This window comes from bacterium (assembly GCA_008933615.1).
Lineage (GTDB): Bacteria > CLD3 > CLD3 > SB21 > SB21 > SB21.
Window position 1 is genome coordinate 1 of the sequence record WBUR01000001.1, and the last position, 115343, is coordinate 115343.

Here is a 115343-nt window from a genome sequence, read left to right on the forward strand (position 1 = left end):
TCATACTGGTCGTTACTGTATAAACACCCGCCGGAACGTTCAAAATGGTGTATTCGCCTTTGGCGTTCGTTGCGGCTCCCATCGTGGTTCCTTCCAGAATCACATTCACGCCGGGAAGTGCGTCGCCCGTCTCCTTGTCTTTGACCACACCGGTTACTTTACCTGTGTTGCCTGCAAACAAGTAGAGAGGCAGTAGGAAAACCGCTACTGCACCAAGCAATAACCGTTTTACGATTGTACTACGAGACATAAGAGTCCTCCTTCTGTTTATTAGGATAAGATAATAGAGATTAGGAAATACAAGAAAGAATTAAAGACATGAATACTAAGGCATCGTAACCAATTATGTCGATTTTACCTCCTTACTGACTAATCGTGTTAATAAAGTGTTAATTAAGCAAAAGAAATGGCTAAAAATTTTAATCATCCTTTCGTTTTGTTAAATGATTGAAAAAAATGTATGGTTACCATTTCTTTCTGAAAATCAAAAACTTGTGATGATCTCTTTAGAATTGCCTTATTAAAATTTTGATAACGACTTACCTGACAAGCCTATTAAAAAAAGTTAGATGTGAAACTACCTGTAATATATAGTGCCTCAATTGGATATGATTTGGGGACACTACATTACCTGTTTATGGCATTATGATTATGAATATATAACCCATTAAAATGAATGTCAAGTTTTTTTTTTGTATGCAAATAACGTGTAAACAAAAGATTACAAAAAAAGACTTGTGCCCAAAACACAATATTTTGTGATTTAGGTCACAAAAAGCAAAGGAAACATGAAATAAAAACTTCTGAACTTAATTATTGAAATGCGGATTTTTTATCTATATATTAGCCCCGCCTTGGAAATTTCTATTCCAATCAAACTGATTTATCATAAGGGTATCGTTCCATGTATCTGTCCAGACTGGAGATTTTTGGGTTTAAGACATTTGCCCAAAAGGTAGATCTGCATTTTGACGACGGCATTACCAATATTGTAGGGCCTAACGGTTGTGGCAAGTCCAACATCGTGGATGCCCTGCGCTGGTCGCTGGGGGAACAGAAATCCAGTGTCCTTCGCAGCGAAAAGATGGAGAATGTGATTTTTAACGGCACGAAGGGGCGTAAACCTCTCAATCTCGCCGAAGTGAGCCTGACAATCCAAAACACAAAAAACATCTTGCCGACGGAATATACCGAAGTAACCCTTACACGCCGTATTTACCGTTCCGGCGAAAGCGAGTATTTCCTAAATCGTCTGCCCTGCCGTCTTAAAGACATTAACGATCTCTTCATGGATACCGGCATGGGCGCCGACGCGTATTCGGTCATTGAGCTTAAGATGGTCGAACAGATTCTTTCCGATAATACGGAAGACCGTCGGAAACTTTTTGAGGAGGCGGCGGGGATAACTAAATATAAAATCCGGCGCAGGCAAACCTTCCGCAAATTAGACGCAACGAAGGCCGATCTAATGCGCGCTAATGATATTATCGCTGAAATCGAAAAAAAGGTCAATTCGCTCAGGCGCCAAACTCAGAAAGCTAACCGTTATAATAAACTAATGTCCCGTCTCAAAATAGAGGACGTCCGGATGGGACATCACGAATTTATGCGCCTTTCGAATCTGATAACACCGCTGGAAAGCAAATTGGCCGGACTTGAAAGTTCTGCCGAACAGATTTTAGGCGAGGTCAGCAAAAAAGAATCTGAAGTCGAGGCTCTCAACGCAGTTCTCATCAGGAAAGAGCAGAAATTACGTGAGACGCAAATCGAACTTGAAAATCAGGATAAACAGATCAAAACGATCGAAGAACAAATTCTAATCTCACGGGAACGTAAGAGCAGTTTGCTCGATTTGATACGCCGTTATTCTGAAGAAAAGACGGCTTCGCTCGAAAAGAAAGAAATTCTAAATAGGCGTATCGATGAACTCAGCGTGGCAATCGAAAACCTGGAGAGCCGCTATGCTGAGTCTAAAGAAAATCTATCTTCAAAAAAGGCCGACTTCGAAGGGTTTGATGGGTCGATCACGAACAAAAAGAATGAACTAGAACAAAATCGAAAAGAATTAGTCCAACTGATAGACGAAGTAGCAAAAAAACGCAGCGCTTATCAACTGACCAAAAACAATATTCAGAATCTTGAACGGAAAATTGACGACCTCAAAAAAGACAATGCGGTCTATTCGTCTACTTCGGATGATGCGCTGAGCGTTTTGGACGATACTCAATATGAAAAGCAAAAACTGGCCGATACAATCGACTCGCTCAAAAAGGATATCATTCAGGACCAACATCATGTCGATTCGCTTCGTGTTTCAATTGACGAATCTCGATCTCTTAAACTACACGCAGAAGCCGATGTTCGATCGATCCATTCGCGTATCGCAATTATCCAAAAAGCGATCGAATCCCATGAAGGGTTTCCTGAAGGCGTTCAATACCTGTTACAGGAAAAATTTGCCGGTATTGATACCACCATTGCGGATATCATCTCCGTCGATGAGGTATACAAAAGGGCTACCGAGGCCGCGTTGGGAGACAGTTTTTCTTTTCTGGTTTCCGGCAAGATCGACTCGATCCGAAACGCATTATCCAAACTGACGGAATCACGAAAAGGGGTTGCGACTTTTCTTAATCGGGAAAAATTATCGCAATTTCGATCCTCCGTCGATCTCAACGAACTCAACGGGATCAAGAACGAAATTATCGGATTTGCCACAGAATTAGTTAAGAGCGACGATCCGCGATTAATGCAGCTACTTTTAGGCGACGTGGTATTTGTTGATCAATTTGAAAACGCTCTAACCTTTGCCGACCGTTTTCCCCAATTCCGTTTTGTTACGCTCGCGGGCGAAATCGTCAAAGGCAACTATCTGATCAAAGGAGGCAGTCAGGCTCAAACCAACGATACGATGATCGGCCAGCGTGAAGCCCTGCGCCGCTTGCAGGATCAGGTTATCCAGTTGGAAAAACAAGTTGTAGATCTGCAAACAAAGATCACTGACCTTGAGGGACAACTTCGGGAAACAACGGCAAAACTGGCCGCCGATCAGGAAAAACAGAAATCGTCGGAACAACAGTTACTGTCCCTCGACAAAGAAATTTCCCAGTCGGAGTACGAACAAAAACGTTCCAAGGAAACCCTGGTAAAGAACCAGGATATCATTGACCAAACAACCCGCGAATTGCTGGTATTCCAAGCCCATTTGGAAGAAATGGAACCCCGCATGGATGAATTAGAGTCACGGCGGGGCGAGCTGGAATTACAGACTCGTAAACTGGAATTACAACTCAATGATCTAGAAAAAGAACGCAAGGACCGATCTGAATCGGTTAACGAAGTATTCTCTTCTTTTGTACGGCTTGAAAGCGAAATTAAAACTCACCAGACCAACGTAGAAAATAGCCGGCAGCAAATTCAAGATATGGACACGACGATAGCCAAACACGAGTCTGAAACCGTTGCTGCACAGCAGGAGATTGAGAAGCTTGGGGAATCGGCCGTTGTTCGTGAATCTGAACTGATTGCCATTTCCAAAAAACGCGACGCTATCGAAAAAGATCGCGACATGGGGGGAAGCGAAGTATCCAACCTTCGTGAATCCGCCGGAAAGATTGAAGCGGAATTGAAGAAGATCCGGCGCCAGCGCGAAGAGCTTCTGAATTCCCGCCACACCATGGAACAGGAGCATAACGATCTGCGTTTTGAGATGCGCAGCCTTACCGAACGGATACAGCGCGATTACGATTTTGACCTTTCCAAAGACTCCGTTGAAACCTTGTTGGCATCGGTTACTCCCGAATCCAAAGAGGAGGCCGAGTATTCTGAAATTGAAGAGGTTTCCCCAGGTACGCCGTTGCCGGAAAACGAACAATCCGAAAAAAATCTTGATGAGGTTTTGGATAGCGACCTTCCGCAAGAAACGCCGGCCTCTTCCGGGTTTGATTCCGTCGCTGTAAAGAGTATGATCGATGAATTGCGCCGCAAAATCAAACAACTCGGGCCTGTAAATATGGAAGCCTTCGCCGAATATAACGTAGAAAAAGAACGGTTAGACACGCTCACTCAGCAACGTCAAGACCTCTTGGAAGCTGAAAGCCAATTGATGCAGACAATAGAAACGATCAATACAACGGCCCAAAAACAGTTCATGGAAGTATTCGACCGTATCAAAGAAAATTTCATAAATATTTTTACATCGCTGTTTGAAAGCAGCGAAGCCAATTTGGAATTGGCCAAGGACGAAGACCCGCTGGAAGCTAATATTGAAATTCTTGCCCGACCCACAGGCAAGAAAATTCAACATATCGCATTGCTTTCGGGAGGAGAAAAAACACTTACGGCTATCGCTCTGCTTTTTGCGATTTATCTCGTAAAACCCAGCCCTTTTTGTATTCTGGACGAAGTAGATGCTCCGCTTGATGATACCAATATTGACAAATTCACCAAGATCCTGCGCGATTTTTCAAAAGACACACAATTTATCGTTGTCACCCACAACAAACGAACCATGGAAGCTGCACAAAATATTTTCGGTATCACCATGCAGGAGGCCGGCGTTTCAAAAGTGGTTTCGGTAAAATTCAATGATCGCGACATCCAGTCGGACGATATCGAAGAAATCATCCGCCAAAATCAGGTCGAAGAACTGACGCACGAAGTCAAAGAGCCTCCACCGGGAACGCCTCCCGAAAATTAGAGCCCCCGTCCATTTAATTATCCCTTTCAGATCGCTTGCAAGATTTATGTGGACACTCACCTCTTATTTATTTATTTTTATTAGTTCCCATCGGCCAGGATAAAATGGAATCTTTAGATGATAGAAGAAAACGCGCAAGGCGAATCACAAGAACCCTGAGGAATATTTTTCCAGATGCACAATGTAAATTAACCTTTCAGACGCCGTTTGAACTACTCGTAAAGACCATCTTATCGGCGCAATGCACCGACGAACGCGTCAACCGGGTCGCCGTGGATTTATTTAATAAATATCCGGGCCCGGAAGATTTTGCAAAAGCTTCTCAAGGCGATTTGGAGAAAGATATCCAATCCACAGGTTTGTTCAGAAACAAAGCGCGTCATATTCGGGCGAGCGCTTCGTTTCTGATCGAGCAATTCGGAGGGGTCGTTCCACCGTCAATGGATGAACTGATTCGGTTTCCCGGCGTTGGCCGTAAGACCGCGAACGTGATATTGGGTAATGTATTCGGTATTCCGGCATTAGTCGTCGATACGCACGTTATTCGTTTGTCAAAATTACTTGGTTTGACACTTCAAAATAATCCGGAAAAAATTGAATACGATCTGATGAAAATACTTCCGAAAAAAGAATGGGTATCTTTTTCCCATCTGTTATCTGACCATGGACGCCAAACGTGTATTGCACGGCGTCCTCAATGCGGACGGTGCTGCGTGGAAAAAGATTGTCCATCATCCTTGGTACCCCAAATTTAGTAACACAGGTGATTTTGTGAATTTGTTTTATCGTATCTGTTTCATTATTTTGATAAGCCTCTTGTGCCCCGCTTTCCTATCCTCTCAAAAGCTCTTTATAAAAAATTATACATCCGCCGAAGGTCTCGCGCAAAATCAGGTGTTTAGCGTTGAACAGGATCACCTTGGATTCATGTGGTTTGGAACCGGTGGAGGATTAAGCAGGTATGACGGCCGTACTTTCAGAAACTACACCAAAGAAAACGGGTTAGCCAGCAATGTCATCCGCGTGATCTTCGAATCCTCAGACCACCGCCTCTGGCTTGGAACCGACGAAGGCCTCAGCAGGTATGTTATTAAATCCGATTCTTTTGTCAATTATAATTCTTCAGATGAATTATACACGGGCGTTCTCGGTAAAGGCACCGTACGAAGCATTCTTGAAGATTCAAGCGGAAATGTATGGTTCGCCACGGCAGAGGGCCTCAGCGTTCTCGATAAAAAAACAGGAACGTTCTACAATTTTACGGTTGCCGACGGCCTGCCCTCCAATGTGATATTATGCTTAACCAAAAATCCGGAAAACACTATTTACGCCGGCACTCCCGAAGGCATCGGCGTTGTGCGTTTGAAAAACGATTTTACGATTGACGTGAATAGCATATCTGCCCGCGACGGACTAATCAATAACCGCATAGAAGCTATTTTCTACGATACATTTAATCGTCTGTGGATCGGCACACCGGTCGGCGTAACTAAGATAGAGGACCATATGTTCAGGAATCTCACCTCTTCCTCAGGCCTTGCGCATAATTCGGTTCGCGGCATCACTCAAAGTAAAAGAGGTTATGTATGGATTACAACTGAGGGCGGTATTAGTTTTACGGATTCTCGGTCCGATCCCATTACTTTCAAAAATTACAACACAAGGAACGGGTTTGCAGGAAATTTTTTTTATACCATGCTGGAGGATCGCGAAAACAATCTCTGGTTCGGTACATTCGGCAAAGGCGTCAGCAAACTAATTTCGGAAGAGTTGGTTTCATATTTGGAAGCTGACGGGCTGATCAATGATGCAATTCTTTCCGCCGCACACGATGTCAGCGGACGACTGTATATCGGCACTACGATCGGCCTATCTATATTTTATCAGAATAAGTTCCAGTCGTACTCGCAAGCCGAAGGACTTAATGCTACCGAGATTTGGAATGTAACGATCGATCCGCAGGGATTTATTTGGCTTGGCACATATAACGGATTAAAGCTGCTGATCCCTGACAACTATTTTTCTCTTTACCCCAATATTTCTGCGGCGGAATCTGAAAAGGCGCGGATTCTGATCAGCCAATCCCAAAAAATCAAAGATTTCTATTCGGTCAATTTATCAATGTTTCCTGAATTAAACGGACGCCGGGTTGTTGATATTGTCGTGGACAGCCGGGAAAGGATCTGGTTCGCCTCCACCGACCAAGGCATCGGCTATATTACGATCAACAATCAGGGAACACTTTCCGTAAAGTTATTCACAACCCACCACGGATTATTCAATAACAATCCTTGGTGTTTGTATGAAGATTCACAGCGTCGTATGTGGGCCGGAATGATCGGCGGCGGGCTGGCGTTATTTGATGAAACAAATGAATCGTTTTATAAGTTCACTCAAAAAGACGGGCTGGCCGACGACGTGGCGTTGGCGCTGTGCGAAGATGGTTTTGGCAACCTGTGGATCGGCAGTGAACGGGGTATTACCCGGCTTGATATTCAGAAATTACCCGCGCCTTCCGCCGAAAATACCGACATTCATTCTATTGTCAAACATTTCTCAACCAAAGACGGCCTGACGGATAATTGCGTTAACGCAATAACCCGCGACCTGAATGGTATGTTGTGGGTTGGAACTAACAACGGCTTGAATTTCATCAATCCTTCGACAGAGCGCATCGTTAAAACATATACAAAAAGGCAGGGACTAATTGATCACGAAGTAAGCACGAACAATTCTCTGATAACCGACAACAACTTTGTCTGGATCGGCACCGCCGGCGGCCTGACACGTATTCCTGTCATTCCTTCGGTAACTATGACCATACCTGCTCCGGTGGTCTATTTAACTGATTTTATCGTAGAGGATAAAACACAAAAACAAACGCGCCGGCTTAATCTAAATTATCGTCAGTCGGAAGACACGGCTCCGGAAGACACTTCCTTTTTCGAGCGCCTTTTTCACACAAGCGATCAAACCGTTTTGTATGAAGAAAATAATATCACGATCGACTTTGTATCCCCGTCCTTTAAGGATGAAAACGACGTACGATACCGTTACCGCCTGATCGGATTCGAAAAAGAATGGTCCGAACCTACGCTCGACAACCGGGTGAGGTATACCAACCTCAATGAAGGCAATTACCGGTTCGAAGTCATGGCCGGCAACGGGCTTGGGATGTGGAGCGACAAACCTATATCTGTTCACTTCAAAATTCTGACGCCGTTTTGGAAAAGCTGGTGGTTTATCTTATTCGTTACGTCTTTTATATCTCTTGGCGTATATACGTTATATCAATTCCGTATCACCCTTGTCCGGCAACGCACGGCGGAGCTTGAGGCGAAGGTTACGAAACGTACGCGGGAGCTTATGGTGCAGAAAGAAACCGTTGAGCGCATATTAAATGAACTTCGTGAAACTCAGATGCATCTGGTTCACTCCGAAAAAATGGCCTCCTTAGGACAGATGGTTGCAGGCATTGCGCATGAGATCAATAACCCGATCACGTATGTAAAAGCAAATATTTCCCTATTGGAAAAGAAACAACATCAGGTTCAGGCGATGTTTTACTCGTTTTCCGACTTATTCGATTTCTTTGACACATTTAAAAACATCCATGATGAGCCGCATGCCGCCTTTGCAGCCAAAATGACGGAAATTGATAAGCTTATTGAATCCTCCAAATTTGAAAAGTTTCTTTCCGATTTTCCGAAGATTATTCACGAAATGCGGGATGGAGTCGAACGAACGCAGAAGATCGTCGAGGACCTCCGCAATTTTTCCCGGCTCGACGAATCGCATTTTAAAGAAATTTCCCTTATCGATTCCATTGAGAGCACTTTAAATATTCTTAAAAATGAATACAAAAACCGGATCACCATTCACCGAAACTTTACTGAATTACCGCTGATCTACTGCAATCCGGGCCATATTAATCAAGTTTTAATGAACCTGCTCGTGAATGCATTTCAATCTATCGAAGGAGAAGGCGACGTTTGGATTCGCACCAATGCAGGACAGAATAACATTCTAATTACGATCAAAGATAACGGCAAAGGTATACCGTACGACATTCAGCACAAAGTATACGACCCTTTTTTCACCACCAAACCGGTCGGCAAAGGAACCGGCCTTGGATTGGCCATTTCATACAAAATCCTCGAAGCGCACAAAGGTACTATATTTTTTGAAAGCGCTCCCGGGGTCGGCACTGAGTTTAAGATTACGCTGCCCATCCGTAAATATTCGGCGTGATGTAAAAAAACCTTTACGCCAATCACTAATAATCTTGCCTATCCTTTTTTCTTTTATTATCTTGACCCCACCTATTCAGAATTCGTCGTCTTAACACGAATTTTATGAACCTCACTATTTAACCTCTTTCCTCTAAAGGAGTCGCTATGGTCAAGAAAGCACAACTCATCTACGACGACAAGTCAATGGACTTTCCTCTCATTAACGGTACCGAAAATGAGCAGGCCGTTGACATTGCTAAATTACGCGCGCAATCCGGCCTTGTCACCATGGATCACGGATATGCCAATACGGGCGCTTGTACCAGCGCCATTACATTTTTGGATGGTGAACAGGGTATTTTACGTTATCGCGGATACAATATTCAGGACTTGTGTGAAAACTCGAATTTTATGGAAGTCAGTTATCTGCTGATATACGGTGAACTTCCGTCGCCTTCTCAGGTGGAAGAATTCCGAAACAATATCACGCGCCATACTATGCTGCATGAATCCCTGCGCAGCCTGTATGACGCGTATCCTCGTGATGCGCATCCGATGGCGCTGTTGTCTTCCGTTGTCTGTTCGTTGTCAACGTTTTATCAGGATGCGATCGATCCCCTCAATCCGGAACACGTAAAAATTTCCATATTCCGCCTGCTCGCTAAAATTCCGACCATCGCAGCTTACTCTTATAAAAAATCGATAGGACAGCCTTTTATCTATCCGATCAATGCGTTGAGCTATTGCGCCAATTTTCTGAATATGATGTTCTCCGTACCGGCAGAACATTATGAGGTTGATCCGGATATTGAAAAGGCATTGGACCTGTTATTTATCCTTCATGCCGATCACGAACAAAATTGCTCTACGTCGACGGTCCGAATGGTTGGCAGCAGCCATGCAAATATGTTTGCCGCCATCTCAGCCGGAATTTGCGCGCTGTGGGGCCCGCTGCACGGCGGCGCCAACCAGGAAGTTTTGGAAATGCTCCAATTGATATACGATGACGGTAACAATGTCAAGAAATACGTCGAGAAAGCCAAGGATAAGAATTCCAACTTCCGACTGATGGGATTTGGCCATCGGGTATACAAGAACTTTGATCCTCGCGCACAGATCATCAAAAAAACCTGTGATAAAGTTCTGTCGAAAATGGGTATCAACGATCCCCTTCTCGATATTGCGCATCAACTGGAAGAAGTTGCTTTGAAGGATCCGTATTTTATCGAAAAGAAACTATATCCGAATGTCGATTTTTACAGCGGTATTATTTATAAAGCCATGGGATTCCCTGTAGAAATGTTTACGGTATTATTTGCCATTGGCCGTATGCCGGGCTGGATCGCACAGTGGAAAGAAATGATGGAGTCCAAAGACACGCGTATCGGCCGCCCCCGTCAGATCTATACCGGGCAAAATCAACGCAAATATGTACCGATTCACAAAAGAAGTTGATAATCCTTTTTTCAAATGTATTTGAATAAATAATCCAATGTTTTCGGTTACCGGGCTATTGCGGCTGTTCACCAAGGCAATAGCCCTTTTTTATTTTGCAATTTATATCGAATTAAATATTCCTTACCATGATGAAGGTTATTAAAAATTGAGAATTGTCGTACAGCGCGTAAGCCGCGCAAGCGTCACGGTTGAACGAAAAATAATTTCCAGGATCGGAAAAGGCCTGGTATTATTGATCGGATTCAAAGAGGGTGACACAAATGACGATCTTTCATTTTGGGCAGAGAAATGCGTCAATCTCAGAATTTTTGAAGACAACGGCGGAAAGATGAACGTGTCGCTCCTGGAATCTGGAGGCGAGATTCTCGCTGTGTCACAATTCACACTTTACGGCGACGTCCGTAAAGGCCGAAGGCCCAGTTTTATTGAGGCGGCGCGGCCTGAAGCAGCGGAACCGCTGTATAACGCTTTTGTTGAATTACTTCGCGCAAAAGGCGTCAAAGTTAGTACCGGCATATTTGGCGCGATGATGGACGTAGAGCTTATCAACGCAGGACCCGTAACGATTCTGCTGGATAATGCGCCGTAGTTTACATTACACGAACCACAATTGTATTCTATGACCCTGAAACCGCGATTAGTATTTTATTGTCTGGCCGTCCTTCTCGTTTCACCGCTTTTTCTTTGCGCGCAAGAAGCGGCGGTTGATTCCATATTTTCCATCGATTCAGTCATTACGGCCAAAGTTATGAAAAAGAACTTGAGGCTTGACTCATTGCGCAAAGCTGCTGCCGATACTGTCAAAACGGACGAGGGACTGGATACATTAATTTTTTATGGGGCAGACACAACCGAAGGCACGTTGGATCAGTCGACCATAATCCTCAAAAGTAACGCGTGGGTAAAATACCGTGGGATGGAGATCAAGGCGGCCAAGATCATTATCAATCAACCGCTAAAACTCATGACCGCGGAGGCCATACCCGATTCATTGGATTCTTTAGGACAAGTCGTGCGTTACAAAGGCATACCGGAATTCAGCGAAGGAGGAGAATCTTTCACGGGAAATAAAATGGAATATAATTTAGAAACTCGGCGTGGCCGCGTCGTCATGGGAGAAACAAAAATGCAGGACGGCATATATTATGGCGAAAATATCCGGAAGATCGGCGAGAACACCCTTTACATACGGCAGGGGCGATTCACCACCTGTGAAGAAAAAGACCCTCATTTTTTCTTTCAGTCCAAAGAGATGAAATTGATCGTCAAGGATAAGGTGGTCGCCAAGCCTGTGATATTATACATTCACGAAGTACCTATATTTGCCATACCTTTTGGCGTCTTCCCCAACCGAAGCGGACGCGCTTCCGGCATCACACCGCCTGCTTACAGCGAAACGCCAAGAGAAGGGAGGCAGATAAGAAATTTCGGATATTTCTGGGCGCCCAATGATTATTTTGACGCGCTCGGTCAGGTGGATTTTCTCGATAAAGCCGGATTCTTACTTCATGGCGGAACGCGCTACGCGAAAAGGTACAGTTACACCGGTAATTTTCAATTTTCTTATTCCTCGCTCAGTTATATTACGGGTCAAAAAAGCCGGTTATGGAATATCGACGCGTCGCACAGCCAAACTATCACCGACAAACAGAACCTTAATGCCGATATACATTACGTGAGCAGCAAGAATTTTTATCAGAACACGAGCGTGAATCAGCAGCAAATTCTAAATCGCCAGATCCGAACGAATATAAGTTACAATAACACTCAGGACTGGGGCAGTTTTTCAGCCAATTTATCGCAATCAGAAAATCTGGATAACGGGCAAAAAGATTTCACATTTCCGAACGTAACGATCAATAAATCCAACTCTGCTTTTTTCCCAAAGCCGGAAAAAGACAAAAATAAACCGGACACCTGGTATCAATCTATTCGTTATGGCTATTCATCTAATTTACTCGGGCGGCAATCCCAGGCAAGCAGAACGGCCGATCCCGCAAGCGCGCTGGGCATGAATCACAACGTCGGAATAAGCGCGCCGTTTAAGATCTTAAAATATTTTAACGTGAATCCCAGCGTAAATCTTCAGGAAACGTGGTTTGACAGGCGCAGTGAAAACTTTTATTTTGATTCACTCAATCATCCCGTGAACGACACGGTTCGTTCTTTTTTTGCAAGGCACACTTTTTCTTCGAGCGTCGGGTTATCAACAAAAATTTACGGAACGGCAAATCCAAGATTATTCGGTCTGGAAACATTTCGCCATGTGATGTCTCCCGGCGTCAGTCTTTCCTATCAGCCGGATTTTTCGACCAGCCCGTGGGGTTATTATGAAACAGCAGTCGATACGGCAGGACGAAAAACAAAGTTTGACCGTTACGGAGGAAATATTCTATTCGGCGGGACGCCGCAAGGAAAACAACTCTCTATGGGTTTTAATTTGGGCCACACGCTTCAGGCTAAAATAAAAAACACAGAAAAAGACACCGCACTTTCTAAATCGGATAAGGAACCGGAATTAAAAAAACTGGATCTCCTGAATTTCAATAATTCGATCAGTTACAATTTTACGGCAAAGGAATTCAAGTTATCGACGTTGACAACCTCAATTTCCGTGAGCAACGATCTTGCAAAAAACCTAAGTTTATCTATGTCAACAACGCACGATTTTTACCGCTACGACAGGAGTTTAAATCAGCGCGTCGATAGACTTAATAAAATACCACGCCTCATTTCCGCATCAATTACCTCCGGAATCTCATTCAGCGGCGGTGAAACTACGGCTGCCGCAGCTGCGCAAACACAAACTGCAACTGACCAAAATCAAAATTATTCCACACAACCTTTCCAACAAGATTACAATCAGCGTTTTCTTCCGCAAAATAACACGTTAGCGGAAGGCGTTCCCTGGACGTTGCGACTTGATTTTAATTATGATATCAACAAATCCAACCCTGAGATCGTCACTAAGGCATTCGGCGTTAATGCAAGTTCCAGTTTCAAAATTACGTCTAACTGGCAATTAGGGTATAATGCGCGGTACGATATATTAAACAAGAACCTGGTGAGTCAGAGTTTAACTTTTGCGCGTGACCTTCATTGCTGGCAGATGCGTTTCGATTGGACGCCAACAGGGCCTGCGGCAGGGTATTTCTTTGTTATTCAGGTCAAGTCTGCAACTTTGCAGGATGTGAAACTTCAACGAACGGATTACGGAAGCAGGATTTTCCAGTAGGCGGGGCAGGCAATAATAATGGCATTATAAATATTTTTTTAAATATTGACCTGTATACGATTCTTTAACTTTAACTATTGCCTCCGGCGTACCGGCAGTAACGACGTTCCCGCCTTTGTCGCCTCCTTCAGGGCCCAAGTCAATTACGTAATCAGCGCATTTGATCACATCGAGGTTATGTTCGATCACTACAACGGAATTTCCAGACTCGATCAAGCGGTTAAAACTGGTCAGTAGTTTGTTTATATCTTCGAAATGCAAGCCTGTTGTAGGTTCGTCCATAATATATAGAACATGATCGCCTTTTTTTTCCGCCAGATGAGCGGCTAATTTAACGCGTTGCGCTTCACCGCCGGAAAGCGTAGTTCCCGACTGGCCGAGCTTTAAATACCCCAGTCCGACGTCATCTAAAACCTGCAGCTTCTTAATTATTCGTGGATAGGCCTTAAAAAAGGTAAGTCCTCCCGTCACGGACATTTCCAATACATCGTGTATATTTTTATCGTGATAGTGGATTTCGAGTACTTCCTTTTTATAACGTTTGCCTTTGCATTCTTCGCACTCGAGATATACGTCGGCAAGAAACTGCATTTCCACCAAAATCTGGCCTGCGCCTTCACACACTTCACAACGGCCGCCGGGAACATTAAACGAAAAAGTTCCGGATTGATACCCCCGTATTTTTGAAGTCGGAAGACTGGCAAACACATCGCGGATCATGTCGAATAATTTAATATAGGTTGCCGGATTACTGCGTGGAGTTCGGCCAATGGGCTGCTGGTCTACCATTTCGACGGCATCGATATTTTTAATTCCGTTCATACTGTCGTGCGCGCCGACTTTCAATGACCATAAACCCAATTGACGCATGAGGCCTGCATACAACACATTATGAACCAGCGTGCTTTTGCCGGAACCACTGACTCCGGTTATACATACAAACATGCCGAGAGGAATAGTTATGTCAATGTTTTGTAAATTATTCTCACGCGCGCCTTTGACCTCAATAAATTTGTTATTCCCTTTGCGACGTTTTACCGGAACGGGAATAAATTTTGTTCCAGAGAGATATTGCCCGGTTAAAGATTTCTTGTCACGTAGGATCGACGCATGGCTGCCCTGAAAAATAACTTCTCCTCCGAAAAGCCCGGCCAAAGGGCCCATATCAACAATCTCATCACACCGCTCCATAATTTCTTTATCGTGTTCCACTACAATCACCGTATTTCCTATGCTTTGCAGATTTCTTAAAATGGAGATGAGTTTGTTATTGTCTCTTGAATGCAAACCGATGCTCGGCTCGTCTAAAATATACAACGACCCGACAAGCGAAGATCCAAGAGATGTCGCAAGATTTATACGTTGGGCTTCACCTCCGGATAATGTTCCGGCCAAACGGCTGCATGTTAGATATTCCAAGCCCACATTTCTTAAATAATTGAGCCGCTTGATAATTTCCTCTAGCGCGCGCCGGCTAATTTCAAAATCAAAATCGGACAGCTTTAGGTTGGTAAAAAACTGATGCGCGTCGTTGATCGTCATATTGTGAACATCATGAACTGTTTTTTCGGCGATGGTAACACAATTCGCTTCCGGTCTTAGTCTGGATCCGCCACAGTCGGAGCAAGTGACATATCCGCGGTATTTGCTGAGAAGAACGCGAACGTGCATCTTGTATGTCTTGGTATCAAGCCATGCAAAATACTCGCGTATGCCGTCAAAACCGTCTCCACCGTCCAGCACTTTTTGATATTGTTCTTTGGTTAATTGAAAAACAGGAACATCCAAAGGAATATTATTTTTCCTGGCATTTTTCTCCAGTCGCGACTGAAAATCGGAATAACCGTCCGTCGTCCATGGTTTGATTGCGCCTTGCTTAAGCGTCTTGGATTTATCCGGAATGACGAGATCCATATCCACTTCAATTTTGTTGCCAAATCCCTGGCAATGCGGGCATGCACCGTACGGATTATTGAAGGAAAAGAGTTTTGGATCCGGCTCAAGAAACGCTTTGCCGCAGGTATTGCATTCAAATTTATTTGAAAAATTTAAATCCTTGTCATCCAGAATCCGGATCGTCATCTTTCCTTGTCCATGTTGAAATGCCGTTTCCACTGAATCGGCTAAACGTGTTTTGTTTTCAGCGGAAACTGTAAGGCGGTCTATAAGAACTTCTATTTGTTTCAGTTTGAATATTTTTTTCATAACAGTTTCGTCGCTCAGTTCAGCAATAATCCCATTCAATAAAACACGGTTAAAACCCTGCTCGTGAAGCAGCAGAACGGATTGCTCCGTTACTTTAGTGGAAAATAGAACATAAAATTTTGTTCCGACCGGATACCCAAGTACCGTCTGAACAACGCCGGTTACCGTATCCTTTCTAACAAGCGATTTGCAGTTAGAGCAGTACGTTTTCCCGATCCTGCCAAACAGCAATCGGAGATAATCATAAATTTCAGTGACGGTTCCGACAGTGGAGCGCGGGTTCTTGGCTAATGTTCTCTGTTCAATCGCCAGTGCAGGGCTGATACCTTTAATGTGATCAACCTCGGGTTTGTCCATCCGTTCCAGAAATTGCCGCGCGTAGGCAGATAACGATTCGACGTAGCGCCTCTGGCCTTCTGCATACAATGTGTCAAACGCCAACGACGACTTGCCAGATCCGCTAACGCCTGTGATCACGATAAATTTATTGCGCGGAAGTTTAAGACTGATATTCTTAAGGTTGTGCACCCGCGCGCCTTTTATTTCAATAAAATCTTCCATGCCTATTTATTAATATTCTGCTTAAGCCCGTATGCACTTTGCAAAATGGTATTCACTACTTTTTCAACGGTCACATTGTTTACGTCCGTTCCTTCCCGGATCACAGTATGCTTATTTCCGTAGGGACCTATATGCCGTTCATCTTTAGGCCCAAAAATGGCGAAAACCGGAATATCCACTGCCGTTGCTAAATGCATGATGCCGGAGTCATTGGAAACGAAAAATCTACAGTGTTTTATCAATGCGGCTGTTTCGTGTATATTTGCCCGGCCGACAAAATTCACCGTTTTTTGTACCAATAAGGATTCAACCCGCAGAACATCTTCTTCCTCGTCTTTTCCGCCGACAATAAGAATTTGTGCATTCCAATGCTCCTGAAAATATAACATAAGTTTTGCATAATTTTCAGATGGCCAGCGTTTAAATGCCGCTTGAGGATTGCATCCCGGATGGAAACCGATCGTGAGTTTGTTTGCTATAAATCCCTTTTCTGCCAGCATTTCGTCTGCATTTCGCAGGTCTTTCTCAGATAATAATAATTGCGTAGCTTCTTCGGCTTTGTTATGAGAAACACCGACGTGCTTTAATAAATCAAGATTACAAAGCAGACGATGCCGCCCTTCAGGAATAGGCTCGATTATATTGAACAAGAAATCAAAATCACGCGAGCCTGTATGCGGAGTGCGATGCTTGATACGAAAAGGAATACCGGATAGAAAGGGAACTAGCACTTGCGAAAGCGTATTGCTCGGAATCGTTCCGATGTAAAGATCGTAACGCTGTTTCCTTAATTGACGAATCAATTTAATGAATTTAAGAAAACGGAGCTCCAACAAGAACACGCGATCGACTAATGAATAATTTTGAAATATTGATTTCGTCGGTCGGCTTACTAGTAAGTCCACTTTTGTATCTGGTTTGGCCTGTTTTAATGCTCTCACTAGTGGTTCAGCCATTAAGGCGTCGCCGATACCGGCGGAGATGTTGATAAGAACATTGCCATCTGTTTGATTCAAATCAATATGTTGAACCCTAAACCTGACAAAATGTTTTAAGAAGTGGGTTATAAATTTATATAATAATGTTTTATGCAATTTACCGAATCTCGTAATACATTAGCTACATTAGTTGATTACCTTTTTTCTCATCTTTCCACCCAAAACCGTAAGCAATCAAAATAAAACACATAATCTGATTCTATTTTTATTTTTTTGGCTTACCACTGAAAGGCACTAACACCCGAATAACTTGTTTGAATATAGATTTTGACACAATGCAAACTATCGAACCAATTTCACAAAAACGTCTGCGTATTCCTTCGCCGTTTTTTGAACGTCAAAATTTTCCATGACGAAAGTTTTGCCTTCTTTACATATATCTTGTGACATCCCTGGATTCTTATAGAGGGATATGATTAGTTCCGATAACTCTTTGACATCATTCACAACATAACCGGTCTTTCTATTTTTTATGACTTCTAGCACGCCGCCACCGTCCTGGAAAACTACTGTGGGACATCCTAGGTACACTGATTCAACAATGGCGAGACCCATCCCTTCACTATCAGATGGAAGAACAAAGACATCTAACGCATTTATGTAGTTATAAATATCATCTCTGAATCCCGGGAAAAGAATTTTCATTTCGATTTTGTGTTGTGCAACCTGTAAATCCAATTTATTTTTTATCGTTGCATCACCACCTCCATAAATGACCCCTTTTATCTTGTCATACTCCCTCAGATTTCCAAGCGCCTCAATTAACCTATCCAGTCTTTTTCTCGCGTCATACCGAGCCGCGACTCCTACTAAGAAAACATCAGGCTCCAAACCTAATTCCAGACGTATCGATCCCTTTGACTTAGTTGTTTTTATCGATTCAAAGTTGACTGAATTCTTAATTAGCTTAACTTGCTCAACCCTTAATCCGTAATAAGATATACAGAAATCACATAGGTATTGCGAAGGCGCAATCACAACATCACACCGTCGAAGGGAATGGATGAGCAGCCATTTCTTGAGAAAACGAATCAGTCGATTTTTCCATATAGAATCGCTAATTACATTAATTTTATGATTTGATTTTACGTTCTCTATGGAATCCTTCTTAAATAATTTCTCAAAAAATATATCCTTAATTCGTTTTCGTATCACTCCGCGCGCACCCTGCAAACTAAATGTCATTATAGCTCCGCTGAGAATACCTGCTAAGTAAGCTTGCCAATTGACCCCCCAATAATTAATGATATCATAGCTTTTCATGACGCGTAAATAGTAAGGAATAGTATTTGTAACTCCGCTAGGTAGACTCATCGTTACAATACCTTCTCTCAAACTAGCATCGTAAAAAGGTCCCTGTGCTTTGATAAAAAATACATCAAATTGGACTTCCTGATTATCCTTCAAGGACTGAGAAATCGATAGTATTTGCCGTTCCCGCCCTCCCAAGTCGCCGGAAGGAGTTATATTCAGCACTCTAACCTTTTTGGAATTTTTTTTCTTCACGAATCATGCCTCATCTTGCTACTTTCGAGTTCATTGCGGACTATTGGCTTGAATAATTTTTTTCAAACCTTCATCTAATGGCACGAGTTCCCTTCCCAAAACGCGTCTCATATTAGAATTATCGGGCTGGCGTCGAGTCATATCGCCCTCCTTTAAGGGCGGTAAGTAAACAATACGTGATTTTGAACGAGTTACTCGGATTATTGTTTCCGCAAGCTCGTTAATTGTCGTCAGATCAGCATTTCCAACATTTACAACGTCATTGACAAACAGGTTCTCGTTTAGGAGTTTAAGAGTAAACTCAGTGTTGTCATCAATAAAACAAAATGTGCGCGTTTGAGTACCGTCGCCATAAATTGTTATGTCATCTCCGGAAAAAGCGGAATTGATAAATTTTGAAACAACAAAATCCGGACTTTGTTTTGGCCCGTAAGTGTTGAAAAGGCGTAAAATGGTATATGAAAGACGGTGCTCTTTTTCATAGCTTCGGCAAAAACATTCTCCTATGTTTTTTACGACAGCATAAGGCAACCGTGAGTTTAGCGGTGTTGAATACTCATGTTGCGGTAAATGGACCGGTTCACCGTATACCTCCGATGAGGAAGAATAAAAGATACGTTTTACACCTGTGTTTTTAGATAACTGAAAAATATTTTGTAAGCCTTTCACATCATCCAAAACTTCGATTGGATTTTCCAAAGTACGTGCAACTCCAACAAGAGCCGCGTAGTGAAAAACATAGTCGAATCCGTAACGATTCATAATAGGCGCTACGTCTTCATAATTATTCACATCGGCTTTTATGAATTGACAGTTTTTGTGGGAGGGCACATTTTCAAATCTCCCTGTTCGCATATTATCTACGATTATGACGGTGTTTTGATCGTGCAATAGTAGAGATTCGGCTAATGAACTTGCGACAAAACCAGCCCCACCCGTTATTAAGATTTTTCTTTCTGTTGTCATATCACAAATTACTTTCTTTATGAAATTCGACTCTCTTAGATATAGTTGACTTTATTCAGAAACTTGCTCGCAATGTTTGGGAGTTCATTTTTCAGATTCGATAATTCAAATTAGTTGACTGTAAATAATTTTTATAACGCTTCGACTTTGATATAAAGAAATTAGAAAAACGGATACCCACATCAAATTATCGACATTCTTCTGTTGAAAATAAGACTCGAAATACAGCTTCATATTCTTCAATCCAGAAATCATGAATATGATCCCAATCCAATGATAAATCGCAATGGTTCGAGGCAATATGAAAAACATTAAGTATACACCAGCCGGTAAAAACAAACTCAAAAGAAACAAAATATTTGTTTTGTTAAATTTATAAAACCCCCAAAACCAAACAGCAATTCCTACGACTGAATATGTAAGCCAATAGATCTTTCCCCATTTTATCAGATTAAATGTTATTCTTTGAGCAATATCATTTTCGGGTTGATCCCAGTATTTACCAAAACCCAAAGATTTCGCGGGGTTGACATGTGTTTGATGTGTGATGCTATACCGTTCGTCAGTATTTTCATCTTGTTTCACTTTTTGATACGGACTGTTAAGTTCACCCATTACCAGATTTAAATAAGTCTTACCGGACAATTGCCAATGACCGCTATATGATCTAAGAAAAAAGAGATAAGGAAGTATTAGAATGGCGCATACAACAGGAGTAAGCCACAATAAAATCTTATTGTGTAAGGTTCCTATCGCCAACCAGAAGAACAAAATAATACCTATAATTAAACCTTCCGCACGGATATAATACAAAATTGCCCATAAAGCACTAAAGATTACTGCTTGCAATAAAGATAACCCATTTTGCCTGCGAATGTTGAGAGTTATAAAGGCAATGGCTATGAAGGCAAGAGTAAACAGCGACTCGCTGTAGCCGTTGGTCGCATTGATCAAGTAATTTGAATTAGTTGCAAACAATAAAACAGACACTATCGCATATTTTTTTTCAAAAAGAAATGATAAAGAAATGTTGTACATTAAAAGTACACTAAAGAGAAATGAAACCATACATATAATCTTGCCACTCCACTCCGGATTGTCTATAATTTTATTCACAGCGCCAATAACAATAGGGAATCCGGGAGATAATACCACGTCTGGAACATTATTATACCGAAGACCATCGCCTATCCACAAACTTTTTCCCAAATGCGCATACTCATGCGGGTCGTTCATTCTTGAGTAATCTGTATTTTGACGTGCCAATATTAATAATAGAGATATAAGCAAACAAATACTTATAGCTATGGTAATTTGAGTTTTCATGTTTAATATATTTATCACATGCAAACCAAACGTTCCTTCCGAGTCACTCAATTTAAAACATTTCACTGTTGATACGATTTAGGAAGCACCTTCGCCAGAAACGGAATCCTATTTGCAATTTTTTTTATGATATACCTATCGTATTTATCGAATTTAAGAATGAACATTCCAACCACATACAACGCCCACAAAGCAAATACGTACAAAATAAAAGTATATTGATACCAAGGAAGTTTATAATTCGAAAGAAGTATCTCGACGAGCACGACCGATACGAGAATACTTAACGCCGGCTTGTAAAGGGATTTTCTAAAAGGCACGAATCCTAAAAAATATTTTACTTCAAGCATTACAATGGTGTTTATTATGACCATGGACATTGCATTACCCACCGCTGCCCCCATGATGCCATAGTGTTTGATAAGAAAATAGTACTGAATAACATTGACGACGGCCATAATCGCCGAATTAATCAAATTCACTTTAATTCTGCCGGTCATCATTATTACATTACCTGCAAGCCCTAAAAAGTCATGATAAAGATTGCCAATACTTAGAACAACCAATAACATGATCCCTTCCGAAAAATCTTTTCCAAATATATTAAGGATTTCAGTTGAAAACATGAGTACCGTTGTGCAAATCGGCAAACTTATTGAAAGCGACCATTTCGTAACCGTTTGATACAGGTTTTTTAATTCATCTTTTTTTTTTGCAGAATAAAGTTCCGCAACCAGCGGTCCGAAAATAGTGCTAATGGTATAATGCGGCAAGTATATCAACGGCTGCAATCGGAGTGCTACGGTGTATATACCCACTTCACGCATGGTAGTGAAAAAACCCAAGAATAGAATATCAAGCTGGAAAGTATATTTGCTTAAAAGAGAATTTGTAAATAATGCGGCGGCGAATTTATTCATTTCTTTCTTTTCAAATACCGGTTTAAAAGAAGAATCTTTTAATTTTGGAAATACCTTCAGTAAAAAAAACAGCGAGACGCTCAATATGACCGCGTCTTGTACTAAGTTTGAGCCAAGCGCCGCATATAAATCCCACCCAAAAAAAACAAAAAGAACCAGGCTAATGATCTTTGCAGCTGAGCCTATTATTTCATTAGACAGAACTTTATATTTAATCTCCTGCAGCCCGTTTAAACTGGACATCATCACCTGATACAACGACGTCATCAAAATCGAAACGGCGTAAAAACGGAATGCACGAACAACATTGGCTTCAAATGTTTCCTGAGAAATGTTATCAGGTCGATGAACAAAAATTGCGCAGAACTGGGATGGAAATATCAAGACAAATACCGTTAGTGCCAGGCTTATAAAGAACGAAACTCTCAATGTCCACAATATAGAACCCTTGATTTTAGGCCAGTCACCCAGCCCTTTATAGGTAGGAATAAAACGGAGATTCGTCCCATTCAGGCCCAAACTTGATAAATTTGATAGAAGCGATCCCCAGGATTGGACCAATGAATAAATCCCGAATAACTCAGCGCCTAATACACGGGTTGTGATTACACTAGTCAGCGGCATGGTAGTCAAATTGACAATACTACCGATTCCGGAAATCAAAGAGTTTTTTGCAACTTTGGAAATATTTTGTTTTTCCGATTGGTTCAAACTGTAATCGCCTGATTTGACTGGAAGTTGTCTCTATACCACTGAATAAATGTTTTTATGCCGGTCTTAATTTGTGTCTTTGGGTGATAACCAATGATCTCCTTTGCCTTCGCAATATCGGCAAACGTCTTTTCAACGTCACCGGGCTGCATCGGCAGCCAATTAATCATGGCCTTTTTACTCAGCTCTTGTTCTATTATACTGACTATATCCGCCAACGAAATTGTTTGAGCCTCCCCAAGATTCAAAATTTCATATCCGTTCAGATGATTCATAGATTTTAATATACCGTCAACAATGTCGCTAATATATGTATAATCTCTTCTGGATGTCCCGTCGCCGTAGAGATTTATTTTTTCGTTCTGGTCAATGGATCTTGTGAAATAATGTATAGCCATCTCAGGCCTTTGGCGCGGTCCGTATACAGTAAAGAAACGCAAGCAGAAGGTATCAATTTGGTAAAGATGATGATACGCGTAGGCTAAGACTTCACATGCTTTCTTTGTTGCTGCATAAGGCGAAATCACATGATCAACATTATCCGTTTCAGAATATGGAGTCTTCAGATTATTTCCATAAACAGATGAAGAGGATGCCAAAATGAATTTTTTGACTGAAAACGCTCTGAGTGCTTCCAAAACATTCATCGTGCCTTCGATATTCACCTTCTGGTATAACTTCGGGTTCTGGATCGATGGACGAACCCCTGCCCTGGCGGCAAGGTGAATGACCAAATCGATATTGTCCGATCTAAAGACGTCGCACAAGTCGGAAAAATTCAGAATATCATTTCGAATCAATTTGAAATTTAGGCTGGAAATGCAGTTGGAAATATTTAGTTCTTTGATCTTCGGGTCATAAAACTCATCAAAATTATCATAGCAAATGACCTTGTGATTCTGAGCTAATAAGGCCTCACAAACATGAGATCCGATAAACCCGGCGCCTCCGGTAACAAGAACCGTCATATATTGTTACCCACTTTCGACTTGTTCGCTTCAGAGTTGACATAATAATTATCGTATGCGTATTCATAATAGCCTTTTTTCTCGTACTGAAATTCGTTCAGTACGATGCCAATCACATTGGCCCGAACGGTATTCAATGAGGCAATAGCGTTTTGAAGATATTGTTTTTGAGTCACGCCGTATTTTGTTACTATAACTACGCCGTCAACACGTGAAGCCAATATTATAGAATCGGTCAGCAACAAAATGGGCGGCGTATCATATATAACCATATCAAACTTCTTTTCAAGTTCATTCATCAGGAAATTCATGCGCATGGAAGAAAATATTTCGGTGTGATTCTGCGCATCCGCTCCACCGGTAATTACGTTGAGATTTTTTACGAAGGTCGATTGAATGGCCGAACTCAGATCGGTATTATTCAATACGACGTCCGTTAATCCGGGAGATTCATTGATCTCAAAGAGCAAATGGTGCTTCGGTTTTCTTAGATCGGTATCAACCAAACATACTTTATGGCCCATATCTGAAAAAGAAATGGCTAAGTTTACCGCAGTGGTGGTCTTACCTTCTCCGGGACCGGAACTTCCGACTAATATCGAACGCATCGGCGTATCAATATTTGCAAACTGAATATTCGTTCTCAACGCGCGATACCTTTCAGAAATAAAAGAGCGGGCGTTAAGTTGGGAAATCATTGCTTTTTTTCGGATCATGTTTTTATCATCGTCCTCATCATCTATTTTCTTTCCAAAGATTTTAGTCGTCAACTGGCCGACGCCGTTGGCGTTCTCTGCCAAGTCTTCGCGAGGAATCGGAGGTATCTTTCCAATGATAGGAATATTAGTAATGCCGGCGATCGTTTCTATGCTCTTGATGGTTGTATCCAGGTACTCTATCCCAAACGCCAGAGCCACGCCAATCAATAGGCCGACCATCGCTCCGATAAAGATCGTTGTAAACACTTTATTATAGATCGGAATCGGCGGCTTAGCTGGATCTATGATCTTCAAATTACCTGTCGTGCCGTACATTTGGATAGAGAAATTTTCTTTTTGTTTGATGAGCGAACTCAGAGTTTCTTCATAAACTTGTTTTGATCGGCTTAAACGGGTGATGTCAATTGCGTCTTGCAAAAGGTTTGGATTTTTGAGTTCAAAATTACGGATCAATCCTGCGTATAAACGCGCTTGCCCTTTTAGTAAAATCAACTCAATTTCTTCGTTATTCTTTTTCCCGAATACATTTTTCCAAAGCTCGTTTAAATCGCCGACGATCGGTTTTTCGCCGTCGGTATCGACAGCAGAAAGTAGTGCGTAATATTTATCGCGAAGCTGGCTGATTTGCTGGTCAATTTTTTTGACTTCAACATTTTCGTACGCATCTGCTCCGAGTCTTTCAAAAATTTGTACTTTTCTTGCATTCAATTCTTCAATTTGGTTTTTAAGTTTTGATTCTTCCTTTGATTCGTTTTCAGGCTTAACCGCGTTGCCGGTCATCCGGCGCTGAATGGAATCCAATTGTGAATTTAGCGCATTCAAATTGGATTCACGTACTTGTTTCTGCGTTTCCAGTTCCGCAAGCTTGTCCTTCATTAAAATGATCTTATTTAAAGGGCCTTCCTCATCTTTAGAAGTCATGTCCGTTTTTTTCTTCAATGCTTGAAGAGCTAATTCTGTTTTTTCCAGATTATTTTTAGTGAGCTCGATTTGTTCATCGATAAAATCAATCCCTTTGATCAATCCTTCTTTGTCCAGTTCTGCCGTCCGTCTTTTTAGCAGATCGGTAGCAACCGTTACGAGCTTTTGAACTAAAAACGAATCATAGGATACTGCCGCTATTTCAATAAACTGTGCAGCTTCTTTATACGGTTTCATCGTAATCTGGGATGTTTGAAAACCTTCCAGTGCCGATTCCACATATTCCGCATCTCGTTGCTTTAACAGATCGGTTCTCAAATCTTGTCTTAAAAGAACATTAAAAATATCGGTTGTCATGATTATCTCGTAGTATCCAAAGTCGATCCTCGGGATACTCCCGTTTTTATCGAGAATATCCAGCATCGGATTACTGCTCGAGTTATCAAAAAACATGATCGACGAGGATCGGTATATGGTAGGCTTCGAAACGGAATAGAACGTGATTATAGATGTAAAAATTAGGAAAGCAGACAAAACGACCAGTTTATGCCGCAGTATCGTACTAATAATCGCCTGCGCGTCTAAACCTTGTTTAACTTGAGCATCTTGCATGATATATCCTTTTTTTGCCTTAATTATTTTTTCGCGCTTGAATATTTAGATACAACAAATATGCTGAAGCAAAAGTAATGGTGTATGTCAAAACTGTGATAAGAGTTTTAAGAGTAAATTTCTTTGCCGGAACAAAAATGATATCTCCGGGTTCTACTAACGGAACTTGCCCGCCTTTCGCTTTGAGAACGGTTTCAATGTCGACTAGTTGCTCAGATTGGGCAGCCCCGATGCGACGAATCAATTTAATACTTCGGATCGAAGCTTCATCTTGCGGCCCGCCGGCTAAAAATATAACATCGATCACATTTGCGCCTGGGAATAAAGGATAATTTCCCGGATTGCGCACAGCACCCAGCACATTTGCATAAACCGCGCCGTATATCGCCGGAACAAAAATTATGTCTCCGTCCTGCAGATCTTTTAGTTTTTCAACATTGCCCGTTTCAATAATGATGGTTTCCAGCGGAATCGTAATATCTTCACGTAAACCGGTTTCGTGATTACGACGGATGATCCGCGTTTTATTTAGATCGCATCGCGGCGTCGCTCCTCCTGCAGCAGAAATAGCGCCCTGAATGGTATGATTTTTTGGAATTTTCAAAGCACCCGGGCTGTTGACCTGTCCGAGCACAATGACCTCGATCATTTCTTCTTGCGCAAATGCGACTACTACTTCCGCCCTGCCGCCGATATATTGTGATAGGCGCGCCGCTAATACATTACTGAACTGCTCCAAGGTCATTCCGTCCACTTTGATATCCTTCATAAAAGGATATTTAATCGTCCCGTCCGTTCCCACCATCGCCTCTTTTGGAAGCTCATCGTGGCCGTAAACGCTAATCTGTAATCTTTCTCCGGGCCTTACTTTTCTTTCCACTTTTGCCGATAAAGGTTTACTGTCGGTTGTATCCGCATACCTTTTTTCTTGCGAATAAAGCTGAACCGTAAAACACAGCGCCAGGGCGATAAAAGAAATTCTCAACATCAATACCTTGTGTGGTTAGTTTATAGGTTGTTCCGCTGCGTCGGCGGAATGTAAAGCATCTTTTAGTTTTAAGCGATTTTTAAAAAAATAAATAAATCCGATTCCTGTAACTGAAATATAATGGCTGGCATGAAAAATAATAGCAAATCCCAATGCATGTTCTTTGTCCACATTCAACAACATCAAACTTTGTTTTGCGATTTCATGAAAGGTTCCGACATAGCCCGGCGCGGCAGGAATCATTATAGCAAAAGAAGTAAATACCATCACAACCGTAGCCCCTAGCATATCCAGCTGATACAGCAACTCAAAGTGAACCGCGTAGAACATTGCATACATAACATAAATATAAGTGCCCCAGATCACAACGCTTAAAACCGTAATGATCACATACGATTTAGCTGAATGTAAAAAACTGACGCCTTCAATAAAGGATTTTACAATTTTATCGATCTTATAGGCCAATGTGACTGAAAAAAAGCTGACTGACCTGTGAACTAACTTCAGTGTCCAATCGGTTCTCTTTACCAGCATGAAAAGAATAAAAATTGATACGGCAACTATTGCAGCTACCAATACACTGCCGTTTTTTACCCACTCCGGAAAAGGAAACAGCAATAAGATGAATCCGAAAATCATCAATAAAGTCAGTACATCGATGATACGTTCAACCACCACCGTGCCTATCGAAGCGCTAAATGAAATGTTGTCAGACTGTTTGAGCGCATACCCTCTTACAAATTCGCCTAACCGAAACGGGAGAACATTGTTGACCATAAAACCAATCATTAAAGCGGAAAACACATTAGACGTTCGAATTTTTTTTATCGGCAGAAGCAGATATTGCCAACGAAGCGCCCGGAGCCAGCAACTGAACAAATTCAATGCAACTGAAAAGAAAACAAAACCTATACTTACACCCCAAAAAGATTTTGTGAGTTCATCAAAATCAATTCCTCTAACCGCCAGCCATATAAAAAATACGCTGATACCGATATTCAATAATAACCAAAAAAGTCTCTTCAACACCTTCTCCCGTTAGCGCAGATCAATAACTTCCATTCCCTGTTCCACCTGAAAGTTGAACAACTTCGGATCCAGAGCGCGGTCAATCTCAACATGCGTAAATTCGTATGAAATGGAATTGCCTTCGAGATCCGTATACTCGATCTTTTCGGTTATCCACGTGTCTGCAGGAACCCATATCTTCATGCTTTGCACAAAATCATCCCGGTCTCTCGGATCCAGTTTCAGAACATAAATCAGCCGATCTTTCACCGTTTCTATCTTAATAACTTCAGCAATAAACTTGTCGAGATAGTCATAGAGAAAATACTTGGGCATGAAAAGGCTTTTACTGTTCTTTTTTAGCTTGTCAATGAGCACCTGATTATTCAATTCCGAATATTGCCAAACGACTTCGCCGTTAGTAATATTAAGCTGCTGCCCTAATTCATACCGAATATTATTTTCTTTTTTGAAATAAAGTTTTCCCTGCAGATCCTGATGTTGTCCCGTCAGTTTCCACTTGAAATGATAATCAAAATTGAAAGTAAAACTTTCAGTTTTTTTATATTTATTCTGAATTTTTTTTATGATCGACTGTGCGTCTTCACCGGCCGACAAGTTCGCCGTAATGAAAAAGAACAACGCCGCTAATTTGATACAGTTCATCCCACTATCCTTGTGTTAATCTTTAATAGAAAGTATTATACCGAAAAACCGTCCTATTGACCATTCAATTTTTACGCTCTGTACATCGCAACCTGATCTTCCGTGATCAATACCTGCCGCGCCTTACCGCCGTCCTGCGCCGTTACGACTCCGGCCCGCTCTAACTGATCCACTATCCGTGCCGCCCGTGCATAGCCGATACTGAGCCTACGCTGTAAAAGTGAGGCGGAGCCTTGGTTGTGTTTTACTACGATATCCAACGCTTCATTAAAAAGTGCGTCGTAAGCGCCGGCTTCAGATTCACCGTCTACATTTTCTCGCGGTTCTTCTTTCATGACAAAATCTTTTCTTGGAAATGGCGGCATCTTGCTGATATACTCCACGATCGATTCCGTTTCCCGCGTGGATGTAAAGGCATTTTGAATTCGAATAGGCATCGCACCTGGCGGGAGATACAACATGTCGCCCTTACCGAGCAGTAGTTCCGCCCCGCCCATATCGAGAATGGTTCGAGAGTCGATCTTGCTGCGCACCTGATAAGCGATTCGCGCCGGAAAATTAGCCTTGATCAATCCCGTGAGTACATCGACGGACGGGCGTTGTGTCGCTACGATCAGGTGAATGCCGACCGCGCGCGCCATTTGCGCCAAACGTGTGATCGACGTTTCCACTTCCCGCGGCGCCGTCATCATAAGATCGGCTAATTCGTCTATGATCGCCACGATATATTCCAGCTTGTAGTGGTGAGTCTTTCCATCGTCAGGCAGACTGCCATCATGCCAGCGCTTATTATAATCTTCGATATTGCGAACATTTGCGTGAGCCAGTTTTTCGTAACGGTCCTCCATCTCCTCTACGAGCGCCTTTAGCATCAGTTTTGCATTTTCCGGTTTTGTAATCACGTCTTCCATGATCTCGCCGCGCTGATTGCGCAAGCAGATCAGATGATGATCTTTCAAACGCCGGTATAGAGCCAGCTCAACTTTTTTCGGGTCAACCATGACGAACTTCACATCCGAAGGATCAAATTGATACAGCAAACTGGTGATAAACGAATTGACGCCGACGCTTTTACCGGAACCCGTAGTACCTGCTATCAGAAGATGCGGCATCTTCGCAAGATCCTCGAAATGAATTTCACCGTCGATGGTCTTGCCGAGCGCCAACCCTAACTTGTATTTATGTTTTACGTTCTTAAAATATTTGTCTTCAAATAAACTACGGATCAATACCGGCGAGGCTTTCGGTTTTGGAATCTCAACTTGTATGGTTCCCTTGGAAGTGACCGGAACCATTCGCACCGACTTTACTTTCATTGACAATGCCAACTCATCCTCCAAACCGGTGATCTTCGAAATTTTTAATCCGGTAGGTAATTCTAATTGATATATTGCAACCACCGGCCCGTTGTATTCGGTGGCAACTACTTTTGTGTCAATGCCGAATTCAGAAAGGGTCTTGATAATAAGATGAATTTTTTGATCCAACTCCTGAATTTGTTCTTCGGTTAACTTCTCAATTTCCTGCGTCGGTTCCAAAAGATCCAGCGACGGGTGACGGTAACGTTTTCGCGCCGCCTGATTCTCTTTATCAAAATCAATCTCCGTATCAAATATTTGTTCCTTCGCAGATACAACTTTAGTTTTTTCAATCGGTTTTTCGTCATTGATTTCATTTACATCAGTGCTCTCTATTAATTCGTGCCGGAGCTCGAATTCCCCTGCTTCATCCGTAACCGGCTCTTGTTCTTCCGAAATTTCCTGATCGTCACGAGTCTCCTCTTTTTTGAAAGACAAGTCTGGTTGTTCTACCTGATCCGTATCCACTCTCAGATAATCGTCGCCATGTTCGGCATCAAATGCGTTTTTAGCAATGTCCTTAAAGTCTACATTAGATAAATCGACTGTCGGATTTTCCTCGGTTTTTTCTTTGAACTTTGCGGATTGTGCAGACTCCGTCGTACTTTCGATGCCTTCCATTTTTTTGGCTATTCTATCCGCCGCTTCCAGTTCTCTCACCTCTTGGGTATTGTCAAAATCAATCGACGGAATTACAAACTGTTTTTCGATGTGTCCCAGCGACTTGACGTCACGCATAAACTGGGTATCCATACCGGATTCAAAACCCGTAATGTCATCGTTCTTTTCGTTAGGCTTAACTTCAGTCTTTGTAATTTTCTGAATTTCTTTGGTGCCGGTCGTTTCATTAATGAATTTTGGTTTTGTGTTTTCGACAGGCACTTCCGGCTTCTTTTCCTCAACGACATTGGGTGTACTCTGGTCAGGAGGAACCGCGTCTTCGACTTGATTTTCTTTCTTTAAATATTGCGGAATAAACGGCTTTTCTCCTTCTTGAATGAGGGCTTCCGACGCATTCCCGCTCAATGTTTCCCCATCCTGAACGGCGAGCTTTTCAGTTTTTCGTTTTTCTTCTTCTAGTAATGCGCTCTGGCGATTTTTAAATTTGGAAATGGTTTCTGTCGTTTGGCGATAAGAAGTTACAAAAATATATTTAATAGCCGGTATAAGATCTGCAATGCTGATGCGTGTAACCATGATCACCCAGACAAGCGATACCACAACCCATATTGCGATGGAGCCGAATTTATTTAACCAAATAAATAACTGTGTGGCGATCATCCCGCCTAAAAACCCGCTCGCACTCCAGCCCGCGCCGGGAACGTCGGTATAAGGCAAAGCTAACCACGTCGACACGATAACCATCAGTGTGAGAATATAAAACGCAAACTGATTGACAAGAAAAATACTCCTGTGTGTAAATAGCAGCCATCCGCAAACGAAAAACAAAGTCGGCACCGCTATAAATGCATAACCGAACGTGTAATAAACAAGATAGTATGAAATATACGCACCAACGACGCCGAGAAAATTTGCAAGTTGGTTCGCCCGCCATAACTCCATAATACTCGCCGGATGTTCATTGGGTCGGTGTGAAACAATCGCAAGCAGCAAGAGAACGCAGAAGGTCATTAACAAAATACCTACAATCTCTTCTTTGAGTTTCGTGCTCAAGTTGAGATTTAAACCTTTTTTTGGCGGTGGTTTTTGAGGAATCTTAGGCTTTGCGGTCCCGGACGTTCTTGTTTTCGGACTAGTTTTTTTCTTTGATTGCATACAAAAAATCAGCAGAAAAAGATTGAAATTAAAATACGTATACACTGTCCGTGACGGCTGCTTTTTTTACCATCAGGTCGTGCTTAATAATCTTTTTAAACTTCGGCTCTTATTTTTTATTTTATTTACTCGGATTACCGTTGTAAAATGGAGTCGGAATAACTTTAGCTGTCAGGCTCCGTCCGCGCGCATTTACGGTTAATGTGGTTCCGATTTCGGAAAACCGTGTATCCACGTACGCCATTGCGATCGCTTTCTGAAGCGTCGGCGAAAAAGTTCCGCTGGTGATGATCCCAACTTTTTCCCCGTCCTTCATAACTTCGTACCCGTGGCGCGCCGGTATTTTCCCGTCAACCTCTAAGCCGATCAACAAACGTGTTAGACCTTTTTCTTTGGCCTTCAGCATAACGTCGCGCCCGTTAAAGTCGCCTTTTTTTAATTTCGTGATCCAGCCTAGGCCTGCTTCCAGCGGGTGCGTAGTTTCGTCAATATCGTTTCCATATAAACAATATTTCATTTCCAAACGGAGCGTATCCCTTGCGCCTAATCCCGCAAGGCCGATATTATATTTTTCGCCGGCTTTCATCACTGCATTCCAAATCTTGTCGCCGTATTTCTCATCAAAATAAAGTTCATACCCTATTTCGCCGGTATACCCCGTTCGTGAAATCGTCATGGGTACGCCGTCCACTTCGCCTTCATCGAACCAATAGAATTTGATATTCGATAAATTGACGGATGTCAACTGCTGAAGAACGTTCTGCGCATTGGGCCCTTGTATGGCGAGCAGCGCAATAGTATCGCTGACATTCTCTAACTTCACATTGGCAGGACAGTGCGATTTCAGCCAATTAAAATCCTTTTCTAAGTTTGCCGCATTCACGACCAGCATGAATTTATCTGCAAACCGATACACGATAAGGTCGTCTACAATACCGCCGTCGGGTTTACACATCGCGCTGTATTGCGCCTGATGCAAAGCCAGTTTAGAAACGTCATTGACGGTCATTTTCTGCAGAAATTCCATCGCGCCGCCGCCGCTGACATAAAATTCGCCCATGTGCGTCACGTCAAAAACGCCGACGTTCGTTCGCACACGCTGATGCTCTACGATATCTCCGTCATAACGGATCGGCATATAGTACCCGGCAAATTCAGCCATCTTTGCGCCGGCCGCGACATGTTTGTCATAGAATGGCGTCTTTTTTATTGTTCCCGCTGAAGCTGACAAGTTATTCTCCTGAAGTTAAATCAAAAATTAAAAATCAAAGATCAAAGTTACATATAAAACATCAAAACCTATTTTCGGTTTTTAAGTGTTAATATGCTTGACGCGAAAATATTTGAAAATTCGTTCAATTCGTTTAATAGCCCTTCAACTTCTGTCAATGCAACCCGTTTTGAATCTTTCAATAAGGAAAGCCATAATTTGCTTTCGTTAGCTGACTTCAAAGAAGTATTAATATAATTTATATAATCCTTTTTACTGCTTGCCGACTGTCCTTCCACATAATTACCGATAATACTTGTCCCGCTTCTCAACAATTGGTCACCTAATCTTCTGGAAACATTATCGTTTGGTAATTTATCGATAAATTCAATCAACTTAAGCGTAAACGCGTACAAACGTTTCTTAAACTCATGTTTAAATTTTGATTTGTCATTTTGCATTTTAATTTTTGATCTTTGAAATATAATGCAAAATTACAACTTTTTCATCGCCTGATCGATCTTCTCAAGTGCCTTCGCGATGTTCTCAATCGAATTGGCGTATGATAATCGTAAATAACCTTGCCCGTATTCGCCAAAAGCCGTTCCGGATAACGCCGCAACGCCGGCTTCATTCAAAAGATAATCCGCTAATTTCTTCGACTCCATTCCCGTCTTTGTAATATTCGGAAATACATAGAAAGCACCCAGCGGTTTTTTACACGAAAAGCCTTTGATCTTGTTGAGTCCGTCAACGATAAAATCGCGGCGCTTCTGAAATTCCGCCACCATTTTATCCACTTCGCTTTGCGATCCTTGCAAAGCTTCTACGCATGCCCGCTGAACGAAACTATTGGTACACGAATTACTATTGGTCATAAGCTTCGCCACCATGGCTGCAAGGTCTTTATTCATCACGCCGTACCCTGCGCGCCAGCCGGTCATGGCATACGTTTTTGAAAACCCGTCGAGAATGATCGTACGTTCCTTCATGCCGGGCAGACTCGATATACTGAAATGCTCCGATCCGTACATGATGCGGCTGTATATTTCGTCCGACATAACGTAACAGTTGTAATTTTTCACGATATCCGCAATGTCTTGAATGTCTTGTTGCGTAAAGACGCCGCCCGTAGGATTGGCGGGAGAATTGATAATAATAAGCTTGGTCTTTGAATTGATCTTCGACTTCAACTCGTTTACGTCGATCGTAAAATTCTTCTCCTCGCTGATGCGTAGCGGTACGGCTTTGCCGCCAACAAATTTGATCATCGATTCATAAATCGGAAATCCCGGGTTGGGATAAATCACCTCATCCCCTTCTTCGATTAATGCCAGAATAGGAAAGAAAATGATCGGTTTACCGCCGGGCGTGACTACCACCTCGTCAGGAACGACGTCAATTTTACGTGTTTTGGAAATATATTCAGCGATCGCTTTACGTAATTCAGGCAAGCCTGCCGCAGGCCCGTAATGTGTCCATCCGTCGTGAATAGCCTTGATTGCCGCTTCCGATATATTTGCTGGCGTATTAAAATCAGGTTCTCCGATCTCCAGATGTACCACATCCCTGCCCTGCGCTTCCAACGCTTTTGCCCTGACCAGCACCTCAAACGCCGTTTCCGTACCGAGACGGCCCATCGATCTTGCCAGTGGAACTTGAAATGAGGACATGATATTTTCTCCTTTAAATTGCAATATGTTTCAGCATTAAAGTGTAGCTTTTTTTCATTTTAATTTCAAGTCAAAATAAGGATTTAGCTAAATAAAAAAGGCCAGACAACCGCCTGGCCTTTGATAAAGAATCGGTATTTTTTGGAGGAACTTAATTCTCAACTGCTAGAGTAGATCTCCGACTCCGCTATCTCATCATATAATGACTAAATGTCAATATTACTTGGTAATCCTACTCGCATGAAAAATCTTGCAAAGGCCTGAGACAAATGCTCCCGGTAAGGAGGAAGTAAGCGAATCCTTTTTGGAATTTTGTACACATATTTTTTTAGATAATCAAAACTGACACCATAAACGTTTCTAAAATCAACTACTATGAAATCGCTCAGTCCACTTTGTTCATCTTTATTCAACAAATGATTACTCGGATAATGTCCTTGTTTTAGTGCTTTTTTTACGTTTTTTCTACCATCAGCATTTTGGTAATTTTCCGGCAGTTGACTTAAATATTCCGAAAGAGTCAAATATGGACATACCAATACAATTTCAATTTTATCGTTTTCCAAATCGCATGATTGAGATACTACAATAGAATTAAAACGCTGAATTTCCACTTCTGGCATTGTGTCTAATTCCAAATTATCAGGCGGTTTAACTATTGGACATTCCGGAATGAGATCACCCTGAAAAATAACATTAGAACTATCAACTGTTTCATACCACGGATAGAGCATTACATTAATACTTCATCAAAATAGATTTTCGGTACAACAGTCTTTACCGATACTATTTTAACCTTAAACATGACCTTCTTTGATGGTATCGGTTTAGCTACGAAATCGAAATAATTTATATCTGAATCCCCTAACACTTCAAATGCTCTAGAAAAATTTGATTCACCTTGAGCAAGATCAAAGTTAGTGTGGCTCCCAAGAAAGTCGTCCAAGTTGATTACTAACCTAGAATTAGGATACGAAAATACATTTTTTTCAAAAAAAGTATTTGTCAGGCCGGTCTTTTCAAGGAAACGATAAACAGCTGTTGGCTCTGTAAAATCTTGAGTTTTTTCCATAGGAACCATAGAATTAAACCTTTTTCAATTTAAAAGATTCGTATAAACCACCTTTAGTCATATCCTTAAATAACTGACTACAAAATTCGTGAGATTCTGCCAACCATTTCTTTATTTGATTTTTTTCAGGTTTGATTGGCTTACCAACCAAACTAGTCCTTATTACGATACCATCCTGACCGTCTTTATTGTTTCCACGATTAAATGATAACGTTAAAGCACCATTTGATGTTTCATAGGACAGGCCGACATTTAAATTTGTACTGTGCAAAACGTTCTTGTAAAAATCTTGCTGAATGGAAATGTTTAGATTATCTTTCAAGAATTGAAAAACTTCGTTTTTCTTAAAATCAAATTGCAAAAAATCAAAATATTGAAGAGTTAAAGTTACCGTCTGATCTAAATCCAATGGATGAACTTGCATGAATTTGCTAATAACATCCATAACCCTGCTTTCATATTCATCCCAATTATATTTCTCATCAATTGTATTAACGGTTATTACCCCGGGACCAACTTGAATTAACGGGTACGAATCCTTTTCAACCCTAAAACGATAAGCTGGATTATTTGCATAAACTTCAATTGGAACTTCGGCTGGAAACAATGCTTCACGATATTTATAATTTCCCTTTACAAGGGCAAACAAGTCCCCATGTAGATACTGATACCTTTCCAGATCTTTCTTATCTGATATTTTCCAACGAAGTTCAAATACAACCTCTATAAGAGGGGCATTAGGCAGTTTACTCATATGACAATTATAGATTTTTTTTTGCTTAAAGTCAAAGAATTACATTGGCACATATATTTCCGAACCCGCTTTCTTGAATTCCTCTGCCTTTTCTTTCATTCCAAGTTCAAGCGCCTTATCCTCGTCCACTTTAAGGGAATCAGCATAATCGCGGACGTCCTGCGTGATCTTCATGGAACAGAAATGCGGCCCGCACATGCTGCAGAAGTGAGCCACTTTGGCGCCTTCGGCCGGCAAAGTCTCGTCGTGAAATTCCCGCGCCGTATCGGGATCGAGCGAAAGATTGAATTGATCTTCCCAGCGGAATTCAAACCTCGCTTTGCTCAGCGCATTGTCTCTGATCTGCGCGCCCGGATGGCCCTTGGCGAGATCGGCCGCGTGGGCGGCTATTTTGTACGTGATCACGCCGTCTTTTACATCGTCACGATCAGGTAATCCTAAATGTTCTTTGGGTGTAACGTAACATAACATCGCACAACCGAACCAGCCGATCATGGCCGCGCCGATGCCCGACGTGATATGATCGTATCCCGGTGCAATGTCCGTTGTGAGAGGGCCTAGCGTGTAAAACGGCGCTTCACCGCAAATTTCAAGTTGTTTGGTCATGTTGACCTGAACCATGTGCATCGGAATATGTCCCGGGCCTTCGATCATGGTTTGAACGTCTTGTTTCCACGCGATTTTTGTGAGTTCGCCTAACGTGTCGAGTTCCGCGAATTGCGCATCGTCATTAGCGTCCGCGATCGAGCCCGGCCGTAATCCGTCGCCAAGGCTGAAACTGACGTCGTACGCTTTCATGATCTCGCAGATTTCTTCAAAATTCGTATAGAGGAAATTTTCCTTATGATGTGCCAAACACCACTTGGCGAGGATCGATCCTCCCCGGGAAACAATACCGGTTACGCGTTTAGCTGTCAGAGGAATGTAGCGGAGAAGCACACCCGCGTGAATAGTAAAATAATCCACGCCTTGTTCCGCCTGCTCTATCAGCGTATCGCGATAAATTTCCCATGTAAGTTCCTCCGCTTTGCCGCCGACCTTTTCCAACGCCTGGTAGATCGGAACGGTACCGATCGGCACCGGTGAATTTCGCAAAATCCATTCGCGGGTTTCGTGAATATTTTTTCCCGTTGAAAGATCCATCACCGTGTCTGCGCCCCATCGGATCGCCCAGATCATCTTTTCAACTTCTTCCTCAATACTGGAAGCGATCGCGGAATTACCGATATTAGCGTTGATCTTGACAAGAAAATTTCGCCCTATGATCATCGGCTCGCTCTCGGGATGATTGATATTGGCGGGAATGATCGCGCGTCCACGGGCAACTTCATCTCTGACAAATTCCGCCGTAATGATCGGAGGAATCGAAGCGCCAAAATTTTCACCGGGATGCTGAACTTGAAATTCTTTTAACGCCTCTTCCCGTTCTTGATTTTCACGAATGGCGATATACTCCATTTCAGGAGTAACGATGCCTTTCTTCGCATAATACATCTGCGACGCATTAGCGCCGGTTTTGGCGCGCAGTGTCGGACGCGTCCTGTTAAAACGGATCGCGTCGATGCTCTTGTCATTTTCACGCAAGCGCCCGTACGCGGAACTAATTTGAGAAAGTTCCTGCACATCGCCCCGTTCTTTGATCCATCTCAGGCGCAGCGGATCGAGACCTTTGTATATATCGATCTTCACGTCCGGATCGGTATACGGACCGCTTGTATCATACACGACAACTGATTTTTTCTGGCCGTTACCGTTGGCCGCATCGTGAGAGAATCCGTCCTCGACGGAAATTTCACGCATGGCGACTTTCACATCGCGTTGACTGCCCGGCACATAAATTTTTTTGGACGCGGGAAAAGGATCTCGTGTGATCTTGCTTTTCTCACTTGGAATATTGGATATATTAGCAGACATATATGGTCCTTTCTAATGAAATTCGAAATTTTGAATTATGAATTTTGAATTAATAGCCTATAAACAAAAAAGCCGCTTCTTTGCGGGAAACGGCAATTCAAAATTTCTAATTCAAAATTTAGAATTTCTATATGTCGTTTCCCTACGCCGGTATGACCTCGTATCAGGTTCAAAGGGTATGTTCTCAGTACGCCTCAAGCGCACAACCCCTAACGAATTCAGTATCATTTCCAATGAACATCCTACGCAATATATTTGATTCACCATCAGCACGCAAGCAAAAAAACGGGATATTTTTGACCCGTTCGAGTGATTTTAGGGTCATTTTATAGAAATCGGGTAACCATTTCAGAATATTTGCGTAGGGGATGACTTGACATCGAATTACTTTTTCGATCTTGGTAAATAATAAAACGGAGGAACTTGATGAAATATTTCTTTACCATGGTTATGTTAACCGCCATGAGCTGTTCACTCAAGCCGGATCTGCAGGCGGAAAAACAGAAGCTGCTCAGCTTGCACGAAAAAGCCCGCACCGCTCATTTCGACAAGAATGTTACGGGTTTTTTAACGGAACAGGCCGACGACTTTATGAATATCCAGAACGGCGACATCAAGCGCCCAACGCGTGATGAGCGGGAAAAACGCATTCAAGCTTATTTCGACCGGGTTAAATTTGAAACCTGGGACGATGTGGAACCTCCCGTTATCGTGATCTCCGACGACGCTACGCTGGCCAATACTTTTGTCAAAAAACTCGTAGTACTAAAACTCAAAGATGACTCGGGCAAACCGATCCTGGACACCACACATTTCGCCTGGACCACTACATACAAAAAATTCGACGGCAACTGGCAACTGATCGCCGTTACTTCGACGAGAAAATAATTTACTTTTTTAACATTGAGTGAGGAGAATCCGATGAAAAGTCTATTTTTTATTGTCTTTGTAGTTCTGGCCGCAAAGTGCGATGCGCAAACATCTCAGGAATTTTTTCAATCAAAATATCGCGAAGGCGTTAAGGCGTATGAATCCAAAGATTATTTTGCGTTCATTCGGGCGATGCAATCGGCTGACTCCGTGCGTCCGAATACGTATTCCATTTTATATAACATTGCCGGAGGACAAGCGCTGACGGGACAGAGCGATGCTTCTTTGAAATCACTTGCGAAAGCCGTCTGGATCAATGTATCCAAACAATTTATGAACGACAGTGATTTTGTTTCTATTTGGAATACGCCCGGCATGAAAGATATCTTTACATTGATCGACAGCATCAATAAACCCATCTCGTTGACCGAAACGGCATTCACCATGGAAGATAACGGCTTTCATCCGGAAGGCATCGCGTATGACGCCAAGACGAAGCGTTTTTTTATTGGCAGTATCCGTCAAAGAACAATAGCCGTTCGCGATGAAAAAGGAACTGTAAACACTAGCTTCTTCAAAAAAACAGATCGGCTGTTTTGCGTTATGGGAATGAAGGTTGACTCGAAACGCCGCGCTTTGTGGGTCGCAACAAGCGTGATGCCGGAGATGACCGGATATGCCGATTCACTCCAAGGTAAAGCGGCCGTGGCACGATTTAATATCGATTCGGGTGATCTGGAAAAAATATATTCCATCGCCGGTGAACATGTGTTCGGCGACCTGGCTATCCATCCGTCGGGCGACGTTTATATTTCCGACAGCGGAGAACCGTCCTTATATAAGATCAGCTCAAAAGACGATCAGTTAAAACTCTGGCTCACATTTCCCACCGCGTGGAACTTGCAAGGATTGGATTTTTCTTCCGATGGTAACACACTTTTCGTCGCGGACTACATATCCGGATTGTACTGCGTGTCTCTTAAAACGCAAACCATCGATAAGATCGGATTTGATACGCCGAACGCCTTGAGAGGAATTGACGGTTTATATTTTTATAAAAACAGTTTGCTGGCGTTGCAAAATGGGACAAACCCTTTACGTGCGTGCCGTTATTATCTGAATAACGATCAAACGCGAATCACCAAAATGGAATTTGTGGAAAAGGCAACGGATAATCTAGGAGAACCCACACTGGGCGTCGTTTCCGGTGACACGTTCTATTTCATTGCCAATAGCCCGTGGGGCGCGTACGACAGAAAACATCAATTCGACGCATCAAAGGCGCAGAAGCCGGTGGTGAGGAAGTACGAGATGGGGAGATGAAATCATTTCCCGCAGATCACGCAGATTTTCGCGGAAATTTTATCTGCGTAAATTAGCGAAATCTGCGGGAGATGGACTCACCGTTTATTCGTTTTCGAAAATTTATTCAGGTATATATACTAATTCGATTTCTATAATATGATACTTGAAAATGTCCTAATTTTTTTTGAATATCATTGATGACATGCACCTCAAACGATAGAGATAAAATGCGTCGAACAAAAAATCGCAGCATAATGGAAAGGGTTGTTTTTAGAGGTAAAAAATATCCACTAAGAAGTTTGTTTTTGGATACTTTATCAGAGGAAGTTATAATTTCCACCACTGATCTAAACGATGTAATTCTAAATAAATGTGGGGCTTATATTTCAAAAAAAGCAAGATTACTTGATGAAATCATTTTTTTCTTTGTTGAAAAAAATGAAATCGAGTTAAGCATCAATGATCTAAATCGAATAATTAAAGAAGCAATATGATAAGATTTCAATGTTTCCCCAGGTCCCAAGGAATCACACAGAGTCTTAAGTCTGTAATTGATTGTTTTCAGAAAGAAGAAGATAAAATAAAATCACCTGAAAACAATCTTTCATCCAATGATGTTTTGGAAATAATAAGACCGCATTTAGAAGCGATTAGTTATACTGTCGAAAGCGGTAAATCAAGAGAAAAAAAAATAAGCGTCCCTGTCTTATTCGGATTTGATGATACTATTGATAAGTCATTTAATGCTGATGCTATTAGTGAAGATGAAAAAATTGTAATTGAAGTTGAAGCAGGTAGGGCTGTTGCTAATAATCAATTCCTAAAAGACATATTTCAAGCTTGCATGATGTTTCAAGTCGAGCATTTGATTGTTGCGGTAAGAAATGAGTACAGAGGAGCGGATGATTTTCAAAAAGTTTATACATTTTTGGAAACACTTTATATTTCAAACAGATTACATCTTCCTTTGAAGGGAATATTGCTGATTGGGTATTGATGTTTGAAAGCGAAAAAACATAGGTTATTGAAATCTCTAGACCTGCTTTCTCCGTTTTTGGGAACATCAAATAAGAAATAACCTGCCAATGTGTATTAATAAAATCGAATCCATACTATCGAGAAACGACCCATCTATATCGTAGCAGATACCAAATGGGCATGGAAAAGTAAAATTTATTTAAGATCATCTCCACTACTTAGAAATCTCTATCCAAATCTTGTTTGATTTCTTTAACCCACATTAATTGATATCCGGCAGATTCATCAGAATTCAAGAAATCCATATCCATTTTAAGCCAAAATTTCTTAATACTCCAATTCTTTCCTAGTTTTTTTCTCAAATCATTTTCCACATCTTTTTCGTCAGAATCTGTAAAAAAAGCCACTATTTGAACCAGAGCTTCTTTTTCACTTTGGGCATAAAATTGTTTTAGAAATACGCTTTCATAAAGTCCGGATATGAACTCAAATTTGCACAAAAAATATTTCATATGATCCTCTCTCAAAATGATTGTTAATACAACACAATATTATGGATATCGTTGAATATATTTTCTGCGTAAATCCGCGAAATCTGCGGGAAATGACTTCGGGGATGTATTCACAGCTTATTCACCTTCCTGAAAATGCTTTCCGTAATATCATCTGTATTGAAATTTACCAATATCCCAAGCCTCTTCCCGGATAGTTTCAAGTAAGTCAACACAACCTTGTGATGCACCTCTGCCAGTTGTTCCACCGATTTAACCTCGATGATCACAAGTTCATTTACCAAAATATCAAGCCTGAATCCGACCTCTAAGCGCTCATCTTCATAAACAACAGGCAAGGGAACCTCGGTTTTCACCTGCAATCCGGCTTTCTTTAGTTCATATACTAAAGCAGCCACATAGACTGATTCAAGTAAACCCGGACCAAGAGCATTGTATACTTTGAAAATAGCGCCTCTGATTAGGTATGAAATATCGTTTTCGTTCATTAAATATGGCGTTGCTTATGGATTCTTCAAAATTGCATTACTACAAGTTAAACTCATTTGATCTATGCTTTCGCTCAAATTTTGACCGAAAATATCACCTAAAACATTTCCCGCAGATCGCGCAGATTTTCGCAGAAACTTTATCTGCGTTGATGTGCGAAATCTGCAGGAGACTTTTTAAATTCTTTCCTTTGAATTATTCAATAAAATGAAATAAGTTGATTTAAAGACTGAACATCCTATTCTGTGTTACGTATCCGATATCCAATTATCCTTTTCCTTTTCAAACGCCGTCTTTAACGATACACCACCCATAAACGGAGCGTCAAAATGAAAAAGTTTTTCGCCCTTCAGTTAATTTTGATATTGCAGGTATCGAGTACTTTTGCGCAATTGAAGTTCGACGAAAAGCAGCCGCAGTTCACACGTGCGGACACGCTACGCGGCATGCTGAGGCCGGAACGCACAAGTTACGATGTGACGCATTACCACCTTGATGTGGAGATTATTCCGGACAGCCAGTTCATCAAAGGCAGCACCACCATCTCGTTCAAGGTTGTCGATGAAACTTCACGAATCCAGATCGACCTTTTTGACAATATGCAGATCGACAAGATCGCGTATGATAATAAACCGCTGGTATTCACACGGGAATTCAATGCGGTTTTCATCACTTTTCCCAAACCGCTGAAAAAAAATTCCATGCAGACCCTTGTTGTCTATTTCTCCGGTAAACCGATTGTCGCAAAACATCCGCCGTGGGACGGAGGGTTTATCTGGACGAAAGACGAGAAAGGGCTTCCATGGATTGCCGTTGCCTGCCAGGGAACCGGCGCAAGCCTTTGGTGGCCGAATAAAGATCATCAGGCGGACGAACCCGACAGCATGATGATCAGTGTGACCGTTCCCGCCGGGCTGATGGATATTTCCAATGGCAGCCTGCGCAAGATGACTGTTCTCAAGGATGGGCGTTCGCGATGGGATTGGGCGGTGACCTACCCGATCAATAATTATAACGTCACCGTCAATGTTGGCAATTTCGCTCATTTCAGCGAAACGTACGGCGACAAAATCCCGCTCACGCTCGACTATTATGTGATGCCATCCGATCTGGAAAAGGCGAAGGAACAGTTTAAGCAAGTCAAACCGATGATGTCGGTATTTGAAAAATATTTCGGTCCGTATCCGTTTAAACGCGACGGATATAAACTCGTTGAGTCGCCGCATCTCGGGATGGAACATCAAAGCGCAGTTGCGTATGGAAATAAATTCCAGCAAGGATATCTGGGCACGGCGTCATCGCCGGAAGGATTGTTGTTCGATTTTATCATCATTCACGAATCGGCGCACGAGTGGTGGGGCAACAGCGTAACCTCGAAGGACATTGCCGATATGTGGATCCATGAAGGTTTCGGCGCGTATTCCGAAGCGATTTACATCGAGGGACTTTACGGTTACGAAGCCGGCCAGCGTTATCTGATCGGTAAAAAGCAAGACGTTAAAAATGACAAGCCGATCATTGGAATTTACGATGTCAATCAAGAGGGTTCCGGCGACATGTATCCTAAGGGCGCGCTGATGCTGAATACTTTGCGCCATGCGATAAATAATGATCCCTTGTGGTGGGCTATCGTACGTGGAATCCAAGAAACATACAAACATCAGACCATTCATACGGACACGGTCGTCCAATTTGTTAATCATAAAACGGGAACGAATTACTCTTATTTGTTCGATCAATACTTGAAATATATGAAAATTCCTGAATTGGACCTGTTCATGACCATCAAAGGCTCTACGACAAAACTCAGTTACCGCTGGATAGCGGACGTTCCGGATTTTAGGATGCCGGTTAAGATCAAAACGAAGAACGGTTGGGAAACAATCACGCCGACCAAGGACTGGCAATCGATGGCATTGGACGGAATAAAACCGGACGAATTGAAAGCGGATGATAACCGTTTTTTTATCAGCGTAAATAAGCGCGTGATGTACGTGGAGGAGAAGAAGTAATGGCTGATAGACCATCGGTCATGTAGAATAGTTTATTGAAGTAAAATATGAGTGCAAGAAAATACAACGTTTTATTATTTGATGCCGACGGAACGCTTTTCGATTTTGAGCAGTCGGAGCGGCTGGCGTTACAGGACACATTTCGTGCTTTTGAAATCTCTTACGATTCTGAAATGCACATGCGCTTGTACCAGGAAATCAATTCAAAAATCTGGATAGAATTTGAAGAACATACGATCACGGCTGACGCGCTGAAAGCGGAGAGGTTTAGACGGTTGTTTGCAAGACTTGAGATTGACGTCGATCCGATTCTATTTAGCGATCGGTATTTGAATATACTTTCTCAAAATGCATTTTTACTTGATCATGCCGCCGATCTGGTGGCAAAACTCTTTCATGATTATAAAATGATATTGGTCACTAACGGGCTTTCCAGCGTACAGCATGCTCGTTTCCGCAGATCATCGATCTTTCAGTATTTCGATTCCGTGATCGTTTCCGAAGATATCGGCATAGCGAAACCGCATACCGGTATTTTTGAGCATACCATGAAAAAAATAGGTCATGATCAAAAGAACGATGTCCTGATAATAGGAGATAATCTGCGTTCGGATATTCAAGGCGGAATTAATTTCGGTATTGATACCTGTTGGTATAATCCGGAAAAGAAAAAAAACAGTAATGGAATTTCGCCGACGTATGAAATTAACCATTTGCTGGAACTGGAAAATATATTACGGTAGAAGCATGAATGCCCGGACATGGAGGCCTTTCTGATTTAGGCACAACACGGCCGAAAAAAATAATTCTACATTTACCAAACGCATCCATATGAATAAACAAGAGCTCAATTACGATTATATTATCATCGGCAGCGGATTCGGCGGCTCCGTATCGGCTCTTCGATTATCTGAAAAAGGATATAAGGTTCTTGTGATCGAAAAGGGAAAGTGGCTGACGGGCGATGATTTCCCAAAAACGAACTGGAATCTGAAAAAGTGGCTTTGGCTTCCCGGCATAAAATGTTTTGGTTTATTCAAAATAACAGTTTTTCGTCACATTACGACGTTAACCGGAGTCGGCGTGGGAGGCGGTTCACTTGTGTACGCTAATACTTTGCCCGTTCCTAAAACAAAATTTTTTACAGCCGACACCTGGTCGCATCTGGCGAATTGGGAAAAGGAATTGAAGCCGTTTTATCCTGTTGCGCAACAAATGCTTGGAGCAACCAAAAATCCGCGCCTGGAATTCGGCGACGAAGCATTGCGTACTTTATCCAAGCAGATCGGCAAGGAGGAGCACTTTGAAGCGACACAAGTAGCCGTGTATTTTGGTGAACCGGGCGTTACGGTAAAAGATCCGCTCTTTAATGGCAAAGGCCCTGACCGAACGGGCTGTATTTTTTGCGGAGGCTGCATGCTCGGCTGCCGTCACAACGCAAAAAATACTTTAGACAAAAATTATCTTTACTTCGCTCAAAAACTCGGCGCAAAGATTCTGGCTGAATCGGAAGTGTTTGGCGTCAAGCCTTTGGATGAAAACGTCGGTTCGACCGGGTACAAAGTAAGTTGGAGATCATCAACATCATTTATCAAACGCAAAGAGTCGGCTACCGCGAATGGAATTATTTTCGCAGGCGGTGTTTTGGGAACGGTTAAATTGTTACTGAAATTAAAAAAATCATCACTGCCCAATCTATCCGACAAAATAGGTACCGGAGTACGGACAAATTCTGAAAGCCTGCTCGGCGTAACGGCGTATAATAAAAAAACTGTTTTTTCGGACGGCATTGCCATCGGTTCGATCCTGCATACGGATGAGAACAGCCATCTCGAACCGGTGCGTTATCCTGAAGGCGCGGGATTCTGGCGCTTGCTCATGTCGCCCGTCGCGCATGGACAATTTTGGTTTATTCGCATGGCCAAAGCGATCTGGGACATTCTTACGCATCCCGTTAAAAATTCGCGCGTGTATTTCGTTTCAGATTGGGCCAAACACACCCAAATTCTTTTGTTCATGCAGACGATCAATACGACACTGCGTTTTTCGCGAGGATTATTCGGGTTAGGTTCATCTATCGAAAAAGGAAAAAACCCAACGGCTTTTATTCCTGAGGCAAAAATGCTGGCAGAAAAATTTGCTCAAATCACCAACGGCAAACCCACGGCATTGCTGACGGAAACGATATTCGGAATTCCTACAACGGCGCACATTTTAGGCGGATGCGTGATGGGAAAAGACATAAACGAGGGCGTCATTGACAAAGACAATCAGGTTTTCGGTTACGAAAACATGATGATCTGCGACGGCTCGATGATATCCGCCAATCCAGGCGTGAACCCGTCGCTCACGATCACCGCGCTCAGTGAGCGCGCCATGAGCAAAATTCCTGCGAAATCAAATTTCACACATCAGTAACATAATAAAGGAACGTATGCAAAAAATTTTTCTGTTTGGCATGATCAAATCTTTTCTATTGGTTTCACTTGTTCATTGCCAGCATGATAACCGCAATCTGGAAAAGTTCGTCAGTTCCATGGCTGGCGACATTGCTAAATCCTACGTTGCGCCGTTAGTATCCGGATTCGGGTCCAGCCTCAATTCAGGTTGGTTTCACCGCACGCCGGCCGCCAAAAAATTTGGTTTTAATCTTGAAATTGGAATTGTCGGTATGGCTACTCCATTTAGCAAAAGAGATAAAACGTTTTCTGCATCAAGTACAACGAGACTGGATTCCACCCAGGCCGCGGCCATCACGAGCTTCATTTACGCCAACCCTGCTTTTAATGGCCTGACTGCGGAACAATTGTATGCGATTCAGCAACAACTAATCCAGCAAATCACAGCATCCGCGGTGGGCATTCGCGCGACGGGAGCGACTGCCGCCGGAAGTGAAACCGACAGCCTTCGACTAAGGTACGCAGGCGCAGATGTTACGTATTTGGATCCACGAGATAATCAAACGCATACGATCTCCCTGTCTACCAGCGGGCTTCAGGCCACATTGCCCGTTACGGGACTTGGCCTTCCGCTTGTTGGCCTCGCGGCTTTTCAAATAACCGTCGGAACGGTTTACGGAACTCAATTCACTTTTCGTTTTCTGCCGCCCAGAAAATCCGATAAAGAAATCGGTAACTTTAATTATTTTGGATGGGGCTTTCAGCATAATCCGGCCATTTGGAGCGAGAAGAAGTTGCCCGTGGACTTGTCGATCGCGATGTTTACACAAACGATGAGACAGGGAAACTTTTTTGAAATGAGAGCCAGCGCGATCGGATTCACGGCAGGTAAACAGTATGGCAAACGCTTGCTAAATTTCAGTCCTTATGCAGGCCTGATGTTTGAAAAATCGTACATGAAATTTACCTACGACTATTTAGATGCAGCGGGTCAGAGCGAACGTATCAGCATAAAACTGAACGGCGAAAACCAGATACGATTTACTGTTGGCGCAAGCATGCGAATCCTTATTGGTAATTTGAATGTGGACTACAGTTTTGCTCAATTCAGCGCATACAGCGCCGGACTAACATTTGCATTATAAATTTTTAAACCCGTTTTCATTACATCAGAAAAAAAAGGATCATACCATGAGAATTACTCTCGCATCAGTCATCATGCTAACCGTGCTGTCGAGCATGCCCGTTATGACTCAGGACAAGAAGGAACCGGCGGTCGGTGAAATGAAACAGTATTTTTTTGTAATGCTGAAAAGGGGGCCGAATCGCGGGCAAGATACCGTCACGTCAAAGAAACTACAGGAAGGCCACATGGGAAATATCGAACGTATGGCTAATGAAGGCAAACTCGCTATTGCCGGTCCCTTTGGTGATAACGGCGACTGGCGGGGAATTTTTATATTTGACATGAAAACCATGGAAGACGTTAAAAAAGAAGTTGAGCAAGATCCGGCAATTCAGGCAGGACGGCTCTCCTATGAAATTCATCCCTGGTGGGCAGAGCGCGGTGTAAAGTTACCTTAAGAAGAATTCAGGTCAATATAATATTACTAAATGTCACGGGCACGCATTTCATTTCTCGTCAAACGGCCACCATTGCCTGATTTTCGCCGTAATCATGTAGGCCAATATTCCCAGACCTGTTACGATTAGTCCTGAAACGGCAAATTGCCATCCCGTGGAAATAAAGATAAGAAACCAGATCACTACAACGAGGATAACCGGCAACGGATAAAGAAACATTTTGAAAGGTAAATGCATCGTACCGTTTCGTTTGCGCAGCATGATCACCCCGATCGCCTGCCCGATGAACTGAACCATGATTCGCATAGCCAGAATGGCCGTAATGACGTCGGATAGTTTAAATAGCAGGCTGAATACAAAGGCCGTCGCGCCGAGCCCCAACAACGAGACGTAAGGAAAATTTTTTGTCGGGTGCAGTTTTGCAAAAACACTGAAAAATCGTCCGTCCACCGCCGCCGCGTAAGGAATACGCGAATATCCGAGCATGACAGAAAACAGGGAAGCAAAAGCCACCCATAGTACGAACACCGTAACCAACATCGCAGCCGCCGGGCCGTAGATAGTTTCAATAAAAGTGCTGACAATAAAATCCGAATGCTGCGCATCCTGCCACGGAATGACGCTGACCACGCTGATATTCATCGCAAGATAAAGTACCGCGATACCGAAAACAGAAATAAAAATGCTGCGCGGAATATTTTTTCCCGGGTCTTTGATTTCTCCTCCGAGATGGCACACATTATAGTATCCGAGATAACTGTAAATCGTTTTAACCGACGCCTGTCCGAGCGCAACAAAGAACGTCGTGTTCATTATCACCGACGGATCGTCAGGAATAAAATCATTGTGAATGGTCCCGTGAGACACCCCGCCCCAGATGATCCATCCCATCGTGATAAGTACGCCGCTCCAGAGCAATACGCTTATCCGGCCAATGCTTTCGATTCGACGGTACAGCAAAAGCGTAAGAACAATTACTACTCCGCCCGAGACACACTTTTGTCCAATCGAGCCCATTCCGGGAAAGAGATAACCGAAATACAACGAAAACCCTATCGAGCCTGACGCTATAACCAGCGGCGCCTGAAAAAGCGTTTGCCATACGAGCAGAAATGACAACAATCTCCCCCATGAATTTTCACCATACGCTTCCTTAAGAAAATTGTAGCTCCCGCCGGCCTTTGGATTGGCTGCGCCGAGTTCCGCCCAAATCATGCCGTCGATCAGCGAGATCACCGCTCCGGCGATCCACGCGAGGAGAAAATAAGGGCCACCCATGATCTGAATTACAAGAGACAGTACCACAAATGGGCCAATGCCGACCATGTCGATCATATTGATGGCCGTTGCTTGTATCAGCCCTAGTTCGCGTCTCAGTTTGGGTTTTTCAGCTGCGCCGCTATTCATCTGATTTTTTTCAAATTTTCGTGTCAAAAATATTGAACAAATTTGTTGACATTACATTGGTTGTTGTGTATAATAATTTAAACACCGTGTTCGGCAGCTGGTCATGTTACAAAAAACAAAGGCGTGTGATCGGAATCTTCTGAAATTCGCCAGGGATGCTAAACTAATTCTTTTGTAAAAAATCAATTACAGATCGGACGAATGTCCGGTCACAAAGTAAACTAACCAAAGGAGAAAAACTATGAAAAAGCTTGTGAGATCACTTCTATTGACCTCCGTGCTATCCGCCGCAGCCGGTTTTACAGTTTTCCTTTATTCGCAAAACATGGATCAAAACAAAATCGTTCTCGTGAACGAGAAAAATTCTGTCGCTGACATTCTTGTTGAAGTCAACGTTACCGATATACAGCTTGCAGAAGAGGTTAACGCCAAAATCAAAGATTTTGTTTTCTATGGCATTTACGACTACGTAACGGCGGATGCGGTGAACGGCACGGTGATCCTAAACGGATGGACACATGAAATGTGGATCGCCGATGTTCTTGTAAAGAAACTCTCTAAAATTGATGGCGTGAAGAATATCGACAATCGATTGCAGCGGGCATCCGGGTCAGAGGAATTGGCTCGCCGTGCCGTCAGAGCGATTTACAGCGACGGGATGTTTGAAAAATATTCCTTTGGCGCTTATCCGCCCATTCATGTCGTGGTCAATAATAATGGGATCATTTTGGCAGGAACGGTTTCGAGTGCGGTCGAGCGCGAGCGCGCCGCATATCTTGTGGATTTTAAAACCAATGCGTTAACTATCAACAACCAATTGGAACTTAGTAAATAGAGACAGTAAGAAAGAAAAAGAAAAACCCCGTTCATGTATACGAACGGGGTTTTTATAAAAAAAAGAGCCGAAAATTACTTCTTCGCCGTCATCATTGCAGTCAATTCGGCATGAATAGCATCATCTTTATCCAAGGCTTCTTTTGCTGCCATAAGATCATCTTTTGCTAATGCTTCTTTAGCTGCAGCTACAGCCGCTTCGCATTCTTTAACCATGCCTTCTTTTTTCATCATCTTAACCTTTGCCATCATCGCTTTGTCTTTGCCCATAGCCGCATGACCTTCTTCAGCCTTGGCAAGACGAGCCGTTAAATCTGCTTTCATAGCTTCCTGAGCGGCCGGAGCAGCTTTCGCAGCGGCGTCAAACGCTTTGGCAGCTTCCATATAAGCTTTTTTGGCTTTATCCCATTCTTTAGCTTTGACGGCCGTTTCGCCTGCAGTCATTGAAGCGGTGGCGGCATCATACTGATCTTTGACATACATGGCGGCATTCGCGCCATCAGCCGCAGTCTTAGCTGCTTTGGCTTTGTTGATATCTTCCGTCGGCGGGCCGCCGCATCCGATCAAAACCATAAGCGCTAACGCTGTTGATCCGAGAACAATTCTTCTTAACATAAATCCTCCGTTTTTCCGACAAGGTTACCAAACACAAAAATCTACCTTATCGAATGGGTTTTTTGTTACTGTGTTTAGGGTTAAGCGTATATTACAACTTCTAGAATTGATATGCAACAAATTTGAAAAGTTAATCGTATCATTTCCACGCATCAAGAATCATAAACCTCTCTTGACAATCTTCATGATTATAATTATTCTTTTTTATCATATCATTTCCATTCATATTCTTGAGCTAATTCCTTCTTACAAGGAATCGCGGCAGTTTAATCTTGAATGACTTATTCAATTCATTTAAAATATCTTTTCCCCCTTTTTACAGTCGCATTATATTGTTCCTTTTTGAATTTCTCAATTGAAAATCCTTATTAATCAAAAGGAGAGTAATCATGGATTTATCACAAATCAATTATGCGGCAGTAGTTGCTGCCGCATTGTCGGCATTTGTAATTGGCGGTATCTGGTATTCACCGATGTTGTTTGCCAAAGGGTGGATGGCTGAGAATGGATTTACGGAAGAAAGTCTGAAAGGCGGCAATATGGCCATGATATTCGGAGGTTCATTTGTTCTGTCGCTCATAATGTCGTTTAATCTGGCCGCATTTCTCGCCGGTCCCGCCGATCTCGTATGGGGTATCACAGCCGGTGCGCTCGCCGGAATCGGGTGGGTCTCTTTCTCGATCGGTATTACCTATCTTTTCGAAAGAAAATCAATGAAACTTTTCCTGATCAACGCGGGATACCATGCAGTGACGTTTATGGTCATGGGCGCTATTTTAGGTGTGTGGAAATAAAGTGCGCGTTTTATTTACACAAAGGTAATGATATGAGACTTTATCTTACTCTTGCCGCCATGACCGTTTTGATTTTGCCGTCCTGTACACTCACCGAACTTGCCGACGTCAAGATCGCCTATAACGTAAAGTATGCGGATTCTACCGACAACTATGAGATATTCATAATGAACCCGGACGGCAGCGGCAAAAAGAACATCTCGAATCATCCGGGTATCGACTGGGTTTATTATGCCTACGGAAATAAATTATATTTCGTCTCGGATCGCGACACCACATACCGGAAATATTTCCTGTACGAAATGGATTCTGACGGCCAAAACGTTCGTCGGCTCACTCCTTTTCTCGTAAAAGATTCCTGGTTCGGAACCCGAAAGAACGGTAAAGAATGGGTCGTGGCGTCACGTAAGGACGGCGCGCACCGTTTTTATATTATCGACGAGAACGGAAATGAACTGCGTTCGCTCGGACACGATACGTGCAGGATCAATGACCCCGTATTTTCTCCCGATGAAAAACAGATCGTTTTCAGATCCAACAAAACCGGCATCGACGAACTTTGGATCATGAACGACAACGGAACGGATCCGCGTCAGATCACGTTTTATCCGAAAGAAGATACGACCGCGCCGTGGCATGCCTACCACGCCGGTCCGCCGGTTTGGCGACCCCGCCATAACGAAATCTCATTTCAATCGAAACAAAAAAGCAATTACAGCATTTTCACCATTAGGCCTGACGGAAGCGGGCTGAAGCAAATCACCACGAATGAAGCCAACGAAGGTTGGCATTCATGGTCCCCTGACGGTGAGTGGCTCACTTTCGACCGTTCTGATTCTGAAGACAAAGATTTTGATATTTATATCATGAAATACGACGGCACCGGCCTGAAAAAATTGACCAACGAATTCAAGCGCGAACAAAGCCCGGTCTTTGTCAGGATAAATCCTTAAAAGAAAGACCCGTGACCAATCCGAACAAACTTCCTGATTTTTCAGACGACATTCTACGGACAGAACCGCTTGAGCGTTCCGAGACCATTCCGTCTACCTGGTATACTGCGCCGGAAATTTTGAATTTAGAAAATGAATGCATCTTCTCGGAATGCTGGCAATACGCCGGTCATCTTGCACAAGTTAAAAACCCGGGCGATTATTTTTTGACGACGGTTGCCGACAATCCCGTGGTGGTCGTTCGGGATAAAGACCATGTTCTGCGCGCATTTTATAACGTATGCCGCCATCGAGGCGGGCCGCTCGCTACAGAGGACGGTAATTGTAAAGTATTTCAATGTCAATACCACGGCTGGACGTATCTGCTCGACGGTTCGCTTCGAGGCGTTCCGGATTTTGACCGGGTGGAATTGTTTGACAAAAAAGATTACGGACTTACTTCGATTTCCGTGGATGTGTGGGAAGGATTGATCTTTGTAAACCTTTCGAATTCACCTCCCAAATTACATTCGTTTTTTGACGGCATCCCCGAACGCATCGCGCCGATTCGCCTCTCGGAAAAAAAATTCTACAAACGCGTTGAGTACCGCGTTCAATGCAACTGGAAAGTATATGTAGATAATTATCTCGAAGGGTATCATCTGCCATTCGTTCATCCCGAACTGTGTAAGATGCTCGATTACTCACAGTACGTTACCGAGGTGTTTCCGCACTATTCGTTGCAGTTCAGCCCATTTACCGATCAGAACAACGTGTATCAAAACAATGGCGGGCAAGCCTTTTACTACTGTGTTTTCCCGAATTTCATGCTGAATATCCTGCCCGGGCGACTTCAGACCAATACGATCATTCCCATCACCCACAATAGTACGTGCGTGGTCTTCGATTATTTTTATGACGATATATCCTCGCAAAAAGCGCTGCAGATCGCAGAAGAAGACCTGCGTTACAGCGACCTCATTCAGGCTGAAGATATTGAGATATGCGAACACGTCCAAAAAGGCCTCGCTTCCAAGGCTTATCACCGTGGGCGTTTTTCCGTAAAACGTGAACTTGGCGTTTATCATTTCCAAAGCCTGCTCAAAGAAACATTCAGAAAATTTCTGCAATAGAGACTCAGCATCTTTCTTTATAATGCTGAATCTCGAAACAATCGGCGGCGCGAGCAAAGTTTCTTGGATGCCGGCATGACCATTAACGCGAAGTGTCCATCACGGCAAAAAAACAGGGCCCGATTTCGAAATAACGTTATTGTTTTAATTTAAAAACTTGTTTCACGTGAAGAGATATGTTACTTTTAATCATTCCAAAATAAATTTTCAAAACCGATGAGGTGCCGCCATGAAACATGTAGTGATGCTTTTCCTTTTGCTGTATGCAACCGGGGCCGCTGCGCAGATCAACGACCCTTCCATTAAAATCACCAAAATGGATGTTTTTAAGAATGGAAGCTCATTCGTTGTATGTGAGGGAAAAATTTCTCTCTCTCAAGGCGTGGGAACTATCCGCGGAATTCCGGATGCCGCGTTCGGAACTCTGTGGGTTGCGCCGATTGAAAAGGGGATTCAGATAGATGAATTAAAAGCCGTTCGCGAGAAAAGGGCCGTCAAGAGAAATGCGGAAAGTCTGTTAGACATGCTTAAGGCCAATACCGGTAAAAAAGTCGTCTGGCAGCATCGTTCAGAAAAGGTCTTGTCCACAACGGCAATACTGGAAAACGTTACCGGCACAGACGAAAGGATTTTAGTTACTCTAAAAAATGCAAATCAAACAATCACGGCGCAGGTTTCTGCTTATTATGATTTTTTTGAATTTCCAGAAGGATTCAATAATCAGATCGACGATACGACTCAAACGACTTCTCTGCAGATCAAAACTAACTCCACAATGTCCGAAGCAACATTTCAGATGGTTTATTTTCAATCCGGTATTGGATGGACGCCATCGTATCGCATTGAACTTATGGATGACAAAACTGCCCAGCTGTTATTGTCGGCCTCCCTCATCAATGATTCTCAGAATCTGACCAATACGCGTCTCAACCTGGTGGTCGGATTTCCGCATTTTATTTACAGCGACATCGAATCGCCGCTCACCATGCGGCAGACTCTATCCCAATTTCTGCAATCGCTATCAGGCGCGGATAATCCTTATACACAACGATATGCGAGCCCGCTGGCAAACCAGTCCGTCATGTATGAGCGTTCCATTAACATGTATGCCGAAACTGATTTTGGAAATTTTAAGTCGCTTGAGGGCGTCGCCGAGGAGGATCTTTTCTTTTACGATCTCGCTAAAGTCACATTGCGCAAAGGCGAACGAGGACAATATAACATCTTCTCTGCATCCGTACCCTACGCGCATATTTTCGAGGTGAATCTTCCAAATGCGCTCAGCAGCGACGGATATGCCGTTGAAAAGAAGGAACCTTATCAGGTTTGGCATTCCGTTAAATTAGAAAACAGGTCTTCGCAGCCGTGGACAACAGGGAGTGCGATTACATTTCAGAACGGAAAACCTCTAGGCCAGGATATTCTCAGATATACGGCTGTCAAATCTTTTACAACCGTAAAAATCACGCAGTCGCCTGACCTGCGCGTGACGGAGGAAGAAAAAGAAACTACGCGAAAAGAGGAAGTGCGTAAGAAAGACGGTTACTACTATGATCTCGTAACTATTACGGGAGAGATCGTGATCAATAATTATAAAAATAAAGATGCCCGTATTATTGTAACGCGTCCCATTACGGGTAAGATCATCACTGCGGAATACCAACCAAAAATTACTCAACCGGCCATGATGCGTAATGCGCTTAACTTGGAAAATAACCTGGAGTGGGATGTATCGGTAAAGGCAGGCGACGAGAAAAAAATAACCTACACGTATGAAATTTTTCTGAGGCGATAAACCGTTATTAACTTTTACCGGTCATTTTGTTTAGAAATAAATATCAGAATAAACACCGTGATTATTCTGAGAAGGGAAAGTGTTTTTGCGTCAAATAATCATACTGGCAATCTTTATTATGATCGGATCCTGTAAAAAGGGCGATAATCCGAACCGGACAACCCACCGCGTTGCTTATAAGATCGTAGTACCGGATTCACTTATTCGAATTAAAAATGATCTGAAAAAATTTTATGAACGGTGGAATGCAAGGCAGGATCTGCCTTTTACGTTTTCAGATTCGGCTGAACATGTCTTACGTATCAATGACAGCGCGGAGTATCATAATACTTATTTCCAGCTCATCCATGATACGATAAAGTATAAAGACGAACGCCTGCCGTTACAGTCAACCTTAATTGCCGTCAAGGCCAATGGACATATTCAGATCGTTACCCATAGTTCCGTTCGGATGTGGTTTTTGCTTGAGGCCTTGTTCGAGCTATTTGAAAACTACGCCGATCGACCTGAAGCGGTCTTGATTCACTCCGGAAGGCAAATAGTTCTCAAATCCTACAAAACCGACTCAGGCTGGATTGATGATCTCAATGTCTTTGCAACCCGCCGCCAATATGAACGGCAGGCTGCAATGGAAGAAACGTTTTTCAGTTTCAGCGGAGGCAAGATGCCGTATGATTCCACTAAAATGAATGCGGCCTTGTCTCATTATCCATCGCGCTTTGTAAAGAAGTTTCGCCCCGCCATTTTCGTTTATCCTGATTACGAAACTAAGTCGCAGATCTTCAGTAATGTCATGGAGCATTCGTATGACCTTGCGAAAAATCAAATTCATATAGTGGATTGCTCGTTGACCCGTCTGCGGTTTACTGAAATTGTCTCCGTTTACTTTGCTTCGCAAATCTACGGAAGCGCCATGCCCCGTTTGACCGAAGGACTTGGGATTTTTTATGCGAATACGTATTTTGGGAAACCTTTTTCATGGTGGAATTCAAAGCGGCCTTTACTGAACTTGATAGATAAAACCAATCTTCTTTCAAAACCCGCAGAAAATGAAAACGCGTTTTTGTATACCTATCTTGCGGTTTTGTTCTGGTCGGAAAACCGCAAAAGCATCGAACTTGTTTTCAAATCTCCCGACGCCTATATCCAAAATTTTAGCCTCGATGTAACCGCGGACAAGATTTTTGACCGGAAAATAGATTCTATCCCGTATTTCAAAGGCTTCTCCTATGCGCATTCCAATGGCGTTACAACCGGTTACATGTCCAAACAATCCAAAGAATCGTTGAAAGCGTTACGTGAAATCGGCACCGATGCCGTTTCCATTACGCCGTTCGGATACGCCAAAAACGAAAACGAAAGCTCGGTCTATTTCGTTCTGGATAATACGTGGGACGAGACGTTGGCTTCGCTTTTCAAGGCAAATGAAGATGCGCAGGCTCTTGGAATGCATGTTATGATGAAACCCCATATCTGGCTTGGCAACGGCAAATGGTGCGGCGAGATTCGAATCGCCGATGAAAGAGAATTGAAAAAATGGGAAAATGCGTATTGTCAGTTTATTACTTATCACGGGTTGATAGCGGAACTCGCCGGGATGCAAAGCTTATGCGTTGCCGTAGAATTACCGCATATGTTTCACCACACTGATATGTGGCGCAGAATTATCCGATGCGCACGCGTCGCTTTCAGCGGGCCGCTGACGTACGGCGCAAATTGGATGGACGAATACGAAGGCATCGTTTTTTGGGATGACCTTGATTTTATTGGTATCCAGAGTTATTTCCCATTATCCAAATCGAAAAGCGAGTCAGCGTCAGGCATACGCGCCCATGCAAAAGCATTGTCGTCTATACTTTCTCAATTTTCAAATAAATGGAACCGGCCGATCGTTTTTACCGAAGCGGGATTCCCGAGTATCGAATACGGACTTATGAATCCGCACCAGGAAGATTTTTCGCAAAACAAATCCGAAGAAACTCAGTCGATGGGCTACTCTGTATTATTTGAGGAGTTTTCAAGACAACCGTGGTTCAAAGGATTTTATTGGTGGAAATGGGAAAGCGGGAATTCTTCCAGGCGACGCTCGGATAAATCATTTCATATTCGCGGAAAAAAAACAGAACAGATAGTCAAACAATATTACCTGAACCGGGTTGGAGCAAAAAAATAATCTATGCCCTAAGTTATTTTTCTACGCAGTCAGAAATGCTTGAATATTACCCGACTATTCGCCTCGCAATCTCTTCCTGGGCCAATTGACCCGAACTAAAAGTACAGACAAAATTTTTCAGGTTTTTTAGGCCGTCTCCTATGTATGGGTTACCGCAGGAAATGAGAAGATGCTCTTTATTTTGAAACAAAGATTCCAACACGTTTTTAATTACATCAGGCAATTGATATTTTTTCTGCCACGCCATCGGCTTCACGTCCGTGATAACAACTACTCTTCTAAATTCTGACAAATCCGGAATCGCCGCCATTTCGTCCGACCATACTGATGCTACTATTTTCATATCGTTTGTTTTCTTTTCTAAATCTTTGAAACTGTTTCGATCGGTTTGTATTAACCAGATAACAGCATTTTCAGTAGAAAGCGTACGTGGCCATATTCCCTTTTTTGTTACAAAACATTGTTGCGTAATATGATGGGCAAACTGCACATGTTCATGATTTCCAACGATCTTCAGCGCGTTGGAACCGTCGGTATATCGATGCTCGAACAATCCCCATTTCTTTTTGGCGAACAATATCCTTTCGACCGATTTATCCAAACGTGCAGATGCTTCAGAATTATTTTCCACCATGCGGCGGACGATCCCGCATGCGTTTTCTGTACTGACGGGAATCAGCATTTGATCAACGCCCGCATCGAAAACTTTAGTAACCGCTTCTTCTTCAGAAAACTGATCTGTTATCGCGCCCATCATCATTGCGTCCGTGATAATAAGCCCTTCGTATTTCCACTGATTGCGAATCAGGCCGGTCGTTATATTTTTCGACATCGTTGCGGGCAAGCCCGAAGCATCCAGCGAGGGAACGGCTATGTGCCCGATCATAAGGGCGTCAACTCCCGCATCCATGGCGCGCCGAAACGGAAGAAATGCTAATTGCTCCAGCCTTGATAAAGAATGAGGTAGTCTGGGTAATTCCCGGTGGGAGTCCACCTGCGTATCCCCGTGGCCCGGAAAATGTTTAGCCGTTGCCAGCATACCGTTTTCCTGCAATCCTTTAATGTACGCCAATCCGCAGGATGTGACCGTTTCCGCATCTTCACCGAAGGAACGAATATTGATGATGGGGTTGTCGCGGTTATTATTGATATCCAGAACCGGGCTGAAGTTTTGGTGAATGCCGACGGCGCGTGATTCGATTGCGGTGATTTTAGCAACATCATAAATGAGTTGAACCGAATTCTTTTTAGCCGCTTCGGCAAGACCCATGAAGTACGGAAAACTGGTCGCGCCTTTGACCTGCTGACCCAAACCTCGTTCCAGATCGGCAGAAAAAAGAATCGGCTGTTGACTTATACTCTGAAGGCGATTGAGCGAATGGATTACTTGTTCCATATCGCCGCCAAAAACAATAAAACTCCCGATGTGAAACTCTCTGATCAGATCTTCTGCCTGCATTAGATCAAATTCCGGATCATTAAAATCCAATCGCGGGATTACAAGTTGTCCTATTTTTTCGTCTAAATTCATACCCTTATTTTTCGTGCTTATCCGGTTTACTCACATTCAAGAGAAAACAAGTCAGCCTGAACTAGTCGAAGGCTGATTTTACTCTAATACTTTGTCATGGTTCGACAAGCTTGTCCTGAGCCCTGCCGAAGGGCTCATCATGACGTAAGTGAGCCAACGGGATAAACGTGTTTTTTTATTTCATTCCAATATAATAAAATAATTTCGATGAAACACTTTAGGTTTTTTTTGAATGAATGCACACAACGGCTTCACACCTTGCCTTTGATTCCGGAAAACTTTATTTTTTCGACCGACGATTTTCAATTATGAATTTATATTTACCTATTTCAACGCCGCTATGAAGAATATTTTTGAGAAACCTGAAAAGATTATAAACAACTGGGCATTAATCCTGCCTTTGTTATTCTTTCTTTATGTCGCTGCGTTATTCGGTACCACCGCGATCTTGCAAGACGGGTTGTTCGAGCGGGACGGATATTACCACGCAAGATTCGCGCAGATGATGCCTGAGCGCGGCCTGGATAGGTCATTTCCATGGACACAACTCAGCACCTGGCGGGATAATTTTTGCGACAAAGAGTTTTTGTATCATCTCGCGATGATGCCGTTCGCGCAGATAGGGAATGATCCAATTTTTGGAGCGCGTTTATTTGCGCTTCTACTGTCGATATCTGTTCTCGTAACTTTATTCATGTTGCTTCGCGCGCATCATTGCCGGTGGCCGCTGCTTTTTACAGCAATACCGCTCGCGGCAGGTGGGCTTTTCATAGCGCGATTAGGGATGATTCGCTCTCATGTCTTGAGCATGGCGCTTCTGATGATTGGAATTCATTTTCTTCTTAAAGAAAAATGGCGCGCGCTTTTTATTCTCGGATTTGTGTATGCGTGGAGCTACACCATGCCGTTTGTTCTGCTTATGACTGCAGTGCCTTTTGTAATTGGAAAATGGATCGGAAAAGGCGGTTTCGACTGGAAATTACCGTTGGCCGCAGGAGCCGGTTCGATACTCGGGCTTGTAATTCATCCCTATTCGCCGCTAACGCTTGAAACGTTTCTTACCTATTTACAGGTTTTCAGTATTGGGATGCAGGGAACCGGCTTTTCAGGATTCGAACTCGGAAATGAGATCTATCCTTATTCCTTGCCGGTATTTTTCAATATCTATCCGTTCGTTCTTATTTTTGTTCCGGCGCTCATGGCGTTCGTGATTTTTCGCTGGGAAAAATTCACGGCTGCAACAGCAGGTATCGTATTCTCCGCGTTATTTTGGCTGGGTATGACGGCCGCATCTCCCCGGTTTGTAGAATATTCTGTTCTGATGCTCGCTATAACCTCTGCATTAGTCGTACGCGAAACAATTTCCGTGAGCCCACCAACTGCGTCTTCATTCCTGAATAAGCCTCAACTACGAAAAACAATAGCTATCCTGTCGATTGCTGTGCTTGTCGGATTTCATATCCGCTCAATGAATTTCTACATCCATTATCAAAGTAAAGCTGCGCCACAGCGGTATTTCAAAAATGCGTCTCAATGGATGACACGGCATTTGGAATCGGGAGAAACGGTTATCAACTTGTTCTGGGATGATTTTCCGGATCTTTTTTACGACGGCGCGCGGCAGCGATATATCTGGGGGCTCGATCCGACGTATTCGATACGCGAAGATCCTGAGAAAGCAGCGCTTCTGGAACGGTTTCGGCGGCACGAACTTTTTCTCGACGGCTCCACGCTATCACGCCAATTTAATTCCCGCTATCTCATTCTTCGCGCGAAGCGTGAAGGCGGTTTCCCGGAACTGGCATTCCCTCCATTCCGTAAAGTCTATGGCGATAGTTCAGCTGTGATATATCTTATAACTGAAATCAGATAAAAACATTTTCAAGTGACGGCCGGCCTGGGGCTGATTGTTTCATCATTCAAAAAAAAACAAATGAAATACATCGGGATTTGCTGACGGAAGTCTTTTCAGAAAGTTCGACTTTTCGATTATGGAATTCAGAGACTATTTCGGTTTCTAAATTGACTTCACTAAAACCATACTGCAACCCAAATGTTTGATCTTTTCAATAACAGTATTGATTAAGAAGCCAAGGTTCATTTCCCTTTGTGAGCCAACCGGTTAAGCAGGTTTTATAAATATTCACAAGAAAAAATTACCGGAATTGCATCTACATTCAATCCATCTCACTCATTTTTTGGTTGGAATATTTCGCTTGAATTTGGCTGATCTGGGGTAGAATGGTTTTAAAATTTTGGACAAGAAACGGATCAAAGTGTTTTCCGCTTTGCCTGTCTAATTCTTCAATAGCCTGTTCCGTCGTCCATGCTTTTTTGTAGGCGCGTTCGGATGTCAAAGCGTCAAATACATCCGCGATGGCGCAAATACGCGCAGCCAGAGGAATCTTGTCTCCACTTAGCCCTTTGGGATAACCTGTACCGTCATATTTCTCATGATGCCCGATAGCAATATCGGCAGCCATTTGCATGATCCTGGACGTACTGTTTTGCATGATCTCATAGCCCGTCAAGGTATGAAGTTTCATCAACGCATATTCGTACTGATCCAGTTTTTCCGATTTGTACAAAATATTATCCGGCGTCCCGACCTTTCCTATATCGTGCATCGAAGACGCCACGAAAATAAGTTCCTGATCTTCGCTTGGCAGGTTGATTTTTTTTGCAAGTTCTTTGCTGTACAACGCGACCCGCATAACGTGCACACCCGTCTCAGGACTTCGGTATTCTGCCGCGCGCGAAAGCCGGAAGATAGCCTCGCGCTCTTTTTCAATAATGTCTTTAGTCACGCGGCGCACTTCCGCATCCAGCCAGTCGGCGCGATTCACGAGTTGTTTTTGGCTTTGCCGGATCGACAACATATTTCGTGTCCTCGCAATGAGTTCGGATTTATCGATCGGCTTGTTGAGAAAATCGCTGGCGCCCATTTCTAACGCTTTATACCTGACTTTCTTGTCATCGTCCGCTGTGATCATGACAATCGGCGTTTCGTTTTTCCCCGGTAGTTTTCTGAATGCTTCGATGAACTCCAAACCGTTCATGTCCGGCATCATATAATCGACAAAAACAAGATCCGGGTCCTCATTGGTACACCAATCCATGGCCTTAAGAGGATTAAGATAACTGACGGGTTCGCATTGAAATGATTTACTCAGAATATTTTCAAGAACCTTAACATTGATTTCGCAGTCGTCGATAATAAGAATCTTCATGACACACTTCCCTTCTGATGCGTGTAACGACGTGAACTAAGCAGCTTCGACCGGCTCAAAAAAATGGTTTTCGAGCATGAGTTGTTTTAGATGAAAACATGTTTCTTCATAGACAATGCCAATCCGATGAATCAGGACGGCAATCTCTTTAGGCCGATGATGCGCTTGAATTTTTTCCAGCGATTGGCACGCTTCTACCATAGCGACCGCGCCAATATTTGCGCTGATGCCTTTCAACGTGTGCGCAATTTTTCGAAATCCGGACAATTCACCTACATGTGCGTAATCTTTGATTTCGCCTAGTAAGGTCTCCGCCTGGTCAATGTACATATCTGCCAGTTCTTTAAAAAAGTCGGCCGTGACGCCGATATCTCTGAGTTGATCGAGATCGACGATCGGTTTTACCGCTGTAGTTTTAGGTTTTTCGGGCGCCATGTTTCCTCCCCATTCAATTAGTTTAGATTGAATTTGTTTAATGTTAATTGGTTTTGTAATAAAGTCATTCATGCCTGCATTTATACATTGATCGCGGTCCTCTTTCATTGCGTTCGCCGTCATAGCGATAATACGGGGCCTGTCTTCCTGGCTATATGCCTTTACGATCTGACGCGTCGCTTCGAGCCCGTCCATTTCCGGCATCTGCACATCCATAAAAATTAGGTCGTACGTTTTCTGACGAAGCGCGGCGAGCACTTTTAAACCGTTATCGGCGACGTCAACCTGGTATCCCATTTTTTGAAATGCCAGGACGGCTAGTTTTTGATTGATCGCATTATCTTCCGCCAGCAAAATCTTCAATGGCAATCGTTCAGAGAGTTGTGCATCGAGCGTACTTTCAAATATCTGTTTCTCTTTTTTGGAACCTGCAAAAACATGTTTGACTGTTTCTTTCAACTGATTAAGTTTGACGGGCTTGGAAATAAACGCCGAAAATACATTTGCCGGATAATTTTCGGGTTTAGCCCGATTGCCGAGCGAACTAAGCATCAGCAAAGGCAAAGTTTCTATGTTTCGCATTTCGCGGATCGCCAGCCCTAATTCCAAACCATCCATTTCAGGCATATGCATATCGATAATACCAAGATCAAAAAGTTGCCCGTGCCCGATCCAGTTCAACGCTTCCAATGGGCTTTCCGTGGCAATAGGAGCCATACCCATCCGCACGCATTGGGCTAATAATATTTGTCGGTTCGTCTCATTGTCATCCACGATCAAAACCCGTTTATCCTTAAATTCAGAAGGTATAGTTTCTTCTTTGAGACGATTCTCTTGATCTACCCCAACTTTTATGGTGAAGCTGAATGTCGAACCGACGCCTTCCACGCTGTCCACCCAAATTCTTCCGCCCATCATCGTAACTAATTTCTCCGATATAGCCAGGCCTAAACCTGTTCCGCCATATTTGCGTGTTGTGGAAGAATCCACCTGCGAAAAAGATTTAAACAAACGATCTATTTTTTCGGTTGGAATTCCGATACCGGTATCTTTCACCTTGAAAATCAGTTCCGCGTCGTCTTTACACACCGCGCTGTCGTCTCCGTTGCTCATTTGAACGGAGATGTATACTTCGCCCGTTTCAGTGAACTTGAGCGAATTATTGGTGAGATTCATCAGTATTTGTTTGATCCGGGATTCATCTCCGATTAAAGCGCTCGGTACTGCTGAATCTATGGAATAGATCAATTCAATCTTTTTTTCTGCGGCTTTCGATGAAAATATATCCAGGGTAGTTTCAAGACATTCGGTCAGATCAAACGCTCGTTTTTCAAACTCCATTTTTCCGGATTCAATTTTTGAATAATCCAAGATGTCATTGAGTACGGTGAGAAGCGAGTCGCCGCTGACCTGTATGGTTTCTACAAAGTCCCTTTGTTCCGGCGTAAGATCGGTATCCAACAACAGTTCCGTCATACCGATGACGCCATTCATCGGCGTGCGAATCTCGTGACTCATCGTAGCAAGGAAATCCGATTTTGCGCGCATAGCGGATTCGGCCTCTTCCCTTGCGGCGATCAATGCTTTTTGGGCAATTTTCTGTTCCGTAATGTCATCTTTTACTGCGACATAGTTGCGGATCCTGCCGTCCGAACCTTTGATGGCAGAGATCGATGCTATTTCCCAATACGTTTCGCCATTTTTCTTTTTGTTTTGAAATTCGCCGCGCCACCTTCCTCCGGCCGTAATGGTTTCCCAAAGCTTTTTATATTCAGATACGGAAGTGTGCCCGGATTTCAATATTGACGGTTTCTGTCCTATCGCTTCCAATGCAGAAAATCCGGTAATCTCCGTGAACCACGGATTTACATATTCGATACGGCCTTGGGTGTCAGTAATGACCACCGAAACAGGGCTTTGCTCGATCGCAGCAGATAGCTGACGAATCTTGTCCTCCGCCGATTTACGATCGGAGATATCACGCATGATGCCGGTAAAAAACTGCCCTTCCGATGTTTTCCATTCAGATAATGAAAATTCTATTGGGAACATTTTATTGTCATTTCGTAATCCCCGCACTTCCGTCGTTTTACCCATGACATACTCTACACCACCTATGTCCCTCAGTCTTGATCCTGACCTCTTATCTGCTTGAAATTCATTAGGAATGATCTGGACTAACGACTTGCCTACAATTTCTGTTTCCTTATAACCGAATACTCTTTCTGCGCCACGATTCCACCCGACGATGTATCCCGAACTATTTACCGTAACAATTGCATCATTAGCTGATTGTGAAATGGCCCGGAATCGTTCCTCGCTTTGTTGGAGAGCTTCTTTTGCCTTCATTTGTTCAGTTATATCCCTATAAATTCCATAAACGCCGATTTGACTTCCTTCGACATGGACCGGAGTTCCCAGAATTGAAACATACACCGGCGATCCGTTTTTGTGACGACGTACCGATTCTAGGCTTGCCCTATTGCCTGCTGCTACATTTTGGCTGATACCCCTCGCATTTCCTGATAATTCTTCCGGCACGATCAAGCTGTTAATATCCCGGCCTATCGCTTCTTGATCTTCATAGCCGAACATCCGTGTGAATTCACCGTTAATTCTCATGACGCGGTCTTCATTATCAACTATGACTATCGCTTCAGGCGCATTTTCAATGAGTTCTTCGAGATACGCTTTCTGAACTTTGTAATCATCCACTGCCTGAATACGCTCTGCCATTTGTTGATTGAGCGGTCGGAATGAGAAATAATATAATAGACTTGATACGATGAGCGAAGTTAACGTGGCATCAACCAATGTCGGGATTTGAATTCCCAAATGCGGATAGGATTCTATCCAATACATTACAAGGAACTCGGTTACGAAAATGATAAGGCCCGCTATGGCCAAAAGTTGTTTGGACGACAAGCGTGTGGTTTTATTTTCCATTACATAACTCCGATTATGAGTATCCAACTGATTATTTGTGTTTGTATTTTCATAATATCAATTTTGATATGATAATTCTGTCAGTATGTATATCAAAAAGCGTGCTAAATTTATTATAAAGCATAACTCTATAAATTATAAATACTTAAAATGCTATTATGGAGAGTAAATTAAGGGAAAATGTAGATGCATAGGTAATTTTACCATAGATTTGAGGTTATCAGTTTCTTTAGACTGCCCACAGTAAGCAGGTGAATAGTTAATCCTCCCTTGCTACAATGTCATTCTTAAAGAATCTTTTTTAATTAAAGGAGAGACTTCATGCGGAAAATAAAAAAAAATAGTGCGTGGCTCTCACTTTTTCTCAGGAACAAAAAGGATTCTTACAGAATGACATACCGGGAACTTACCGCGCCAAATTAACATGGTACCGAACCGCTATGATGCTGAGTCAGGTTGGGTTACAATGTCATTCTTCAAGAATCTTTCTTAATTAAAGGAGAGACACGATACAGCAGGTAAAAAGAATGGCCACGCGGAATTAAAGGATTCATACTGATAGAAATGGAACTAAAAAAATTCAGGAAAATTATTCACGAACGAAAAAAAAGCAGCAAATCCTCTTACATCCGTCCGCTCCTGTGTCATCTGTGTTCTATTTTCCCACCATCTGCTAAGTAGACGCTTTTTCTCAGGAAAAAAAAGATTCTTACATAACGGAAGATACTCCCAAAATCAACATCGAATCGGATTACAAAACAGTCACGACTATGTACAGATATTAGTTGCTTTCACACCATTCTTAAATTATATTTCATTGTTGTCTTCTTGGGAGGGAAAGACGGTTCTTATGCGTTATAAAATCATCTATCGAAAATAGCGTCAGCAAAATTTAATCGGTCGTTTCAGGGCGCCTGATCGCATACCTATAGTCATTTTTTCGCCAATAAATTCGTTTTTCTGCAGGCAAGACAAACCGTGTTGAGCAAAAAACAATTATTTTCATTTCAGGGGGTACTATGATATCAAAAGATCAAAGGGAAAAACGATTCAGGTATATGCTGATTACCCTGTTTGTGGTACTTAGCGCGGGAATTATTGCGGGCAGTATTTTATTTTATCGGGGCCAACGGGATATTATGACAATTAATCAAACTCGCGAATTATTATCGATTGCGGAACTGAAGGCCCGGCAAATTTCAGATTATCGAAAAGAGAGGTATTCTGAGGCTAATTTTTTATTTGGCAATCAATCTTTTATCGCCGCGGTAAAGGCTTATCATTCGAACCCCCAATTAAAGGTAAACAAAGACGTCCTTGAAGATTGGCTATTGCCCATTCAAAAGAACCATAATTATGAAAACATCTCCATCATCGACACAAATGGGAATATTTTTTATTCCATAGGCAATGACAATTCGGTCGATTATAAACACCGCAAAGATGCCTTTAATATCTTGAAAGAAAATAAGATCCGATTTGGCGACTTGCATTTGCATGAAAAAGACAGCTCCGTCCATTTAGAGGTTTTCGTGCCGTTAATTTTGACTACATCTATATCTGTAGAAAAAGTCGGCGTGGTAAGTTTTTCGATCAATCCACACACCGGGTTATTTGACTTGATACAGTCTTGGCCTGTGGAAAGCCCAACCGGCGAAGTTCTACTTGTAAAAAAAGAAGGAGATCATGTTGTATTTCAAAACGAATTGCGATTTATGAGAAATACTGCATTGAGACTGAAATTTCCGCTTACTGATACTAGGCTTCCGGCTGCACATGCGGTTCAAGGAGAAACAGGAGTCATGACCGGCTTGGATTACAGAGGCCACGAAGTCATGGCCGCCATGAAACACGTCCCGGATTCCGATTGGTATATCGTAGCCAAAAAAGATACCGAACGTATTAATCAGCCGCTGACTACGAAGGCAACGCTCATTTTTGCATTGATGGCCGCATTACTAGCCGCTGCAGGAACCGCCTTTTTTATCGTGTGGCGCGCAGAAAAAATGAAAAAACTGAAAATCGAAATTCAATCCGTGGATGCGGTGAAAAGACTCAACCGAGTGTATCAGGTATTAAGTAATGTCAATCAAGCGATAGTTCGAATAAGCGACCGCGATAAACTTCTAAATGAAATTTGCCGCATTGCCGGCGACGACGGCGGGTTTCGCTTGTGCTGGGTAGGTTTTGTTAATGAAAAGACAGGGCTTATCGAGCCTTTTTCAAAAGCGGGAGCCGCAAGCAGCTATCTTAAATATATTACGGTTTCCACCAACGGGAGTATACCTGCCGGCCAAGGGCCGGTTGGCAAAGCTTTTCAAACCGGTAAACCCGTTGTCTTCAATAATATTTGGACCCAGTTTCAATTAGCTCCCTGGAAAGAAAATGCGATAAAGTATCGTCTTAGATCGGTAGCAGCGCTTCCGTTGAACGGATCATCGGGCCCTATCGGCGCGATCGGCTTCTATTCCGACCAATTTAATTTTTTCACAACCGATGAAGTGAAGCTTCTGGAAGAACTTTCTGCGGATCTTTCCTACGCACTTTTAAATATTGAACGTGAAGAAAGAAGTAAAATTTCCGAACAAGCCCTGCTGGAAAGCGAAGACCGGTACCGGGATTTAGTGGAGAACAGCCTCGACATCATATGTACGCATGATATGAACGGGAAAATCTTATCGGTGAATAAACGCGGGGCTCAATTACTGGATTATGCTCAAGACGACCTGCTCCAAAAGAATTTGCGGGACATTCTTGTCCCGGAAATACGTAAAGAATTTGACGTATACCTTTCGGAAATCAAACAACATGGATCGGCTCGAGGCACTATGCTGGTTGAAACTGCTTCCGGGAAGAAACGAGAGTGGGAATATTACAATACGCTTCGTAAGGATGGAGTTTCTTCCCCGATCGTTCGCGGCACGGCGCAGGACATAACGGAACGAAAAAGGGCTGAGACGGCCTTGCGTGAAAGTGAGAACATTTTCAAAAAATTATTTGAAGAGTCAACCGATCCTATTCTGCTGTTGGATGATACCGGGTTCATAGATTTTAATAACTCTGCCGTCTCGATACTGGGATACAACTCAAAAGAAGAATTATTTAATAAAAAGCCGTGGGAACTTTCGCCCGAAAAACAGCCGGACGGACGGCTTTCATCTGAAAAGGCAGTGGCGATGATCGAAATGGCGTTATCAAATGGGTTCAATCGTTTTGAATGGGTACATATAAAGTCAGACGGCACAGAATTTCCAGTTGAGGTCATGCTGACGTCTATTATGATAAAAGGCAAGCAGTCCTACTATACGGTCTGGCGCGACATCAGCGAGCGTAAACGGGCGGAGAGCGCGTTAGTTCTTCAAAGTTCTGCTCTCAATGCGGCAGCAAGCGGCATTGTTATTACCAATTCCGGCGGCGTAATTGAATGGGTGAACAAGGCGTTTTCTTCTCTCACGGGATACTCACCCGATGAGGCTGTCGGTAAAAATCCGCGTGATCTAGTTAAGTCCGGCTCTCATGACCATGCCTTTTACAAGCATATGTGGGATACGATACTTGACGGAAAAGTCTGGAACGGTGAGATTACCAATCGACGAAAAGACGGAACTTTGTATATCGAAGAACAGATCATTACACCGGTGAAAAACGAACAAGGAAAAATCACGCATTTCATTGCCGTCAAACAGGACGTCACTGAACGTAAAAAGGGTGAAGAAGCCTTGCGGAAAAGCAATGAACGATTCGTGCTGATATCACGGGCCACTAATGACGCCGTTTGGGATTGGGATATCACCACAGACAAAACCTGGTGGAATGATCGCTTTTATTCATTGTTTGGTTTTACGTACGACAAAGAGCATACAAGTCTTAAATCATGGGCTGCGAAAATTCATCCCGATGACCGTGAGAGAGTTCTGGAACATTTTCGGAACGCACTAAACGGTATTAGCCAGGGATGGGCCGATGAATTTCGCTATCAGTTTGCCGACGGTTCCTACGGTTTTATCTACGATCGCGCATTTATTATCAGAGATGATAGCGGCAAAGCGTTGCGCATGATCGGCTCCATGATTGACATGACTAATTTCAAAAAGTCTGAACAGCAATTACAGCAAAGCGAGAACCGGCTTCGCGCTATCGTCGAGGCAGAACCGGAATGCGTCAAAACCATGGCATCGGACGGAACCATACTGAGCATGAATGCCGCCGGCCTTCGTATGATCGGGGCGGAAAGCGCCGATCAAGTGGTTGGCAAGCCTATCTATGGGCTTATAGCTCCTGAGTATGCTGAGGCCTTCAAAAAACTAATGCAAAGAGTTTTTGAGGGACGGACGGGCTCTTTGCAATTTAGACTCACCGGTCTGACAGGAGCCAACAGATGGTTAGACACTCATGCAGTCCCGTTACGCGATGAAAAAGGAAACATCACAACTCTGTTAGGCGTTACACGCGATATTACGGAACAGAAAAAGGCACTTGAGGCCCTGAGGGAAAATGAAGCGAAATTGAAAGTCATTTTGGAATCAACCGCAGACGGCATTTTAGCCATCGATACTAAAGGTGCGGTGATCATGGCCAATCCCCGATTTTTTGAGTTGTGGCGAATCCCTTATGCAATTCAGAAATCCGGAGCTGATCAAGTTCTTTTGGATTTTGTATTGGAACAGTTGACTGATCCTGAAGCATTTCTTAGTAAGGTGAAGATGCTGTATGACTCAAATGACACTAGTTTGGATACGTTGAATTTCAAAGACGGCCGTGTTTTTGAAAGGCTCAGTGCTCCCCTATTGTCAGGCACGACCAGCCTTGGACGGCTTTGGTCATTTCGTGATATCAGTGAACGCAAAAGGTCTATGGAGGCCTTACTTGCATCAGAGGAAAAGTATAAATCGTTTTTTGACGACGATCTTACCGGTGATTTTATTTCCACGCCGGACGGGAAACTTTTGGCATGCAACCCCGCTTTCGCAAAAATGTTCGGCTACGATACCGTTGACGAAGCGTTGAAAATGGACGTTCACTCGCTGTATTCAGATAAGAAAGCACGCGAAAATATGATTGTACGCTTAAAACGGGAAAAACGACTTGAGTATTTTACTTCTGAACTGATTCGCAAAGACGGAAAAAAGATTTATGTTATCGAAAATATGATAGGAACATTTAATAAGAAGGGTGAATTGACTGAGATCAAAGGATATCTTTTTGACGACACCCGGCGGCGAAGCCTTGAAACCCAATTGATACAAGCCCAGAAGATGGAGAGCTTGGGAACTTTAGCCGGCGGCATCGCGCACGATTTTAATAATATCCTCGCCATCATCATGGGACATACCAGCATGATCCGGAGAAAATCCGGCAGTGATGAGCACCTCATTCAGAACGCCGAAACCATTACCAAGGCTACGCAGCGAGGAGCGAGTCTGGTCAAACAACTTCTGACCTTCGCCAGAAAAACCGATGCCGTTTTGGAGTCGATCCTGATTCAGGATACCGTAAATGAAATACGGCGTTTTATTGAACAGACTTTCCCAAAGACCGTTACAATAACAACCGAATTCGAAAAAGATCTTCCCCCGATCCTTGCCGACGGGACGCAAATTCATCAGGTACTGCTAAACCTGACTATCAATGCGCGCGATGCCATGCCGCATGGAGGAGCTTTGTCAATCACCGCACACCGTATTACCAAGACACCGCGCCATGATAAATTTGGCAAAGTGAGCGCCTCGGAATATATCCATGTTAAAGTATCCGACACCGGTACCGGGATGGATGAAGAAACGAAAAACCGAATCTTCGAACCTTTTTTTACGACGAAAGGAAGGGAACGCGGCACGGGATTGGGACTGGCAACGGTTTACGGGATTGTGGAATCGCATCACGGCATCATAGACGTTGAAAGCGAGATCGGCAAAGGATCGACTTTTAATTTATTCTTTCCCATTCAGCAAAGCTTTATTCAGCATGAGATAGATAACGGAATCGTTGAAGAGATTTCTGGGGGCGATGAAACGGTCCTCGTTGTAGACGACGAAGAATCCATGCGTTATTTTCTGGAGTCTATTCTTGCGGAGAAAGGATACCATATATTATCCGCCGCAGACGGGCAGGCCGCGCTAGACATGTTTACGAAACATAACAAGGAAATTGACCTTATTCTTACTGATTTAGGACTGCCGAAGATGAACGGCGAAGAATTAGTTACAGGTATTATAAAAACAAACCCAAACGTAAAGATCATCGTTGCCAGCGGTTTTTTTGAGAACAAACTCAAAGCGACTTTGGCTAAAGCGGGCGTCAAAGAATTCGTGCAAAAACCGTATTCCCCCGATGAAATTTTGAAGAAGGTGCGAGAGGTGCTCGATTTGAAATGAATTTGGAAGCGGTTCGATGTTGATCAGAGCGGATAAATTAACTGACTCGGCAAGTTTCGGGATCAAACTCTTGTAGAGCGAAATGGCATTTCGCTCTACATTTCACAGACGGCAGTACAGCAAAGCGGCACTTCGATCTACTTGGCTGGATCTAATTTAAACCCCAGCGTTACTTTCGTTCCCCTATTCACTTCGGTTCAAAAACCGTATTCCCCGGATGAAATTTTGAAGAAAGTACGAGAGGTTATTGATTTGAAATGAATTTGGAAGCGGTTCGATGTTGATCAGAGCGGATAAATTAACTGACTCGGCAAGTTTCGGGATCAAACTCTTGTAGAGCGAAATGGCATTTCGCTCTACATTTCACAGACGGCAGTACAGCAAAGCGGCACTTCGATCTACTTGGCTGGATCTAATTTAAAACTCAACGTTACTTTGGTTCCCCTATTTAATTCACTCTCGAGCTGAATTGATCCCCCGTGTTTCTCCATGATTTCTTTACAAATAAAAAGCCCAAGACCGGTGCCTTTATTGCCCGATTTAGTGGTAAAAAACATTTTGAATATCTTCTGTTGATGCTCGGTATTCATGCCTGATCCGGAGTCTTGAATTATCAGCTTAAATTGGCCCGGATCGGATTCCTCTATGTATATTTCTATCTTGCCCGGTTTATCCATAGCATCAAGTGAGTTTTGAAGAATGTTTACAAGAACTTGTTCCAATTGGGAACTGTTTCCTTGTAAAACCAGTCGTGCGTCGGTAACCCGGTTTACAATTGAAACTTGTTTCTTCTTGTTCAGCATTTCAATCAGGGTGACTGCGTTTTTAACCACTTCTGCGAGATTCACCGAGGCAAACTGATTGACCTCCGTGCGCGCAAACGTACGAACCTGATTGACCAGTTCAAGCGTTTGATCAATGTACTGTTTCATCATGTTCAATTCGTTTTGTGTCATCTCATCCGGAAAACGTTTTTGCAGAACATTGGTAATACCTGCAATCACGCCGAGCGGATTGGCAATGCCATGGATCAGCATACTGGACAATAAACCCAGCGTGGAGATCTTATCCGAAACCATAGCCTGATTGAGAAAGCCCTGCAGCTTTTCATTCGCCTGCTGAAGGTCTTTATTTGCATTCATATATAACTTATTTTTCTTGGACAAAGCGTCGGCAAAACGGTACAGTTGATCGGTACGTTTTTCAACCAATTTTTCAAGGCCGTCGCGGTATTCCTGATTTTCTTTTTTCAGCAGATAAATTTCATTGGCTCGGTGTACGGCAAGCGTGAGCACATCTCCATCAATGGGCTTTGTTACATAGTCCACTGCACCCAATTTCATCGCTTCAATCACCGTTTTCATGTCCAAAACGCCGGTGACCATCATCACCATCGTCAAAGGAAACTTCTCTTTTATTATCTTAAGCACATCAACGCCGTATGCATCCGGCATATTAATATCAAGCAATACAAGCTGATAATCCCATGCCTCGAATTCCTTCTCGAGATCATGTATGTCTTCCAACGGCACAGCAGTATAACCCAGATCGGTAATAATCTCTTTCAGAATATACCGGATGCTGGATTCATCATCGATAATGAGTATTTTTTGAATTCCGGCGGGAGTCACCGTATTGCCGGTTTCCGTAACTACTTCTGCTAACATTTTTTTATTCCAAATTGAATTCTTTGATCTTGGATAATAACGTTTTGTAATCTACATCGAGCATGCGCGATACTTCACTTTTATTGCCTTCGCACAACTGCAGCGCGCGATGAATGGCTGATTTCTCGGCTTCTTTCCTGATGTCTTTCAGAGACTGGCCTGCATCCGAAGAAGCTACCGGCCCCTGGAGACTTTGGAATGAAGCCTGGGAATCAAATATCAGGTTTTCTGCGTTAATCTCGGTATCCGCCATCAGTACGGCACGGCGAATGACGTTTTTCAATTCGCGCACATTTCCCGGCCAATGATAATGAATAAGTTGTTCCAGCGCCGCTTTCTGAATATGTCCTACCTGTTTTTCTAATTCCACATTGGCCTCTCGGATAAAACGGTTGGTGAGATAAATAATATCTTCGCGCCGGTTTCGTAATGGCGGAAGATACACGGTAAATTCATTAAGCCGATAAAAAAGATCAAGCCTGAATTTTCCGCTCTTAATCGCATCTTCCAGAAGCAAATTGGTCGCGCACAGCACGCGAATGTCTATTTCGATGAGTTGCGTTCCGCCAATACGCATGATCTTCCGCTCCTGCAATGCGCGTAATAATTTTCCCTGTACTTCGATCGGAATATTTGCTATTTCATCCAGAAACAACGTGCCGTCCTGCGCCGCTTCAAATAATCCCTCCTTACGCTTATCCGCTCCCGTGAAGGCGCCCTTCTCGTAACCGAATAATTCGCTTTCGATCAGCGTCGACGGGATCGCCCCGCAATCCACAGCCACAAAAGGTTTACTCTTCCGGGTGCTCATCTCGTGAATCGCGCGCGCAATAACCTCTTTGCCGGTCCCGCTCTCCCCTTGTATCAAGACGCTGAAGTTAGTACCCGCCACGCGCTCTGCATTGGCCTGTACCTGTTTGATTTCATCACTCAATCCCATGATCTGCGCCAAATGGCTGCGGCTTTGCAACTTCGTTCGCAGCGTCTGAACTTCCGAAACCAGATTTAAGTGCTGAATCGCCCGTTCCACGCTGATCTGGAGTTCGTCGGCGGAACAAGGCTTCAAAAGATAATTAAAAGCTCCTGATCGAACCGCTTCTACGACATTACGCGTATCGCCATGCGCAGTCAGCATGATAACCTCGACCGCGGGCAGGTTTTTTTTGATCTGTTTGAGAATCGTAAGGCCGTCCATCTTATCCGGAATATTCAAGTCCAGCAAAACGACTTCCGGAAAATTATCGCTCAGTTTGTCAAAGTCATCAAAAAAATCTTCTCCGCAGGCATATTCGCGGATGTCATACGTTTCAGGATTTAGATACTGCCGGATGATATAACGCATACCGGCTTCATCGTCAATCAGAACGATACGGCTTTTTTCGGCTTTTTGTGTCATAGGATTTACGGGTTTTGAAGATAGGTATGAAGATGTAATCATATAAATATAGACCCCAATTATTGTAAATGCAAAAAATAATTCTGTCATGTCAGTTAAACATCGTTTTATCCAGCGCTTCTCGACGGGCATCTTCAGCTGTTATTAAATTCTGCCCGTAATAGTGCATTAAAGATTGATCCAGGGTTTGCATATTGCAATTTCCGCCGGTTTGAATGGCGGAGTAAATCTGATGGGTTTTATTTTCCCGTATCAGGTTGCGGATGGCCGGCGTTGCAACCAAAACTTCATCGACGGCTACTCTTCCTTTGCCGTCGGCTCGGCGCATTAGTCGCTGTGCGACAACGCCCTGTAACGTATTCGACAGCATGGTGCGAATCTGCTGCTGCTGATCGCTCGGGAATACGTCGATGATACGATCTACCGTTTCCGCAGCGCTTTTGGTATGCAGCGTTGCAAAAACAAGGTGCCCTGTTTCCGCAGCGGTGATCGCCAAGGCGATCGTTTCCAGATCGCGCATTTCGCCGACCAATATCACATCCGGATCTTCACGCAGGGCGCTACGCAGCGCATTGGCAAACGAATGCGTATGCGCGTGTAATTCACGTTGATTCACCAGGCAGTTCTTCGACGTATGAGTATATTCAATGGGATCCTCGATCGTCAAAATATGATCGTGGCGTTCCTTATTCACCAAATCAATCATTGCGGCCAGCGTAGTTGACTTGCCGCTTCCGGTTGGGCCAGTCACAACGACAAGCCCTTTTTTGAGACGGGACAGGTCGTATATGCCTTTCGGCATATTTAATTCCTCCAGAGTAAATATGCGCATGGGTATCGTTCGAAATGCCGCCGCAATACCGCGCATCTGATAGAAAAGATTAACACGAAATCGTGACAAGCCTTTGATCTCATATGCAAAATCCAGCTCGTAATTCTTTAAGAACTGTTCGCGCTGTTCCGTCGAAATAATTTTTAATAACATCGCGGTGAGATTTTCTTCACTTATCGGCTCGGTATCGAGAGTAATCAACTCACCGTGTAACCTCATGAGCGGAGTATGCTTGGACGTCAGATGTATATCTGATGCGCCGTGTTTAAATGCCTGAGTGAGATATTCGTCTAGATTTTTCATACAAACTATATACCGTTGGTGTTGAGAACATGCGGCGTAATAAATATCAACAAATCTGTTTTTTTCTTTTCTTTGCTTTTACTTGTAAACAACTTTCCAAGCAGTGGAATATCGCCGAGCAGCCATACTTTGTTTATCGTTTCCACTTCGGTCTCTTTAAGCAAACCTCCGAGTACGATCGATTCATTATTTTTAACCATCACCTGCGTCTTTGCGTAACGTCTGGAAATAATGGGCTGCTGATTGTCGCCCGATCCCGTATAGCCAATGATATCTTCGATAGTGGGTTCAATCAAAAGCGTGATCATGGAATCGGGATTGATCTTCGGCGTAACTCTGATCGTTACGTTGATATTTTTATCGGTAAAAGTGATGATGTCACCCGCAGCGCTGCGGCTGATCGTTTGGATCGGAATCGTCGTGCCAACGGAGATTTCCGCTTTTTGATTATCCATCGTTAATATTTTCGGATTGGATAACAATTTCGAGTTGGTTTGTGTTTTCAAGAAATTCAATGAAACCATCAATTTGTCAACGGTCAATTTTCCCATTATAACGTTCTGTAGTTTGTCCGCCAAGGGCATGATGGCGCTGTAATTGGTCAACGTTGCAGGATCATCCGGGTTCCGGGCGTCCACGGTGCTCCCCGTGATCGCTTGCGGTAAGCCTACGCCTACTTTCTGATCGTCACCCAGCGTCGTCTCATACATGCGAACTTCGATCATCAGTTGGTTTAATTGCAGATCAAGCTGGTTTATTATTGAATCAAATACGGTCATGCGAAAGGCCATATCGCTCACGACCAGCAGATTAGAACGTTTTTCCTCGGAAAGACCGTTGCGTGTCCGGCTCAGCGCTTCCATTTTACCTTTCTTAGTTAAAAACGGCGAGAGAGTTTCTTTCATATCCAGCGCGTCGACGTATTTCAGATCGTATACCTTCATTGTTAATGCCGTATTGCGGTCAGCCTCAATCGCTTTAACAAAAATAATGTCCTTCTCAATGTAATAATCGTAGCCGTTCGCCTTGAGGATCGTTTCCAATGCATCTTCCAGGCTCACTTCGGTAAAATGAACGGTAACCTTGCCTTTAACGTCATTGCTTGCTACCAGATTCAAATTATTCTGTTTCGACAACATACGAAGGACATTCAGTATGTCGGCATCTTTGAAGTTCATAGTCAGCTTCGACTCGGTTGAGTCCGTACCGGCCACCTGGCCCGTCACGGCAGGCGCGTATAAGAACATAATGCTTATTATTGAAACACAAATAATGCGTTTCATTAAAATAGGGTTGTTAATGATATTTTTCATATTTCACCTTACGCGCCTTCTTTTTTTAACTTATTCACCGTACTCTTCTTCCGGTAAAGTTAAAGTAAAACTAAAGTCATTTTTTTTAAGTATCACCTGCGTTGATTGTATATTTACTACTTTATAGCCGTTCATGACCTCGCCGACAGTTAGAATCTGATCGTTGATCAATGCATAGGACTTATTCCCGCTCTTTGAAATAGCCGTCAGATGCAAATTTCCAAGTTTTGGAACGAGGATGGTTTCAACCACTTTGTTAAGGTTAAATAAATTCATTTTTTCAGCTTGTTTGCGAAACGGGTCACGCCGCCAATCGGAAGAGATAAAACTCATCTGAACGGCGGGCTGCACAACAGCGGCAACCGCCGCAGATACCTGATCAACCTGAGCGCCGGCGGCCTGTTCGGCCGATTCAGACACGGCCTTTGCCGGCCGAGTCTTTGCCGTGGATAGATCATAAACAGCATACGCGGCAACGAGCGCGAGTAAAATGAATAAACGTTTTTGAGATTTACTGATCGCCGGTTGTTTCATATCCTACCTCTTAGCTGTTTGTTCGTTACGTAATGGGGAAACACGAATGCTTGCCCGCGCCTCCATTTTCAATTTGTCCGACTTCTCCTGCGCCGACATATTAAAATCGGTGAATCCAATCGTGAACGGCAGGCGATTCACATGTTCCATCATCATACCGACATCAAGAAATCGTCCTTCTAATTCAAATAGAATAGGAAGTTCAAAACTTTCACTCGGCGCTGCCCCCGATGCCCGGCTTTTGTAAAGCAATGAGTCGGTTGAAAAATTCATTGCAATGATTTTCACTTGATGTTCCGCGCATAAACTTTTTAAACGGCTCATGGCTGAAGTAATACTATCCGGAGCAACAATACGCTTTTGCAGGTTTTCAACGGTCAAGCGGGATTCGTTTCTAAGGTTCCGCATAACGGGGATTTGGCGAATACGTAGTATTGATGCGTTAATTTCCCGTTCGGTCCCTGCCATACTCGTATTCGCCTGATCGATTCTCATTTTCATCGGTAGGAACCCAAAAAGGAAATATCCCGTTATAAGCGCCGCCGTAAAGGCGAGAAGGATCCAGAATTTAGTTTGACTTTTCATAACTGACTCAATTTATTTTTTTTCGGCAATTAATACGAATGACAACGACCCATCTATCTCGTCACGCTGCTTTTCCTTGAGTTGTACACCGGCAAAAAAGCCCGTTTTTTCAATTGCGCTGAGAAAATTGAGGAGATGAACATCTGCGTAAAAAACATCTTTATAAACGACGCCTTTGATACGTAATTCTTTTCCGTCGTTAGTAGAATTGTTAGGCTGCGAGCCATTGGATTTCATAGCCTGATTGGTCGCGGCACGGCGTAATTCAATTTCACTGTATGCGTTACCCCAGCTGAGTTGCTCGATCGCAATAGCCTCCGGAGTAATGCCGCTCACCCATTTAAGTATGCCGAGCGCAGACGAATCGACTCGCGTTTCTTCCGATATTTTAGCCGCGGTTACATTTAGAGTATTTCTTTCGTTCTGTAACTTCTCATATTCGCTGTTTTCATTTTGCACACGATTCAACGAAGTATTCAGAATAGAGAGAACTTGTTCCATATTTTTATGCTTTTTATTCAAAAATAATAGCGATCCAACCAGTATCCCCAGCAATATGAGCAGCGCGGAAAAAGTTTTGGAATAGGCATTGCGAAATGTCAGCTCCTTCTTTTGCTTTGGCGGCAAAAAATTAAGATCTTTTCCTGCGCTCATGGCTGCGCCTATCGTGTCCATGGAAATCGCCGATAGGTTTTCTTCCATGGTTGAGGGCAATGCGATAGCCTGGTTAAGACGGAGCGGATGAATAGGCTGTCCGATGGCCGATTCCAAAAACGGTTTAAGCCGTTTTAAGCGAATGGAGTTACCCGTAAAATATACGTTATCATACGCAGTCACCTTAAAATTTTCTTTATAATAATCAAGTGACATAAGGATCTCTGAGGCAAGTTTTTCAGCAACGGGCCGCATCATAACGGCAATTTCCGAATACGGGATGCCTTGTGGCGTAGTTCCGCTAAGCGGTTCAAACGGCAGTCCTATATCTTTTTTGATCGATTCCGCCTCATCCCAGGAAAGCAAATAGGATATATCGTCGACAAAGATCGTCTGCATAAGCGCTTTGGTGAAGTGATTACCGCCTACGGGCAACTCGCGGGCAAATTGCAAAGTATTATTTCTGTAAAATGTTAAGTGGCTGGATTCAAAACCAACATCGATCAAAAGGCTGTTGCCCTCTTGATCAGGAATCTGTTTCATGAAATTCCATTGTGCGATTGGCCGTATCGTCAATTTGGAAGGCAGCGCCTTCGCACGCTCCGCTATTTCCAGGTTGCTTTTGATCAACTCTTCTTTGACGGCGATCACCAGAACGTAAAACTCATTTGCGTTCGGCGATTGATCTTCATCTAAGATGATGTAATGCAAAACGGTCGGCGCGTCATTAAAAAAGTGCAGTTCTTTTTTGTTTTTCCACAGTAACGCTTCGTGAATTTCTTTTTTGGAAACTTTAGGCATACGAAGCAGCCGCAGGTTTACATCCGATCCGCCTATAATAGATGTAATGGGCGTATTGTTAGCTTTAAGTTTTTGCAGCACTTGTTTTACTAACTGCGCCATGATCAAGATATCGCTCTTATGACTCTCCTCTACTACAACCTCTTCCAGTTGAACAACCTCATGCTTGCTGCCCCATGATTTAACTTTTGCTGCCCGTATAATCCCGGGATTGATCTCAATTCCTATAGTCGATTTTGCAAATAGTTTTTCCCACCAGTGCAAACGTTTAGCATTCATGGAGCCGGAATCAACGCCGGCCCATAAGTCAACATCTTCGGGAGCGGATCCTACCCGATCTTTCGCCGATTCGATTGAATCTTGTTTTAAAATTACCGATTCATGATCGGCTATAAAATGTTCCAACGCATTTTCAGAGGGCTCTGATATTGGGTTTTCTTGAACGGTTTCATCCGTGAGAGATTCTTTCGATTCTTTCGATCCTTTCGACTGCGACTGAATGATCCCCATCAATAACATGCTGGCCGGATTTTCCGATTCTTCGATGATGTTGTCTTTGTCGTTAAACATGAGACACCTCTTTGCGGCGCATATTGCGCGTGAGTACATCTTCGTCTATGATACCCAATTGCTCGCTTATTTTTGAGAGGTAAGCCTGATGGCATAGATTGATCGCTTTACGCGGGAACCCATGGCTGTAGGCATAAATTTGTTTCAGCGCACTTTTTGTGAATACACGGTACATATCTTCATATCCCGATCGCTTCAAGCGATGGCCGATCATGTGGAACAATTCTTCCTCGTTAAACGGCTGCAGGACGTAGGCGGCGGCTATACGATCCATGAAATTGGGCATAGAACGAACTTTATCGGCAAATTCCATTTGCGCCAAAATGACCACTTGTATCAGCTTGCTTTCGTTGGTCTCGTAGTTCAATAGACTTCGAATGATCTCCATCATCGGCTCATTTAGTTTTTGACCTTCATCGATGATCAAAACCGGAATTTTCTTTTCGTTTACGCCTTTGAAATAGAGAAAACTTTGCAGCGCTTCTTTATATTCCAATACCGATTGCGCTTTGGTTTTTATTTCAAATAACCGGCTCAAATGGGCCAGGAATTCAAGTTCATCAACAAACTGCGGATCGAGGATCAAACGGAATATATAATCCGGTTTATCCTGAAACAGTCGCATCAATATTCGTCCAACGGTGGTCTTCCCGGTTCCGACATCGCCCAACACTACACTCAATCCTGAACGCAAGCGTATGGATGATTCCAGCGTTTGCAGGCAGGCAACGTGTTGGCCTGAAAAGTAAAACAACTGTGGGTCCGGCGACATGGAAAACGGGTTCTTTTTAGGAACGTTCACTTCGATTTTCTCATTGGATGGGTACATGATCTTATTCCTTTTTAATCGGCGCCGACGGCCATGACGCAGTTACGCCCATATTCTTTTGCTTTATATAATCCCGCATCGGCTTTTTCAATCAGTTGTTTGACCTGTGCGGAATCGTCGGGAAATGTCGATACGCCCATGCTGACGGTTAAATTGCCGAGCGGTTGTTTGTCCTGATTTTCAAAGTACGTTTCTTCAACTTTTTTTCTTAACTTTTCCGCGATCATTAATGCTTGTATCTTACTGGTTTCCGGAAGAATCAACGCAAATTCCTCCCCGCCGTACCGGCATTCCATGTCGCAAATTCGCGTCGTCTCACGGAAGAGTGCGGCAACTTTTTTTAGCACATCATCGCCGGCCTGATGTCCGTTGTTGTCGTTATATTTTTTAAAATGATCGACGTCCAAAAGGATCAGCGACATCTTGAGAAAATGCCGCGCGGATCGCTGTAATTCGCGATCCAGTTCGTCATTAAAGAAACGGCGATTGTACAATCCGGTCAAGCCGTCCGTGATAGCCTGCTGTTTAAAATTTCTATAATTTTCATGGAGAAAATTATATACGTCCACATGTCCCAATGTCAACCCCAGCGCATAGGCATATCGCTGTAAAAGGTCTTTACTTTCCATAAGGCGTTTTTTACTTTTATGTCCCACCATAAGGATTGCGCTGGTTTGAGTCTTACCTTGATAATTTTCGATCATTTCTTCTGGATTATCTAAGCTTACAATCGGTATGAGAAAAAGCACTTCAGAATCTAGTATCTCGCGAAGCTGATGAATATGCGAGAGGTTGTGATTATCGATTTGAGAGGGGCCTTCCATGTCGTCGACCAGAAAATAGCTTTTGCGATGATTCAGTAGATCGCTGTACGGACGCTTATCGGTTCGAATATCCAGGCTATTTAGCGAATCGAGCGTCGCGTTGGACCAAGAGATGGGAACCAACTTATTTTGCGCCTTGTCGTAAATCCAAAGAACGGCGCTGTTAAAATTAAGTTCTTCGCAAAGCGAGGACGTGACGGTCTTAAGCAGCACTTTGCGATCGGTTATGGTAAAAAGATTCTGCGTAACGTTGTTCAGTTTGATCAGCATCTGGCTGTAATTTCGTTCCTGCTGTATGACCTGCCTGAACCACTGGTTTTCTTTTTCCAGCGCGATATTCTCTTCGACAAATTTACGCATGGTCATTTGCGTTTTTTCAAAGACCGTCTGCTCTATATATTTGACTTCGGTATTCAGTGAATCTTTATCGAATATTTTTAAGCGTCCGATAGCTGTAATGGCATGAATAAAGCTTGATACACGGTTTTTGAGTTTACGCGATATGAAAGATAATTTATTTTTCAGGGTTTCTTTAAGATCGTCTTGGTGAACCCTTATGTAATTCCCCGGAATAGTTGTTGTTCCTTTCACGTCGGCGGCTAATACTTCATTCTGAATTTTAGCCATTTCCCAAATTAGCCGGAACGTTGTAAAAAATCTTTTCATGATTTTATTTCAATTAAAATTGTTTCCAATTACGCCAGAATGTGATATACGGCAATCCGCTGACGGCGTAAAGTGAGAGGAATTTTTTGATATACGACGCGCGATAATAGATATTGATCTTGTTTATGTTTCCATTTCCTTCAATATTAGTTCCTCCAAAAATTCCGCCGTATACCGATTCTTTATTATCGAGGTCGACTTGTTGAACAACGGATACAGGGCTGGGTAGATAAAGAACGCCATCCAGCTTTTGACTGTTTTTTAGGACGACGTCTCCGGTGACAACAATAATACCGAATATTTGACCGCTGTTCTTAACTTCCAAATCGCCTTCAATGTAAACCACATTGGGCGTATCGCTCGGAATCCCATCGGGGCGTGGATGATAGAAATTGGCATCCGATCCGGTTGGATAGGAAGCGCCATTGCTGACAGAAAGACTAGAACTAAAATAATGTCCCTGCGCAATCGCCATTTGTTTCATTTTGTTCAAATCCATTTCAGGAAGTTCGGTTGCATGATCGTAAGCAAGTGAAGGATTGGGATTGCCGGCCGAATCATTGATCGTCACATCGTTGAGATTCCCGCTGATATACACGGCATAGCCTGAAATATCGCTTAAACGTATTCTGTAAGTCTGACGAGAGGAGGCATTTCCTGATGTGGCAAGAACCCTTACCTGCAGAGTATCTTTTAGATAAGCATAAATGGTACTGTCTTCAACATTGATCGTGGCTGTTCCGTTAGCAATCGTCTGATTACCTGCGCTCCAATGCCAGTTGCTAGTATTCAAAGATTTTTTGACTGCATAATCAATGGCAGATTGAGCGGTGTAGAACGATCTTGCTGTCTGTGCATCAAGCGCAATCATCTTGGAATTATTTTGAACAAAGTTAACCATGACCAGGCCGGCCAAGGTGAGCGTCGTTACAAAAAAAATCACGGCTATCAGGGTCGATCCTTTTTCATTCTTAATATATTTGCTTGAATTTTTCATAATTATCTAAGCGCAGTTTTTTATTCTACCTATGGTGAACGCAATCACTATGCCGTGATTATGGCATAAAATCCACAATTTTACCGCTGTAAATTATGTACTTAGATATAGCGCTTTGATGAGTCTTTAGGGGTTATACCTATACTTATGGGTAATTTCCACAGCAGGTGAAAGGAAGGCGGTTTTAGCGCATGTTCCGTAAAAGGATGTAATTGTCTTTTGAAAACGAATAACCTTGATAGGCTATAGTAAAAACATAGCGGATCTTGGCGATTTGATTGGTGGGAGATGCCGAAGTCCACGTAGTACCGTCCCATTTATAATAGCTGAAGGCAAAACTTGAGATGCCGCTTGCATAGGCGACGGTATTTTTTTTTATTTGTTGAGACGAGTAAACAAGGTCGATCACAGTGTTGGATGTATTAGTAAACTTGAATTGTGTAGAAGTAGCGATGATAACGCTAGCGTTGTTTTTTACATTCTTCGCTTCGCGTTCAATTAACTCTGAAGCGGAATGAGCATTTTGAACGGCAGTAGAAGAGCGAAGTACATTGACATAAATATCGGTCGATTTTACAAAAACATAATACGCGCCAACGAAAATAACGCTCGCCAAACTGATGTAGGTCAGAAGTTCGATGATCGTAAAGCCGAATTCGTTACCGCTGCTATTTTTGACTGATTTTAATTTCATATAGCTAATATCGTGTAAGCCAACACTTGAGTTGAACGTTTGGCATTAGATTGTGACTAACCGTTACGACCGCCTCAGCATAGGATACGCCGGAAAAGTACTTACCGGCAGTATCGATAAGCACAGTGCGAACATATCCGTTGGAAATCGATTCCGAAGGATATCGCCCTGAAGTCGTAACCCACGAATACCCTCTGGTCGCTGATAATTTGTCCGTTACAATTTCCTCCAATTTTTGATTACACAGCATTATAGCCTTGGTTTCGATCTCGTAGACGGAACTGTTGATAAAAATGTACGAATACAACTGAAGCAGTGCCGGCAAAGCAATCCCTATAAAAAGCACCGTCGTGATCAATTCTATCATAGACGAGCCTCGTTCGCTTGAACATATTGAATTCTTTGCCGCCATATCATTTCTTCCCCATGTGGCCCATCATATCCCACATCGGCAGGAATATAGACAGGGCAATAAATAAGACCAGACCGCCCAACAGCACTGTGATCATAGGTTCGATCAGCGTAGTTAGATTTTTTACAGTATAATCAACTTCGGCATCATAATATTCGGCAATGTTTTCCATCATGCTGTCGAGGGCGCCCGACTTCTCCCCGATGGAAATCATCTGCACAACGATGGGCGGAAAGATCACGCTTTTTTTTAACGGCTGCGCCAGCCCCTGCCCGTCTTTCACTCCGTTGATAGCCTTGTAGATCTCGTCCGCAACGATAATATTTCCGATGGTCTGCGCAATGATCGTCAGCGTTTGTAAGATCGGCAAACCGCTTCGGTTCAGGGTTTCAAATGTTTTCGCAAAACGCGAAATGTAGGTTTTGACATTGAGTATCCCGAAAACGGGCAGATGAAGTTTTCGCTCGTCCCAGAATCTCTTACCCGCAGGAGTTTTAACAAATGCACGAACTCCAAAATATAGCATCGTCAAAGCGGGAATAACAATCATCCAATATTCCGTGATGGCCGTGTTAATTCCAATCAAGATCCGCGTCGGTAGCGGTAATTCCACTTTCATTTTTTGAAAAATGCTGACGAATTTCGGTACGACGGCTAGAATCAATACGACGAAGGCAACGGAAATGCCAAAAAGAACGATAATGGGATAGCGAGTCGCTTTTTTAATATTTGTTCTGATCTCAAGATCATGAGCCAAAAAGGAAACCAGGCGTTCCAAGACTTCTTCCAATACTCCGCCTGCTTCGCCGACACGAATCATGTCAACGTAGAGATCGGAAAAAGCACCAGAATGTGGACGCAATGCATCGCACAAAGGCTTTCCGCTTTGAATATCGGCCGAGACCTGTTTCAAAATTTCTTTCATCGTTTCCGAACCGGCTTGCTCTTCCAACGCCGCGAGGCACGACACCAAGGGGACGCCCGCCTTGAAAAGCGTCGCAAATTGTTTTGTAAAAACAATGACTTCTTTTGGGTCTACTTTTTTCTTTTTTAACTTACCTGAAAAAAGCCCCGCTTTCTTTTCTGTGATCTGCAAAGGCAGATAATTCAACCTGTCAAGGTGTTCTGTTACGAATCCGATATTTGGAGCGTCGATGACGTCGACCACGACCTGTCCTGCATTATTGATCGCCCGAAAATTGAATTGTGACATGACATTCTCCTCTAATCTATCGTAGTAACGCGTAAAACCTCTTCGACGGTAGTCAAACCCTGCAATACTTTGGAAATACCGTCTTGTCTCAAGGTTCGCATCCCGTTTTCGATTGCGGCTTCTTTTATTTTGCCTGAAGAGGCGCGCTCCATGGTCAATTTCTTAATGTCTTCATTGACCATGAGTAATTCGTAAATGGCAAGGCGTCCTTTGTACCCTTTATTATTACAATGTGAACAGCCCTTCGTTCGGTAGAACGATTGCGATACGCTGGTTTTGATATTCACGGATTTCAATAAACTATCATCCGGAGTAAATTTTTCTTTGCACTTTGGACATAATTTTCTAACCAACCGTTGAGCCAGAACGCCGGATACTGCTGACGCAGTCAAAAAAGGCTCAATGCCCATATCGGTCAACCGATTAATAGCGCTGGGCGCATCGTTAGTATGAAGCGTCGAAAATACGAGATGTCCCGTCAGCGCCGATTCAACGGCTATATGCGCGGTTTCTTTATCGCGAATTTCACCGACCATAATCACATCAGGATCTTGGCGCAAAATCGACCTTAAGCCGGCGGCAAAGGTTAATCCTATCTTCGAATTGATCTGGCATTGACGGATCAGATCCAACCGGTATTCAATCGGATCCTCTACAGTAATGATGTTCTTGTCCACAGAATTGATTGAACTTAACGCAGAATACAGCGTGGTAGTTTTGCCGCTTCCAGTCGGCCCGGTCACCAGGATGATACCGTTTGGGCGGCGGATCAGTTCTTCGAAAAACATCATCGTATTTTTATCAAACCCTAGATCCTGCATGCCGACCAGAACCGATCCCTTATCCAAAATTCTCATAACAATATTCTCGCCGTTAATCGTTGGAAACGACGAGATTCGAAAATCAATGGTTCGGTTCCCTATTCGCGTTTGAAACCTTCCGTCCTGGGGTAATCTTTTTTCCGCTATATCCAATCCCGACATGATCTTGAATCGCGACAACAGCGCCGATTGTAAATGTTTGTCAAGCACAAACGACTCTTTCATGATTCCGTCGATGCGAAAACGCACCAATAAATTTTTGTCTTCAGGTTCAATGTGAATGTCGCTCGCACCTTCCTTAAAAGCAGCCGAGATAATGACATTCGAAAGGCGAATGATGGGTGTGTCCTGGGCCGCTTCTTCCATTTCCTCGCGGGACTGAGCTTTTTCCTCAATTGAGACCATCTCAATGTCAAGTTGATAGTCCTTGACCGCATCACGCACCTCGTTTTGATACGCTTCAGATGAACCCTTGAACACCCTGTTAAACGTTTCCTGAAGATCTTGCTCGGAGCAGAGCATCGGAGAAATATTCAACTTCGTTTGTGATCGTAATTCATCGATGGCTTCTAAATTTCGTGGATCGACCATGGCAACAGTGAGTTCATCCCCGATCTTGAAGAGTGGAAAAATTTGTTTACTTCTCAGGAATGACTCCGGCAGTAATCCGACAACGAGCGGATCGTATTCAAATGTGGCAAGATCAATAGTAGGTAAGGCAAGATGATCGGAAAGAATCTGGAGCAGATCGGAATCTTTGACCATTTTTTTTTCCGCAATGATCTTTCCGAGTTTTTTTCCATTTTTCAACTGGTGGGAGAGTATCTCGGACAATTGCGCTTCCGTCACAAGTTTATTGGCTAGAAGTAACTCGCCTAATTTAGGCTGTGCTTGCATAGGGTCCTATCTTAGATTTATACGGCATCGGCGGCAAAGACCTGATGCTTTTGAGGAACCGACACTTCAGGTTGAATGATCTTTAATAATTCATATATCTTCTTCATAAGCGCACCCGAATCATACGGTTTATACATGTATGCGTCCGCGCCCATTTCTAATCCGGTAACACGGTCAATTTCGCGTGCACGGGACGTCAGCATGATAACCGGAATATGCCTGTACTTTTCATCAAATTTCAGCAAACGGCAAATCTTAAAGCCGTCTAATTTCGGTAGAAGTACATCGAGTAAGATCAGATCCGGATTATGGGTCCGGGCTTTCTGCAAAGCATCAATGCCGTCGAAACTTGCCAAAACATCAAATCCGGCCGATTTAAGGCGTAGGCTGAGCATCTCTACCATGTTGGGATAATCGTCAACGACCATAATTTTATGAGTTTTCATGATGACGCGCCTTTTTACGTTTTGGAAGTGTTATAGTAAATCTACTGCCCCGGCCATACTCACTTTGAACTTTTATTTTTCCATGATGCAATTTGATAATTTCTTTCACAATACTTAAGCCAAGCCCGCTCCCCTTTTCCCGATTCTCGATGTGTTCCGGGTAATTGAGCTGTGCAAATCTTTGAAATAATTTCTTAATATCGGATTTGGAAATTCCAAAACCCCGATCGGTAACGGTAATTTCAATACTTCCGGTTTTTGATATAGCGCCGATTTCGACAGAACTTGAAGTCGGAGAATATTTTACGGCATTATCGAGTAGATTAATCAGCACCTGTTTCATACGGTCCTGGTCGGCATATAAATCAAAGATAGGGTGCGGAATGTTTTCAAATATGGTGATGTTTTTTTCAGCCGCTCTTTTTTCGTTCGATGCAATGACGGATTTAATTAAAGGATGAATATCAATTGCGCTACGTTGAATGCGGATTTTGCCGGCATCCAGCCGATTAATATCCAGCAGATCATTTACTAGGCGCGACAATCTATTCACTTCTTCATACACGACGCCAATACACTGTTTCTGAACAGGATTTAATACGCCGATACTCTCCTCCAAAATCAGCCCTAAGCCTTCTTTCATGGGTGTCAGCGGATTAAACAATTCATGCGCCACAATGGACAAAAACTCTGCTTTTTCATGAGCCTCGTTCCATTGTTTGGATACGTCGCGAAGCAGGCACATAGTTCCAATTGGAATATTGCGGTCCAAATAGAGCATCTTTATTTCAACTTCACACACAACGGTTCGTTTGTTCAAAAAGAGCGTTTCTTTTAGATGACCTTTTTTAGTAAGTTTTACCCGATTGACGAGTTCCTCAAGATCGATCTTTGACGAACGAGTCAACTCACCCAAAGTCATTTCCGAAGACGCATCAAAGGCCCCGTGAAAACCCAGCAGTTTTGATGCGTTTTGATTCAATACTCGAATTCGATCAACGAGATCAACCAACACAATACCGTCACTGACATTTTCAATGACGGTGTCGTATTCGTTATTCCATAATCGGTGCAGCATTGAATCCGTCTCGGACATGCGCTCGCAAGACATATGTTCGAATGATTTTTCCATTGGTACCATCATGGTTGGAGAAGTTTCGTTTTCCATAACCGCGTTAATAGATCTGAGAAGTTGTAAGGTTGCCATATTAAATTTTCCTGCATCTAGTGTCCGATAACAAGATCAAAATACCAGTGAATCATCTCATGTCCATAAAAAATGCATAGGAGTACGGATACCATCATAAACGGAGCCATTGGAATTTCACTCCCGCGTTGAACCTTTCGGATCGCAATTCCAATCCAGCCTATCACGGTCATGAGCAGAAATGAAACAAACAGGGTAAGGATCAACACTTTCCATCCCAGAAATACGCCAAGCAATGCGGCGAGTTTTATGTCGCCCCCGCCCATAGCATCTTTTTTATAAAACAGTCGTCCAATGATCGCAATGATAAACATGCCTAAGCCGCCCGCTAAAAATCCGATGGCGCCATCTATAAGTTGATACTTCCCTTCTAATCCGGTGAAAAGAAATGCGAACGGAAAGCCGAAAAGGATAATTCGGTCCGGAATGATGTGATATTCATAATCAATACGGGCGATCGTGAGCATCATGAGAGTAACGAAAGATATTTTATAAAACAGAATTCCGTAACCAAATTGTCCATACATAAAACACAGAATTAACGCAGACCCGATTTCTATCAAGGGATAGACCAATGAAATCTTTGTACTACAATGCTCGCAACGGCCTTTCTGAATGAGATAGCCCCACAGCGGAATATTATGATACCATCGGATCGCATGGCCGCACGCGGGGCAGTGAGAACCCGGGAACCACAACGATTGGCCAAGCGGAACGCGATAGATCACAACATTCAAAAAACTTCCGATCATTAATCCGATCAGTCCGATGATAAAATAGGGATAGGTTTCCACTTTTATTCCTCTTTTGTTTTACGTTCGTGCTTTTCCATTTTCTGCGTAAATGCGATTAACGCCCATGGCCGCGAGAAACATCGCCACATCCAGATTGTTACTCTTCATACTTACCAAGGTAATGATCAGCATCTGAGCTCCAATGAAGACTTTCTGAGAAACCGCTTGAAGCGGTACATCAAAGTAAACGGAACCGGATGATTTTTCATTTTTGATATAACGTTCCAGATGCTTGTAAAAAAATCTGACAAACTCCGACTGATTCCCTGTTGCTGACTGCTCCAAATCTGAAATGGCCGAAATAGGCATTCCATTTTCCGTTGTAACAATTATGGAAAATAAGCCGAATTTTATGATTAATTTTTTGAGAAAATGTTCCAATGCCCGGTCATGCTCCATTTCACGCTCCGTGCGCCGATCAAACACTTTGGTGATCGCCCGGATTTGTTCTTTCAGTTTGCGGCTCGCGCACGCAGGATTGGAATGTAGGCAATAATTGGCTCTGCATGCCGAAAGGGGCTCTCCGCACATTTGACGGCGATGATAATTCGCCGTCGGCTCCATGTGAGCGGTGATGAATTCCCGCGCTAATTTTTTTTGCAAGGCGCCCTCGGCAAATTCAATGGCTTCGTTCCATAAAAAAATTTCCAATTCGATTAATTGTTCCGGTATAAGCGTGCTAATGAGAGAATCAATATAATTCCAATCAGAAATATTTTTTCGAATCTTTTTCTTTAACTCGCGGTTCAAACTTTCTTTCGATGATGACGATCGGGAAAACGTATTGTCCAATGCCGATGATAATTCAATATCTATACCCCCGTTCAATACCATGGTCTCTTCGACGTTTTCTTTTGAGTTAAACATATCAGAACTCCCCGGTAGAAAAAGTGACAAAAGGCTCCCATTGGTTATGAGAGCCTTTTTTCTGATTAATTATGAGCCGCAACAGAACAAGTGACGAGGCCCGTCGTCGAAGAATAGGTATAGGTACCGGCAGAAGGGCAGGTAGGAGCAGCGCCGCTGGTAAATGAAGCAGCCATGGCGGCTAAATCGGCCGGGAATGCCGCTGTGCCGGTCGTGAGAACGGATTGTGCATAAGCAATGCTTGCAGCCGCTTTGATAGCGCCCATATTCGATTTGCAAGCGCCGGCTTCGGCTTGATCCGTCAGATCAAAATACTTAGGAACAGCTACTGCCGCCAAAATTCCTAAGATTACTATCACCGTAACTAATTCCATTAAGGTGAAGCCTTTTTGACTTGTGAGAGATTTCATAATTCCTCCGTTAGGGTTATTAAAACATGTTGACTGTTGCCTTCTTTTTGTTTCAATATCCGTGCCGTTTTGCCAATAGGTTATTTTATAGTGGGTTAACAGAATCATACGATCAATGTAATATGGCTAATTCACCCACCTATGGACTTGATACACAACTAAAAACTGTTAAGTAAAATAGTGGCGGCAAATGGACTCTAGTGTATCAATTATAGATTTAAAGAAGAAGATTACGGAAGCAGAAAGGATTTGGACAATTTAGATGAGATGTGGGGCAAGAACATGATCCCGTCGGAACGCTATAAACGATGCGGCTGGATTTGTATTATGAGAGATTTTCGGCGGCGATAAAGAAGAAGTTTCTTGATTCGATATTATCTGAAAAGTTGATCAACGAAAATAAGAAGTATCGAACCAATGGAAATAATGAAGTTGCGGCTCTACTAGAGGGAAATTTGAATTTAGTGGACTCTTCTTATTCAATATCGAACCTTCTCATAGGTTTTAAGGCTTTATGCATAAAATTGAGCCAACTGTCGTCTGTAGTTGATAAAAGCCCTTAGAACTTATCACTTCAAGTCCGTGAATTGATTTGGCCACAAGACTTTTCTTTTGGATTCCCAACGTATCTTCCCCATTATCATTTCAACGAGATAGCGGGGCATGCTCATGTCTTCGGCCTCAATGTTTTTCTTGAACAATGACCATATTTTGGCCTCATTTCCTCGAAGCTTAGTTAGAGCAACTTCTTTCTCGCCTATTAACCATAGACCTGTTCTCTTCTTCTTGACTGATTCTACCTCAATGGTGATCGGTTCGCCTTCGTCAACAGAATCACCGGCATTCCATCTTGCATCAAATATCGGCCAAAAGATGAAATGGTATACGGAACGGCCAAAGCGGTTGTCAAAGACGCTTAATTCCGCTCTATAGAGAATCGTTCTTTCGCCATTAGACTCAAGAGCTACTCCCGACTTTTCATACTGTACCAACATTTCACGAATACGCTTTTCTTCCTTCATGCGCAGGACATGAGTTTCCTCATCATGATAGAGGTCAACAATAGTATCCACAATTCCGTATACACCCTGAATACTCATATGACCTAAAGCCATCTGGAAATTCACGGGATGAAAGTAACCATTTCTGAGTTTGCGAAGCGCATGAACATTATGTTTTGCCTTAACAAAAAGGTTTTTCGCTAAGGCCCAATCGATCAGTTTTTCCAAAGTCATGTTTCGTTTAGTATTTCCCATCAATTGTTTGTGCCTTGCATGGAGGGCCAACTCAAACGTGAGCAAAGCTTCGCGGTATGCAACATCGAATAATTGATTTTCGAAGTAAGCTAACTGAAGTAGTTTATGGATAAAATTAAGACGTTCCTGAACAGATTCAGGTAGTTCAATCGGGATTAGAAACGGCTTGGAGATATTATTATTGAATTCTTCAACAGTAAGATGCCACCAGGCTTTAGCTGGCACCAGTTTAATGCTATCATTCACAAAAAATCTCCAAATATACTCTTTACATTACATTCTGCGGCAATTTCATTAATTCAGTTTAATATCATTTTTTCTCTCCACTGTATTCTTCATAACTTATAATATCCGTCTCATCCGATTCACAAGACGGACATTCTTTATTCGTTACTCCATCTACAAGCGCCCAGAATGGAATGAAAGTGTTTGCGGAACTCTTTTGTTTTTTGAACTTACATCCGCACTTTCTGCATCGATAATACCAACTGCTCATAAAAACTCCTGTTCTCTATTAATGATAATTGAGCTCCTTTGCGGTTTATGAGCTTGCCATGACCTCTAAATTTTCAGTTACGCTCACTTTTAGTCAGAGTTCACACCAACTCCCCCTTAAACGCTCTCTGCATCAGGCTCTGAAACAAATTCTCCAATTCCTGCTCCGATGTGCGCTGCTTCGTGCGCATGGATTCAACTTTCTCTACCAGCGCGGCGAATTTTAGTTGTAAGGAGATAGGTGGGCAATAAATCAGTAAATTGCTTATATCCTTGATATACATTGCTTGCTGTGCTGATGCTGATGACACTGCTACAAGCCTGTGCAAAAAGCCACTGTTTCGAAAAAGATATTGAAGAAATTCAGAACGGACTTTTTTCGGTTTCACAAGAATTACACTACCCATTAAGCAAAACTGTCTAGTATTACCAACTCGTGTGCATCTGCCAATCGTTGCTCCCCTGCTAACGACAAGTAAATCGCCGTTCTCCGGCTTGCATTTCCTTGTGAATTTATCAAAATCAGCGGCGCTTACAAATTGATTGCGCGTAAAATCTATTCCCCATTCACGAACATCCGTAGCAGTAATAATATGTAATCCTTCCTTTGTAAGTGGTGGATTGAGATGTTCACCATCCGTAATTTTCTCAGAAGCCTCGGATAATAGTAATTTCTCCCACCCCTTCGGATTCGTAACGGGGTCGCCGAACATTTCGAGGAAGGCGGACTGAAGAAATTTTTCTGTGAGTTCGATTGTTTGGCGGCGCTTTTCACGGGCGGAGTCAGCTTTCTCAAGTATCGCGGCGATGCGCTTCTGGATGGGAAGAGGAGGAAGTGGGATTTGGATATTGCTTAATGTCTCGCGACCAATAGCTTGAAATGTTGAACCAGTTCCTTTTGATTCAATTAACTCTGCAATACTCCTTAAGTAAAAAAGAACATACTTATTGTCTGAAATTCCATATTTTGATCTAATTGCTGCGAGCCCTCGTCCAATACAGGCCTCAGAATTACACAAGTTGGTGGGGCCGACAGGCGCACGCACAGAAATAAGAATGTCATTTGGCTGAGCAATTTTCTGAGGTTTGTTGCACCATTTTCTTGGAACAGGATAAAGAGACCCAAAGTCTGTTTTGCCCTGATAAAACGGTAAGCCTTCTCCATCATCATTATAAGTATCTGACGGGGGCGATTGCCCCATTATGATTTCACAAGCATCTGAAAGACTCTGAATACTCACTTCATCATCCCCCGAATTTCTTCCACATCCTTCTCAATCCCCTTCTCCAATTCCAAAATCTTATTCATGATCACATCCGGCTTTTCGTATTCGATTTCCGTGTGCACGATCTCTTTGTATCGTGAAATGGAAAGGTCGTATTTGTTTGAACGAATGTCTGTAACCGGCACGAGAAACGATTTCTTAGATGCTTTCTTCTTTTCCCATTGTTTGATGATGTCGGGAATATCATTCGCCTCGACGCGCTGGCGTTTATCGTCGAGAGAGAAGCCGTCGGCTTCCATATCGTAAAACCAGACGTTTTTCGTTGTGCCGCCTTTCTGGAATATCAGCACCGCCGTGGAAACGCCCGCATACGGCTTGAATACGCCCGAAGGCATGGAGATCACCCCTTCCAGGCCGCATTGATCCACGACGATCTTACGGATCGCCACATGCGCGTTACTCGTTCCGAATAGCACGCCGTCGGGCACGATCACGCCCGCCCTGCCGCCGTTTTTCAGCAGGCCGTAGATCAATTCGATAAAAAGCAGTTCCGTCTTGGTCGTGCCGGTCGTAAAACGTTCATTGATGTCGCTTTTGTCAATCGAGCCTTTGAATGGCGGATTGGCCAGGATGACGTCGTATTCCGATTTTTCGGTAAAAGCCTTCGACATGGTATCGGTGTAAAGGCACCTGGGATTGTCAATGCCGTGCAGCATCAGGTTCATCGCCCCGATACGCACCATCGTGGAATCGAAATCGTATCCGGTCAGGGCGCGGCTTTTCAGAAATTGCATCAGCTTCTTATCCGCGATCTTATCGCCGATCAGGTGATGCGCTTTGCCGTCTTCGTCGCGCTCGATCAGGTCGGGGGTCGTGTTTTCTTCGAGAATATGTTCGTATGCCGCGACGAGAAAGCCGCCCGTGCCGCAGGCCGGATCGCAGATGCGCTGATCGATCTTCGGATCGACGAGTTTCGTGATCATGCGAATGATATGCCGAGGTGTGCGGAATTGGCCGTTCTTGCCGGAGGTGGTGAGCTGGCTCAACAAATACTCATACAGATCGCCCTGCACGTCCACGTTTTGTTCCGAAATGTGCATGTCGTCGATGATCTTGACCGCTTCCTGCAAGAGCGACGCTTTCGGAATGACAAACACCGCGTCTTCCATGTGCTGTGTGAATGTGCTCGCCTCCCCGCCCACTTCCCGCAGGAAATCGAACACTTTATCGCGCACATGTTTCAGCATTTGATCGCCTGGCAATTGGCTCCAGTGCGACCATTTGCAGTCTTTGTAACTAAAGTTCTTTATATCCTTGGGAGCACGACCTTTATCAGAAAAGAGCGATGTGAAGGCCTGCCCGCGGCGCTTCGCCGCGGCTGCGCGGGCATTGTCCATGTCTTCCAGTCTTTTCAGAAAGATCAGATACGACATTTGTTCAATGGCCGTGAGCGGATTGGAAATTCCGCCGGACCAGAATTTGTCCCATAGGGAGTCGATTTTTGAGCGAAGATCGGGATTTGTTAACATGATCCTTTAAATTGTTAAGATGTCACGTTGAGCGCGAAGCAGTCGAAGGGTGTCCCAGAGTGAATCTACTTTACTATTTAAGTCATGCTTTGTGAACCTAATTTCGGCTTATAATTCTAATGAGATTCGTATTAGAGATTTAAACGAAAGTCTTCCGTTATTCCATTCATTTTCTAAATGGTCAATAATTTTAAGTGGATCGACAGTTTGCATTTCAAGTTCGCAATTCACTCCAGTCAAATTCGCTGCCTTCACAAACATCTCTTGAAGACACCTATAAATTTGGTTCCTGACATGCAACTGTGTTTTCTTAAATCTTAAACACCGAGAGTAACGATAAAACTCAAAACTTCGATTGTGATAACCCAAATAAGATCGGTGATGGTAACCAATGTAACGCGTAAGCTTCCAACTCTCATCCTCAAGAATCATTTGGTGCATAGTGAAATCATAATGCTGGAGTTGCCCTTGCATTTGCAATAATCCCATAGAACCAACTTGTTCTGTGTTCAAAAAGGATAGATTCCTAAGAAAAGAATTATACTTCTTATATGATCCAACCTCAGGCGGCATATCAAACACTACGCATTCCTTTATGTTATATTCTTCTTCAGTGCCATTATCCATAATATAATGAACGGAATTCCGTTTTAAACGAACTCTGCCATTTTCTAAATAAATTAACTTTAGTTCATCACCAAATGAAATCATTCGAAAGATAGCAATGCCATATCTTACGAGTGAATACGAAACCTTTCTGGCGAAATCAATGATGGAATCTTGAAGTCCATAACGAGAATAGCGCTCTGAATGAAGAACATCTCTCATAATTTTTTCGAAAGCCTCATTTCGAGGCTTAACGACAAAGGTCCCAGATGGCCTATGCCCATAAGGAATTATCCCATTTGAGAAATCTTCCAGAAACATATGCACAGTAGCACTATGCAAATAATCATCTGAATTAGTTTTCATACTCCAATGGATCGATTATTTTTCTTACAAAGCTGTTTTCATAGTCAACTGCTATAACGTTCTTTGATGCAAGACGACAGCCCAAATAGAGTTCTACAAAGATATCAGAAAAATCATGTATGATCAAATGATTAAAATGAAATAAAGAGGCAACTGCTCGAATCAATTCGCTCCAATCACTGTTTTGAGATTGCATACTTCTTGGATATTGGAATTCTTTTTTGAGTAGCCCCAATTCATCAAGCTTTTGTGCCAATATAATTTGCCTTCTATAATCTTCCTGAAAATTCGGCTTGATTGAGTTATCATTTTTCCAATTCTGGTAATCTTCGAAAATAGTCTTCAATGCATTTGTTTCGACCTCATTTGAGCCACCGCTAATTTTGGCAAGATAATTATCCCATGTGTTTATACAACTGTCACGAAAAGTCGAATTTCCAATTAAATCTGTATAAATAAAACATAGCCCGCTTAACCTTAACAGTTCAATTATTGGCTGAGAAACAAGTATTTGACGGTAGAATTGTAGGTTACCAGACTCACGCAGAATTACCTTAAAGTCCATGCTAGCGTCAAAAAACGCCCTAAAAATATCCTCAAAGCAATCGCTGTCGTTCTTACTCATTCTGTCAAACACTTCTTGAGATACGCTAAAATAAGCTTGCCCAAAAAGATCCGGAATGGTCTCAGGTAAATTCAATTTCACGAGAGGAGATAAGGATTTACTCATCTCTACAATTGTATTTCGCGATCTACTATTGATTTCCATAATAATTTGATCAAATATATCTGCTGGCCAAACAACATCGTCCTGAATTTTAAACTTCTTGAAATCTTCCATTTGTGATTTAATTGTTTTCAAATGGCTTTTGATTTTCCAGTAGACATGCAAGACACGTTGGCGGACAAAAGAAGACTCTGCGACAAAAACAGAACCCGAAAGAAGATTCCTGATGTTATCAGAAAAAGCAAATAGGCATTTTATAGCATCATTTACCGATTCAGACACGACTTCAACATATTTCGCTGTAGCTAATTGCACAATATACCATTTCGGCGTTATAATTTTCCCCTCAACTTTACTTTCAAATTGAATAAAAGAAGTAAGTTGTTCGAGGACTGGTATGTAGTCATCAAAAAAGTCTAGCGCATAAGGAGTAGCATTGTTTTTAGTCAGTTGCACAATACGCCCATTAAATACATCTGGTGTGGCGCTCTGAATTCTTAAAAGAAGTTTCAATACCAGACTTTCTAAGCACAATATAAAGACATCCAGAGATTGCAACAGATCAGATGAGAATTCCTTTCTTTGATGATCAGAATCAATCAATTTTTCCATTACATTATATAAACCCTGTAAGACAATCTTACCGGCGCGTACATTTCCGGATTGCCCGCAGTCCTCGCTGACAATTTTCATGTAGTTTCCAAATTGTACAAATGTTTCAATTCGCTTCTTTTCAAGAGTTCGATCCAAATACTGAAAAAGTATATTCAATATTTCAACCTCAAACCACATTATGTCCTTTGTTACTTTAGGTGCCGGAAATGCATAAGTTCGAGCAGAAATTTCTTTGGCGGGATCATTTGAAGGCAAAAAGGGAGTAAAGACGTGCTTTTCTCTGAACCACTTGCTATCAGTCGGAATTCTTCCCTTAAGTCCTAAATAGTATCTCAAACCTAAAATTATTTCTTCAATTTCTAGGCCGCCAGTTTTTTTTATCGAAGAAACATCTACGGATAAAGTAACTGAATCAGATAAATACCTGAGATAGAATGATACTTGTTTTCTGTGATGAATTTGGAAGGATGGGTCTAACCAGTTTTTGCTTTCCAAAGTAACGCTTCTAATCTCTTTCCCAATCTTTCTAATCAAAATACGAGTCAATACAGCTACATTGAAGAACTCAAAGGCAAATTTGACTGCTTGAAAAAGATAGAAAATGAGTCTTAATGAATTCCAAGTGAGGAAGAATATGATGAATGCTTGTGGTGTGAATCTCAGGCTAATGGAAACTAATACAAGTATTGAAATAGCTGCTAAAAACGTACTTTGCCTGACGTAAGCGACGATTATTGGTTCATCCATTAATAGAGAACGAAGCTCACTTGGCGCTTTAGAATAGGTTGTACTTGCAACCGTACCTAAGAGAGCAAAGAAAAGCCCAAGTAGAACACCTGAGAGGCCTGCCACGGTTGAAAGAAATTGAACAATCCGGTCATTAGTTGCTCCCAAGTATTCAATACGAGGAACCCATGCAACTATGTTCCGAATGAATGTGGGAATCTCCCAATAATAAGTGTTCCATGTTGCATTGCATAGGGTCTCAACAGTTAGCAACACGAATACTAAGAGAATCGACTTCACAATTGATGGAAATGTGTGCCACCAGATTGTACTCCCCATGTTCCATTGCTGAAAATATGACTTGACCTTCCTGGTAAGATTCAACCTCAAACTTCGATAGGTAAAATCAACTCTTTGTCGATAATGGTGAATCTTCCAATATAGCGGATTACTTGGATTTGGGAAAAATTGCATTGTTAATTACAATGTTTTATGGTCTATTAATAATTACAGAGATCAAGATAGAAATTTTGACAAATCGATTTCCACATTTTCAACCTCGATTTTTCATTTACGCAAGCAACTTATGTGTCAATTTGATAAGTTCCCCTATCTCCCCCTCACTGAATAACTTCTCCACAGAATTCATCCCAAGATTAGTAAACGGTTCCTCATACAGATCGGCCAGTTCGAGTTTGCGTCTTTGCAGGAAGACACTTTTTCACCCATTTTCCTTAGGCTGTCTTAATTTTAGCAATGTGTGGTGAAATTGCCTTCTCAAATTTGATCATTGCTCCAATCATTTCATCAGCAATTAACTGCCATTTTTCGTGATCTTTATATCCACCAGAGGCAAAGTATCTCGCAATTCGGGATGCCCTTTTTGCGTCAAGTCGTTCCCAACTTAACTGGTCACCAAATATTTGCTCAATCTCCGTTTTATTTTTATATAGTTGATCAAATATAAGTTTGTTATCAACTCCAGAATCTTTGTCTTTGTCGATATACAATTCGATTTTCGTTTCATGTTGCCCCACACCGTAATTAAGAGTAACTCCAGAAATACCGGCTCCTGTCCCAATCCAACTATACATTCCCGGGGATATATTTGCATGAAGGTTCGTTTTTGTCTTCGCCCGATCGAGTAATACTGCCCAGAATTCTTTTCGTAAGTGATGTCGTTTATCATATTCCTTTTTTGTCTCACCGACTTCTCTTGCTTCTTCGCTTGGCCCAACAATCAATGTAAAAAGAGGTGCGGGAGGAGACTTTTCGATCTTGATTCCTTCAATTTTAAATAGATAAAATTCGGCTCCCGTTGATTCATTTAGCCAAGAAATCGCTTTAATATGTTCCTGTCGAGGTTCGGCTACAATCCAGATTGCCCTGGCTGCATTTACAGACGCAAGGTACGTAATGACTTTGCCTAAATGATCATGGTTACTTTTCTCGAGTTGATTTTCAATAACTACGAGATCCCCGTCTTCGTCTTCAGCAACCAAGTCGACACTGAAATTGCCTGTACTCTGCTCCTTCTCTGGGTTGGATAAGTGAAAGTCTACTACATCATTTAGCACATCAATATTTTTTTGTAGCCATGTCGTAAAATCCTGTGCTTCGTGCTTCCATATTTCTCGTAAGGCTACCTTTTCAATCTTTCCGATCATTGGTCATCCTTTCAAGCAACAAAGCTTTTTTGTGAGTCGAATCAATTCAGCCACTTCCTCTTTTCTAAACAATTTTTCCACTGCATTCATGCCCAGATTCGCGGCTTTTAACAGAAAAAAGCGATGTGAACGCCTGCCCGCGGCGCTTCGCCGCGGCTGCGCGGGCATTGTCCATGTCTTCCAATCTTTTCAGAAAGATCAGATAGGACATTTGTTCAATGGCCGTACGCGGATTGGAAATACCGCCGGACCAAAATTTGTCCCAAAGACTGTCGATTTTTGAGCGGAGATCGGGGTTGGTTAACACGGTTCCTTAAATGTTTAAGATGTCACGCTAAGTCCTAAGCAGTCGAAGGGTGTCCCAGACGGAGTCGATTCTTGAGCGGAGATCGGGATTTGTTGACGTTTTTGCTTAGGTTAATTTCTGAATTCAATAGTCTGTCTGCTGGGTGTGCTTTTGTTTGATTTTCTGATAATTATGGTCTATCAAACTCTGAGTACATAATTCATAGGAAACTTACGCAACATATTTCCCAATTTTCTCAGATAATATCTTCTTCAATTCTGGGCCATTCTTATATTTAAAAAATTGTCTGTGTTGCAGGTCAAATGGAATGTCAGATTGTTTTTGTGCCATTAATATGGTGTTTTTCCCAATTGCGTGAGCGTACCCTAATTCGAAAAAAACATTCGCATTTCGGCCCGTCAAATCTGCAATGATAATTGTAGAACGCTCAATCATCTGATAGATTATATTTATGACACTGCGCGTTTCGAAAATCTCGTCAGCTCTAACACAATAGTATCCGTGTTGCTTCATAATCGCTTTCACATTGTGATAAACCCCTGTAAACTTCTGAGCAAACGGCATAAGTACAAAACAAATTCTTTTATCACTCACGTCGTCTAATATTCGATAAACCGCTGTAAGAGTAGAAAGAGAAAGTTCATTCTTGTCAATCGCTGAAAAGAGCTCACCCTTACATAATCTACAGAATTCACCCTTTGCCATACCCAAATTAACATCAGCAACATTGTCACAAAAATCATTTGGGCAACTTAAAGTCTTATCCATATGGAGTTGACCCCGTTCATTTTTAGGATCGATTATGACATATGCAATTACATATTTAAGGAACTTATCTATGCTAAACTTTAATTTGTCCACCATTCCGTAGGTAGAGATTAGAGCGCCAACTTCATCGTGAGAGCAGAATATTTCCTCGAACAAAGGGAAATCGCATACTGCAATCGGATATTCAGTGTAATTGTGTTTCTTTAAATACTGTTCCACTTGTTCCCAAATATACGTTTCTGGGTACAGTCCATTAATTATCTTGGAAGAATCCAAAGTAATCGTCTCATTACTTATATCAAATGAGAATGAATCTTGAAGCTGATTTAGTGAAACAACGACATTACTAATTAGTTGGGTCACTTCAGAACCAATTTGAATAAGTCTAATTTTCGTCTTCATTTCCTCTCCTAAGTTAAACTGATGGCAATGGCAGGCTTCGATTGAACCACAATTTATGCTCTCTACTAATCAGTTTCTCTGCTTCCATAATAAGGGAAAATATCGGTTTTTCTTCTACTTCTAATTCAAATCTATACTTTAACGACTCTAATTCTTTTGCTGTAATTGCGTAGGTGACCCGTAATTCCTCAAATCGTCTTGTTTGCCGCCACGTGAGACTTGTTGCGGTTATTGTAGAAAGGAAACCAAAAATGGAAAATTGCGAAATTGGAATTAACATGGTCAATACTATTCCTGCCAACAACAGAACTAAGGACGTTATATGCCAACGGCTAGCTCGTTTAAAATTGTCCGATGCTCTTTCAGTGTACCATTCTAATTGATCTTTTAACCGGTAAGTAATGTAAAAGCTCTTTTTCTTTAAAAAATCGCTCTCAACAAAAACCTCATGCATCCACTCAGCTATCGCGCCAAAACTGGAAGTGTATATTGAATACCACTCATTGAGATCAACATCTTTTTCGGTTTTCTCAACATATTCAAGAAATGTTGCTGATGCGTTCTTCTCATCTGCATTATAAACACCTATTTTGAAGCAGAATAACCATGAATTGCTAAGAATGCTTTCAGCAAGAAATCGAGCCTTCTGCCAACCAGTCATATACTGCATGCTTTGTTGAAAAATCATAAGTCCTAGAAATACAATAGCCAGAATTACCATAATGCAGCGAATCAACTCATCATGGCTATTTTGGAAGATTGGCAGTGAGGAAACAAAAGCAATTAATACAAGAATAACATTTTGCCCTCTAATTATATTTAGATATCTTGATTGGCAAATCAATGATATCTTGTTAAATTTATCGTACGAATTGGGCCCTTTTAGACTTCGTTCGTGGCTATTTGCGTTCTTTCGCGGCTTCTTCGATAGCGAGAGATAATTCATGGTGCTTCCACGGAATAAGTTTTAAATCAAATTCTTTAATAAAGCCTGGTTTCTTGTCTGGAGGCTTTTCACCTTTGTGAACGCATATAACTCCTTTTCCCAACGCAATGCTCTCTCTAACTTCCCAATCAACCCATTTACTTTCGTGTGTTATGTTAGAAATATAAATCACAGTAACTGATGCTTGGCGTATTCTTTCTCGGATTCCGCTTTTAATATACTCTGCTCTTTCGCTGTCAAATGGCTCTTTCAAGGAATAGTCGTTAAATTCTAAATCGCTATTTTCGTTCTTTGCTTGTCCTCTTAACAGATTTACATCATTCACATCCCGATGATCAAAACTAATAAAAACGTTTCTTTTGTCAGGTTGAGCATCCTCAAATGCATTTTGTGCCACTTTGGAGAGTCGATCAATTATTCGGGTGTCATAACTACCTCCACCACCACCCATATTATCCTCCTTTCAAATATTTAAGTGCATTTGTGATTTCAAGGCACGAAATACATTTTCCACATGGCTTGGGGTTCCCCGAATGACATGAATAGGTTTTACCAATTCTTTTCGATTCTGCCAATTTTATCACTTCTGCTTTGTTGAAGCCTATCAGTGGAGCGAGTATTTTTATTTCGTATTCCAAAACAGTTGAAATAAAAGATTCTGTCTTTCGGATAAACTCGTTAGTTTGATCAGGAAATAGACTGTATTTATCCGTCAATAATCCAATTGCCACGTTTCTACTCTGCACATGATACGCATATGAACTCGCAGCTAACAGAAACAGTGTGTTTCGACCAGGAAGGAACGCATCCTCTTTTACTCTCATCCTTTTATCAGTAAGCCCTGAATGGATCAACTTGCCAAATCCATTCAAGTTCATTCTTTTAGGCTTCGGTAATTTATGTTTCAAATGGTTATAGAGGCATGCTTTCCATTCTAATTTTACTGATCTTTGTCCGTAGTCAACAAAGAGTGGAAACAACTCAAAATCTTTCTCATCTGCAAGAATAGACATGAGCGTTGAATCGATTCCGCCTGAAACTAAAGTAACTATTTTCATTAACGATAAATTTTTAATGTTCGCATTGTTACCCAAATCGCCAAATCTAAATGTAACAATGCTACATTATAAGTTGTAGCATACGATCGCAATTTATTTTCGAGTTCCTCATATTTTGATAATGTCGCAACACTTGTCAATGAATTATACGTCAACCCGGTTATTTTCATAAAATTAAATACATGCTTATCTAGGACAGCAAATTCAGAATAGTATCCAATATTTCGTAAGAACATACTGGCTTGTTTCGGCCCCAACCCACAACAACAATCAATGATTTTTTTTCTAGCGTCTCTGGTGTCTTCCGCGCAACTAAGGATTTTCTTTATTGTTAGATTATTAAGATAAATGTTTTCGAGGGTTTTGAGAATATGTTCTCCCTTTTTTACAAAAAAACGTAGTCGTCTTGAATATCTTTTATTTTCATAGTTAAAATAGATAGGTTCGCCCATTGCTGCAATGAGTTGAGACTTAATTTCAAAGAAATCCACTTCATTATTAGGTATTCGTAAGATATTTTTCTTATTAAGACTGATCATTGCAGCTGACGCAGCCTCATATTTTTCTTGGCTACTCAAAATACACAACACTAGCTCTGACAGTAATTCGCTTTCATTTTCTAATGGAGGAATTTGACCGACTAATTTCCTAGCCTCCTCGCACACCTTTAACACTGTTTCATGTATTTTAGAAACTGTTTGCATTAATCAAGACCATATCCTACGAAGATGAGAAACAAATGTATCACTATAGTGAAGCTGCAATAATCTATCTACTGAGTTACTGTTTATTTCATTTTGAATGGTTGCCATCCAGTTATTATAAAAAAACAAGTTATGCCCAAGGGTTGAGAGTAAATAGTCCAAGTTATCAGAGTTACAGAACGGGCACTCATCAATTATCATTTCCCGATGTTGAAAATGATACAAAAGAGCTGTTTTAGAATTAACGACTGTTTGACACCATTCGAGTCCGTCGAATGAATCCGCTCCAGCTAATGACAAAACTAATAATGAGAGGGGGTTGCCTGTTCCAAGTAAGTGAATATACGTGTAATTTTCCAATGTATTCAACGCTTTTCGCAAAGCTGTTACAGTACAAGCTCTTTCAAGTAGACCTTCTCCTAATATTCTTTCTGGAAGAGACACCATTGTGAAATTCATCTGGCTATGAAGTTCCATAACGGTTTCAATAATTTTCTCTTTTTTCGAATGAACTATTGGAATGATTGTAGTAGCAAGTGAGGATTCTTGGCTATTTTTTGTTGATTTCACAATAGATGCCACATTGCTCTCTATATCTTCTTGAGGAAACTGATAATCATAGCAAAATGCCAAATGACACACACCTAACTTTAACACTTCATCAAAATCATCTTTTGTCCAACTCGAATCTCTCAACCAGTAACTTTCGTAATTGCCCGAGTCCATCACAATTATTGAGTTGTCATCACCTTGATTAGCTTTCAATCTTTCAACAAAGATATCTCTATGACGCGATTTTGCAATATCAAAAGCAGAAACCAAGAAGTGGGGTTGCCGGAGTGCTTTTAAAACGTTGAAATAGTCCAAAGGGCTTAATCCAGTTTTTACTGATGAAATTGATGGAAAATAAATAGGTAACTTCAACGCTTTTCCACTCACGTACAGAAACTTATTGCGAGTTTTGTTGTTCTCATCTAAGAAACCCATATACAACCTTATAAAAATAAATAGTTCGACACAATTTAGCTATATTATCATATTCGCCACTGCTTCGAGCAACCTATTCCTATGCAACCAATCTACGTGTTAACGTAATCAGTTCTTCGACCTCAGCTTTGTCGAATAGTTTTTCAACCGCATTCATCCCCAGATTCGTAAAAGGCTCTTCATACAGATCGGCCAGTTCGAGTTTACGCCTTTGCAGGAATACGCTTTGTACGACACGCAGAAAGCGCGACTGGTCGGCATTGTAATTATGTTCCAGAATAAAAGCATCGAAAGACCTCTGCACGATAGACGCGTAGGTCGGTAGCGACTCCAGGTGCAGAATATGCTTGAGAAAATCCACGAGATTCCCTACGCGCACGCCGAAAGCTTTGAGAATATTCTCTTCGTCAAGGCCAAGATGGATCAGTTCTTTTTCGAGTGTGTCGTCCAGGTCTTCCAGATCGCTGGCCGTGATGGTCTCACCGGCTTTGAGTTTTTTGATCGTCGGATGTTTTTCGGCCAGTTCGAGAATTTTCTCTTCCACCTGCTTTTTGTATTCTTCGATCATGATCTTTTGTTTGCCGGTCTTGTCGCGCAGTATGATCCAGCGGCGGGAATCGATAATATCGTCGAGGCCGAGTTCGATAGGATCGGTTTTGATGTCTTCGGCAAGTTTCATCACCGGCGCGAGGGCTTTTTTATCCGTGTCGAGCCGCTCCAGCGTGAGGTTGGCCCAGAATTTATTGGCAAGAATATTCTGACGATGTTCTTCGACGGCTTTTACCTGCGGCAGAGATGACGGCAGCCGCGCGACGTCTTCACGAATGGATTCCATGAGCGCGGACAGGTCTTTTTTCTGAAGAAGAAAGAGTTCGGCACGTTCCATCTTGCTGATGAAAAAAGCTTCTTTGGGATTGACCCCGGTGATGAATCTGAGCAGTGGCGCGATCTTGAGACGAAGTAATTCGATTTTGTCTTCCGTCAGATAAGCCCAGAAATCATCGTCCGTGGCCTGCCTCAGATCGCCGAGCGATTTTTTTACGGTAAATGAATCGCCGGGAATACGGGCAATGTCTGCGCGTACGTCCTGCACGATGCGTTTGAAATCGGCGGACGACTGATCGCCAAGGAGAATCTGAAGTTTCTGGAGCCGTGTATGGAATATTGTGACGAGCACGGGCACCTGCGAAGGGCCTTTGTCGTCTTTAGGCATCATCTGGAAGTGTTCGAAATTCTCCCAGAAATCCACGATGAGGAAACTCTCTTTGCGGCTATTGGGCAGCCAGGAATAGTTTTGGCAGGCTTCGTGCGGGCGCGTACCGCGTCCGATCATCTGCCAGAATTTGATCTGCGAATTGACCGGCTTCATGAATGCCAAGTTCACCACCTCCGGCACGTCAATGCCCGTGTCGAGCATGTCCACGGAGACCGCAATGCGCGGCATGTCGTTTTTTTTGAAGGATTGGATCAAGTCGCGCGTGCGTTCCATCTTCGAGGTAATCACCTGCACCACCCGCCCCTGGTGTTCGGGATACATTTTGTTAAATTCCTCCGCAATGCGCATGGCGTGATCCTGCGTGATGGCGAATATGATGGACTTGCCCGGAATCTGGCCGGTGGAGTCTTTATGACAGACTTCCATGAATTCTTCGATCTGTTTGCGCAGGGTGTCGCGGTTAGTCACTTTGCGTTCCAGGTCGGTGCCTTCGTAATTAATGTCCTCCGGATCGATGTCGCGTTCGCGCAGGGCGTTTTGATCTTCCTCGCTTAAGTCGACGCCTTTGATACCTTTGCGCTGGAATTTGGTTTGCGCGGAATAGACGTTGTAGTCGACGAGGTATTCTTCTTTGACCGCATCGTCGTATGAATACAGGAACGTCGGAGCGTTATTTTCGCAATCGAAGAATTTGAAAGTATCGCGTTCGATGAATTGCGCCGGAGTTGCGGTCAACCCGATCTGAATCGCATCGAAATACGCGAGCACGTCGGTGAATTTATTGTATATGGAACGGTGGCATTCGTCGGCAATGATCAGATCGAAATCGCCGGGCGTGAAATCCTTGAAACAGATCTCCAGCGTTTGCAAAGTGGACACATAGACCCGTTTCGTTTTGTCAAGATCGTAGGTGCGAATACGTCCGCGGGCTTCGTTGGGCAGATGGCGTTTTAATCCGTCAGTGAGTGCCTGTTCCACCAGGGCATCGCGGTCAGCAAGGAACAGAACCTTCTGAGCGGCGCGGGCTTGCAGGAAAACGTCGATCAAAGCCATGGTCGTTCGGGTCTTGCCGGTGCCGGTTGCCATGACGAGCAGGGCTTTACGTTTTTTCTTTATTTCAATGGCTTCGGATATACGACGGATCGCTTCCGCCTGATAGGCACGGTCGACAATAGATTGCTTGATCTGGATCGTATTTAGCGGAATACGGTTTTGTTTGATGAAGAGCAGGCGTTCTAAGTTCTCACGTGAAAAGAACCCGGCAACGTGGCGCGGGGCTGATTCTTCGGTATCCCAAAAAAAAGTATCTGTGCCGTTGGCCATGAATGCGAACGGGATGAAGGATTGAGTCTTACCGATCTTGGTTACGTAATCGAGAACTTGTTGCTGTCCTACTCTTGCATCCCGGCTGGTTCGCTTGGCTTCTACGACAGCGAGAACTTCGCCGTTAGCGCGGTAGAGACAGTAGTCGGTAATGCCCTCGTGAACCTCACCCTGTCCCTCTCCTTTAAAAGGAGAGAGAGAAAGGGAGAGGTCCACCGGAATTTCAAATCCTACCTGCGAACGGTCGAACAGATCCCATCCAGCTTTTTTGAGATCGGGATCGATCAGGGAATAACGGGTTTCTTGTTCAGAGACTTTTCTGGGAGACACGGCTTGGCTCCACGATAGGTTCATCCACAAATGCTAACGGAAAAAATTAGCAATATTTGGGGGAATACGCAAGGGGAAATTTGGAGACTCTGCGTCTTAGTCACCGCTTGGTCATCCTTTGGACCAAATTGTTTTCGATACAAATAGCGAAACGGACGATCTCTTGGTCTTCAAATATGACAAGTCATTCTTTGTAATGTTTGTCAATCCATGCCGGTATTGAATTTCGAGGCCAAAGCCTTTGGTGAGAGAAATACCGGTCGACACTATCCCGCCCCAGTCTGCCCTTTGAAAGGATTTCTTGTTTTCAATTTTGTAATCCTCACCATAGGCAAAGGCGCCGTTGCCATAATTTTCTGATGCCAGGTAATGACCGTCTGACTTGGCCCCGATAGCAAGTGAGTATCCGATACCAATCCCAATCGTAAATCTTGAGCGCTCAGGTGTGTAGGTAATCATTGGAGTAAAGTCAATGTATGACACAGATTGTATCCCATTGCGCCTCAATACCGCATGATACTGGTACGAATATTCCTCCATTTTATATTTCGCCCTATTATGAGAATATACAACGCCCAATGAATATCCCAGTCTTTCCGACTTCGCAATTGAAAAACCCGCATTGTAACCATAGCGTGAATCAGTGCTATAATGTTCAATATCATTTGCGCCCCAGGCAAGATTTGTTCCGGCGAGAAGAGTGATTCTATTGGTTACTTGAGATGATGCAGGAGAAAATGCTAATAATGACAAACACAAGACATTAAGGTACTTATTCAACATAATGGATATTCTTTATTTATTTTTCATATGAGATTAATTCCTATATGAAAGAATGAAAATAATTAAAATCAAATAAGGTAAATTAGCCCTGATAACTTCGCAAGTTAGAGAACCAAAGTTTACAAAAAAGATAATAATCCACGGCACATGAATACAAAGTTCCTTGGAGGACTTATGCCCTCTAACCAAATTCTGGTGTCCCATTATTTGTTTTCTCAGAATAAGAAATACATATATCACAATGAAACAATAGAAAACGCACTCTGTCTGACTTGTAATTGACGGTTTCTGAAGCCATAATAAAATACTGCTTCATGGACGTACTTCTTATTGATCACACTCATACCTATTCATCCTTGTGTTTTGTTCTTAAATCCTTGACAGCTTGCACCACACGCATAGCAATAAGTGTCATACAGAGCCAGTTCAACTCATACGTAAGTTGGCCGAAACTCAGAATCAGCTGATATGTGGATAAGACTACGATTTCACTTGAGAATTCTTGGCCTTGTGATTGGTGCCAAAACCACATCAAGTTGAAACGAACAATGAATAATATCAGCATGATTGTAAGGATTATCGAAATAGTGTAAAACGACTTCCTTGATACGAAGTTTCCCAGTAGGTTTAGAGAAAACAATAGTGTTATTACTACCACTAAAATTATGAATAGCACAACTTCAATTTGTCCATGTGGATTGAAGTTAATGAAATCAGAATATGAAAGATCATAAACGGGGGGCATAACTACCTCGGTAATTTTGTTGGGTTAAAATTTGGAACATAATAATGTTCCAACCAATCTTTAGTCATTCCGCCAAGCTTTCCAAAAAACGGTTTCCTATAAAATGACAAACCATGGTCCAACTCTGCGGGAGTATAATACGTGTTGTTATAATATAAGCCAAACAAATGCCCCGATTCATGAAAAAGCGTCTGGGATGCACGGCCAATTACGTTTTCCGGGCCCTTGAGGCCGATTGCTGCCCAGTCACCTGAATGGTCATTCGCTGCTCCAGGACCAGTCGGTGGATTAAGGAGTCTCTGTCTGTTTAATGCAATCTTATAGTTGTAATCGGCATTCCCAGTTAGATAATGTGAAAACCAGTCCTTCAGGGTTTTGGGCGTCTTGTATGACTGACCATATTGCCCTTGCAAGTTATTGTCAACGACAACCTCTGTATTGTGCCCTGTTATCTCGTTATACTGGCGTTGCCCTGGTTCTCCACCATGTATCTTCAGGCTCTCCATAGAATCATCAATAAACTTCTGATCGCCCTCAAGTTGAGTTGTGGGATTATTGTCTTTTCCGATGTCATTTGCTTGACTCTGGAGATCACCGTGTGCCTGCAACGCCCCCATGGCAAAACCAATCACTCCGCCATATAGCATTCCCTTCCCAACATTACTGCCGCTTAATGCTGAGCCTACTCCCCCACTTAACGCACCAGAAACACCTCCGCCAATCGCCCCACCAATCCCCATTGAAGCCAATCCTGCACTGGCCCCAGCTCCCGTGGCTCCACTAACCGCCCCTATAAAAGCCCCTTTCCCAATTCCTTTCCATACACTCTTGCCCTGTATATCCGCCTGTACACCGCCCATATATCCACTCATTAAGGCACCCATAATAACAAATTGAATGAATTTTCCACTGGGGTCACGGTAAGACAATGGATTATTGCCAGCGTAGCCGTAGTTATAAGGAAATTCACCCGCAGGATCACCCGCATAGAATCTCCCCAAATCACTATCATACATTCTCGCCTTAAAATTATTCAAACCGCTGGTTTTGTCGTATTCTTGACCTGTATAGTAATAGCCTGAAGAAGAAACACTTCCCAATATCGTTCCAAATGCACTGTAGTCATAGCCTGTAACAGTCGAACCATCTACTACGGCTCTCGTGGAGCCCAAATGATCTTTGATCATAAATTTCCACGTGGTCGATGTTTTGAGTGCAATGATACCGGTAGGCCCGTAAACGTATTCTGTAGCCGTCCCGCTGCTTGATCTTTCTTGAATTGAATTCATCCCGTCATGCAGATAAAGAACTTTGGAATTGGCAGGAGTTTCCACAGCATAAACTCTCCTTTCCGTGCCGTCATACTCAAAGCTCATACCGGCTCCGCTTCCCATAGAAATATTTCTTGTACGATTGATGAAAGGATCATAGGTGAGTGTGCTGATGGTTTTTGGTGAGGATGAAGTAATGTTGCCGATATTATCGTAGACGTAGTCATTACCCGAGCCGTCTGTGTTTTGAACTTTGTTCGTATTAGCGTAGTAATTATAGTTCTTGGTAGTTGTATTTGCGACCACTCTGATAAAATTTCCATTTGCATCAAATTTGTTTTCATTGCCGGTTCCGACGCCCATGTCTCCCGCGCTATTTGCAGAATGATCGGCTACCAGCAGTTGTGACAATTTGTCGTATTTGAACCTGTAAGAATAGTCTGCCGGAGCGCCGCTAAATTTATAATCAATGATCATTTTTGAAATGTTTCCATTGTAATAACCAGCTCCACCATATCCATCGGAAGTATAACAAAGAGTATCTGCAAAATATGAGTCAGTAATAGATTTCAACCAGCCCTGCGACTCATATGAGAAATAACGTTTTATAGTAGTGTCTTTCATTTTCTCAGTAGCCATTGACCCGTCTGGATTGTAAGAGTACGCCACAAAATAATCCAAATCCGTTGCATTTCCAATCGAAATAAGCTGTCCTAGCGTGTTGTATGTATAAGTGACCACGGTTGCATTAGGATCGGGAGAGGACATGGCTGACATACCACCTCCTCCATCAAGCAGTAATTGGCTTTGGGAAGCGTCATGTTTGGCAGTTGCAGCGTTTTCTACAGGCTTCTTTGAAACACCGGGTTTTGCGATCACATCTGCACCATTACTATTAAATTCACCCGTAAATACAATATCTCCTTCGGACTCGATCACTTTATTGCTTCCGTCATCAAACGTCATATCTTGAATAACAAGGTTTTCAGATTCACCTAACCCCGATTGCATAGCCATCTGGCCGCCACCACCAGAATTGTATGGATAATAGATCTTCGTTACGTTACCTGAGTAATCGTATTCGTAAAAGGTTGTATAAAGATAATTATCGTAATCTACTACTTTAGTCGTTTTCGAGGGCATACGACCGTATATGTCGTACTGGTAAGTTTCCTCCACTTCAAAAGGTGAATCGGTATCGTTGTTCGTCTCTACTTTCTGAAGCCGCCCTTTCATGTATGCCATAGACGTATCGCCGTCAAAATAGTATTTCTTTCTCCACGTAGCCGGTGTGGTCGGCCAGGCTGGATCGTCAGCATTAGCTTGCGTGATACTTGACCAGTTATAACTGTAATAACCTTCTTCGATCTTACGTCCATAAGTATCGTATTTGAAGTATGAGATATTATCTGGCGTTTGGGCATCTCCATTGGCATCCATTGTAAATCTCAAACGGCCAGTCTTATCATACATGAATTTCGTCGTCCCTGCATCGGGTGTTGTTTTCTGCGTAAGCCTGCCGAGAAAATCATATTGCATGGTAACTACAAAACTAGTACCGGTACTGGTGGTGGGAGGATTATAATAATTTGGTAAATAGATTGTTGTCAATCTACCGAAGTCATCGTAAACATATGACGTTTGAACATAATGCATTCCCTCACCGTAGTAGTCGAAGTTAACAGATCCGGTTGCTTCCGAGTATGTTGCATTTCCTGATACTTCAATATAGTAAGTTATTCCTGCCTGGGCAGCAAATGTTCCATTAAAAGATTGAGGACTGCCACTTTTCGAATGACTCACCACATTGCTTCCACCGGGGCTTGTTCCTATTTTGAAATAAGCAGTGTAGTAAGTAGTCTTTGGCGGCACATAGGAACTCCCCCCAAAAAGCCAACAAGAATATGATGCAGTTTGAGTAAAACCAGGAGTGAAAGATGTGGAAGATGTTAACACGGTTGTCATGTTCTCCATTGGTTCTGACACTCCTCCTCCTTTTCCTTCCTGTGGAGCAATTTCTTCCATTCCACCTCCAAATTCAACAGACAGAGTCGTGTCAAGTAGAAGTCCTGGACCAAATACCGGCCCTGATCTCTTTGTAACTGTGTTACCGCTTTTATCTGTGATAACCCAGGAAGTATCATAATTAGCATCAATCATGATTTGCTGAAAATATTGATTAGCGGGAAGATCATCACGCAAACCATCTCCAGCAATATTCTTTCCATAAATTGTTCTCGGCGTATGCTGCCCTAAGCTGAAAGTTTGTCCAGGAGCACTGGCTTCAATTACTCGCGATTGGGGTGAATTTTCATATTTATCTCTTGCGTAGGAGTAGGCGTCATTGTTGTTTTTGGTCACAACATATCCTTCCAGCTCACCTGTTGACCAGTCATAGCCAGTCACAAAACTATGTCGAAACACAAAAAGTGAATCAGTATACTTTGCTGATTTTGTTGATACGGCTCCTCTTCCTACACCATCGAATAGGGATTCAGTTACAACAGTTCCAGTGCCATCGAACAACTGGGATTGAATCTTCTTACCAGTCCCGTCCATATAGGCCATGGCTATTGATGGTTCTTTGAAATATAAAACATCATCAAACGAAACCGTGATGTTTGGTTCACCTGTATAGAGTTTGAAACTTCCTGAAATAATATTTGCATATGTTTTTTCGAATATCAATCGGCCATCGGCATAGAAAAATGCTGTTTTATCCGAAATTATCAATAACCAATCCGTTGCCATCGG

The 115343-nt window shown here is 42.7% G+C and carries 86 protein-coding genes and 1 riboswitch (1 of these 87 running past the window's edge); of the genes, 23 read left to right on the plus strand and 63 right to left on the minus strand.

The genetic code is table 11. The annotated features are described in order from the left end of the window. A partial coding sequence (locus F9K33_00005) for a carboxypeptidase-like regulatory domain-containing protein (GenBank protein ID KAB2881474.1) occupies positions 1 to 250 on the minus strand: 250 nt, incomplete at its 3' end. Between the two features lie 654 nt (positions 251 to 904). Here F9K33_00005 and smc point away from each other — a divergent pair. From smc to F9K33_00035, 6 genes are all read left to right on the plus strand, one after another. Continuing rightward, positions 905 to 4699, plus strand: coding sequence for a chromosome segregation protein SMC (gene smc / locus F9K33_00010; GenBank protein KAB2881475.1), 3795 nt, complete (start codon positions 905 to 907; stop codon positions 4697 to 4699). 104 nt (positions 4700 to 4803) lie between these two features. Then, positions 4804 to 5454 carry an endonuclease III gene (gene nth, locus F9K33_00015; protein ID KAB2881476.1) on the plus strand — a complete coding sequence of 217 codons (651 nt, stop codon included), beginning with the start codon at positions 4804 to 4806 and terminating at the stop codon, positions 5452 to 5454. Continuing rightward, positions 5363 to 8950 (plus strand): hypothetical protein, encoded by a 3588-nt coding sequence (locus F9K33_00020; protein ID KAB2881477.1) that lies wholly within the window; start codon positions 5363 to 5365, stop codon positions 8948 to 8950. The genes nth and F9K33_00020 overlap by 92 nt, the downstream gene beginning before the upstream one ends. Before the next feature lie 146 nt (positions 8951 to 9096). Beyond that, positions 9097 to 10386 (plus strand): citrate synthase, encoded by a 1290-nt coding sequence (locus F9K33_00025; GenBank protein ID KAB2881478.1) that lies wholly within the window; start codon positions 9097 to 9099, stop codon positions 10384 to 10386. Between the two features lie 148 nt (positions 10387 to 10534). Continuing rightward, a complete protein-coding gene (locus tag F9K33_00030; protein ID KAB2881479.1) occupies positions 10535 to 10978 on the plus strand; it encodes a D-tyrosyl-tRNA(Tyr) deacylase in 444 nt (147 codons plus the stop codon). Positions 10979 to 11008: 30 nt separating this feature from the next. After that, positions 11009 to 13624: an LPS-assembly protein LptD gene (locus tag F9K33_00035; protein ID KAB2881480.1), complete on the plus strand. Its 2616-nt coding sequence runs from the start codon at positions 11009 to 11011 to the stop codon at positions 13622 to 13624. 24 nt (positions 13625 to 13648) lie between these two features. On the opposite strand, the gene uvrA is transcribed toward F9K33_00035, so the two are convergent. From uvrA to thiC, 19 genes are all read right to left on the minus strand, one after another. Then, on the minus strand, positions 13649 to 16390 hold the full coding sequence (uvrA, locus tag F9K33_00040) for an excinuclease ABC subunit UvrA (protein KAB2881481.1): 2742 nt from the start codon (positions 16388 to 16390) through the stop codon (positions 13649 to 13651). Between the two features lie 2 nt (positions 16391 to 16392). Next, positions 16393 to 17346 carry a glycosyltransferase family 9 protein gene (locus F9K33_00045; protein ID KAB2881482.1) on the minus strand — a complete coding sequence of 318 codons (954 nt, stop codon included), beginning with the start codon at positions 17344 to 17346 and terminating at the stop codon, positions 16393 to 16395. Positions 17347 to 17670: 324 nt separating this feature from the next. Then, positions 17671 to 18894, minus strand: coding sequence for a glycosyltransferase family 4 protein (locus tag F9K33_00050; GenBank protein KAB2881483.1), 1224 nt, complete (start codon positions 18892 to 18894; stop codon positions 17671 to 17673). Positions 18895 to 18924: 30 nt separating this feature from the next. Beyond that, positions 18925 to 19860 (minus strand): NAD-dependent epimerase/dehydratase family protein, encoded by a 936-nt coding sequence (locus F9K33_00055; GenBank protein ID KAB2881484.1) that lies wholly within the window; start codon positions 19858 to 19860, stop codon positions 18925 to 18927. A gap of 105 nt (positions 19861 to 19965) precedes the next feature. Next, positions 19966 to 21186, minus strand: a complete 1221-nt coding sequence (locus F9K33_00060) for a glycosyltransferase family 39 protein (GenBank protein KAB2881485.1) — start codon at positions 21184 to 21186, stop codon at positions 19966 to 19968. 62 nt (positions 21187 to 21248) lie between these two features. Beyond that, on the minus strand, positions 21249 to 22817 hold the full coding sequence (locus F9K33_00065; protein ID KAB2881486.1) for a flippase: 1569 nt from the start codon (positions 22815 to 22817) through the stop codon (positions 21249 to 21251). Continuing rightward, a complete protein-coding gene (locus F9K33_00070) occupies positions 22814 to 23785 on the minus strand; it encodes an NAD-dependent epimerase/dehydratase family protein (GenBank protein ID KAB2881487.1) in 972 nt (323 codons plus the stop codon). Before F9K33_00070 ends, F9K33_00065 begins: the two co-directional genes overlap by 4 nt. Beyond that, positions 23782 to 26037, minus strand: coding sequence for a polysaccharide biosynthesis tyrosine autokinase (locus F9K33_00075; GenBank protein KAB2881488.1), 2256 nt, complete (start codon positions 26035 to 26037; stop codon positions 23782 to 23784). Before F9K33_00075 ends, F9K33_00070 begins: the two co-directional genes overlap by 4 nt. A 19-nt stretch (positions 26038 to 26056) precedes the next feature. Next, positions 26057 to 27025: a hypothetical protein gene (locus tag F9K33_00080; GenBank protein ID KAB2881489.1), complete on the minus strand. Its 969-nt coding sequence runs from the start codon at positions 27023 to 27025 to the stop codon at positions 26057 to 26059. Positions 27026 to 27040: 15 nt separating this feature from the next. Next, positions 27041 to 28054, minus strand: a complete 1014-nt coding sequence (locus tag F9K33_00085; protein KAB2881490.1) for a flippase-like domain-containing protein — start codon at positions 28052 to 28054, stop codon at positions 27041 to 27043. Between the two features lie 9 nt (positions 28055 to 28063). Beyond that, a complete protein-coding gene (locus tag F9K33_00090; protein ID KAB2881491.1) occupies positions 28064 to 28699 on the minus strand; it encodes an outer membrane lipoprotein carrier protein LolA in 636 nt (211 codons plus the stop codon). Positions 28700 to 28770: 71 nt separating this feature from the next. Further along, positions 28771 to 31833: a DNA translocase FtsK gene (locus F9K33_00095; GenBank protein KAB2881492.1), complete on the minus strand. Its 3063-nt coding sequence runs from the start codon at positions 31831 to 31833 to the stop codon at positions 28771 to 28773. Positions 31834 to 31954: 121 nt separating this feature from the next. Beyond that, the gene (gene gcvT / locus F9K33_00100) at positions 31955 to 33043 is read right to left on the minus strand and encodes a glycine cleavage system aminomethyltransferase GcvT (GenBank protein ID KAB2881620.1); all 1089 of its coding nucleotides are present in this window, start codon (positions 33041 to 33043) and stop codon (positions 31955 to 31957) included. Positions 33044 to 33132: 89 nt separating this feature from the next. Continuing rightward, on the minus strand, positions 33133 to 33504 hold the full coding sequence (locus tag F9K33_00105; protein ID KAB2881493.1) for a four helix bundle protein: 372 nt from the start codon (positions 33502 to 33504) through the stop codon (positions 33133 to 33135). Positions 33505 to 33537: 33 nt separating this feature from the next. After that, positions 33538 to 34716, minus strand: coding sequence for a pyridoxal phosphate-dependent aminotransferase (locus F9K33_00110; GenBank protein KAB2881494.1), 1179 nt, complete (start codon positions 34714 to 34716; stop codon positions 33538 to 33540). 206 nt (positions 34717 to 34922) lie between these two features. Beyond that, positions 34923 to 35450, minus strand: coding sequence for a hypothetical protein (locus F9K33_00115; GenBank protein KAB2881495.1), 528 nt, complete (start codon positions 35448 to 35450; stop codon positions 34923 to 34925). Then, positions 35450 to 35788: a hypothetical protein gene (locus F9K33_00120; protein ID KAB2881496.1), complete on the minus strand. Its 339-nt coding sequence runs from the start codon at positions 35786 to 35788 to the stop codon at positions 35450 to 35452. The genes F9K33_00115 and F9K33_00120 overlap by 1 nt, the downstream gene beginning before the upstream one ends. A 13-nt stretch (positions 35789 to 35801) precedes the next feature. Next, positions 35802 to 36542 (minus strand): TIGR04255 family protein, encoded by a 741-nt coding sequence (locus F9K33_00125; GenBank protein ID KAB2881497.1) that lies wholly within the window; start codon positions 36540 to 36542, stop codon positions 35802 to 35804. 39 nt (positions 36543 to 36581) lie between these two features. Beyond that, positions 36582 to 38456: a phosphomethylpyrimidine synthase ThiC gene (gene thiC, locus F9K33_00130; GenBank protein ID KAB2881498.1), complete on the minus strand. Its 1875-nt coding sequence runs from the start codon at positions 38454 to 38456 to the stop codon at positions 36582 to 36584. A gap of 122 nt (positions 38457 to 38578) precedes the next feature. Then, positions 38579 to 38677, minus strand: a riboswitch (TPP riboswitch). A gap of 205 nt (positions 38678 to 38882) precedes the next feature. Between thiC and F9K33_00135 the strand changes: the two genes are divergently transcribed. The 4 genes from F9K33_00135 to F9K33_00150 all read left to right on the plus strand — a co-directional run bounded on the left by F9K33_00135 (position 38883) and on the right by F9K33_00150 (position 41628). Beyond that, positions 38883 to 39344, plus strand: a complete 462-nt coding sequence (locus F9K33_00135; protein KAB2881499.1) for a hypothetical protein — start codon at positions 38883 to 38885, stop codon at positions 39342 to 39344. Positions 39345 to 39377: 33 nt separating this feature from the next. Next, entirely contained in the window at positions 39378 to 40649 is a 1272-nt protein-coding gene (locus F9K33_00140; protein KAB2881500.1) for a hypothetical protein, read from the plus strand. Positions 40650 to 40858: 209 nt separating this feature from the next. After that, positions 40859 to 41125, plus strand: a complete 267-nt coding sequence (locus F9K33_00145) for a hypothetical protein (protein ID KAB2881501.1) — start codon at positions 40859 to 40861, stop codon at positions 41123 to 41125. Then, the gene (locus F9K33_00150; protein KAB2881502.1) at positions 41122 to 41628 is read left to right on the plus strand and encodes a hypothetical protein; all 507 of its coding nucleotides are present in this window, start codon (positions 41122 to 41124) and stop codon (positions 41626 to 41628) included. The genes F9K33_00145 and F9K33_00150 overlap by 4 nt, the downstream gene beginning before the upstream one ends. A 199-nt stretch (positions 41629 to 41827) precedes the next feature. On the opposite strand, the gene F9K33_00155 is transcribed toward F9K33_00150, so the two are convergent. Next, positions 41828 to 42121: a hypothetical protein gene (locus F9K33_00155; protein KAB2881503.1), complete on the minus strand. Its 294-nt coding sequence runs from the start codon at positions 42119 to 42121 to the stop codon at positions 41828 to 41830. Positions 42122 to 42231: 110 nt separating this feature from the next. Beyond that, positions 42232 to 42609 carry a GxxExxY protein gene (locus F9K33_00160; protein KAB2881504.1) on the minus strand — a complete coding sequence of 126 codons (378 nt, stop codon included), beginning with the start codon at positions 42607 to 42609 and terminating at the stop codon, positions 42232 to 42234. Between the two features lie 330 nt (positions 42610 to 42939). Here F9K33_00160 and F9K33_00165 point away from each other — a divergent pair, with 330 nt between their 5' ends. From F9K33_00165 to F9K33_00185, 5 genes are all read left to right on the plus strand, one after another. Beyond that, positions 42940 to 44622 carry a M1 family metallopeptidase gene (locus tag F9K33_00165; GenBank protein ID KAB2881505.1) on the plus strand — a complete coding sequence of 561 codons (1683 nt, stop codon included), beginning with the start codon at positions 42940 to 42942 and terminating at the stop codon, positions 44620 to 44622. 47 nt (positions 44623 to 44669) lie between these two features. Further along, positions 44670 to 45365 (plus strand): noncanonical pyrimidine nucleotidase, YjjG family, encoded by a 696-nt coding sequence (locus tag F9K33_00170; GenBank protein KAB2881506.1) that lies wholly within the window; start codon positions 44670 to 44672, stop codon positions 45363 to 45365. An 88-nt stretch (positions 45366 to 45453) separates the two neighbouring features. Then, a complete protein-coding gene (locus F9K33_00175) occupies positions 45454 to 47040 on the plus strand; it encodes a GMC family oxidoreductase (GenBank protein ID KAB2881507.1) in 1587 nt (528 codons plus the stop codon). Positions 47041 to 47056: 16 nt separating this feature from the next. After that, positions 47057 to 48166, plus strand: a complete 1110-nt coding sequence (locus F9K33_00180; GenBank protein ID KAB2881508.1) for a hypothetical protein — start codon at positions 47057 to 47059, stop codon at positions 48164 to 48166. Between the two features lie 46 nt (positions 48167 to 48212). Further along, positions 48213 to 48605: a hypothetical protein gene (locus tag F9K33_00185; protein ID KAB2881509.1), complete on the plus strand. Its 393-nt coding sequence runs from the start codon at positions 48213 to 48215 to the stop codon at positions 48603 to 48605. A 48-nt stretch (positions 48606 to 48653) separates the two neighbouring features. Here the strand turns inward: F9K33_00185 and F9K33_00190 are convergent, their stop codons facing one another. Beyond that, the gene (locus tag F9K33_00190) at positions 48654 to 50012 is read right to left on the minus strand and encodes an amino acid permease (GenBank protein KAB2881510.1); all 1359 of its coding nucleotides are present in this window, start codon (positions 50010 to 50012) and stop codon (positions 48654 to 48656) included. 241 nt (positions 50013 to 50253) lie between these two features. On the opposite strand from F9K33_00190, the gene F9K33_00195 reads away from it, so the two are divergent. Continuing rightward, positions 50254 to 50847, plus strand: a complete 594-nt coding sequence (locus F9K33_00195) for a BON domain-containing protein (GenBank protein KAB2881511.1) — start codon at positions 50254 to 50256, stop codon at positions 50845 to 50847. 74 nt (positions 50848 to 50921) lie between these two features. Here the strand turns inward: F9K33_00195 and F9K33_00200 are convergent, their stop codons facing one another. After that, positions 50922 to 51461, minus strand: coding sequence for a hypothetical protein (locus tag F9K33_00200; GenBank protein ID KAB2881512.1), 540 nt, complete (start codon positions 51459 to 51461; stop codon positions 50922 to 50924). A gap of 389 nt (positions 51462 to 51850) precedes the next feature. On the opposite strand from F9K33_00200, the gene F9K33_00205 reads away from it, so the two are divergent. The 5 genes from F9K33_00205 (at position 51851) to F9K33_00225 (ending at position 58288) form a co-directional block, all read left to right on the plus strand. Further along, the gene (locus F9K33_00205; GenBank protein ID KAB2881513.1) at positions 51851 to 52255 is read left to right on the plus strand and encodes a DUF1761 domain-containing protein; all 405 of its coding nucleotides are present in this window, start codon (positions 51851 to 51853) and stop codon (positions 52253 to 52255) included. Positions 52256 to 52287: 32 nt separating this feature from the next. Continuing rightward, positions 52288 to 53208: a hypothetical protein gene (locus F9K33_00210; protein KAB2881514.1), complete on the plus strand. Its 921-nt coding sequence runs from the start codon at positions 52288 to 52290 to the stop codon at positions 53206 to 53208. 11 nt (positions 53209 to 53219) lie between these two features. After that, positions 53220 to 54320 (plus strand): aromatic ring-hydroxylating dioxygenase subunit alpha, encoded by a 1101-nt coding sequence (locus F9K33_00215; GenBank protein ID KAB2881515.1) that lies wholly within the window; start codon positions 53220 to 53222, stop codon positions 54318 to 54320. 229 nt (positions 54321 to 54549) lie between these two features. Next, positions 54550 to 56115 carry a DUF4139 domain-containing protein gene (locus tag F9K33_00220; protein ID KAB2881516.1) on the plus strand — a complete coding sequence of 522 codons (1566 nt, stop codon included), beginning with the start codon at positions 54550 to 54552 and terminating at the stop codon, positions 56113 to 56115. A gap of 118 nt (positions 56116 to 56233) precedes the next feature. After that, a complete protein-coding gene (locus F9K33_00225) occupies positions 56234 to 58288 on the plus strand; it encodes a hypothetical protein (GenBank protein ID KAB2881517.1) in 2055 nt (684 codons plus the stop codon). 46 nt (positions 58289 to 58334) lie between these two features. Here F9K33_00225 and F9K33_00230 read toward each other — a convergent pair whose 3' ends face one another. Further along, a complete protein-coding gene (locus tag F9K33_00230; protein KAB2881518.1) occupies positions 58335 to 59819 on the minus strand; it encodes a hypothetical protein in 1485 nt (494 codons plus the stop codon). Between the two features lie 340 nt (positions 59820 to 60159). Between F9K33_00230 and F9K33_00235 the strand changes: the two genes are divergently transcribed. After that, positions 60160 to 61692 carry a hypothetical protein gene (locus F9K33_00235; GenBank protein ID KAB2881519.1) on the plus strand — a complete coding sequence of 511 codons (1533 nt, stop codon included), beginning with the start codon at positions 60160 to 60162 and terminating at the stop codon, positions 61690 to 61692. A 304-nt stretch (positions 61693 to 61996) separates the two neighbouring features. On the opposite strand, the gene F9K33_00240 is transcribed toward F9K33_00235, so the two are convergent. Continuing rightward, on the minus strand, positions 61997 to 63049 hold the full coding sequence (locus tag F9K33_00240) for a response regulator (protein ID KAB2881520.1): 1053 nt from the start codon (positions 63047 to 63049) through the stop codon (positions 61997 to 61999). 36 nt (positions 63050 to 63085) lie between these two features. Next, the gene (locus tag F9K33_00245; protein KAB2881521.1) at positions 63086 to 66430 is read right to left on the minus strand and encodes a PAS domain S-box protein; all 3345 of its coding nucleotides are present in this window, start codon (positions 66428 to 66430) and stop codon (positions 63086 to 63088) included. 1019 nt (positions 66431 to 67449) lie between these two features. Here F9K33_00245 and F9K33_00250 point away from each other — a divergent pair. After that, a complete protein-coding gene (locus F9K33_00250) occupies positions 67450 to 72804 on the plus strand; it encodes a PAS domain S-box protein (GenBank protein ID KAB2881522.1) in 5355 nt (1784 codons plus the stop codon). Positions 72805 to 73202: 398 nt separating this feature from the next. Here the strand turns inward: F9K33_00250 and F9K33_00255 are convergent, their stop codons facing one another. The 36 genes from F9K33_00255 to F9K33_00430 form a co-directional block, all read right to left on the minus strand. Beyond that, complete coding sequence (locus F9K33_00255) at positions 73203 to 74471, minus strand: response regulator (protein ID KAB2881523.1); 1269 nt, start codon at positions 74469 to 74471, stop codon at positions 73203 to 73205. A gap of 4 nt (positions 74472 to 74475) precedes the next feature. Continuing rightward, the gene (locus tag F9K33_00260) at positions 74476 to 75999 is read right to left on the minus strand and encodes a sigma-54-dependent Fis family transcriptional regulator (protein KAB2881524.1); all 1524 of its coding nucleotides are present in this window, start codon (positions 75997 to 75999) and stop codon (positions 74476 to 74478) included. Continuing rightward, a complete protein-coding gene (locus F9K33_00265; protein KAB2881525.1) occupies positions 75959 to 77002 on the minus strand; it encodes a type IV pilus twitching motility protein PilT in 1044 nt (347 codons plus the stop codon). The genes F9K33_00260 and F9K33_00265 overlap by 41 nt, the downstream gene beginning before the upstream one ends. A 5-nt stretch (positions 77003 to 77007) precedes the next feature. Continuing rightward, positions 77008 to 78315 (minus strand): hypothetical protein, encoded by a 1308-nt coding sequence (locus F9K33_00270; protein KAB2881526.1) that lies wholly within the window; start codon positions 78313 to 78315, stop codon positions 77008 to 77010. A 30-nt stretch (positions 78316 to 78345) separates the two neighbouring features. Then, positions 78346 to 78849 carry a hypothetical protein gene (locus F9K33_00275; protein ID KAB2881527.1) on the minus strand — a complete coding sequence of 168 codons (504 nt, stop codon included), beginning with the start codon at positions 78847 to 78849 and terminating at the stop codon, positions 78346 to 78348. Between the two features lie 3 nt (positions 78850 to 78852). Next, positions 78853 to 79434: a type 4a pilus biogenesis protein PilO gene (gene pilO, locus F9K33_00280; protein ID KAB2881528.1), complete on the minus strand. Its 582-nt coding sequence runs from the start codon at positions 79432 to 79434 to the stop codon at positions 78853 to 78855. A gap of 12 nt (positions 79435 to 79446) precedes the next feature. Then, on the minus strand, positions 79447 to 81498 hold the full coding sequence (locus F9K33_00285; protein KAB2881529.1) for a hypothetical protein: 2052 nt from the start codon (positions 81496 to 81498) through the stop codon (positions 79447 to 79449). Continuing rightward, a complete protein-coding gene (locus tag F9K33_00290) occupies positions 81452 to 82288 on the minus strand; it encodes an AAA family ATPase (GenBank protein ID KAB2881530.1) in 837 nt (278 codons plus the stop codon). Before F9K33_00290 ends, F9K33_00285 begins: the two co-directional genes overlap by 47 nt. 14 nt (positions 82289 to 82302) lie before the next feature. After that, the gene (locus F9K33_00295; protein ID KAB2881531.1) at positions 82303 to 83778 is read right to left on the minus strand and encodes a GGDEF domain-containing protein; all 1476 of its coding nucleotides are present in this window, start codon (positions 83776 to 83778) and stop codon (positions 82303 to 82305) included. Positions 83779 to 83791: 13 nt separating this feature from the next. After that, positions 83792 to 84775: a hypothetical protein gene (locus F9K33_00300; GenBank protein KAB2881532.1), complete on the minus strand. Its 984-nt coding sequence runs from the start codon at positions 84773 to 84775 to the stop codon at positions 83792 to 83794. Between the two features lie 184 nt (positions 84776 to 84959). Continuing rightward, positions 84960 to 85469: a hypothetical protein gene (locus tag F9K33_00305; protein ID KAB2881533.1), complete on the minus strand. Its 510-nt coding sequence runs from the start codon at positions 85467 to 85469 to the stop codon at positions 84960 to 84962. 4 nt (positions 85470 to 85473) lie between these two features. After that, positions 85474 to 85836 carry a hypothetical protein gene (locus F9K33_00310; protein KAB2881534.1) on the minus strand — a complete coding sequence of 121 codons (363 nt, stop codon included), beginning with the start codon at positions 85834 to 85836 and terminating at the stop codon, positions 85474 to 85476. Positions 85837 to 85882: 46 nt separating this feature from the next. Then, positions 85883 to 87094, minus strand: a complete 1212-nt coding sequence (locus tag F9K33_00315) for a type II secretion system F family protein (protein ID KAB2881535.1) — start codon at positions 87092 to 87094, stop codon at positions 85883 to 85885. An 11-nt stretch (positions 87095 to 87105) separates the two neighbouring features. Further along, positions 87106 to 88812 (minus strand): type II secretion system protein GspE, encoded by a 1707-nt coding sequence (gene gspE / locus F9K33_00320; GenBank protein KAB2881536.1) that lies wholly within the window; start codon positions 88810 to 88812, stop codon positions 87106 to 87108. Positions 88813 to 88829: 17 nt separating this feature from the next. Continuing rightward, a complete protein-coding gene (locus tag F9K33_00325; GenBank protein KAB2881537.1) occupies positions 88830 to 89258 on the minus strand; it encodes a response regulator in 429 nt (142 codons plus the stop codon). Further along, on the minus strand, positions 89245 to 90465 hold the full coding sequence (locus tag F9K33_00330) for a cell wall metabolism sensor histidine kinase WalK (protein KAB2881538.1): 1221 nt from the start codon (positions 90463 to 90465) through the stop codon (positions 89245 to 89247). The genes F9K33_00325 and F9K33_00330 overlap by 14 nt, the downstream gene beginning before the upstream one ends. Before the next feature lie 17 nt (positions 90466 to 90482). Next, positions 90483 to 91259 (minus strand): prepilin peptidase, encoded by a 777-nt coding sequence (locus tag F9K33_00335; GenBank protein KAB2881539.1) that lies wholly within the window; start codon positions 91257 to 91259, stop codon positions 90483 to 90485. 18 nt (positions 91260 to 91277) lie between these two features. Next, positions 91278 to 92126, minus strand: coding sequence for a hypothetical protein (locus F9K33_00340; protein KAB2881540.1), 849 nt, complete (start codon positions 92124 to 92126; stop codon positions 91278 to 91280). A 65-nt stretch (positions 92127 to 92191) separates the two neighbouring features. Further along, positions 92192 to 92536: a prepilin-type N-terminal cleavage/methylation domain-containing protein gene (locus F9K33_00345; GenBank protein ID KAB2881541.1), complete on the minus strand. Its 345-nt coding sequence runs from the start codon at positions 92534 to 92536 to the stop codon at positions 92192 to 92194. Between the two features lie 569 nt (positions 92537 to 93105). Beyond that, a complete protein-coding gene (locus F9K33_00350) occupies positions 93106 to 94038 on the minus strand; it encodes a hypothetical protein (GenBank protein ID KAB2881542.1) in 933 nt (310 codons plus the stop codon). A gap of 64 nt (positions 94039 to 94102) precedes the next feature. Further along, a complete protein-coding gene (locus F9K33_00355; GenBank protein KAB2881543.1) occupies positions 94103 to 94288 on the minus strand; it encodes a hypothetical protein in 186 nt (61 codons plus the stop codon). 100 nt (positions 94289 to 94388) lie between these two features. Next, entirely contained in the window at positions 94389 to 95528 is a 1140-nt protein-coding gene (locus F9K33_00360; GenBank protein KAB2881544.1) for a restriction endonuclease subunit S, read from the minus strand. After that, positions 95525 to 97042, minus strand: a complete 1518-nt coding sequence (locus F9K33_00365; protein KAB2881545.1) for an SAM-dependent DNA methyltransferase — start codon at positions 97040 to 97042, stop codon at positions 95525 to 95527. The genes F9K33_00360 and F9K33_00365 overlap by 4 nt, the downstream gene beginning before the upstream one ends. Before the next feature lie 108 nt (positions 97043 to 97150). Further along, positions 97151 to 98014, minus strand: coding sequence for a hypothetical protein (locus F9K33_00370; GenBank protein ID KAB2881546.1), 864 nt, complete (start codon positions 98012 to 98014; stop codon positions 97151 to 97153). Next, on the minus strand, positions 98004 to 100250 hold the full coding sequence (locus F9K33_00375) for a hypothetical protein (GenBank protein ID KAB2881547.1): 2247 nt from the start codon (positions 100248 to 100250) through the stop codon (positions 98004 to 98006). Before F9K33_00375 ends, F9K33_00370 begins: the two co-directional genes overlap by 11 nt. A 566-nt stretch (positions 100251 to 100816) precedes the next feature. Further along, on the minus strand, positions 100817 to 101749 hold the full coding sequence (locus tag F9K33_00380; GenBank protein KAB2881548.1) for a DUF4268 domain-containing protein: 933 nt from the start codon (positions 101747 to 101749) through the stop codon (positions 100817 to 100819). Between the two features lie 64 nt (positions 101750 to 101813). Next, complete coding sequence (locus tag F9K33_00385; GenBank protein ID KAB2881549.1) at positions 101814 to 102056, minus strand: hypothetical protein; 243 nt, start codon at positions 102054 to 102056, stop codon at positions 101814 to 101816. A 210-nt stretch (positions 102057 to 102266) separates the two neighbouring features. After that, complete coding sequence (locus tag F9K33_00390) at positions 102267 to 103226, minus strand: hypothetical protein (protein ID KAB2881550.1); 960 nt, start codon at positions 103224 to 103226, stop codon at positions 102267 to 102269. Between the two features lie 13 nt (positions 103227 to 103239). Beyond that, positions 103240 to 104172, minus strand: coding sequence for a DUF4231 domain-containing protein (locus F9K33_00395; protein KAB2881551.1), 933 nt, complete (start codon positions 104170 to 104172; stop codon positions 103240 to 103242). Then, positions 104126 to 104623, minus strand: a complete 498-nt coding sequence (locus F9K33_00400; protein ID KAB2881552.1) for a TIR domain-containing protein — start codon at positions 104621 to 104623, stop codon at positions 104126 to 104128. Before F9K33_00400 ends, F9K33_00395 begins: the two co-directional genes overlap by 47 nt. Position 104624: 1 nt before the next feature. Continuing rightward, positions 104625 to 105230, minus strand: a complete 606-nt coding sequence (locus F9K33_00405) for a 7-cyano-7-deazaguanine synthase (GenBank protein KAB2881553.1) — start codon at positions 105228 to 105230, stop codon at positions 104625 to 104627. Then, positions 105230 to 105934 carry a hypothetical protein gene (locus tag F9K33_00410; GenBank protein ID KAB2881554.1) on the minus strand — a complete coding sequence of 235 codons (705 nt, stop codon included), beginning with the start codon at positions 105932 to 105934 and terminating at the stop codon, positions 105230 to 105232. Before F9K33_00410 ends, F9K33_00405 begins: the two co-directional genes overlap by 1 nt. A 3-nt stretch (positions 105935 to 105937) precedes the next feature. After that, positions 105938 to 106921 (minus strand): hypothetical protein, encoded by a 984-nt coding sequence (locus F9K33_00415; protein KAB2881555.1) that lies wholly within the window; start codon positions 106919 to 106921, stop codon positions 105938 to 105940. Positions 106922 to 107000: 79 nt separating this feature from the next. Then, positions 107001 to 109814, minus strand: a complete 2814-nt coding sequence (locus F9K33_00420) for a DEAD/DEAH box helicase (protein ID KAB2881556.1) — start codon at positions 109812 to 109814, stop codon at positions 107001 to 107003. Positions 109815 to 109901: 87 nt separating this feature from the next. Then, a complete protein-coding gene (locus F9K33_00425; protein ID KAB2881557.1) occupies positions 109902 to 110573 on the minus strand; it encodes a PorT family protein in 672 nt (223 codons plus the stop codon). A 747-nt stretch (positions 110574 to 111320) separates the two neighbouring features. Further along, on the minus strand, positions 111321 to 115343 hold the final stretch of the coding sequence (locus F9K33_00430; protein KAB2881558.1) for an RHS repeat-associated core domain-containing protein. 4677 nt of this gene lie beyond the right edge of the window; only the last 4023 of its 8700 coding nucleotides appear in the window; the start codon falls outside the window, past its right edge — the gene reads right to left on this strand; it ends in the stop codon at positions 111321 to 111323.

Bases quoted from the DNA above. Each gene is read 5' to 3' on its own strand.
- smc (KAB2881475.1), top strand. From the start codon at position 905: ATGTATCTGTCCAGACTGGAGATTTTTGGGTTTAAGACATTTGCCCAA.
- nth (KAB2881476.1), top strand. From the start codon at position 4,804: ATGGAATCTTTAGATGATAGAAGAAAACGCGCAAGGCGAATCACAAGA.
- F9K33_00020 (KAB2881477.1), top strand. From the start codon at position 5,363: ATGGACGCCAAACGTGTATTGCACGGCGTCCTCAATGCGGACGGTGCT.
- F9K33_00025 (KAB2881478.1), top strand. From the start codon at position 9,097: ATGGTCAAGAAAGCACAACTCATCTACGACGACAAGTCAATGGACTTT.
- F9K33_00035 (KAB2881480.1), top strand. From the start codon at position 11,009: ATGACCCTGAAACCGCGATTAGTATTTTATTGTCTGGCCGTCCTTCTC.
- uvrA (KAB2881481.1), bottom strand. From the start codon at position 16,390: ATGGAAGATTTTATTGAAATAAAAGGCGCGCGGGTGCACAACCTTAAG.
- F9K33_00045 (KAB2881482.1), bottom strand. From the start codon at position 17,346: ATGGCTGAACCACTAGTGAGAGCATTAAAACAGGCCAAACCAGATACA.
- F9K33_00055 (KAB2881484.1), bottom strand. From the start codon at position 19,860: ATGACAACAGAAAGAAAAATCTTAATAACGGGTGGGGCTGGTTTTGTC.
- F9K33_00060 (KAB2881485.1), bottom strand. From the start codon at position 21,186: ATGAAAACTCAAATTACCATAGCTATAAGTATTTGTTTGCTTATATCT.
- F9K33_00070 (KAB2881487.1), bottom strand. From the start codon at position 23,785: ATGACGGTTCTTGTTACCGGAGGCGCCGGGTTTATCGGATCTCATGTT.
- F9K33_00075 (KAB2881488.1), bottom strand. From the start codon at position 26,037: ATGCAAGATGCTCAAGTTAAACAAGGTTTAGACGCGCAGGCGATTATT.
- F9K33_00080 (KAB2881489.1), bottom strand. From the start codon at position 27,025: ATGTTGAGAATTTCTTTTATCGCCCTGGCGCTGTGTTTTACGGTTCAG.
- F9K33_00090 (KAB2881491.1), bottom strand. From the start codon at position 28,699: ATGAACTGTATCAAATTAGCGGCGTTGTTCTTTTTCATTACGGCGAAC.
- F9K33_00095 (KAB2881492.1), bottom strand. From the start codon at position 31,833: ATGCAATCAAAGAAAAAAACTAGTCCGAAAACAAGAACGTCCGGGACC.
- F9K33_00105 (KAB2881493.1), bottom strand. From the start codon at position 33,504: ATGCAAAATGACAAATCAAAATTTAAACATGAGTTTAAGAAACGTTTG.
- F9K33_00110 (KAB2881494.1), bottom strand. From the start codon at position 34,716: ATGTCCTCATTTCAAGTTCCACTGGCAAGATCGATGGGCCGTCTCGGT.
- F9K33_00115 (KAB2881495.1), bottom strand. From the start codon at position 35,450: ATGCTCTATCCGTGGTATGAAACAGTTGATAGTTCTAATGTTATTTTT.
- F9K33_00120 (KAB2881496.1), bottom strand. From the start codon at position 35,788: ATGGAAAAAACTCAAGATTTTACAGAGCCAACAGCTGTTTATCGTTTC.
- F9K33_00125 (KAB2881497.1), bottom strand. From the start codon at position 36,542: ATGAGTAAACTGCCTAATGCCCCTCTTATAGAGGTTGTATTTGAACTT.
- thiC (KAB2881498.1), bottom strand. From the start codon at position 38,456: ATGTCTGCTAATATATCCAATATTCCAAGTGAGAAAAGCAAGATCACA.
- F9K33_00135 (KAB2881499.1), top strand. From the start codon at position 38,883: ATGAAATATTTCTTTACCATGGTTATGTTAACCGCCATGAGCTGTTCA.
- F9K33_00140 (KAB2881500.1), top strand. From the start codon at position 39,378: ATGAAAAGTCTATTTTTTATTGTCTTTGTAGTTCTGGCCGCAAAGTGC.
- F9K33_00145 (KAB2881501.1), top strand. From the start codon at position 40,859: ATGCGTCGAACAAAAAATCGCAGCATAATGGAAAGGGTTGTTTTTAGA.
- F9K33_00150 (KAB2881502.1), top strand. From the start codon at position 41,122: ATGATAAGATTTCAATGTTTCCCCAGGTCCCAAGGAATCACACAGAGT.
- F9K33_00155 (KAB2881503.1), bottom strand. From the start codon at position 42,121: ATGAAATATTTTTTGTGCAAATTTGAGTTCATATCCGGACTTTATGAA.
- F9K33_00160 (KAB2881504.1), bottom strand. From the start codon at position 42,609: ATGAACGAAAACGATATTTCATACCTAATCAGAGGCGCTATTTTCAAA.
- F9K33_00165 (KAB2881505.1), top strand. From the start codon at position 42,940: ATGAAAAAGTTTTTCGCCCTTCAGTTAATTTTGATATTGCAGGTATCG.
- F9K33_00170 (KAB2881506.1), top strand. From the start codon at position 44,670: ATGAGTGCAAGAAAATACAACGTTTTATTATTTGATGCCGACGGAACG.
- F9K33_00175 (KAB2881507.1), top strand. From the start codon at position 45,454: ATGAATAAACAAGAGCTCAATTACGATTATATTATCATCGGCAGCGGA.
- F9K33_00180 (KAB2881508.1), top strand. From the start codon at position 47,057: ATGCAAAAAATTTTTCTGTTTGGCATGATCAAATCTTTTCTATTGGTT.
- F9K33_00185 (KAB2881509.1), top strand. From the start codon at position 48,213: ATGAGAATTACTCTCGCATCAGTCATCATGCTAACCGTGCTGTCGAGC.
- F9K33_00190 (KAB2881510.1), bottom strand. From the start codon at position 50,012: ATGAATAGCGGCGCAGCTGAAAAACCCAAACTGAGACGCGAACTAGGG.
- F9K33_00195 (KAB2881511.1), top strand. From the start codon at position 50,254: ATGAAAAAGCTTGTGAGATCACTTCTATTGACCTCCGTGCTATCCGCC.
- F9K33_00200 (KAB2881512.1), bottom strand. From the start codon at position 51,461: ATGTTAAGAAGAATTGTTCTCGGATCAACAGCGTTAGCGCTTATGGTT.
- F9K33_00205 (KAB2881513.1), top strand. From the start codon at position 51,851: ATGGATTTATCACAAATCAATTATGCGGCAGTAGTTGCTGCCGCATTG.
- F9K33_00210 (KAB2881514.1), top strand. From the start codon at position 52,288: ATGAGACTTTATCTTACTCTTGCCGCCATGACCGTTTTGATTTTGCCG.
- F9K33_00220 (KAB2881516.1), top strand. From the start codon at position 54,550: ATGAAACATGTAGTGATGCTTTTCCTTTTGCTGTATGCAACCGGGGCC.
- F9K33_00225 (KAB2881517.1), top strand. From the start codon at position 56,234: ATGATCGGATCCTGTAAAAAGGGCGATAATCCGAACCGGACAACCCAC.
- F9K33_00230 (KAB2881518.1), bottom strand. From the start codon at position 59,819: ATGAATTTAGACGAAAAAATAGGACAACTTGTAATCCCGCGATTGGAT.
- F9K33_00235 (KAB2881519.1), top strand. From the start codon at position 60,160: ATGAAGAATATTTTTGAGAAACCTGAAAAGATTATAAACAACTGGGCA.
- F9K33_00240 (KAB2881520.1), bottom strand. From the start codon at position 63,049: ATGAAGATTCTTATTATCGACGACTGCGAAATCAATGTTAAGGTTCTT.
- F9K33_00245 (KAB2881521.1), bottom strand. From the start codon at position 66,430: ATGGAAAATAAAACCACACGCTTGTCGTCCAAACAACTTTTGGCCATA.
- F9K33_00250 (KAB2881522.1), top strand. From the start codon at position 67,450: ATGATATCAAAAGATCAAAGGGAAAAACGATTCAGGTATATGCTGATT.
- F9K33_00255 (KAB2881523.1), bottom strand. From the start codon at position 74,471: ATGTTAGCAGAAGTAGTTACGGAAACCGGCAATACGGTGACTCCCGCC.
- F9K33_00260 (KAB2881524.1), bottom strand. From the start codon at position 75,999: ATGCCCGTCGAGAAGCGCTGGATAAAACGATGTTTAACTGACATGACA.
- F9K33_00265 (KAB2881525.1), bottom strand. From the start codon at position 77,002: ATGAAAAATCTAGACGAATATCTCACTCAGGCATTTAAACACGGCGCA.
- F9K33_00270 (KAB2881526.1), bottom strand. From the start codon at position 78,315: ATGAAAAATATCATTAACAACCCTATTTTAATGAAACGCATTATTTGT.
- F9K33_00275 (KAB2881527.1), bottom strand. From the start codon at position 78,849: ATGAAACAACCGGCGATCAGTAAATCTCAAAAACGTTTATTCATTTTA.
- pilO (KAB2881528.1), bottom strand. From the start codon at position 79,434: ATGAAAAGTCAAACTAAATTCTGGATCCTTCTCGCCTTTACGGCGGCG.
- F9K33_00285 (KAB2881529.1), bottom strand. From the start codon at position 81,498: ATGTACTCACGCGCAATATGCGCCGCAAAGAGGTGTCTCATGTTTAAC.
- F9K33_00290 (KAB2881530.1), bottom strand. From the start codon at position 82,288: ATGTACCCATCCAATGAGAAAATCGAAGTGAACGTTCCTAAAAAGAAC.
- F9K33_00295 (KAB2881531.1), bottom strand. From the start codon at position 83,778: ATGAAAAGATTTTTTACAACGTTCCGGCTAATTTGGGAAATGGCTAAA.
- F9K33_00300 (KAB2881532.1), bottom strand. From the start codon at position 84,775: ATGAAAAATTCAAGCAAATATATTAAGAATGAAAAAGGATCGACCCTG.
- F9K33_00305 (KAB2881533.1), bottom strand. From the start codon at position 85,469: ATGAAATTAAAATCAGTCAAAAATAGCAGCGGTAACGAATTCGGCTTT.
- F9K33_00310 (KAB2881534.1), bottom strand. From the start codon at position 85,836: ATGATAGAATTGATCACGACGGTGCTTTTTATAGGGATTGCTTTGCCG.
- F9K33_00315 (KAB2881535.1), bottom strand. From the start codon at position 87,094: ATGTCACAATTCAATTTTCGGGCGATCAATAATGCAGGACAGGTCGTG.
- gspE (KAB2881536.1), bottom strand. From the start codon at position 88,812: ATGCAAGCACAGCCTAAATTAGGCGAGTTACTTCTAGCCAATAAACTT.
- F9K33_00325 (KAB2881537.1), bottom strand. From the start codon at position 89,258: ATGAAAACTCATAAAATTATGGTCGTTGACGATTATCCCAACATGGTA.
- F9K33_00330 (KAB2881538.1), bottom strand. From the start codon at position 90,465: ATGGCAACCTTACAACTTCTCAGATCTATTAACGCGGTTATGGAAAAC.
- F9K33_00340 (KAB2881540.1), bottom strand. From the start codon at position 92,126: ATGTTTAACTCAAAAGAAAACGTCGAAGAGACCATGGTATTGAACGGG.
- F9K33_00345 (KAB2881541.1), bottom strand. From the start codon at position 92,536: ATGAAATCTCTCACAAGTCAAAAAGGCTTCACCTTAATGGAATTAGTT.
- F9K33_00355 (KAB2881543.1), bottom strand. From the start codon at position 94,288: ATGAGCAGTTGGTATTATCGATGCAGAAAGTGCGGATGTAAGTTCAAA.
- F9K33_00365 (KAB2881545.1), bottom strand. From the start codon at position 97,042: ATGTTAACAAATCCCGATCTTCGCTCAAAAATCGACTCCCTATGGGAC.
- F9K33_00370 (KAB2881546.1), bottom strand. From the start codon at position 98,014: ATGAAAACTAATTCAGATGATTATTTGCATAGTGCTACTGTGCATATG.
- F9K33_00380 (KAB2881548.1), bottom strand. From the start codon at position 101,749: ATGATCGGAAAGATTGAAAAGGTAGCCTTACGAGAAATATGGAAGCAC.
- F9K33_00390 (KAB2881550.1), bottom strand. From the start codon at position 103,226: ATGAAGACGAAAATTAGACTTATTCAAATTGGTTCTGAAGTGACCCAA.
- F9K33_00395 (KAB2881551.1), bottom strand. From the start codon at position 104,172: ATGAATTATCTCTCGCTATCGAAGAAGCCGCGAAAGAACGCAAATAGC.
- F9K33_00400 (KAB2881552.1), bottom strand. From the start codon at position 104,623: ATGGGTGGTGGTGGAGGTAGTTATGACACCCGAATAATTGATCGACTC.
- F9K33_00405 (KAB2881553.1), bottom strand. From the start codon at position 105,230: ATGAAAATAGTTACTTTAGTTTCAGGCGGAATCGATTCAACGCTCATG.
- F9K33_00410 (KAB2881554.1), bottom strand. From the start codon at position 105,934: ATGCAAACAGTTTCTAAAATACATGAAACAGTGTTAAAGGTGTGCGAG.
- F9K33_00415 (KAB2881555.1), bottom strand. From the start codon at position 106,921: ATGGGTTTCTTAGATGAGAACAACAAAACTCGCAATAAGTTTCTGTAC.
- F9K33_00420 (KAB2881556.1), bottom strand. From the start codon at position 109,814: ATGAACCTATCGTGGAGCCAAGCCGTGTCTCCCAGAAAAGTCTCTGAA.
- F9K33_00425 (KAB2881557.1), bottom strand. From the start codon at position 110,573: ATGTTGAATAAGTACCTTAATGTCTTGTGTTTGTCATTATTAGCATTT.